At 70.2% G+C, this 115,343-nt stretch carries 95 protein-coding genes and 2 tRNA genes (2 of these 97 only partly in view); 57 read left to right on the forward strand and 40 right to left on the reverse strand.

The window, feature by feature from the left end:
• The 6 genes from ACZ67T_RS12405 to ACZ67T_RS12430 all read right to left on the reverse strand — a co-directional run.
• Positions 1-3,841 carry the 5' portion of a DUF4011 domain-containing protein gene (locus ACZ67T_RS12405; RefSeq protein WP_469983507.1) on the reverse strand. It extends 1,655 nt beyond the left edge of the window, so 3,841 of the gene's 5,496 nt are visible here — the first part of the coding sequence; it begins with the start codon at positions 3,839-3,841; its stop codon lies beyond the left edge, outside the window.
• Between the two features lie 488 nt (positions 3,842-4,329).
• Positions 4,330-4,665: a hypothetical protein gene (locus ACZ67T_RS12410; RefSeq protein WP_469983508.1), complete on the reverse strand. Its 336-nt coding sequence runs from the start codon at positions 4,663-4,665 to the stop codon at positions 4,330-4,332.
• A 403-nt stretch (positions 4,666-5,068) separates the two neighbouring features.
• Positions 5,069-8,458 (reverse strand): HelD family protein, encoded by a 3,390-nt coding sequence (locus tag ACZ67T_RS12415; RefSeq protein WP_469983509.1) that lies wholly within the window; start codon positions 8,456-8,458, stop codon positions 5,069-5,071.
• A 101-nt stretch (positions 8,459-8,559) separates the two neighbouring features.
• Positions 8,560-8,931: a hypothetical protein gene (locus ACZ67T_RS12420; RefSeq protein ID WP_469983510.1), complete on the reverse strand. Its 372-nt coding sequence runs from the start codon at positions 8,929-8,931 to the stop codon at positions 8,560-8,562.
• Complete coding sequence (locus ACZ67T_RS12425; RefSeq protein WP_469983511.1) at positions 8,928-11,387, reverse strand: AAA family ATPase; 2,460 nt, start codon at positions 11,385-11,387, stop codon at positions 8,928-8,930. The genes ACZ67T_RS12420 and ACZ67T_RS12425 overlap by 4 nt, the downstream gene beginning before the upstream one ends.
• Before the next feature lie 1,071 nt (positions 11,388-12,458).
• Positions 12,459-12,974 carry a hypothetical protein gene (locus ACZ67T_RS12430; protein WP_469983512.1) on the reverse strand — a complete coding sequence of 172 codons (516 nt, stop codon included), beginning with the start codon at positions 12,972-12,974 and terminating at the stop codon, positions 12,459-12,461.
• Between the two features lie 318 nt (positions 12,975-13,292).
• Between ACZ67T_RS12430 and ACZ67T_RS12435 the strand changes: the two genes are divergently transcribed.
• The 7 genes from ACZ67T_RS12435 to ACZ67T_RS12465 all read left to right on the forward strand — a co-directional run bounded on the left by ACZ67T_RS12435 (position 13,293) and on the right by ACZ67T_RS12465 (position 24,521).
• A complete protein-coding gene (locus ACZ67T_RS12435) occupies positions 13,293-15,431 on the forward strand; it encodes a hypothetical protein (protein WP_469983513.1) in 2,139 nt (712 codons plus the stop codon).
• A gap of 17 nt (positions 15,432-15,448) precedes the next feature.
• A complete protein-coding gene (locus ACZ67T_RS12440; protein WP_469983514.1) occupies positions 15,449-17,071 on the forward strand; it encodes a class I SAM-dependent DNA methyltransferase in 1,623 nt (540 codons plus the stop codon).
• A complete protein-coding gene (locus tag ACZ67T_RS12445; protein WP_469983515.1) occupies positions 17,064-18,239 on the forward strand; it encodes a restriction endonuclease subunit S in 1,176 nt (391 codons plus the stop codon). Before ACZ67T_RS12440 ends, ACZ67T_RS12445 begins: the two co-directional genes overlap by 8 nt.
• The gene (locus ACZ67T_RS12450) at positions 18,236-21,514 is read left to right on the forward strand and encodes a type I restriction endonuclease subunit R (RefSeq protein WP_469983516.1); all 3,279 of its coding nucleotides are present in this window, start codon (positions 18,236-18,238) and stop codon (positions 21,512-21,514) included. Before ACZ67T_RS12445 ends, ACZ67T_RS12450 begins: the two co-directional genes overlap by 4 nt.
• Before the next feature lie 263 nt (positions 21,515-21,777).
• Positions 21,778-23,001, forward strand: coding sequence for a hypothetical protein (locus ACZ67T_RS12455; RefSeq protein WP_469983517.1), 1,224 nt, complete (start codon positions 21,778-21,780; stop codon positions 22,999-23,001).
• A 482-nt stretch (positions 23,002-23,483) separates the two neighbouring features.
• Complete coding sequence (locus tag ACZ67T_RS12460; RefSeq protein ID WP_469983518.1) at positions 23,484-23,990, forward strand: DUF3293 domain-containing protein; 507 nt, start codon at positions 23,484-23,486, stop codon at positions 23,988-23,990.
• A gap of 60 nt (positions 23,991-24,050) precedes the next feature.
• Positions 24,051-24,521 (forward strand): hypothetical protein, encoded by a 471-nt coding sequence (locus ACZ67T_RS12465; RefSeq protein ID WP_469983519.1) that lies wholly within the window; start codon positions 24,051-24,053, stop codon positions 24,519-24,521.
• A gap of 435 nt (positions 24,522-24,956) precedes the next feature.
• Here the strand turns inward: ACZ67T_RS12465 and ACZ67T_RS12470 are convergent, their stop codons facing one another.
• Genes ACZ67T_RS12470 through ACZ67T_RS12480 form a run of 3 tightly spaced genes read right to left on the reverse strand, consistent with a single transcriptional unit; the run spans position 24,957 to position 28,744 of the window.
• Positions 24,957-27,185 carry a molybdopterin cofactor-binding domain-containing protein gene (locus tag ACZ67T_RS12470; RefSeq protein ID WP_469983520.1) on the reverse strand — a complete coding sequence of 743 codons (2,229 nt, stop codon included), beginning with the start codon at positions 27,183-27,185 and terminating at the stop codon, positions 24,957-24,959.
• 9 nt (positions 27,186-27,194) lie between these two features.
• Positions 27,195-28,178: an FAD binding domain-containing protein gene (locus ACZ67T_RS12475; protein WP_469983521.1), complete on the reverse strand. Its 984-nt coding sequence runs from the start codon at positions 28,176-28,178 to the stop codon at positions 27,195-27,197.
• Positions 28,175-28,744, reverse strand: coding sequence for a 2Fe-2S iron-sulfur cluster-binding protein (locus ACZ67T_RS12480; protein WP_469983522.1), 570 nt, complete (start codon positions 28,742-28,744; stop codon positions 28,175-28,177). The genes ACZ67T_RS12475 and ACZ67T_RS12480 overlap by 4 nt, the downstream gene beginning before the upstream one ends.
• 364 nt (positions 28,745-29,108) lie before the next feature.
• Here ACZ67T_RS12480 and ACZ67T_RS12485 point away from each other — a divergent pair, with 364 nt between their 5' ends.
• On the forward strand, positions 29,109-30,830 hold the full coding sequence (locus ACZ67T_RS12485) for a class I adenylate-forming enzyme family protein (protein WP_469983523.1): 1,722 nt from the start codon (positions 29,109-29,111) through the stop codon (positions 30,828-30,830).
• 6 nt (positions 30,831-30,836) lie between these two features.
• Here the strand turns inward: ACZ67T_RS12485 and ACZ67T_RS12490 are convergent, their stop codons facing one another.
• The gene (locus ACZ67T_RS12490; RefSeq protein WP_469983524.1) at positions 30,837-32,114 is read right to left on the reverse strand and encodes a M6 family metalloprotease domain-containing protein; all 1,278 of its coding nucleotides are present in this window, start codon (positions 32,112-32,114) and stop codon (positions 30,837-30,839) included.
• A 264-nt stretch (positions 32,115-32,378) separates the two neighbouring features.
• On the opposite strand from ACZ67T_RS12490, the gene ACZ67T_RS12495 reads away from it, so the two are divergent.
• Together ACZ67T_RS12495 and ACZ67T_RS12500 are read left to right on the forward strand one after the other, a co-directional pair.
• The gene (locus ACZ67T_RS12495) at positions 32,379-33,047 is read left to right on the forward strand and encodes a TetR/AcrR family transcriptional regulator (RefSeq protein ID WP_469983525.1); all 669 of its coding nucleotides are present in this window, start codon (positions 32,379-32,381) and stop codon (positions 33,045-33,047) included.
• A gap of 169 nt (positions 33,048-33,216) precedes the next feature.
• Entirely contained in the window at positions 33,217-34,701 is a 1,485-nt protein-coding gene (locus ACZ67T_RS12500; RefSeq protein ID WP_469983784.1) for an MFS transporter, read from the forward strand.
• 41 nt (positions 34,702-34,742) lie between these two features.
• Here the strand turns inward: ACZ67T_RS12500 and ACZ67T_RS12505 are convergent, their stop codons facing one another.
• Positions 34,743-35,246, reverse strand: coding sequence for a MarR family winged helix-turn-helix transcriptional regulator (locus ACZ67T_RS12505; protein WP_453773746.1), 504 nt, complete (start codon positions 35,244-35,246; stop codon positions 34,743-34,745).
• Between the two features lie 116 nt (positions 35,247-35,362).
• Between ACZ67T_RS12505 and ACZ67T_RS12510 the strand changes: the two genes are divergently transcribed.
• Entirely contained in the window at positions 35,363-36,130 is a 768-nt protein-coding gene (locus tag ACZ67T_RS12510; RefSeq protein WP_469983526.1) for a dioxygenase family protein, read from the forward strand.
• A gap of 11 nt (positions 36,131-36,141) precedes the next feature.
• Here ACZ67T_RS12510 and ACZ67T_RS12515 read toward each other — a convergent pair whose 3' ends face one another.
• Complete coding sequence (locus ACZ67T_RS12515) at positions 36,142-36,717, reverse strand: GNAT family N-acetyltransferase (protein WP_469983527.1); 576 nt, start codon at positions 36,715-36,717, stop codon at positions 36,142-36,144.
• Between the two features lie 156 nt (positions 36,718-36,873).
• On the opposite strand from ACZ67T_RS12515, the gene ACZ67T_RS12520 reads away from it, so the two are divergent.
• On the forward strand, positions 36,874-37,878 hold the full coding sequence (locus tag ACZ67T_RS12520; RefSeq protein ID WP_469983528.1) for a sigma-70 family RNA polymerase sigma factor: 1,005 nt from the start codon (positions 36,874-36,876) through the stop codon (positions 37,876-37,878).
• A gap of 42 nt (positions 37,879-37,920) precedes the next feature.
• Here ACZ67T_RS12520 and ACZ67T_RS12525 read toward each other — a convergent pair whose 3' ends face one another.
• Positions 37,921-38,916 carry a helix-turn-helix transcriptional regulator gene (locus tag ACZ67T_RS12525; protein WP_469983529.1) on the reverse strand — a complete coding sequence of 332 codons (996 nt, stop codon included), beginning with the start codon at positions 38,914-38,916 and terminating at the stop codon, positions 37,921-37,923.
• A gap of 153 nt (positions 38,917-39,069) precedes the next feature.
• On the opposite strand from ACZ67T_RS12525, the gene ACZ67T_RS12530 reads away from it, so the two are divergent.
• Positions 39,070-40,572 (forward strand): MFS transporter, encoded by a 1,503-nt coding sequence (locus ACZ67T_RS12530; protein ID WP_469983530.1) that lies wholly within the window; start codon positions 39,070-39,072, stop codon positions 40,570-40,572.
• Between the two features lie 64 nt (positions 40,573-40,636).
• On the opposite strand, the gene ACZ67T_RS12535 is transcribed toward ACZ67T_RS12530, so the two are convergent.
• A complete protein-coding gene (locus tag ACZ67T_RS12535; RefSeq protein ID WP_469983531.1) occupies positions 40,637-41,896 on the reverse strand; it encodes an ABC transporter substrate-binding protein in 1,260 nt (419 codons plus the stop codon).
• Between the two features lie 71 nt (positions 41,897-41,967).
• Between ACZ67T_RS12535 and ACZ67T_RS12540 the strand changes: the two genes are divergently transcribed.
• Together ACZ67T_RS12540 and ACZ67T_RS12545 are read left to right on the forward strand one after the other, a co-directional pair.
• Complete coding sequence (locus tag ACZ67T_RS12540; protein ID WP_469983532.1) at positions 41,968-42,693, forward strand: TetR/AcrR family transcriptional regulator; 726 nt, start codon at positions 41,968-41,970, stop codon at positions 42,691-42,693.
• Between the two features lie 65 nt (positions 42,694-42,758).
• The gene (locus ACZ67T_RS12545; RefSeq protein ID WP_469983533.1) at positions 42,759-43,523 is read left to right on the forward strand and encodes a glucose 1-dehydrogenase; all 765 of its coding nucleotides are present in this window, start codon (positions 42,759-42,761) and stop codon (positions 43,521-43,523) included.
• Positions 43,524-43,693: 170 nt separating this feature from the next.
• Here the strand turns inward: ACZ67T_RS12545 and ACZ67T_RS12550 are convergent, their stop codons facing one another.
• Positions 43,694-44,011 (reverse strand): hypothetical protein, encoded by a 318-nt coding sequence (locus ACZ67T_RS12550; protein ID WP_469983534.1) that lies wholly within the window; start codon positions 44,009-44,011, stop codon positions 43,694-43,696.
• Positions 44,012-44,368: 357 nt separating this feature from the next.
• On the opposite strand from ACZ67T_RS12550, the gene ACZ67T_RS12555 reads away from it, so the two are divergent.
• The gene (locus tag ACZ67T_RS12555) at positions 44,369-44,602 is read left to right on the forward strand and encodes a hypothetical protein (RefSeq protein WP_469983535.1); all 234 of its coding nucleotides are present in this window, start codon (positions 44,369-44,371) and stop codon (positions 44,600-44,602) included.
• 35 nt (positions 44,603-44,637) lie between these two features.
• Here the strand turns inward: ACZ67T_RS12555 and ACZ67T_RS12560 are convergent, their stop codons facing one another.
• The 3 genes from ACZ67T_RS12560 to ACZ67T_RS12570 all read right to left on the reverse strand — a co-directional run bounded on the left by ACZ67T_RS12560 (position 44,638) and on the right by ACZ67T_RS12570 (position 48,155).
• On the reverse strand, positions 44,638-45,408 hold the full coding sequence (locus tag ACZ67T_RS12560; protein WP_469983536.1) for a DUF6227 family protein: 771 nt from the start codon (positions 45,406-45,408) through the stop codon (positions 44,638-44,640).
• Positions 45,409-45,606: 198 nt separating this feature from the next.
• Entirely contained in the window at positions 45,607-46,788 is a 1,182-nt protein-coding gene (locus tag ACZ67T_RS12565; RefSeq protein ID WP_469983785.1) for a L,D-transpeptidase, read from the reverse strand.
• 266 nt (positions 46,789-47,054) lie between these two features.
• Positions 47,055-48,155 (reverse strand): P1 family peptidase, encoded by a 1,101-nt coding sequence (locus ACZ67T_RS12570; RefSeq protein ID WP_469983537.1) that lies wholly within the window; start codon positions 48,153-48,155, stop codon positions 47,055-47,057.
• Between the two features lie 371 nt (positions 48,156-48,526).
• On the opposite strand from ACZ67T_RS12570, the gene ACZ67T_RS12575 reads away from it, so the two are divergent.
• Positions 48,527-48,709 (forward strand): hypothetical protein, encoded by a 183-nt coding sequence (locus tag ACZ67T_RS12575; protein WP_100596104.1) that lies wholly within the window; start codon positions 48,527-48,529, stop codon positions 48,707-48,709.
• A 7-nt stretch (positions 48,710-48,716) separates the two neighbouring features.
• Here ACZ67T_RS12575 and mscL read toward each other — a convergent pair whose 3' ends face one another.
• From mscL to ACZ67T_RS12605, 6 genes are all read right to left on the reverse strand, one after another.
• Positions 48,717-49,175, reverse strand: a complete 459-nt coding sequence (gene mscL, locus ACZ67T_RS12580; protein WP_469983538.1) for a large conductance mechanosensitive channel protein MscL — start codon at positions 49,173-49,175, stop codon at positions 48,717-48,719.
• 150 nt (positions 49,176-49,325) lie between these two features.
• Positions 49,326-49,925 (reverse strand): RcpC/CpaB family pilus assembly protein, encoded by a 600-nt coding sequence (locus tag ACZ67T_RS12585; RefSeq protein ID WP_469983539.1) that lies wholly within the window; start codon positions 49,923-49,925, stop codon positions 49,326-49,328.
• 181 nt (positions 49,926-50,106) lie between these two features.
• A complete protein-coding gene (locus ACZ67T_RS12590) occupies positions 50,107-50,982 on the reverse strand; it encodes an S-methyl-5'-thioadenosine phosphorylase (protein WP_469983540.1) in 876 nt (291 codons plus the stop codon).
• A gap of 93 nt (positions 50,983-51,075) precedes the next feature.
• A complete protein-coding gene (locus tag ACZ67T_RS12595; RefSeq protein WP_469983541.1) occupies positions 51,076-51,408 on the reverse strand; it encodes an FmdB family zinc ribbon protein in 333 nt (110 codons plus the stop codon).
• Between the two features lie 203 nt (positions 51,409-51,611).
• Complete coding sequence (locus ACZ67T_RS12600) at positions 51,612-52,904, reverse strand: MFS transporter (protein WP_469983542.1); 1,293 nt, start codon at positions 52,902-52,904, stop codon at positions 51,612-51,614.
• 337 nt (positions 52,905-53,241) lie between these two features.
• The gene (locus ACZ67T_RS12605; RefSeq protein ID WP_469983543.1) at positions 53,242-54,813 is read right to left on the reverse strand and encodes a potassium/proton antiporter; all 1,572 of its coding nucleotides are present in this window, start codon (positions 54,811-54,813) and stop codon (positions 53,242-53,244) included.
• A 217-nt stretch (positions 54,814-55,030) separates the two neighbouring features.
• On the opposite strand from ACZ67T_RS12605, the gene ACZ67T_RS12610 reads away from it, so the two are divergent.
• Positions 55,031-57,856, forward strand: coding sequence for a penicillin acylase family protein (locus tag ACZ67T_RS12610; RefSeq protein WP_469983544.1), 2,826 nt, complete (start codon positions 55,031-55,033; stop codon positions 57,854-57,856).
• A 98-nt stretch (positions 57,857-57,954) separates the two neighbouring features.
• Here the strand turns inward: ACZ67T_RS12610 and ACZ67T_RS12615 are convergent, their stop codons facing one another.
• Positions 57,955-58,557, reverse strand: coding sequence for a 5-formyltetrahydrofolate cyclo-ligase (locus tag ACZ67T_RS12615; RefSeq protein ID WP_469983545.1), 603 nt, complete (start codon positions 58,555-58,557; stop codon positions 57,955-57,957).
• A gap of 84 nt (positions 58,558-58,641) precedes the next feature.
• Here ACZ67T_RS12615 and galU point away from each other — a divergent pair, with 84 nt between their 5' ends.
• From galU to ACZ67T_RS12650, 7 genes are all read left to right on the forward strand, one after another.
• On the forward strand, positions 58,642-59,544 hold the full coding sequence (gene galU, locus ACZ67T_RS12620) for a UTP--glucose-1-phosphate uridylyltransferase GalU (RefSeq protein WP_469983546.1): 903 nt from the start codon (positions 58,642-58,644) through the stop codon (positions 59,542-59,544).
• Between the two features lie 4 nt (positions 59,545-59,548).
• Positions 59,549-60,898, forward strand: a complete 1,350-nt coding sequence (glp, locus tag ACZ67T_RS12625) for a molybdotransferase-like divisome protein Glp (protein ID WP_469983547.1) — start codon at positions 59,549-59,551, stop codon at positions 60,896-60,898.
• An 83-nt stretch (positions 60,899-60,981) separates the two neighbouring features.
• Entirely contained in the window at positions 60,982-61,476 is a 495-nt protein-coding gene (gene moaC / locus ACZ67T_RS12630; RefSeq protein ID WP_116512507.1) for a cyclic pyranopterin monophosphate synthase MoaC, read from the forward strand.
• Positions 61,473-61,973, forward strand: a complete 501-nt coding sequence (locus tag ACZ67T_RS12635) for a MogA/MoaB family molybdenum cofactor biosynthesis protein (protein ID WP_469983548.1) — start codon at positions 61,473-61,475, stop codon at positions 61,971-61,973. The genes moaC and ACZ67T_RS12635 overlap by 4 nt, the downstream gene beginning before the upstream one ends.
• A gap of 17 nt (positions 61,974-61,990) precedes the next feature.
• Complete coding sequence (locus ACZ67T_RS12640) at positions 61,991-62,641, forward strand: GNAT family N-acetyltransferase (RefSeq protein WP_469983549.1); 651 nt, start codon at positions 61,991-61,993, stop codon at positions 62,639-62,641.
• Positions 62,642-62,812: 171 nt separating this feature from the next.
• Entirely contained in the window at positions 62,813-64,195 is a 1,383-nt protein-coding gene (sepX, locus tag ACZ67T_RS12645; protein WP_469983550.1) for a divisome protein SepX/GlpR, read from the forward strand.
• 86 nt (positions 64,196-64,281) lie between these two features.
• Positions 64,282-64,355 (forward strand) — tRNA-Ala (locus ACZ67T_RS12650).
• A gap of 96 nt (positions 64,356-64,451) precedes the next feature.
• On the opposite strand, the gene ACZ67T_RS12655 is transcribed toward ACZ67T_RS12650, so the two are convergent.
• Positions 64,452-64,949, reverse strand: coding sequence for a GNAT family N-acetyltransferase (locus tag ACZ67T_RS12655; protein ID WP_469983551.1), 498 nt, complete (start codon positions 64,947-64,949; stop codon positions 64,452-64,454).
• A gap of 47 nt (positions 64,950-64,996) precedes the next feature.
• On the opposite strand from ACZ67T_RS12655, the gene ACZ67T_RS12660 reads away from it, so the two are divergent.
• Positions 64,997-65,818 (forward strand): exodeoxyribonuclease III, encoded by an 822-nt coding sequence (locus ACZ67T_RS12660; RefSeq protein WP_383086772.1) that lies wholly within the window; start codon positions 64,997-64,999, stop codon positions 65,816-65,818.
• A gap of 272 nt (positions 65,819-66,090) precedes the next feature.
• Positions 66,091-66,987, forward strand: coding sequence for a DUF6528 family protein (locus ACZ67T_RS12665; protein WP_469983552.1), 897 nt, complete (start codon positions 66,091-66,093; stop codon positions 66,985-66,987).
• 12 nt (positions 66,988-66,999) lie between these two features.
• Here ACZ67T_RS12665 and ACZ67T_RS12670 read toward each other — a convergent pair whose 3' ends face one another.
• A complete protein-coding gene (locus ACZ67T_RS12670) occupies positions 67,000-67,626 on the reverse strand; it encodes a MerR family transcriptional regulator (protein WP_469983787.1) in 627 nt (208 codons plus the stop codon).
• 199 nt (positions 67,627-67,825) lie between these two features.
• Between ACZ67T_RS12670 and ACZ67T_RS12675 the strand changes: the two genes are divergently transcribed.
• The 4 genes from ACZ67T_RS12675 (at position 67,826) to ACZ67T_RS12690 (ending at position 71,542) form a co-directional block, all read left to right on the forward strand.
• On the forward strand, positions 67,826-69,379 hold the full coding sequence (locus ACZ67T_RS12675) for a flavin-containing monooxygenase (protein ID WP_469983553.1): 1,554 nt from the start codon (positions 67,826-67,828) through the stop codon (positions 69,377-69,379).
• On the forward strand, positions 69,376-70,329 hold the full coding sequence (locus tag ACZ67T_RS12680) for an alpha/beta fold hydrolase (RefSeq protein WP_469983554.1): 954 nt from the start codon (positions 69,376-69,378) through the stop codon (positions 70,327-70,329). The genes ACZ67T_RS12675 and ACZ67T_RS12680 overlap by 4 nt, the downstream gene beginning before the upstream one ends.
• Positions 70,326-71,201 (forward strand): SDR family oxidoreductase, encoded by an 876-nt coding sequence (locus tag ACZ67T_RS12685; protein WP_469983555.1) that lies wholly within the window; start codon positions 70,326-70,328, stop codon positions 71,199-71,201. The genes ACZ67T_RS12680 and ACZ67T_RS12685 overlap by 4 nt, the downstream gene beginning before the upstream one ends.
• A 134-nt stretch (positions 71,202-71,335) precedes the next feature.
• The gene (locus ACZ67T_RS12690; protein ID WP_469983556.1) at positions 71,336-71,542 is read left to right on the forward strand and encodes a hypothetical protein; all 207 of its coding nucleotides are present in this window, start codon (positions 71,336-71,338) and stop codon (positions 71,540-71,542) included.
• A 136-nt stretch (positions 71,543-71,678) separates the two neighbouring features.
• Here the strand turns inward: ACZ67T_RS12690 and ACZ67T_RS12695 are convergent, their stop codons facing one another.
• Positions 71,679-74,960 carry a S41 family peptidase gene (locus ACZ67T_RS12695; protein ID WP_469983557.1) on the reverse strand — a complete coding sequence of 1,094 codons (3,282 nt, stop codon included), beginning with the start codon at positions 74,958-74,960 and terminating at the stop codon, positions 71,679-71,681.
• A 175-nt stretch (positions 74,961-75,135) separates the two neighbouring features.
• Between ACZ67T_RS12695 and ACZ67T_RS12700 the strand changes: the two genes are divergently transcribed.
• Complete coding sequence (locus tag ACZ67T_RS12700; protein WP_469983558.1) at positions 75,136-75,726, forward strand: TetR/AcrR family transcriptional regulator; 591 nt, start codon at positions 75,136-75,138, stop codon at positions 75,724-75,726.
• Between the two features lie 106 nt (positions 75,727-75,832).
• The gene (locus ACZ67T_RS12705; protein ID WP_469983559.1) at positions 75,833-78,040 is read left to right on the forward strand and encodes an MMPL family transporter; all 2,208 of its coding nucleotides are present in this window, start codon (positions 75,833-75,835) and stop codon (positions 78,038-78,040) included.
• A 36-nt stretch (positions 78,041-78,076) separates the two neighbouring features.
• Here the strand turns inward: ACZ67T_RS12705 and ACZ67T_RS12710 are convergent, their stop codons facing one another.
• On the reverse strand, positions 78,077-78,406 hold the full coding sequence (locus ACZ67T_RS12710; RefSeq protein WP_469983560.1) for an SsgA family sporulation/cell division regulator: 330 nt from the start codon (positions 78,404-78,406) through the stop codon (positions 78,077-78,079).
• Positions 78,407-78,607: 201 nt separating this feature from the next.
• On the opposite strand from ACZ67T_RS12710, the gene ACZ67T_RS12715 reads away from it, so the two are divergent.
• From ACZ67T_RS12715 to ACZ67T_RS12735, 5 genes are read left to right on the forward strand one after another with little or no spacing between them, the layout of a single operon-like run.
• The gene (locus ACZ67T_RS12715) at positions 78,608-79,660 is read left to right on the forward strand and encodes an energy-coupling factor ABC transporter permease (RefSeq protein ID WP_469983561.1); all 1,053 of its coding nucleotides are present in this window, start codon (positions 78,608-78,610) and stop codon (positions 79,658-79,660) included.
• Between the two features lies 1 nt (position 79,661).
• Positions 79,662-80,423, forward strand: coding sequence for a cobalt ECF transporter T component CbiQ (gene cbiQ / locus ACZ67T_RS12720; protein ID WP_383881395.1), 762 nt, complete (start codon positions 79,662-79,664; stop codon positions 80,421-80,423).
• A complete protein-coding gene (locus ACZ67T_RS12725) occupies positions 80,411-81,187 on the forward strand; it encodes an energy-coupling factor ABC transporter ATP-binding protein (RefSeq protein ID WP_469983562.1) in 777 nt (258 codons plus the stop codon). The genes cbiQ and ACZ67T_RS12725 overlap by 13 nt, the downstream gene beginning before the upstream one ends.
• Positions 81,188-81,238: 51 nt before the next feature.
• Positions 81,239-82,399, forward strand: coding sequence for a serine hydrolase domain-containing protein (locus ACZ67T_RS12730; protein WP_469983563.1), 1,161 nt, complete (start codon positions 81,239-81,241; stop codon positions 82,397-82,399).
• A 40-nt stretch (positions 82,400-82,439) separates the two neighbouring features.
• Entirely contained in the window at positions 82,440-83,213 is a 774-nt protein-coding gene (locus tag ACZ67T_RS12735; protein WP_469983564.1) for an SDR family NAD(P)-dependent oxidoreductase, read from the forward strand.
• An 8-nt stretch (positions 83,214-83,221) separates the two neighbouring features.
• On the opposite strand, the gene ACZ67T_RS12740 is transcribed toward ACZ67T_RS12735, so the two are convergent.
• The 5 genes from ACZ67T_RS12740 to ACZ67T_RS12760 all read right to left on the reverse strand — a co-directional run bounded on the left by ACZ67T_RS12740 (position 83,222) and on the right by ACZ67T_RS12760 (position 89,980).
• Complete coding sequence (locus ACZ67T_RS12740) at positions 83,222-84,076, reverse strand: EamA family transporter (RefSeq protein WP_469983565.1); 855 nt, start codon at positions 84,074-84,076, stop codon at positions 83,222-83,224.
• A complete protein-coding gene (locus ACZ67T_RS12745; protein ID WP_469983566.1) occupies positions 84,073-84,624 on the reverse strand; it encodes a YbaK/EbsC family protein in 552 nt (183 codons plus the stop codon). Before ACZ67T_RS12745 ends, ACZ67T_RS12740 begins: the two co-directional genes overlap by 4 nt.
• 68 nt (positions 84,625-84,692) lie before the next feature.
• Entirely contained in the window at positions 84,693-86,357 is a 1,665-nt protein-coding gene (locus ACZ67T_RS12750) for a penicillin-binding transpeptidase domain-containing protein (protein ID WP_469983567.1), read from the reverse strand.
• Positions 86,358-86,449: 92 nt separating this feature from the next.
• Positions 86,450-88,087, reverse strand: a complete 1,638-nt coding sequence (locus tag ACZ67T_RS12755) for a penicillin-binding transpeptidase domain-containing protein (protein ID WP_469983568.1) — start codon at positions 88,085-88,087, stop codon at positions 86,450-86,452.
• A gap of 129 nt (positions 88,088-88,216) precedes the next feature.
• Complete coding sequence (locus tag ACZ67T_RS12760; RefSeq protein ID WP_469983570.1) at positions 88,217-89,980, reverse strand: dolichyl-phosphate-mannose--protein mannosyltransferase; 1,764 nt, start codon at positions 89,978-89,980, stop codon at positions 88,217-88,219.
• 86 nt (positions 89,981-90,066) lie between these two features.
• Between ACZ67T_RS12760 and rsmI the strand changes: the two genes are divergently transcribed.
• The 12 genes from rsmI to ACZ67T_RS12820 all read left to right on the forward strand — a co-directional run bounded on the left by rsmI (position 90,067) and on the right by ACZ67T_RS12820 (position 103,214).
• Positions 90,067-90,963: a 16S rRNA (cytidine(1402)-2'-O)-methyltransferase gene (gene rsmI / locus ACZ67T_RS12765; RefSeq protein ID WP_469983572.1), complete on the forward strand. Its 897-nt coding sequence runs from the start codon at positions 90,067-90,069 to the stop codon at positions 90,961-90,963.
• A gap of 194 nt (positions 90,964-91,157) precedes the next feature.
• A complete protein-coding gene (locus ACZ67T_RS12770) occupies positions 91,158-91,577 on the forward strand; it encodes a hypothetical protein (protein ID WP_469983574.1) in 420 nt (139 codons plus the stop codon).
• A gap of 75 nt (positions 91,578-91,652) precedes the next feature.
• Positions 91,653-92,534: a TatD family hydrolase gene (locus tag ACZ67T_RS12775; RefSeq protein ID WP_469983576.1), complete on the forward strand. Its 882-nt coding sequence runs from the start codon at positions 91,653-91,655 to the stop codon at positions 92,532-92,534.
• A gap of 135 nt (positions 92,535-92,669) precedes the next feature.
• The gene (locus ACZ67T_RS12780; protein WP_469983577.1) at positions 92,670-93,998 is read left to right on the forward strand and encodes a ubiquitin-like domain-containing protein; all 1,329 of its coding nucleotides are present in this window, start codon (positions 92,670-92,672) and stop codon (positions 93,996-93,998) included.
• A gap of 143 nt (positions 93,999-94,141) precedes the next feature.
• Complete coding sequence (gene rsmA, locus ACZ67T_RS12785) at positions 94,142-95,005, forward strand: 16S rRNA (adenine(1518)-N(6)/adenine(1519)-N(6))-dimethyltransferase RsmA (RefSeq protein ID WP_469983578.1); 864 nt, start codon at positions 94,142-94,144, stop codon at positions 95,003-95,005.
• Positions 95,002-95,901, forward strand: coding sequence for a 4-(cytidine 5'-diphospho)-2-C-methyl-D-erythritol kinase (locus ACZ67T_RS12790; RefSeq protein ID WP_469983580.1), 900 nt, complete (start codon positions 95,002-95,004; stop codon positions 95,899-95,901). The genes rsmA and ACZ67T_RS12790 overlap by 4 nt, the downstream gene beginning before the upstream one ends.
• 78 nt (positions 95,902-95,979) lie before the next feature.
• Complete coding sequence (locus tag ACZ67T_RS12795) at positions 95,980-96,261, forward strand: hypothetical protein (protein WP_469983582.1); 282 nt, start codon at positions 95,980-95,982, stop codon at positions 96,259-96,261.
• A gap of 127 nt (positions 96,262-96,388) precedes the next feature.
• Entirely contained in the window at positions 96,389-98,209 is a 1,821-nt protein-coding gene (locus tag ACZ67T_RS12800; protein WP_469983583.1) for an ABC-F family ATP-binding cassette domain-containing protein, read from the forward strand.
• 181 nt (positions 98,210-98,390) lie between these two features.
• Entirely contained in the window at positions 98,391-100,181 is a 1,791-nt protein-coding gene (locus ACZ67T_RS12805) for an outer membrane protein assembly factor BamB family protein (RefSeq protein WP_469983585.1), read from the forward strand.
• A gap of 73 nt (positions 100,182-100,254) precedes the next feature.
• Complete coding sequence (locus ACZ67T_RS12810; protein WP_469983586.1) at positions 100,255-102,141, forward strand: outer membrane protein assembly factor BamB family protein; 1,887 nt, start codon at positions 100,255-100,257, stop codon at positions 102,139-102,141.
• A gap of 248 nt (positions 102,142-102,389) precedes the next feature.
• Positions 102,390-103,091 (forward strand): helix-turn-helix transcriptional regulator, encoded by a 702-nt coding sequence (locus ACZ67T_RS12815; RefSeq protein WP_469983587.1) that lies wholly within the window; start codon positions 102,390-102,392, stop codon positions 103,089-103,091.
• Positions 103,092-103,141: 50 nt separating this feature from the next.
• Positions 103,142-103,214: transfer RNA gene (locus ACZ67T_RS12820), tRNA-Gly, on the forward strand.
• 155 nt (positions 103,215-103,369) lie between these two features.
• Here the strand turns inward: ACZ67T_RS12820 and ACZ67T_RS12825 are convergent.
• Positions 103,370-103,651, reverse strand: a complete 282-nt coding sequence (locus tag ACZ67T_RS12825; RefSeq protein WP_399977632.1) for a hypothetical protein — start codon at positions 103,649-103,651, stop codon at positions 103,370-103,372.
• A gap of 18 nt (positions 103,652-103,669) precedes the next feature.
• Entirely contained in the window at positions 103,670-105,352 is a 1,683-nt protein-coding gene (locus tag ACZ67T_RS12830; RefSeq protein ID WP_469983588.1) for a sodium:solute symporter family protein, read from the reverse strand.
• Between the two features lie 211 nt (positions 105,353-105,563).
• On the opposite strand from ACZ67T_RS12830, the gene galT reads away from it, so the two are divergent.
• From galT to galK, 3 genes are read left to right on the forward strand one after another with little or no spacing between them, the layout of a single operon-like run.
• A complete protein-coding gene (gene galT / locus ACZ67T_RS12835; RefSeq protein ID WP_469983590.1) occupies positions 105,564-106,625 on the forward strand; it encodes a galactose-1-phosphate uridylyltransferase in 1,062 nt (353 codons plus the stop codon).
• Complete coding sequence (galE, locus tag ACZ67T_RS12840) at positions 106,622-107,587, forward strand: UDP-glucose 4-epimerase GalE (RefSeq protein WP_329573005.1); 966 nt, start codon at positions 106,622-106,624, stop codon at positions 107,585-107,587. The genes galT and galE overlap by 4 nt, the downstream gene beginning before the upstream one ends.
• Positions 107,588-107,590: 3 nt before the next feature.
• Positions 107,591-108,763 carry a galactokinase gene (galK, locus tag ACZ67T_RS12845; protein ID WP_469983592.1) on the forward strand — a complete coding sequence of 391 codons (1,173 nt, stop codon included), beginning with the start codon at positions 107,591-107,593 and terminating at the stop codon, positions 108,761-108,763.
• 134 nt (positions 108,764-108,897) lie between these two features.
• On the opposite strand, the gene ACZ67T_RS12850 is transcribed toward galK, so the two are convergent.
• The gene (locus tag ACZ67T_RS12850) at positions 108,898-109,353 is read right to left on the reverse strand and encodes a GNAT family N-acetyltransferase (RefSeq protein ID WP_469983594.1); all 456 of its coding nucleotides are present in this window, start codon (positions 109,351-109,353) and stop codon (positions 108,898-108,900) included.
• A gap of 265 nt (positions 109,354-109,618) precedes the next feature.
• Between ACZ67T_RS12850 and ACZ67T_RS12855 the strand changes: the two genes are divergently transcribed.
• Positions 109,619-110,368 (forward strand): LuxR C-terminal-related transcriptional regulator, encoded by a 750-nt coding sequence (locus ACZ67T_RS12855; RefSeq protein ID WP_469983596.1) that lies wholly within the window; start codon positions 109,619-109,621, stop codon positions 110,366-110,368.
• A gap of 42 nt (positions 110,369-110,410) precedes the next feature.
• On the opposite strand, the gene ACZ67T_RS12860 is transcribed toward ACZ67T_RS12855, so the two are convergent.
• The gene (locus tag ACZ67T_RS12860; RefSeq protein WP_100596154.1) at positions 110,411-110,908 is read right to left on the reverse strand and encodes a MarR family winged helix-turn-helix transcriptional regulator; all 498 of its coding nucleotides are present in this window, start codon (positions 110,906-110,908) and stop codon (positions 110,411-110,413) included.
• Between the two features lie 89 nt (positions 110,909-110,997).
• Between ACZ67T_RS12860 and ACZ67T_RS12865 the strand changes: the two genes are divergently transcribed.
• The 3 genes from ACZ67T_RS12865 (at position 110,998) to ACZ67T_RS12875 (ending at position 113,942) form a co-directional block, all read left to right on the forward strand.
• Positions 110,998-111,789, forward strand: coding sequence for a trans-aconitate 2-methyltransferase (locus ACZ67T_RS12865; protein WP_469983598.1), 792 nt, complete (start codon positions 110,998-111,000; stop codon positions 111,787-111,789).
• Entirely contained in the window at positions 111,789-112,154 is a 366-nt protein-coding gene (locus tag ACZ67T_RS12870; protein WP_469983600.1) for a VOC family protein, read from the forward strand. The genes ACZ67T_RS12865 and ACZ67T_RS12870 overlap by 1 nt, the downstream gene beginning before the upstream one ends.
• A gap of 87 nt (positions 112,155-112,241) precedes the next feature.
• A complete protein-coding gene (locus ACZ67T_RS12875; protein ID WP_469983601.1) occupies positions 112,242-113,942 on the forward strand; it encodes a multicopper oxidase family protein in 1,701 nt (566 codons plus the stop codon).
• Between the two features lie 27 nt (positions 113,943-113,969).
• Here ACZ67T_RS12875 and ACZ67T_RS12880 read toward each other — a convergent pair whose 3' ends face one another.
• Positions 113,970-114,653, reverse strand: a complete 684-nt coding sequence (locus ACZ67T_RS12880; protein ID WP_469983603.1) for a TetR family transcriptional regulator — start codon at positions 114,651-114,653, stop codon at positions 113,970-113,972.
• Positions 114,650-115,343, reverse strand: partial view of an acyl-CoA desaturase gene (locus ACZ67T_RS12885; protein WP_469983604.1) — the 3' portion only. 302 nt of this gene lie beyond the right edge of the window; only the last 694 of its 996 coding nucleotides appear in the window; the start codon falls outside the window, past its right edge — the gene reads right to left on this strand; the stop codon is at positions 114,650-114,652. Before ACZ67T_RS12885 ends, ACZ67T_RS12880 begins: the two co-directional genes overlap by 4 nt.

The raw sequence follows: 115,343 nt of genomic DNA on the forward strand, positions 1-115,343 counted from the left end.
CGGCGGTGAAGAACGCGGTGGGCGGCAGCTGGTTCTCGTCGCCAGCGACGATCAGAGCCTTGGCCCGGTAGATGCAGTTGATCGCATCCTGCGGCAGGACCTGGGACGCCTCGTCGAAGATCACGACGTCGAAGGTGAAGTCCGGCGGCAGGAACCGGCTGACTGTCAGGGGGCTCATCATGAAGCAGGGCTTGACGCGCAGTGCGGCCTCACCGGCCTCCCGAAGCAGCACGTGCACCGGCTTGTGCCGCATCTTCTTCTTGCCCTCGTGCTGGATAAGTTTGGTGCCGGCACTGCTGAGCACACCGGGCCGGTTCATGTCACAGGCGCTCGCCACCCGGATCCGAGCATGTTCGGCTAGGGCCCGGTCGACGTCGCGGAAGGCGGCGACCTTGTCGTCCCGGTCCTTCGCCCGGTTCCACACTAGGCGAGGGTCGTTCTGGATGACGCGGTCGGCCCAGGAGTGCAATACAGACTTCTCCACCACCTGCGGGAAGTCCTCCGGCGTGACGCCGGCCTGGACGGCACGTGCGGTCAGGTCGCCCAGGGCGGCCTTCTCCAGCGTCCGCTGGCCCCGCTGATAGGCCGCCCACTCGTCGGGGCCTCCGCGGTCACCGTCCAGCAGAGTCAGCAGCCGCTCGGCCGACGCTGTCACGGACAGGGCCACGCGCAGTTCACGCCGCCGCTCCTCGTCGAACGTCCCGGCCAACCGGGTGCAGGAGCGGTCCCAGGACTCCTTGGCCTTCTCCAGCGCGCTGTCCGGAAGCGCCTGATGGAGGATCCGGGCCGCCTTGGCAGGGAACGGGCCCTTCTCGAGCATGCAGCCTTCCCGCAACCGCTGCAGCCAGGCAGTGGCCTCGGTCAGCGCGGTGCGGTCGGTGCTGCGGCCGGCGTACAGCACGCCGAGGAAGTCGCCGTCGCGCTTGGCGCGGGCGGCGAACTTCTCGTCGGCAGCCCGGGCGGCCCGGGCCGTCACGATTGCGGCGCGCGCCTCGGCCAGGGTCCGGCCATCTCGCCCGGAGACAGTGCTGACGTGCTCGAGCAGCCGTGCGGCCTCCCGCAGCGGTGCCACGTGGGCACTGCTCCAGCGGGCGGCGTCCGCCAGGGTGCCGTCCTCCAGGTCGCACGGGGCACCCAGGAGCGGCGGGAGCACCAGTGCGTCGCGCCACGCGGTGAGCAGTTCTTCGGCACTCCGGGCTGCCTCGCGGGCCGCCGGGCGGGGCGCCCCGCCGTACGCGAGCTGGGCGCGCAGCGCCTCGGGATCCACGAGCTGCGGGGCCAGTTCGGCGACCCGCTCGGCGCTGCGGAGTGCCTTCTCCGCAGCGGCGAAGTCGGTCTCCTCGCTCTGCCAGAAATGGCCGAGGAGCTCGCCATCGCGGCGGCCCTCCTGTTCCAGCCGCTGTTGGGCCTGCTGCCAGGCGACGGCGTTCGGCAGTGCCGCCAAGACCTGCTTGGTGCACTTGGCGCCCTCGGGCAGCAGGGCGCGCACGGCACGGCGGTCGGCCCGGTGGGAAGAGGACAAGCGCGCTGTAAGCGAGCGGTGGACGGTGGCGAAGCGCTGGGCCACGTCCACCAGTGCGGCCTCATCCAGGACCCGTTCGGTGAAATGCAGGCGGGCCTTCTCCCGGGCCGCCGCCAGATCGGCGACCGCATCGGACAGCCGGTGCAGCGCAACACGGGCCTGGGCCGTGCCCGCAGAGGTGAGCCACCCTGCGGGGGGCTTCTCGTCCTGTTTCGTCAAGGACAGCTCGGTCAGGCGGACCAACCGCAGGCCCTGCGCACAGGTCTCCGGCGCGGGGACGCCGTATGCGCGCGCGCTGTTGGCCAGCAGATGCAGGGTGCGCTCCAGGTTCTGCGCATCGGCCGCCAGCCGGTCGGCAAGAGCAGTGGCCTGCTCTGCAGTGACACTGGAGAGTTCCAGCCCGGACGGGACGAGCTCGGCCAGCGCCTGCTCCTGTGGTCCAGGTTCAGGAGAGACCGGGACGGAGGGGTCGGCCAGCTCGGCCCAGTGCGGTCCGAGAAGCTCGTGGGCTGCCCGTTCGGCAGCCTCGACCACGTCCAGCCGCTTCTCGAACGTCCGGATGCCTTCGGTGACACTGGTCGGATTGGTTCCCAACCAGGACAGGGGGACAACAGGCCGTTCGGCCCCCAGCCGAAGTGCCTCGACGAGGCACTCGGCGTCGTACAGGCCGTCCCAGCCCATCGCCTCCAGCAGCGGCGCATGTGCCGCCAGGGCACCGCGCAGGACGGCAAGGTCCTCCAGAGCTCTCGCCAGTGCGTTCAGTTCACCACCGGCCTTCCCCAGTCCACGCCAGGCGAACGCCTCGCCCTCCAGGGCGGGGCGCCAGGAACGGGACACCCAGCTTGCGCCGTCGAGGATGCGACGCAGACGCTCCTCGGTGAGGCCGGCCGCGTCGAACTCCGGCTCCGGGGCGAGCTGCTGCAGGGTGTGCAGCAGTGAGACCCGGCCCAGGACGTCGTGCAGGGAGCGGTTCATCCCCTCGTGGTGCTCGTTCATCGCTGCGGCGTAGCCGGAGAGCTCCCGGCGCAACTCCTTGGCGGTCAGGAGTTCGTCGCGGCGCGCGGCCGGGAAGGAACGGCGGGGCGCGATGAGCGACCGACCAAGCTCCTGCGCGACCTGCTTGCGGTTGGCCGTGTTGCTGTGCAGGGCGAGGACGTAGTCATTCAGGCCCACCTGTTCGAGGCGGTTGCGCACCACGTCCAATGCGGCCGCCTTCTCACTGACGAACAGGACGCTGCGGCCCTTCTCCAACAAGCCTGCGATCATGTTGGTGATGGTCTGGCTCTTACCGGTTCCAGGCGGGCCGTCCATCACGAAACTACGGCCGTCGAGCGCTGCGGCCACGCACTGACGCTGGGAGGAGTCGGCGTCCAGCACGAGCGGGGCCTTCTCCGGCGGCTGCTTCTGGTCGATCTGCTCCAGCGGTACCGGGTCGAAGCCGAGCGAGTCCGCGGTGCCGGCCGCGTCGGCGCCCAGGCCCAAGGTGCGCACCAGCGGGCTGCCCAGAACCCGTTGCATGTTGTCCCGCAGGTCCCGGTACATCACCTCCTTGCTGGAGTTGAAGGCGTCCAGCACCATGCGCTCGCTGACCTGCCAACCGGCACGCGCCGAGACAGCGTCCCGGACCTGCTCCAGCAGGGCCGAGGCATCGGTGAGCTCAATCTGCTCTGGAGCGGGCCACTCGACACCCATCTCCTCCATCTTGACGGCCAGCGCCGGATTGAAGCTCAATTCCTCGTCCCCGTTGAGCTCCAGGAGGTAGGAGTCTCCCTTCCATCTGCGCAGCCGCACCGGCACCAGCAACAGGGGCGAGTCGACGGGATCGGCGTCGGCAGCCGGACGCCACTGGAGGAAGCCCACACCGAGGTACAGCACCCACAGGCCGTAGTCGTTGTACTTCTCCTGCGCGACGGTCGCCAGACGTTTGAGATGCCTGTCCTGTTCGGCCTGGGTCGCCTTGGTCGTGCGCAAGGCGAGGCGCGTGGTGCCGACACCCGTCCGAGAGGCGGGAGTGTCGATGGGGCGGCTGCCGCTCAAGGATGCGACCGCATCGCCAGGGTACGAAGGCAGGCCAGGCTCCGGCCGGACGGCAGCAGAGACATTCTCCGACACCGGAGCGAACAGGCAGCCCTTGGGCAGAGCCTCCAGCACCTGGGTCGGCCTCGGCGCGGTGATGTCCGCACCCGCCTGCCTGCTGCTCCGCCGATAGTGCACCAGCCGGTTGCGGAAGCCCAGGTCGATCAGAGACTTCTGCCAGGACTCCAGTAGCGGCCTCAAGGGGTCGGCGCTTCCGAGCTGTCTGGAGCGGCGGTGGACCATGCTGGTGACTCCGTTCGAAACCGATCAGATGGTGTGGAAATAGTGAAGGATGAGTGGCGGAAGCATAGTGCGTCCGCTCAACTGGCCGAGATGAGAGGCGTGGCAGGTCCGCACTGACCGTCAGGGTGTCCGTGATCGAATCGTCCTGACGGCCATGCCCCGCCAGACCGTGCGATTCGGGACGAGAGCGTCGGCCTCGGCTCGTTGCCTGGCGGCCTGGCCAGGGGCGGGCCCGATCTTGTAGCGGTGGCAGCGGTAGCGCAGGCACGGATCCAGATCGAGTTCGATCCCGCCGTGATCTACGGCGATGGCCGGGCCGTCTCCCGACGCTTGGCTCGTGACGGTAGTCCCTTACCGCCTCGACAGCCGGTCCATCCGTTCAGCAAGGCGGAGGAGTGAGACGGTCGCCTCGTTGCATCCGGAAGGAAGGTTTCCCTTGATGGGTGGGTCGCTGATCAGGGAGCGTCAGCTGGCTCTGGGCGTCATTCTCAGTAGAGAGTGATGGGGCCATCGGGAACCCAGCCTTCGACGTAGCCAGTGGTCAGTAGGACGATGCCTTCCGGGTAGATATCTCTTCTCCGTCTGCGCAATTCCTCGATGCTCCATCGAGTGTGTGCCGTCGACTGCTCCTCAATCGCCGATCCTTCGGCATCGCTGATGCGGACGATAAAGACCCGTGCAGCCGTGGCTCGGTCGAACTCCCAGTCTTCACCGATGCGTGACTCTCGGATTCCATAGACCGACCCGTAGCGTGGATTCGCCACTTTGAATCGCTCCGTTAGGAATCGGGTAGCTGACTCCAGGAAGTCGGTGCTGGCAGTCATGCGTACCTGAGGGACCGTCCAGCCGCCACAGCATCCGCCGCACAGCAGGAGGCGACGCTGGTCGTCCAGCAAGAGGAGGTAGACGCGGCGGTCTATCCGGGGCCAGGGGGTCCAAGGGGTAGTGGAGGGTGACACACCTCAAACGTAAGGATCTGCTACTTGAGTAGCAACTTCTTGGTGTCGAACGAGTGAGTGGGCATGCCGGGAAGGTCGGGCTGAGGCGTGCCGTCTGGGTGGGCCGATGGAGTCCAAGATCGACTACCTTGCCATTGCCGATGTGGTCATCACTCTTGGTCGTGGAGAGATGCCCACCGCAATGCTGCCCGGTTGCCGATACCTGAAAGCCGAGTGAAGTTCGAGGCCCGACAGACTGGTGCACGACCCGCCACGGTGTCTGCCGTCGTCACGCCCCAGGGGAGCCCAACGCAGTTTCTGCGTCTTGGCCGCCCCATCCGTCAGGGCTCCGCCAGAGGACGTGGATGTTGAAGACGTCGCGGACAGTGTCGGCCGACCAGTCCTCGGCAGGCGGTTCGCAGAGGACTAGATAGAGGCCGGCCGCTGGGGTAGTCAGGGTGTGGTTGATCTCGAGGAGGCGGGTCGCTCCCGAGCGGAGGTCCTGGTAGGTGCTGCGGCCGGCGCCCAGGACCTCATAGACGAATACGCCGCGGTCCGTGACACAGCTGACGTCGACGATCTCTGAGTCGGTCGGCTGGATGTCTGACCACAGCAGGGCCGACTTCAAGGCATGGCGCACCGCCTCGTGCTTCTTGCAGGTGCGATCGGCGGCTGCCGAAGTCTCCAGCGCGTTCAGGAAGCCCTTCTCTGTGGTCGAAGCCGGTGCGGCGGGTGCTTTGTCGGCGGTGGTCACGGGTTCGGTTTCCTTCTGCTCGGGCTGGGGCGCTGGCGTGGCTGGGGGGCTTGCGGAGTCAGGTTCGGCCTGGGCGGCAAGTCGGATCCGGAGCGTTTCCTGCGCTTCGGTCAGGGCCTGAGCCCAGGTGGATTCCCTAAGCTCGGCCCGCAGTTGGCTGACATTCAGCGTGCTGTCTTTGAGCGCGCGGTTGGCGCCTGCCGCGAGGTCGCGCAGCACGCCCAGACGGTTCCTGTCCGGGAATCCGAGCACACGCCGCACATCCACCCAGTCCGCCTGGTCCCGACGGAGGACGCGATTGGCCATGCCCTTGAGTTCTGAGAGACGTTCGCGAGCGTCCTCCGGAACCATGCCGTCGCCGCTGATCAGCTCGCCCAGAACGCCGAGTGCTGCCACGTAGCGTTTCGCCATCCTGAACGAGATGGGCTGCCTGCCACGCTGGTCCGTCGTGAGCACACAGTGGCTCGTCTCGTGGGCGAACACCCAGCAGTCCAGTTCGTCGCCCGGATGCGGGGGAGCAGAGCCGTGGCGGACGGTCAGGACCAAAGGCGAGCTGACGATGGGAGACAAGGCCTTGACCTGATAGCGGCCGCCGGGCCCGAGGCCGCTCACCCGGACCCGGATATCGGTGCCGATCTCGGGCACGTCACCGCCTGCCATACGTGGTTCGGCTTCGATAGGTGCTTGTTCGGTAGTGCTGTCGGTCTTCGTGAGGGACTCCGGGAGCGGGGAGGTATGCAGGATGGTCAGGCTCTGAGTGCTGCGGGTGAGCGCCACGTAGAGCTGGCGCAGGCCGGCCGGGCCGCGGTCGGCGATGGTGGCGGGCTCGACGACGAGAACGTGGTCGTACTCCATGCCCTTGGCCTGGGCGGCGGCCAGGACGGATACCGCCTGGCGTCCTTGGTCATCGATGCTCTCGGACCGGTCCAGCTGGCGGCTGATCTCGTCGAGCCAGCCGGAGTCGTCGGGGACGATGACGGCGACGGAGCGCGGGGTGTGCCCGTCGCTGGTGCCGACGAGGCGGGTGACCTGGGTGATGGTGTCGTCGAGGAGTCGCCAGGGCTCGGTCGCCGTCGTCCGGACGGCATCCTCGCCTGCCTGGCGCACGGCCTGCGGATAAGGCAGTGCCGGAGCGACCGTGCGGGCCAGGGGTGCTACGAACTCCATGATTTCGGCGGGCACGCGGTAGCTGGTGTTCAGCTGGGCGACGCGCCAGTCTCCGTGGTCGGAGAGGAGGGTGCCGAGGCGGTCCCAGTCGGCATAGGGGTGGGGCCCGGTGGCCTGGGCGAGGTCGCCGAGGACCGTCATGGAGCCGTTCACCGCGCAGCGGCGACGCAGGGAGCGGGCCTGCATGGGAGTCAGGTCCTGTGCCTCGTCGACGACGATGTGTCCGTAGCGTCGAGGGCTCTCCCCAGTGATGAGGTACCGGAGTTCTTCGAGACAGACGCGGTCGTCGAGGGTCCAGGGGTCGTCGGCGGCCGTGGCGGCCCGGGGCCGGTGCAGGGAAGCCTGCTCCTCGTCGTTGAGGATGCCGTCGGCGCAGGTGCGCAGAAGGTCGGGCGAGTCGTAGAGGCTCCGGAGTGCTTCCCTGGCGCCCGATGACGGCCAGACGCGTTCGATGAGGCGTTCGACCCGGCGGTTGCGTTCCAGGTCACGACGGATGCTGTCGTCGACGCGGCGGCGCTGAGTGATGGCAGTGAGCTCCTGCAGGAGGCGGTCGACGAGCAGGCTGCGGAAGCGGTCGCGCCGCTCACGGTACGAGCCGTCACCGCTGCGGGTCTCGTCCAGGAGGGCGAGCACTTCGGAGCGCGGTATGCGCAGGGTCGTACTGCCGGCGGTGACAGTGAAACCGGGTTCGTCGCCCTCGTAGGAGGCGGCGGTGAGCAGGTCGTCGAGGGCCTCGGGACGGCATTCGTTCTCGACGCGCTGTCGCAGGACAGCCGCCATGCGGTCGTCGGACTTCACCAGTCGTGCCTGCGCGGTGTCGATTCCGAGGATCTCGCCGTCCCACAGGCGGGTCAGCTGTACCGAGTTGACGTCGCGGGTGCCGAGAGTGGGCAGGACCTGTCCGACGTAGTCGAGGAACCGCTGGTGAGGGCCGACGACGAGGATGTCCTGGGCCTTGAAGTGCTCGTTGTTGACCAGCCAGGTCACGCGGTGCAGGCCGACCGCAGACTTGCCGGTGCCCGGGCCGCCCTGCACGACGAGGATGTCGGAGGGCGAGCCGGTGACCAAATCCATCTGGTCGCGGCGGATTGTCTCGACGATGTCCCGCATGTTGCCGCTGCGCGAGCGCTGGAGCTCGCGCAGCAGGAACTCGTCTGGCTGCAGTGGCTTCTGGCGCTGGATGCGGGCGATGTCGGCGGGGGTGAGGACGGGGCTGGGAACGGGCGGGCGTGGTGCTCCCTCCTTCGGGATGCCGGTGGCGGGGATCGCAGGCAGCGCCTCCGGTTCGGCGTCGTCCGCCGCCGGCCGTGGCTGCGGAACGGTGGCTGCGGGGGCGATCTCGTCGAAGTAGTCTTCGACGACACGCTGGACGCAGCGCAACTGCCTCCGCAGCAGAACCTCGCCCGGGGCGTCAGGCCGGACCTCGAACCACTTCTTGGCCAGCGGGCTGGTCCACAGCAGGACCACACGGTCGCCAGTTGCGGGATTGCTGACGCCACGTCGTCCCACATACCAGGGGTCAGGCTCGTCCTGTACGTCGACACGACTGATGACCAGGGATTCGTTGCCGAGACCGCCGTACGACGCCGCCCGCTCCTCGGCTTCGATCCGGTTGGCGACGCTGTCCTTGCCGCTGGCGGAGGCCGAGGCGACCGAACCCCCGGTAAGTTCAGCAAGTCGCGCGGCATAGCAGTCATACGCGTGGTCCACCGCGTTCTGCTCGACGGCGATGATCTCGTCACGTGTCGTGGTGCCCATGTGCATCCCTCCCTTGCGACGCCCCGAACGAAGGACGCCGCTACGGGCCTGCGCCCGTACCCCGGCGAAAGAACTATCAGAGATCGCTTGATGACACCCAGTCAGGGGCCCAATTCTCGGACCAGCTCGCCGACCTCCGTCCGCCAGGTGAGGACCTGGCCGTGCGTGGGGCCGATCTCGTACTGGTGGTAGTGGCACCCCAGACACAGGTGAGACCAGACGGCCTTGGCCCGGCGGGCGGTCTCCGCCGCGGTGTAGCAGCGGAGACAGAGCATCCGGGCCCGCCCTGTCGTCCTGGACAACCCGGGCACCGCGGCGTCCAGCACTTGGCCAACAGCGACCTCCAGGGCGGTCCGCAGGGCCAAGGCTGCTCCGCGGTGACGGCTGACTGCTGTGGCGCCGAGGTTGCCGATGAGGAGCCGGTCGGCCGTCAGCAGGAGGTCTTCGACGGAGGTGGCAGGACTGGTTATCACGCGGTCACCTCCGGCTTGCGCACCTTCTGTGCCAGGGCCTCGACGTCCTTCACGAAACGGCGCGCGTCGGTGATCTGCGCGCCTCCGGAATGGGCACCCATCTGGCACTGCTTGATGAGGTACGCCGCCTGCGCCCCGTAGCGGGTGCGCAGTTCCTGGTCGACGTCGGCGGTCCGCCCGATGTCGCAGAACAGGGCGAGTGCCGCGATCTTTCTGAACTTGTCGGCGTCGCCGATGGCGGCCTGCAGCGCGTGCTCGGAACCGCCGGAGCGGTGGTGCCGGACCCAGGCGGCTTCGAGGAAGGCGTTTTCCAGGGCGATACGGCACAGGCTGGGCAGCACATGGGTTCGTGCCGGCGACGGAAGGTGCGGGGTGCTGACGATGGCCATCGCGTCGGCGAGCGCCTGGGCGACGGGGTCGGTCACGGGCTTGACTGTCACCCTCGACGAGGTACCCCGGTCGACCTCGAACACGGTCACGGGCAGTTCCTGGCTGGCGAAGGCCCGCTGGAGCCGGGTGTCGTGGGTGAATACGACGACCTGTCGGTGCTTGCCGAGTTCGGACAGGACCTGGGCGAGTCCGTGAACCTTGGCGGGGTCCATGGACTGCACAGGGTCGTCGATGATGACGAAGCCGAACGGGCTGTCGGCGGTGGCGGCCCGGGGCAGGAACAGGGACAACGCGAGGGAGTGCTGCTCGCCCTGGCTCATGACGCTGAGCGCTGAGGCTTCCTGACCGTCGACGGAGACGTCCATGACGAGCTTGCGGACGGTGGCCTTCTCGCTGCCCTTCAGGCTCACGGCCGTGAGGTCGATGTTGCTCTCCTGGCGGAGCTTTTCCCAGATCCGCTGCGAGTGGTCCGCGAAGCCCTCCATGCGCTGCTCCCGCAGCTCGGCGGCCACGGCCTTGATCCAGGTGCTCGCCTTCTTGAGGTCACGCAGCCGACCTCTGTTCGCCTCTACGGCGAGGGCCTTCTCCGCCCAGCCCGTCAGGCGGGTGACAAGCCTGCGCCAGCGTTCGTCCCGCTTCTCCAGTTCCCTGCAGGCCCTTTCCTTGACCGCAGCGCAGGCATCGGCCAAAGGTGCGGCGGTCTCGTGGGCACGCCGGGCGAGTTCGGCGGGATCGCTGAGCGTACGGCAGGCAGTCCAGGCGCCCCAGGGATCGGTCAGGGCGACGGGGATCCGCCCAGGCGTGTGGACGAGATCCTGCACAGCCCGCGCGGCCGACCGGAGTTCGCTGCGCGCGTCCGCGGCGGCCGTCGCCTCCTGCCGCAGTGCGGCGATCTGGGCGGTGGCATCCGTGGCCCAGGCAGCATCCAGCATCCCGTCGGTCCGGCACACGGGGCACGAATCCTCGTCAGGGTGGCGGTCGTTGTGTGCCACCGCCCGCTCGAGGAGTTCCGCACGCTGCAGAGCGTCTTCGGCGCCAGTACCGCGCAGGTCCTCGACGTCGGCGAGGGCCTTGCGCAGCCGGTCCACAGCCGCGCCGACCCGTGCCATGTCGGGTCCTTCTACGTCGGCCTCGGCGCGCAGCTCGGCGAGCAGGCCCTCGTCGGCGTTGGGCAGACCACTGACCAGTGCTTCAAGGGTCGCGAAGTCGGGAGCTCCGTTCGAGTCGATGGCCACGAGTGCCTCTACCGCGCGCTCGTCGTCCTCGAGCTCGTACAAGCCCTCCTTGAGGCTCGACAGCTCCGCCTTCGCCACCTTCGCCGCGTCCTCGAGCGCCTTGGCTTCCTCGCGGAGCCGACTGTCGGCAGTGTTGAGCTGCCCCAGGCCGAGGATGGTGGCGATGGCGTCGTACATCTCGGAGGGCTTGCCACTGATCATGCGGTCCAGGTCGACGTACGACAGGAAGGGCCGATAGTCCGTCAGAGCCTGCCTCCAGTCCACCTGGTCGAGGGCCACACGACCGTGCCCGGGCCGCTTGAGTTCACCCTCGGAGTCGTTGAAGTCCTCGCCCTTCCACGTCCGGGTCAGTGTGCTTCGACCGGTGTCCCCCTCGATTGCGAGCTTCACCTCAATCTCCGGCTTGCCGGTGTCGTGGAGGTTGCGCCAGTTGCGGCTGCGCGTCGTGTCCTTTCCGTGCCACCGCAGGTTGGTGCCGGTGAAGGCCGTCTCGATGCTCTCGGCGATGCTGGACTTGCCGGAGCCGTTACGGCCGACGACGAGGTTCACGCCGGGTCGGGGGCTGAGTTTCAGCCAGGCACGGGGGCCGATGCCGCGGAACCGAGTGACGGCGACGGACTCGAGGTAGAACCGGCCGGCCTGGGCGGCCTGCGGGGTCTCGCCGTCGCCCAGAGCCTCCTTGAGGATCACCTTCACGGCCTCGGTGAGGTCTGCCCCCGCCAGGCGGGTCTGCACCAGCTCCACCACGGGGACGGGCTGCTCGCCCTGAGTCGGCTGGGCGGGGAGGGTGAGATGGAGCGCGTTCTGTTCGGGCTGTTCCGTCACGGTCATGGGGTGTCTCCCGGGATCCGGTGCTGATGCTGAGGAAGGGTGGGACACCGGCTACGACCGTGGAGGGTGTGACTCCTACGCCGCATCCGACACCGGGAACGGTAGGGAGAACCAAGTGCTTTACATCGTGTAGAAGTTGATAACCCGGGTTATCAACTTCCGGTGCGAAAAGTGCAGTTGCCGATCCGCAGTGCACGCTCGATCCCGCAGCCCTGGCTGCTCCGGCGGCGGCTTCATGGCCAGAGACGGTCTGGGTGCCGAGGTTGGGACAGGCAGCGCTTGGACGCGTGATTATCGCGCTGCTCCTGCCGAACCCATGTCAGTCGCTGAGAGTGAACTCGACTCCACCGGCGCGCAGTTCGGTCTCGGTCTGGGTGAGACCCCCCGCGGTGGGACACCTCGACGGTGCAGAACTTCGAGCCCGGGGTGATCTCGTCGACCGTGAACGCAAAGGCGCAGCCCGCTTCAGTCTTCTCCCCGAGACCGAGAGAGCTGGTGGCGACCAGGGTTCCCGCTGCATCGGTGACGTTGACCTGGGTGTCGAAGTCGATGTCGGAGTAGCCGCCCGTGCCGGAGCACGGCTCCCCGTCTTCGAGGTCCGCGCCGACGTCGGTGAGCGTGATCGTGCCATCGCTCCCAACGGTTCCGGTGGCTTCGTCTCCTCGGCTGTGACGGCTTTCGAAGGACTGCCACCCTTCGCCCCGACCGTGTCTCCGCCAATGAGAGACACAGTCAGCCAACATGCCGCCATCGCTGCGGCTCCTGCGCCGCCACCGAGGGCCAGGACAGTGCCCCGGTGCAGTCGCGCCCAGCGGGAAGGGCCCAATGGTCAGGCAGAGGCATGACCTTCCTCCGGCGAGAACGTTGGCATGGACGGGACTGGTGCCGGCGCCGGGGCGGGGTTCGGTACGACGGGCTCCGGACCCGGAGTCGGGGTGGGGACGTGAGCAGGCGGTTCGGATTCGGACATCGCTGTGGTTCCTCTCAGGACTCGGAACAGGGCGGAGGCAGGCGGCCGCGAGCGCGGCAGCCCCGCCCGCCCAGGTGAGGGGAGAACCACAAGGGGTGGCGTCAGCCGACCCTCTCCCACTTCAGGCAGCCCTTGGTCTCGAAGTACTCGCCCTTGTTTACCGTCACGCGCGACTGGCCGGTGATGTTGTCGTTGGCGATGATCGCCTCCATTTCGCCGGAGGCGTTCTTGGTTCGGGCCCAGTAGCAGCCGAGGCCGAAGTTGTCGTTTTCGGGTCCGGCGGTCCTGTAGGTGCCGGCCTGGATGTCTTCGCCGACCAGGTACTGGCCGTCGCCCTCGATGGTGTCGGGCGGCCCGGGCTTCTTGGTCGGCTTCGGCTTGGCGGTGACTGTCTCCTTGGCCGTCTTGGTGACAGTCACGGCCGGCTTTGGCGCAGCGGCACCGGCGGCCTTGGTGACGGTGACGGCCGGTGCGGGCCGCGCGGAGTCTGCCGCACTGCTCGACTCTCCGTTCCCGCCGATTGCGGCACCGACGATCAGCGCGACGAAGGCCGTCGCACCGTGAGTGAGCCAGGCCTTCCGGCGAGACGGCCTCTGGGCCGGCGGCTGCTGCGGCACCGGGGGCGACATGGCGGCCCAACTGGTGGTCGGGGCGGCCCCGTCGGGCTGGGCGGCGGGCGGAATCGAGGGAGTGCCAGTCATCTCAGGGACCTCCGGGTTGTCGCGTGGGCAGTCCCACGCGGGGCATGTGTCAACGGAGGCCAAGGTGACGTTCGTGGATGGCGGGATGAGTGAATGAATCTGATAACCCCCGTTATCAAGCGATTCGGGCGCAGCGGAGGCCGTTCGCAGTAGGGTTCTGCCACTTGCTCCATAGCCGGGACTTCCTCCCGGAGCGGATAGGGCAAGGCCCGTACGGGGAGGGGGGTGGAGACGATGAGTGGTGCGCTCGAAGCGGGATCCCACATCCTGCCCGAGATGCCGGCGTGGCGGATCACATACGCCGAAATCGCCGCCCTCGCGCACGTGCAGCGGCCCGTCCCCACTACCTGGAGCCGCAGGCACCCGGACTTCCCCGCGCCCGTCGCCCATGAGGACGGCCGCCCCCTGTTCGACGCCCGTGCGGTCGTCGACTGGCTGACGACGACCGGCCGCGGAAATGCTGACCCTCGTCGGCTGCGCGCCGAGCTGGCTCTGCATACCCTCTCCGCTTGGCGGACCCCTGCCCTTCCCGCATCCGTTCTGGTGGGGGCGCTGACCGCGCTGATCTGCCTGCGTCAGCAGCTCGACACCGCCGTGTCGGGCCAGAGCTGGGAAGCGCTACTGGCCCGAGCCGACGAACTCGACTCCGAAGACATTTTTCTGCTCGCTGAGCTGCGTGCCGTGCCCGACCCCGACCGCACGGGCCCCACTCTTGCCGCTCTCGCGGACGAGCTGACAGAGGCCGCCTACTCTCCCGCAGAGGCCTTCGACTGGGTCCTGGAGGCCCGGCGCCGCCTCGGCTCCCACGACCTGGCCGTCGACGAGCTCACCCCGGCGGTGGTACGCGCCCTCGCTGCCCTGTCCGGCGTCGACATCCTCGACGAAGGCTCCGTCGTCGCCACCCCGAACGCCTGCTCCGGCGACCTGCTCGCCGCCCTGCACGCCCGGGCCGCCGAGGACTCCGGCCACACCTACCTCGCTGCCGACCCCGACCCGGTGCGGGCCCGCCTGGTCCGCCGCCGGATGCTCGTCCGAGGCGTGAACGAGTTCGACCTCGGCGTCGCCGAGGGGGAGGACCTGCCCGTCGACGACTGGGGATACCCTCATCTGCTGGTCTCTGTCCTCCCCTACGAGTCGGGGGAGAACCGCAGCCCGCAGGTCGTCCTGGAACAGGTACAGGCACTCACCGACTACCTCGACGAAGGCTCAACAGCCGTCGTCCTCGGCCCCGCCGACGTGCTCGTCCGCCCGTTCCCCCGGCATAGCGAGGCCGACCGCTTGCGCCGGTCTTTCCTCCGGGACGGTTTACTCAAGGCTGCGGTGAGCCTCCCCGACGGCGCGTTCCCCTACCGTCCCGGCTACCGCACCGCCCTCTGGGTACTGGCCCGAACCTCGAAAGAACACCGCACGGGCCTGGTCCTCCTCGCCGACTACTCCGCGCAGCCGCTCACCGACACGGTCCTTGACACGCTCGCCGAGGACATCGCCATCTGGCGCGCCGCCCCCTGGCGCGGCGACCGCCGCCACGAACCACGCCACGCGGTGATCGTCCCCGCGAAGGACCTCGACGACCGGCCGGGCGCCGCCTTCACCACCCAGCACCGCCCTCCCATGGGCCGCTACATCCGGGGCGTCATCGAGCGGCCGGTCCGCATCAGCGCCCTGGAGCAGCGCCTGACGGAGCTGCACGAGCAGGCCCGGCAGCGCGCCGACCTGCGCACGGCACTGAGTACCCAGGCCGTACTGCGTCCCGACGACCAGCCGGTGCGGCGCACCACCGTCCGCCGGCTCCTCGACGACCGGCGCCTGCGCAGACGTCCCGGGCACCGTTTCGCCGACGAGCACCTCACGACAGACGGCCACTACACGGTGCTCACCCCCGACGAGGTTCTCGGCATCGCACGCCCGGGTGGGCGCCGCATCGACCGCGGAGTCCTCCTCACCGGCTACGAACACGCTCTGTTCACCGATCCGGGCGACATCGTCGTCACCACGAGCCCCCGCTTCGGTGCCTACGTCGACGAAGCGGGCCTGTCCCTGGTGGCAGCCCCGGCCCGCATCCTCCGCGTCCACCCCGACGCCGACCCGCCGGTGCTACCTCGGGTACTCGCAGCACTGCTGCGGGCGGCCGCCGCCGACTACGCGCGCACCAGCGGTGCGGTGCGGGCCTCGCGCGGCATCGAGGACCTCCTCATCCCCGACCTGAGCCGACGCGAGGCCGAGCGCTTCGACGCCGTGCTCGCGGAGATCGAGACCCGCGCGTACCTCCTGCGGGAACAGTCCGCCGCCCTCGACGACCTTGTCCGCCTCACCGCCGCTGGCATCGCCGACGGCACGCTCACCCTCCAGAACCTTCCCGGAACCGACGACTGAAGGAGACGGTCTGCCCCATGGCTACCGCTGCGAAGAAGCCCACCGAACAGGCGGAGTTGTTCAGCGCCTCCACCGCCAAGGAGATCCAGGCGATCCTGTGGAAGGCCGCCGACAAGCTGCGCGGCTCCATCGACGCCGCGCAGTACAAGGAGTTCGTCCTTGGCCTGATCTTCCTGAAGTACGTCTCCGACGCGTTCGACGAGCGCCGCTCCGAGCTTGCCGCGGAACTCGCCGATGACGGCATCACCGAGGACCGGATGGACGACTTCCTGGAGGACCGGGACGAGTACACCGGCGCCCACGTCTTCTGGGTTCCGGAGACCGCCCGTTGGACGTGGATCGCCACCCACGCCAAGAGCCAGGGCGTCGGCAAGCTCCTCGACGACGCGATGGACGCCGTCATGCGCGAGAACGCCTCGCTCACGGGCGTCCTGCCGAAGATCTTCAACCGCGACAACGTCGACCAGAAGCGTCTCGGTGAACTCGTCGACCTCATCAGCGACGCCCGCTTCGGCGGGAGCGGGGACAAGCCCGCACAGGACGTGCTGGGCGAGGTGTACGAGTACTTCCTCGGCAACTTCGCGCGGGCCGAGGGCAAGCGGGGCGGCGAGTTCTACACCCCGCAGTCCGTCGTCCGGCTGATCGTGGAGATCCTGGAGCCGTACGAGGGGCGGGTCTACGACCCGGCGTGCGGCTCGGGCGGCATGTTCGTCCAGGCGGCCAAGTTCATCGAGGCCCACGCCGGGCGCGCCCACAAGGCCGACATCTCCGTCTTCGGCCAGGAACTCAACGAGCGCACCTGGCGCCTGGGCAAGATGAACCTCGCCATCCACGGCATCGACGGCAACCTCGCCCCCCGCTGGGGCGACACCTTCGCCGACGACAAGCACCCCGACCTCAAGGCCGACTTCGTCATGGCCAACCCCCCGTTCAACATCAAGGACTGGGCGAGGGACGAGGGCGACCCGCGGTGGCGGTACGGCGTACCGCCGAAGAGCAACGCCAACTACGCCTGGCTCCAGCACATGATCTCCAAGCTGGGGGAGAGGGGCACCGCTGGCATCGTCCTGGCCAATGGGTCCATGGGCTCTCAGCAGAGTGGCGAGGGCGAGATTCGCCAGGCGTTGGTGGAGGCCGATCTGGTGGCGTGCATGGTCGCGCTGCCGTCCCAACTCTTCCGCACGACGCAGATCCCGGCGTGCCTGTGGTTCTTGGCCAAGGACAAGACCCCCCAAGGCGCGAAGCGCCTGGACGACCGCCGCGGCGAGATCCTGTTCATTGATGCCCGGAGCATGGGCGAGATGGTGGACCGGACGGAGCGTGTGCTGACGGAGGTCGACCTCGCGAAGATCGCCGGCGTCTATCACGCGTGGCGGGGAACGGCGTCGGCCCGTGAGGCGGGGCTTACATACGCGAATGAGGCTGGGTTCTGCTTCTCGGCCGATCTCGCGATGGTCCGAGAGCACGGGTACGTGCTGACGCCGGGGCGGTACGTGGGAGCTGTTGAGGCGGAGGAAGAAGGGGCAGAGGCGGTGGCGGAGCGCATCGCTGCGCTGACGGAGGAGTTGTACGGGCTGTTCGACAGGTCGGCGGAGCTGGAGAAGACGGTCCGCGTGCAGTTGGGGAGGGTCGATGTCTGAGTGGAACAGGGTCCCACTCGAATCCTTGTTGAAGAGTGGGGTCTCGTACGGAATTGTGCAGCCGGGATCGGCTGAGGCGACCGGGGTGCCGATCGTACGTGTCAAGGATGTGCGCAATGGAAGAATCGATACAAGTGATCCCCTGCGCGTATCTCCTGACGTCGAGGTCAAATATTCGAGAACCCGCCTACAAGGCGGTGAGGTCCTTTTGACCCTGGTTGGGTCCACGGGGCAGGTGGCAATCGCTTCAGATCGTCTTGCCGGGTGGAACGTAGCTAGGGCAATCGGAGTACTGCGGCCCATCTCGGATATTTCTCCTCGGTGGCTGCAGTATTTTATCGAATCCGAGGATGCCCAGCAGTACATCCGGGAACACCTGAACACAACAGTGCAGGCCACGCTCAATCTCAAAGATGTACGTGTACTCCCGGTACCCCTTCCATCGGATCAAGAACGTGAAGGGATTGTCTCCGTAATTGGGTCACTGGATGACAAGATCGCCATCAATGAGAGCATCACGGCCACGGCGGACACGCTAGCCAACGCCCTCTTCCGTCGCGCCACGTTGGAATACCCTGCCGGATTCACAGAGCGCCCCCTATCGGGCACTGCGGAATTCGTCAACGGTCGTGCGTTCACCAAGGGCGCCACCGGTACTGGCCGCATGGTGGTGCGGATTGCAGAGATTAATGGGGGTCCAAGCGCTTCTACCGTGTATAACGACATCGACGTGCCTGAGCAGCACGTGGCCAAGCCGGGCGATGTGCTGTTTGCTTGGTCGGGTTCGCTGACTGTGGCACGCTGGTTCCGTCCCGAGGCAGTCATTAACCAGCACATCTTCAAATGCGTCCCCAAGCACGGGTATCCGCAGTGGCTGATCAGTCACCTGGTCCATAGGAAGATTGACGAGTTCCGGGCTATTGCTGCCGACAAGGCGACGACCATGGGCCACATCCAGCGCAAGCACTTGGATGAAGCGGTGCCTGTCCCGGACCGCGAGGTTCTGCAGATGCTGCACGCTGAGATTGGCCCTCTCTGGAACCGCGCTCTGCTCGCGGAGCAGGAGAACCTGAAGCTAGGCACCATCCGCGACACCCTCCTCCCCCAACTCATGTCCGGCCGCCTTCGCGTCAAAGACGCCGAGAAGATTGTCGAGGACCACACATGACGCACGATGACGAGCGCGGAAGCAGAAGAGGCCCGAACCACCGCCCCCTGGAAGCCGACTGGGAGCTGCTCGCCCTCGACGAGCTCGCCGAGTTGGCCTGGCTGCCGGCATCCGGTAACGAGTTCGCCCCCGGCTCCGGGCACCGTAAGTCGTGGGACGACCTGATCCTCTACCCCGACCTCCGTGAGGCGATCGAGCGGCTCAACCCCGAGCTGCCCCCGGACGCCGTCCGTGACGCCATCGCCGCCGCGGCGACCCCCGAGTCGCAGGACACGTACGAGGAGAACCGCACCGCCCACAGCTACCTGACGACAGGCATCCGCTCCGTCGTCTACACGGACGCCTTCGGCGCCGAGCGCAACCCGACCATCCGCCTCGTCGACCTGGCGGACCCGGACGGGAACACTTATCGCGCGCTGAACCAGGTCACCGTCGTCGACGGCGAGAAGCGGCGCCGCTTCGACATCGTTCTGTACGTCAACGGACTCCCGCTCGCCGTAGTGGAGTTGAAGCGCGCCGGCGACGAGTACGCCACGCTCCAGGATGCGCACTCCCAGGTCGCCCGGTACGTGAAGGAGTTCCCGACCGCCTTCCGCTACAACACGGTGGTGCTGCTCTCCGACGGCATCACGGCGAAGTACGGCACGCCCTTCACCCCGTACGAGCACTTCGCGCCCTGGAACACGGACGAGACCGGGGCCCGCGTCACCCCGTTCGCCGTGGACGGCGAGGGGGTGGCCGATTCGGGCCAGAACCTGGCGCTGCACGGGCTGTTCACCCAGCCCCGCTTCCTCTCCCTCTGCCGGTCCTTCATCAACTTCGTGCCATCCAAGCGGATGAAGCGCATCGCGAAGCCGCACCAGTACTTCGCGGTGACCCGGGCCGCGGAGAAGGTACGTGAAGCGGCAGCCGGAGACGGGAAAGCCGGTGTCGTCTGGCACACGCAGGGCTCGGGCAAGTCCGAGGAGATGGTGCTCACCACGGCGATGGTGATGAGCGACCCGGCCCTGCTTAACCCGACCGTGGTCGTCATCACCGACCGTAACGACCTCGACGACCAGCTGTACTCCACCTTCCTGGAGAGTGAGATCCTCCCGGGTACGCCTCTCCAGGTTGCGACCCGGGCCAAGTTGCGGGAGGAGCTCGCGGCCAAGCGGACCGGCGGCATCCTCTTCACCACCCTGCAGAAGTTCGGTAAGACCAAGGAAGAGAAGGAGTCGGGGGCCGACCACCCGCTGCTCTCCGACCGGCGCAACATCGTGGTCGTCGTCGACGAAGCCCACCGCAGCCACTACGACAACCTCGACGGCTACGCCCGTCACCTCCGCGACGCCCTCCCACACGCCACGCTCCTCGCCTTCACGGGGACGCCGATCTCCGAGGCCGACCGCAACACCCGCCAGGTCTTCGGCGGCTACATCGACATCTACGACCTAAAGAGGGCCGCCGACGACGGCGCGACGGTCAAGGTCTTCCACGAGGGCCGGGTCATCAAGCTCGTCCTCGGCAAGGACGTCGACCCGACGAAGATCGACGAGGAGGCCGACCGCATCACCGACGGTCTCGACGACACCGAACGTCGCCGGGTCGAGACGGCCGTCGCCACGATGAATGCCATGTACGGCTTGCCGGCCCGTGTCAGGGATCTCGCCGAGGACCTAGTGGCGCACTGGGAGGAGCGGCGAGAGCGGATGGAGCCGTTCGTCGGCGTCTCCGAGAAGGGCGGGGCAGCCGGCAAGGCGATGGTCGTCTGCGCGACCCGCGAGATCTGTGTCCGCGTCTACGACGCCCTGCGCGAGCGGCGGCCGGAGTGGCACAGCGACGAGCCTGCCAAGGGCGCAATGAAGATCGTTTTCTCCTCGAACTCCCGCAAGGACGAGGACCATCTGCTCGTCCACGCGCTGCCCGACGGCCAGCGCAAGGCGGTCATCAACCGCGCCAAGGACCCCGACGACGAGTTGGAGCTGCTCATCGTCAACAACATGCTGCTGACCGGCTTCGACGCCCCGCCGGTCCACACCATGTACCTGGACCGTCCGCTCAAGGGCGCCAACCTCATGCAGGCCCTCGCTCGGGTCAACCGCCGCTTCCGCGGCAAGGAGGACGGTCTGCTCGTCGGCTACGCGCCGCTGACGGAGAACCTGCAGAAGGCGATCGCCGAGTACACAGACGCCGACCAGGAGGACCGCACCCTCGGCCAGGACCTCGACCGCGCACTGGACGAGCTGCGCAACGAGTACGACATCCTCAGCGACATCCTGCGCGGCTTCAACTGGCGTGCGCGTCTTGAACAGCCGACAGTGAAGGCGTTCGTCAACGCCGCCGGCGGGGCCGCCGAGTACCTCAGGAACCCGCGTACCCCCGGGAACGACCCGGAGAAGCTCGACGACCCCCGCCAGACCGTCGGCCGGCGCTTTCGCGAGCACTCCCACCGCCTGGAGCGCTTCTACGCGCTGTCCGCCAGCGCCACGAACATCGGCGAGCGTTTCCCGGACCACCCGACCTGGCGTCGAGATGTCCAGTTCTTCGTCGAGGTCCGCGCCTACATGGCCAAACTCGACGCGGCGGACCGCGAGGCGCGTGGCCTGCCCGTCGCCCGCGACGTCGAGCTGTACCTCGCCCAGCTGACCTCGTCCGTGGTCGAGACCGGCGGGATATCGGACCTGTTCGCCGAGGCCGGCCTGGAGATGGCCGACCTGACGCACCTCAACGATGCGCTCGTCGCCAAGCTCCAGGGCAGCGACACCCCGCACCTCGCGGCGGAGGCACTGCGGCGGCTCATCGAGCAGAAGATGCGAGAGGTCACGCGTCACAACATCGTCCGCCGCACGGCCTTCTCCGACCGTCTGCAGGACCTCATGATCCGGTACACGCGGCAGCAGTACACGAGTGCCGAACTCATCGCCAAGCTGGTCGAGATGGCCAAGGAGGTGGTCGAGGACGCTCGGCGCGGCGAGAAGTTCGATCCGCCACTGAACTGGCGCGAGCTCGCCTTCTACGACGCTGTGGCCGAGCACGGCACGGCTCAGGAACTCATGGGCGATGAAATCCTGGCGAGCATCGCCCGCGACCTCGTCGCGGAGGTCCAGAAGAAGCTCAAGCCCGACTGGATCGCCCGTGAACCGGTCCGCGCCGGTCTCCGCAGCGCCATCAAGCGCCTGCTGGCCCGCCACGGCTACCCGCCGGACAGGCGCGCGGAGGCTGTCGACCTAGTCCTGAAGCAGATGGAGCACTTCGCCGACGAGTGGTCCACAACCGGCGTCCCGGAGAACTGACGTCAACTCGGAGGCTTCGTGGTCACGCTTCACGTACCTGTGCATGGGGTGGGCCACGCGTTGACGAGAGATGCATGGATTACAACCCCCTAATTCCGTTAAAATGACCGGTTTGGACTCCTCGCAGTTGAGGATGTAGTCACGGGGCGTGTGGTGCGCGCGTCGGTGGCCGGGTGGGGGCGCCGTCTTCCGATGATGGTGGCTCTCTTGCGCTATTCACCCCAACTGCCCTCAACTGCGGGGCGTCACAACAGGAGCGGGCGATGAATAACGAGATTCAGCTGATCGGTGACGGCGATGGATTTGCGGTCATCGGAAACCCGACGAATGTCAATGACTTCCTCGCCTCGGAGGGACTGTTGTCTTTGTCGAAATCCCTCGCATTGCAAAAGCTCGGACCACTCCTCCGTGCCGCGGCTGTAGTTGCGCAGGCAGGTTCTGAAATTGCAGCCAACTCGGCTTGCTGGGTGAAGCTGACCGAAGAGTCCGCGCATCTTTACAAGAAGTTCGGGCTGATGGAAAGCAAGACGCCGGGTGTCAGCTATGCGATGGTGGGGAAACCAGGCTCAATCAAGTCATGGCTCAAGATCGCGGAGGGGCCCAGCTCGCTGCTGACCAACCCAGCGATACTTGCTGGTGCCGCAGGGATTATGGCGCAGCTCGCGATGCAGCATGAGATGAGCGAGATCAAGAGCTATCTCGCGACGATCGACAAGAAGGTCGATGACCTGGCCCGCGGCCAGAAGATCGCCGAGTTGGCGAAGGTGTTCGGAGCGGGAAGCGACATCGAGTCCGCCATGAGCGTTCTGGAACGGACGGGTTGCGTCGACGATGATACGTGGTCGACCGTGCAGGGCAGGACCCATACCATCACGGATGCCCTGGGGTGGGCGCTGGGTGGACTCGACGCACTCGCGGAGAGGATGGAGAGCCGGACCAAGATCGGTGAACTCGCCAAAACGGCCAAGAAGGCGGAGTCCGAGGTCGCGGAGCTGCTCGCTGTCGTGGCTCGTTCCTTCGAACTGCAGGACGCGCTCGACGTGCTACGACTGGCGCGAGTGTTGGATGAGTCCCCGGACAAACTGGACGGCCTTCGGCTCGTGCTGAAGGACGACCGGAAGAGGCGGCGTGAACTCATTTCACAGAAGATTGAGCACCTGCTGGCACGCATGGATGAGGCTGTCGGCACGGCCAACTCGAAAGTGCTGCTGCACTTGCCCGCGCACCGGGCTGTGGTGGGCTCGATCAACCATGTCGGCATCGCCGTCGATGAATTCCATAGGCCCCTCGGAATCAAGACTGGTCGACGTTCGCTGGAGACGACACGATGGTGGGAGGCGGCCCGGGACCCGGTGCAATTGAAGAACGCGGCCGCAGAGGCGGGGCGCATAGCGGCTGTAGGAGCGGGTTTGGTGGGCATGGGGGTTGCGGGGGTTTGGGCGAGCCGTGCCGCCCTTGCCCGTGAAGACCAGGACGAAGAGGAGTGAACGAACGTCGGCCGATCAGGTGTGTGGGCTCTTAGGCTGGACTGGGCAATTGAGTCCCTTCCGATGGGCACGCCCTCGACGGTGCCGACCCTCGGCGATAGCCGCACGCCCCGGGACTGCTTGGTGCGAGGAGTGCCAGGCCTTGTTGGCGGGATGACGAAGCTGATCGGAAAGCCGATCTTCAACGTGCCCGTGCGGGCCGCGCTGTTGGCCGTCTCGCCGAGGGACCCACAGGCCGATCTCCATGTCTGCCGCTGGTCTACCTCGCCGACTGCCTGGTAGCGGCCCCTGGCAACGCCATAGCGCGGGGTGTGCAGAAACTGCCATTTCTTCGGGGCAACCTCTGGACGTCGAGCAGGGCCATGTGGCAGCATCACGGCCGTCAGGTGATCAACACCTGGTAGTTGTGGTTGTCCCGCGTCAGCGGGTCCGCAGATCTCCCTGCCGGCAGGTAAGGGGGTCCCCTTTTGAAGGAGACTCCTGTGCCTGCCGTTTCTCATTTCGCCGAGCCCACGCAGTGGCCGAACTATCTGCGCGCGGTCGTGGACATCGCCTTCCCCGCGTACAGCATTCGCGTTATGCCGGGGCTTCTGGATGGTGTGGCGGGTCTGCCGTATCCGCTCGATAGCGCGCACACGGTCCACATCGTCACCGCCTTCAATCCCCACGGACGCCATGCCACGGCACGGGCCAATCTCCGAGCGCAACACGAGTTGCTGCACGGCATCGGTCTTGATGGGCTGCGGTGGTGGCCGGCTGTCGGAGGCGACCCGGTCGGCACCCACGCAGAAATCAGTGCAGCCGTCGTCGGAATGGACGACACCGAGGCCCGGGCACTGGGCCGACGGTTCGGCCAAGACGCCGTGTTCGCCTGGTCACCGGCTTCATGGCGACTGCTGGCCTGCGCCGATGAGGCCCACGACACGATCATCGCCGGCTGGCACGCCGCCCTCCTCACACCACCATTCCACCAGTCGTCTGCCGCGTAGCCCCAACGATCAGTCGCACATGCCAAGACGACGACCTTGCACCCCGAAGGAGCCACTCTCGTGAACCGCGGAGACTACGAGACCCTCGCCGCTGCCATCGCCGACAGCGACGTCGACGACCGGGCCCGGCGCATCCTTGCCCTTGACCTGGCCGACGCACTCACCGGCACCAATCAGCGCTTCGACCCCGTTAGGTGGCTGCGGCAATGCGGCATCCCAGTGGCGCCCGTTGAGGTCACACAATGGACCAGCAGACTCGCCTACCGCGTGCAGCACATCCACAATCGCCGACAGGCGTGTGAACAGCGCACTGGAGTCCGTCTCGAGTCCTACTCCACCACCGGGGCCGCACCCAAGCCGTCCATAGTCTCTGTCGTCGGTCAGAGAGCGTCCTCCGGCAAGCCGCCCCGTTCCCAGGAACACCTTCCCGGCCTCGCCTCGACACCCTCAGCTGATCCCGGCGACGTCGTCGAGGCGGGGATGGGGCGTTTTGAAAACCAGGGTGGGCCGTTTGGTGGCTCTACGCGCTAAGGCGCTGACCTGGGCCTCAAGGGTTTTCGACACATCCCACGAAGGCGGGGGATCTGTCGGAAAGCGTGTCCGAGAGTCTGCCGAGGCCGGCGGACTGCTCAGGCGTGCTTGGCGACAGGTCGCGGTGGCAGCCCGTGAGGGCGCAGCCACCGCGGTCAGTGTAGCGGGTGGTGCCTGATCCGAGGGCGGAGAGATGTGCGTACCGGCTCGGGCTGCGAGCGTGTGGGTGATCTTGGCTCGGGCGACGGAGTTGCTCAGCCAGGCGCAGCCGATGTGGATCAGCTGGGCGCAGCCGATGTGGATCAGCTGGGGACTCTCTTGTGGGGCGGCGGCCGACGTGGAGGTCCGGCGGGATCTGTCGCAGGTGCCCCGTGCGGTGCCGGTTTCGCCGCCTCACGCCTGCCGGCCGGCGAGACCGGCACCGCCGTCACGGATTCAGGCATCCATCAGTGGCAGACCGGGCAGCACCTTCTCGATGGTGATGGGGAAGTCGCGCACACGCACGCCGGTGGCGTTGAACACCGCGTTCGCGATCGACGCGCCGGCCCCGCAGATGCCCAGCTCGCCGACGCCCTTCGCGCCCAGGACATTGGCCTTGTCGTCGTACCCGTCGAGGATGACCGCGTCGACGTCGGGGACGTCGGCGTGCACCGGCACCAGGTATTGCGCGAAGTCCCGGTTGACGAAGGCGCCGGACCGCAGGTCGACCACGGCCTCCTCTTCGAGGGCCGCGCCGGCTCCCCAGATCATGCCGCCGATCAGCTGCGAGCGAGCTGTCTTCGCGTTGAGCACGCGGCCCACCGAGAACACGCCGAGCATCCGCCGCAGACGGATCTCGGCGGTGTCCGCGTCGACCCCCACTTCAGCGAAATGGGCCCCGTAGGTGTTGATCGAGTAGTCCGTGTAGTTCGGATCATCGCCCATGAAGCGGGTACCGCCCTCCGCCTCGAACCCTTGCGGACGGTTGCGTGCGACGATCTCGCTCAGCGTCTCGGACGCGCCGCCGACGGCCACGTTGCCATCGGCGAACACGGCGTCCGCCGGGTCCAGGCCGTGCAGCGGCGAGCGCGTGTCGCCGCGCGCCGCGGCCAGGAGCTGCTCGCGCAGGGCCATGCACGCGCCATGCACCGCGTTGCACGAGCTGGCGGCGCCCCACGAGCCGCCGGACCCCCAGCTGGTCGGGAAATCGGAACGTCCGAGCTCGATCCGCACCCGCTCGGGCGGCAGTCCGAGCCCGTCGGCCGCGACCTGCGTCAGGACGGTGTACGTGCCCGTGCCGAGGTCGGTCATGTCCGACTGGACGACGGCGGTGCCGTCGGCCTCCAACCGCACGCGCACCGCTGTCGGCCCTTGGAAGTGCCCGCGGATGGCGGCCGACATGCCGTAGCCGACCAGCCACCGCCCGTCGCGCACACTCGCCGGGGTGGCGGGGCGGTGCTCCCAGCCGAACCGGCGCGCGCCCTCGCGCAGGCAGTCGACCAGGTGCCGGTCGCTGTACGGCACGTCTCGCTCGGGATCGACGGTGGGCTCGTTGAGGATCCGCAGTTCGACGGGGTCCGTCCCGAGAGCGTGGGCCAGCTCGTCCATCGCCGACTCGACCGCCAGCATGCCCGGCGCTTCGCCCGGCGCGCGTACGTCCGTCCCGGGCGGCAGATCGAGCGGCGCAAGCCGGTGGGTGGTCGACCGGTGGGGCGCGGCGTAGAGACTGCGGGTCGTGGCGGCGGTCTGCTCGGCGTACTCCACGTCGGGGTTGGTGTGCATGGTGACGTCGTGGGCGATCGCGGTCAGCTGTCCGTCCGGTTCCGCGCCCAGCCGGACTCGTTGCCTGGTCGTGGCACGGTTGCCGACGAGCTGGAAGATCTGCTGCCTGGTCATCGCGACCTTGACCGGCCGGCGCAACTCGCGAGCGGCGAGCGCCGCCAGGATCGTCTCGGAGTGGATGCCCAGCTTGGAGCCGAATCCCCCGCCGACGAAGGGGGTGACGATGTGGACGCGCTCCGGGTCGAGCCGAAGCGTGGCGGCGACCGAGGCCCGTGCCGCGTCGACGATCTGGCAGCTGACGTAGACGACCAGGTCCTCGTCGCGCGGTTCCACCAGACACGCGTGCGGTTCCATCGGCATCGAGAGCTCGTACGGCGTTGTGTACAGCTGGTCGACCTTGACCGCAGAGCTGTCGAACCCGGCATCGAAGTCGCCGACCGAGGTGTCGGTGGGAAGACCGGCGTTGACCACTTTCGGGATGTACACCTCGTCTTCCTGCTCGGCGAAGTCGAAACGTCCCTGTCCACCGGTGTATTCGACCTCGACCAGATCGGCCGCCGCCCGGGCCTGCTCGAAGGCCGTGGCGACGACGAGTGCCACCGGCTCGCCGAAATAGTGGATGTCGGGGCCGGTCAGCACCGGCTGGGCGCGCCAGTATTCGAACGGAATGGACTCGTCGCGGGCACCCTGCGCGGGGGCGTTGTGATGGGTCATCACCATCTTTACGCCGGGTGCGCGTTCGGCCTCCTCGGTGTCGATCCGGGTGATGCGGCCTTTGCCGATCGTCGCGCCGACGATGAACCCGTAGAGGGGCTGGCCGGCCCCCCACTGCTCGTAGGCGTATGTGGCCCGGCCGGCGACCTTCAACGGGCCGTCGACACGGTTCAGCGCTTGCCCGATCATCTCGTCTCCTCAGCTCGCCCGAGCCGCTTGCGCCAGCGTGCGGCACAGCGTGCGCTTGGCCAGCTCGATCTTGAAGTCGTTGAGCCCCTGCCCCACGGCGTCGCGCAGCGCGGCCTCGGCGGCGGCGCGATAGGTGGCCATCGTGGCGGGACGGCCGGTCAGCGCGGCCTCCGCCTCGAGGGACCGCCAGGGTTTGTGCGCCACACCGCCGAAGGCCACCCGCGCCTCACTGATCGCTCCCTGATCGGCCGAGACGACGGCCGCCACGGCGACCAGCGCGAACTCGTACGACGCCCGGTCCCGTACCTTGCGGTAGATCTGCCGGCCCGACGGGGGCGGGGGGAGGAGCACGCCCGTGATCATCTCGCCAGGCCGCAGCTCGGTCTCGATGTGCGGCGTACGGCCCGGCAGCCGGTAGAAGTCCGCGACGGCGACGCGGCGTACCGACCCGTCGGCGTCGAGCAGCTCGATCTCCGCGTCCAGCGCGGTCATCGCGACGGCCATGTCCGAGGGGTGGGTGGCGATGCAGGAGTCGCTGGCGCCGAGGACGGCGTGAATCCGGTTGAACCCGCCGATCGCCGAGCATCCGGAACCGGGAGTCCGTTTGTTGCAGCCCGCAGCTGTGTCGTAGAAGTAGGGGCAGCGAGTGCGCTGCAGGAGATTTCCGCCGGTGGACGCCTTGTTGCGCAGCTGGCCCGAGGCTCCGGCGACCAGTGCCTCCGACAGCACCGGGTAGCGGGTACGCACTCGGGAGTCGGCGGCCACATCGGAATTCGCCGCCTGGGCCCCGATACGCAGTCCGCCGTCCGGGAGCTCCTCGATGTCCCGCAACGGAAGCCGACTGATGTCGACCAGATGGCTGGGCTTCTCGATGCCGAGCTTCATCAGGTCGAGCAGATTGGTGCCGCCGCTGATGAACTTCGCGCCGGTTCTGGACACCGCCGCGACGGCGGTCTGTGCGTCGCTCGCCCGCTCGTACGTGAAGGATTTCATTCCGGGTCTCCCACCGCGATGCCACGGATGGCCGCGACGATGTTCGGATAGGCGGCGCACCGGCAGATGTTGCCGCTCATCCGCTCGCGGATCTCCTCATCGGTCAACGCGATCCGCGTCGAGGTCACGTCAGCGGTGGCGTGGCTGGGCCAGCCCGCCTCCACCTCGGCGAGCATGCCGACGGCCGAACAGATCTGGCCGGGAGTGCAGTAGCCGCATTGGAAGCCGTCACGCTCGACGAAGGCGCGTTGCATGGGGTGCAGGTCATCGGGATCGCCCAGACCTTCGATCGTCACGATCTCGTCGCCCTCATGCATCACGGCGAGCGTCAGACAGGAGTTGACGCGCCGGCCGTTGATCAGCACCGTGCAGGCGCCGCACTGCCCGTGATCACACCCTTTCTTGGTCCCGCTCAGGCGCAGGTGCTCGCGCAGCGCGTCGAGCAGCGAGGTCCGTGTATCCACCTCGAGCCGTCGCACCTGATCGTTGACGTTCAACTCGACCGCCGAGAGCTGGGCCGTCTCGCCCTGACTCCGCCCTGCGGCGCCCGTGTCCGAATCACTCACCACAGCCCGCCTTCCTCACTGGGTGCGGGTGTCACCCTGGATATACGTCGCCACTGTGGGGCGCACGCCTCCTCAAGATCTCGCAGAAACCGGTGCGCCGCGCGTCGGAAGGCGCTCCACCGCGCCCGCCTCACCCGACCGGGCGCTTCTGCGCGGCAGCCCGGCGCGCATCCCGCGCGGCCACCTTGCGAACCGGCGCCGGGCGGCGACGACGGGCCGGCGGAGTGTCTGTGCAGGAGGTCTCGGGAAAATCTTGCGGAAGCCCCTGGGACACGCGTCGCCGGCGACGTAGCGTCCGTAACGCCTGTAGATCGTGAACGAAGGCCTGCAGATCGTGTTCGGCCAGTCGGAAGGGGCCTTGTCCATGGAGCCGCAATCAGCCGACCCCGTCGTCGACCTGCTCACCTCGCCCGGTGCCCCTTTCGCCGTCGTGCGGAGCGAGAGCGGTGGGCTCGAGTACGCCGACGGGCCGCGGACCCTGCGTGAGTTCGTCGAGACGACCTGGGCCTTCGGGGACGCGCCGTTTCTGATCGCCGGGAGCGGGCGGCTCAGCTACGGGGAGTTCTTCGCCGAGGCCTGCGCGCTCGCCCGTCGGTTCGTCGACGTGTACGGGCTGCGGCCCGGTGACCGTGCCGTGGTCGCCATGCGCAACCACCCCGAGTGGCAAATCGCCTTCTGGGCGGCCCAGTTGGCGGGTCTTGTCGCCGTTCCGCTCAATGCCTGGTGGACCGCCGGCGAGTTCACGTACGCCCTCGACGACTGTGAGCCGGGCGTGCTCCTCGTCGACGGCGAGCGGCTGGAGCGCGTCGAACCGTGGCTGGCCCACAAGGGCGGGCAGCGGCCCTGGACCCTTGTCTTTCACCACGACGGCGACCTCCCCGGCGACCGCTTCGAGCGGTACGAGGACCTGCCCGCCGCCGATCCCTCGCTCGGGCCGCCCGATGTCGACGTCCTGCCCGACGACGACGCCACCATCATCTACACCTCAGGGACCACCGGGCGGCCCAAGGGCGCTGTCGCCACGCACCGCGCGCATGTCGGGGCGATCGCCAACCCCCGTTATTTCGCGGCCGTTTCGGCATTGCGGCGCGGGCAGATTCCCGGGCAGGGGCCCACGCCCGTCGCGCTGCTCACCTTCCCCTTCTTCCACGTCGCCGCGTTCACCGGTTTCTACGCGGCGATGGCGGCCGGCGGCACCCTCGTCCTGCTGCGCAAGTGGGACGCGGCCAAGGCGCTCCAGGCGATCGGGGAGCATGGGATCACCAACTACGGCGGTGTGCCGGCGACCGCGCTGCAACTGCTCGACGCCGCCGAGGCCGCGGGTGACGACATGCCGACGCTCGCCATGTTCAACACCGGGGGCGCCGCCGCGCCGCCCGACCTCGTGGCCCGGCTCACCGCCCGGTTCGGGGAGCGGGTGGAGCCCCGTAACGGATACGGGCTCACCGAGACGCTCGGCGGCGTCACCGCCAACTTCGGCGCGGAGTACCGGGCTCACCCGGAGAGCGTGGGCAGGCCCGCGCCCGCCGTGGAGGTGCGGATCGCCGGGCCCGGCGGCGAGGCTGTCGCGGACGGTGAGGTGGGGGAGCTGTGGCTGCGCGGGCAGTCGGTGATCCGCGGTTACTGGCGCGACGAGGCGGCGACGGCCGCGGCGTTCGCGCCGGGCGGCTGGTTCAGGACCGGGGATCTGGCGACACTGCGGGACGGGCGGGTCAGCGTGGTCGACCGGATCAAGGACATGGTGATCCGGGGCGGTGAGAACGTGTACTGCGTGGAGGTGGAGGCCGTCCTGCACGACCATCCGGACGTCCTCGACGCGGCGGTGCTCGGCGTGCCGCACCCGGTGCTCGGCGAGGAGGTGGCCGCGGTCGTGCAGGTGCGGCCCGGGTCGGAGCTGGACGCCGACGCGGTCAGGGCGCACGTCGCCAAGTCGCTCGCCGCGTTCAAGGTGCCGGCGTACGTGCTCCTGCGGGACGCCCCGCTCCCGCGCAACGCGACCGGCAAGCTCCTGAAGAGGGAGTTGCGCGGACCGGTGGGGGAGGCCGTCCGCCCGGCGCCGGGCTCCACCCCGGCCGGCTCCGCCTAGGCGACGTCACTTCCGCGTGACCAGCACCCGGTAATCCCCCTTCTGATCCGCCCCCGCGACCTTGATCTTCACCCCTGTCCTGGAGTCCTTGAAGGTCTCGCCCGGGGTGAACGCGGCGTCGGAGAGTTCCGCCTGGACGTTCGGGCTGCGGGTGCAGCCGCCGCTGTCCTTGGTGGCGTCCTCGACGGTGATCGGGCCGCGGCCGGTGTCGACGTCGGCGTCGATCCGGTAGACGAGGACGCCGGGCCGGCACACCGCCTCGTCGTTGCCCTCGTGCGTGCGGACCTCGATCGCGAACCCCGTCTTCGCGCTGAGCGGTACGAAGACGAGCTTCAGGCCTCCCTTGAGGCCGAGCGGGGACAGGGTGTGTTCGCTCGTGCCGTGCGCCGACGCGCAGCTGACCTGGTCGTCGTCGAGCCAGCCCAGCTTCCACTTGTGCCAGCCGAGGAGGTCGTTGCCGGCGCCCCAGTCCTCGCTCATGATGTCCCAGTGGCCGACGGCGCCGCCGCCGTCCTGGGTGTAGAGGTCGGGCAGGCCGAAGGTGTGGCCGTTCTCGTGGGGCAGTACGCGGTAGCCGGTCTCGGCGTAGGAGCCAGAGCCGTCGTCCTGGCGGCTGTACACGAACGACGCGTTGGAGACGTGGACGCCGTCGGCGACGGGCGCCTCGTGGTTGCCGGCGAAGGTCACGGACAGCACGGTGTCCAGGGCGGAGGGGCCCGCGTTCGGGGTGACCAGGACGTTGATCAGGTCGTAGTCGCGGAAGTCCACGTCCGGGTCGGCCTTGGCCACGATGTCGTCGACCAGGTCGCGGTAGCCGGGGTCGAACGGGGCGCCCCGTGCTATCCCGTACTCGGCGAACGTCTTCGGCATGCGCAGCCAGTGTTTGATCGGCGCCTCCGCGCGGTAGTCGAGCTTCCCGTACGAGGCGGTGCGGAACCAGTCCTTGGTCTGCGGGAAGAACTCGCCGAGGCGGTCGAGCGCGGTGCCCTGGCCGGGGGCGTCGGAGAAGTCGACCATGAGGTTCAGGGCGTGGACGGTGCCCGTGGAGCGGGCGTAACCCGGCTGTGTGGGCACGCCTTCCGACATCTGTACGCCCAGTGCGCCCTGGATCATGCAGGGGTTCAGCGCGGCCGGGCGGGACAGGGACGCGGAGCCCGAGCCGGACGGGGACGGGGACTGTTCTATGAGGCGGCCCGTACTCGCAGACGTGGTGATGGCGAGGGCCACAGCGGTGAGCCCCGCGAGCCCCGCGCTGCGCCGGGCCCTGCGTATGCGCTGCCGCAATGAGATCGCCTCACCCTCGGTCCCCGGCAGTCCCGGAAGCGGGCTGCGTCCTTCGATCACCCTGTGACGGGGTGTGCCGGGCCGCTCGTTGAGTGCGCCGATCGTGGGGTTTTCGGCGATGTGGCTCAGGTCACACGAATGGCGGGAAATAACCGGGGAGGCCCTCCCCGTTTAGCCCTGTGTCCGCAGGAAACGGGGACTCACTCCCCGGAATGAGCGGACCACGGAGAATGACCGCAACGTCCGCCGGAAGGAGCCAGAACCGTGAGTGCCGCAGCCACCACCGCACCCGCGACGGGGAAGCGCGTGCCCAAGCCGCGCGCCGACGCCCTGCGCAACCGGGAGAGGATCGTCGCTGCCGCTCGCGAGATGGTCGTCGAGTTCGGGGCCGAGGTGCCGATCGACGAGATCGCCCGCCGCGCGGGCGTCGGAAACGCCACGGTCTACCGGCACTACGCGGACCGCGCCGACCTGCTCCGGCACGTCGTCCTCTCCGTCATGGACAGCGTCACCGAACACGCCGAACGGGCGCTCGCCGTCGCGGACGCCGACCCGGACGCCTCCTTCGGAGCGCTGCGCACGTTCGTGCACGCGGCCGCCGACGAGCGGATCGGCGCCCTGTGCCCGATGCTCACGGCCGGCTTCGACAAGGACCATCCCGATCTGCTGGCCGCCCGCGACCGGCTCGAGGCCGGCACCGAGGGCCTCATGGAGCGGGCCCGCGCGGCCGGGCAGCTGCGCACCGACATCGCCGTCGGAGATCTGATGGTCGCCCTCTCCCAGCTCACCAGGCCCCTGCCCGGCATCGCCTGCCTGGACATCGACCGCTTCGTCCACCGTCATCTGCAGCTGTTCCTCGACGGCCTGATGGCACCGGCCCGCTCGGAGCTTCCGGGTGCGCCCGCGACTCTGGAGGACCTCCGGCAGGCCTGATCCACCCACGCCCCGCCGCAGTCGGGCAGTCGGCTCGCCGGCTCGTCGGCGGAGCCCTCATACGTCTTCAGCAGCTTCCGTAACACCCGATATTTCACGCTTATTCGAGACTTGGAGTGCCGTCGTGGCTACCCCCTTGCCAAAAATAGATCTGCCCAAGGCAGACCCCATGCGCTGGAAGGCACTCGTCTTCATCGCGCTCGCCCAGCTGATGGTCGTGCTCGACGCGACCATCGTGAACATCGCCCTGCCGTGGGCCCAGAAGGACCTCGGCATCTCCGACGGAAACAAGCAGTGGGTCATCACGGCCTACGCGCTCGCCTTCGGCGGACTGCTCCTGTTCGGCGGCCGCATCGCCGACATGTGGGGCCGTAAGCGGACCTTCGTCACCGGCCTGCTCGGCTTCGCCTTCGCGTCCGCGCTCGGCGGCGCGGCCCAGGGCGAGGCCATGATGCTCGGCGCCCGCGCCCTCCAGGGTGTGTTCGGCGCGCTGCTCGCGCCCGCCGCGCTCTCCCTGCTCGCGGTGATGTTCACCGATGCCAAGGAGCGCGCCAAGGCGTTCGGCATCTACGGTGCGATCGCCGGTGGCGGCGGCGCCGTCGGCCTGATCCTCGGCGGCTTCCTCACCGAGTACCTGGACTGGCGCTGGACGTTCTTCGTCAACATCCCGTTCGCGATCATCGCGGCCGCGGGTGCCTACTTCGTCATCCGTGAGCCGGCCGGTTCCCGTAACCGCTCGTCGCTCGACATCCCGGGCGTCGTCCTGTCGACCCTCGGCCTGGTCTCCCTGGTCTACGGCTTCACGCGCGCCGAGTCCAACGGCTGGTCCGACGCCACGACGGTCGGCCTGTTCGTGGCCTCCGCCGTGCTGCTGCTCGGGTTCGTCTTCACCGAGTCCAAGGTCCGCTCGCCGCTGCTGCCGCTGCGCGTCCTGCTCGACCGCAACCGCGGCGGCGTCTACATGTCGCTCGGTCTCGCCGTCATCGCGATGTTCGGCCTGTTCCTCTTCCTGACGTACTACCTCCAGGTCGTCCGCGGCTACTCGCCGGTGACCACCGGCTTCGCGTTCCTGCCGATGATCGTCGGCATGATCACGGGCTCCACGCAGATCGGCGCCCGGCTGATGACGCGGGTCCCCCCGCGGCTGCTCATGGGCCCCGGCTTCCTGGTCGCGGCGCTCGGCATGCTGCTCCTGACGCAGCTGGAGATCGACTCCTCGTACCCGTTCCTGATCCTGCCGGCGCAGCTGCTGCTGGGCCTCGGCATGGGTACGGCGTTCATGCCCGCCATGTCCATGGCCACGCACGGTGTCGAGCCGCGTGACGCCGGTGTCGCCTCCGCGATGGTCAACACCTCGCAGCAGGTCGGCGGCGCGATCGGCACGGCCCTGCTGAACACGATCGCCGCGTCGGCGACCACCGCCTACGTCGCCTCGCACGCGGCCGGAGCCACCGACGCCAAGCTCCTCCAGGCGCAGGCCATGGTGAACGGCTACACCCACGCCATCTGGTGGGCCGTCGGCATCCTGGCCGTGGCGGCCACGATCGCCCTCACCCTCATCACCACGGGTGTCCCGGGCAGCGCCGCCCCGAAGGCCTCCGGTTCCACGGAGGACGCGCAGGACGAGGTGCAGATCCCGGTGATCGCGCACTGACGCGCACTGACGCGTACGGACCCCGAAGCGGATTCGGGGCGCTACCGGAGCCAGGGGAGATCCGCCCCTGCCTCCTTCGGCTGAAGTCCCTCGGCGACGATCCTCATGATCTCGCCGAGGGACTTCTGCTGTTCCGGGGAGAGCCGGTCGAAAAGCGCCTGCCGCACGGCGGTGACATGACCGGGCGCCGTCCGCGCCAGGACCTCGTACCCCTCGTCCGTGAGGCACGCCAGCTGGCCGCGCTTGTCGGACGGGCAGTCCTCGCGGCGCACCCAGCCGTTCTTCTCCAGGCGCGCGACGGCGTGCGAGAGACGGGAGCGGGTGATCTTCGCGTTCATCGCCAGCTCGGTCATGCGCAGGCGGCGGCGCGGCGCCTCGGAGAGCTGGACGAGCAGCCCGTAGTAGATGTGCGGCATGCCCGCGTCCCGCTGGAGCTGGCGGTCGAGGTGGTCCTCCAGCAGCGTGGTCGCATGGAGATACGCCTGCCAGGTGCGCTGTTCCTCGTCCGTGAGCCAGCGAGGGGCTTGGGTGGGTGCCGTCGTCATGGGGTCCACTGTACGTACCTCCTTCTTGAAGATTAAACAATCTGGTACTACTCTGTCAGTACAGCTTGAGGTTTCAAGTAAATCGTTCCGGGGTCCCGTCATCCAGGAGTGTCGCCATGCGTATGCCCGCTCTCTATCTCAGCCACGGCGCGCCGCCGCTCGCCGACGACGACCTGTGGACCGGTCAGCTCGCCGCGTGGTCGGCCGAACTGCCGCGCCCCAGGGCCGTCCTGATGGTCTCCGCGCACTGGGAGGAGGCCCCGCTCGCCCTCGGCGCCACCGAGACGGTGCCGCTCGTCTACGACTTCTGGGGCTTCCCCGAGCACTACTACCAGGTGCGGTACGAGGCCCCCGGGGCCCCCGAACTGGCAGATTCCGTACGGAAATTGCTGCACGGCCCCGGCACCCCGGTCCAGGACATCCCGGACCGGGGCCTCGACCACGGGGCATACGTCCCGCTCGTCGAGATGTACCCGGGAGCCGACATCCCGGTCCTGCAGATCTCCATGCCGACGCTCGACCCGCAGAAGCTGATGGACATCGGGCGCAGGCTCGCGCCGCTGCGGGACGAGGGGGTCCTGATCGTCGGCTCGGGCTTCTTCACGCACAACCTCGCCGCGCTGCGGCAGGGCGGGATCCCGGCCTGGTCCGCCGAGTTCGACGACTGGGGGCACCGCGCCCTGGAGAGCGGCGACGTGGATGCCCTGCTCGACTTCACCCACAAGTCCCCGGCCGGGCAGCTCGCCCACCCGCGCACGGAGCACTTCGCCCCGCTGTTCGTGACGATGGGGGCGGCCGACGCCTTCGGCGGGCTGGACCGGCAGCGGAGCGTGATCGACGGGTTCTGGATGGGGCTCGCCAAACGGTCGGTGCAGTTCGGCTAGGTGCCGCTCGGTCAGGTGCCGCCGTCGACCGGGCGCTCGTACCAGGCCACGTCCCAGTAGCGGCCGAACTTGCGGCCGACCTCGCGGTACGTGCCCACGTAGGTGAAGCCGAATCGGGTGTGCAGACGGGCCGAGGCCTCGTTGGGCTGGGTGATGCCCGCGTACGCGCGGTGGACGTCCTCGCCCGCGAGCGCCTCGAAGAGCGCCTTGTAGAGCAGGGTGCCGATGCCGCGGCCGCCCGCGTCGGGCGCGCAGTAGACGCTGACCTCCACCGAGGTGTCGTACGCCGCCTTCGGGCGGAAGGGGCCCGAGGTCGCGTAGCCGAGGATGCGGCCGGAATCGCGCTCGTGGGCAACCAGCAGCCGGTGCCGGCCGTCTTCAAGGTGGGAGAGCAGCCACGGACGGCGCTCCTGCGGGGTGAAGGCGGCCGTGTCGAAGGTGATCGGCGTCTCACGCACATAGTGGTTGTAGAGGTCGGTGAGCGCGTCGAGGTCTGCTTCGACGCCGGGCCTGACCAGCACTTCTGTGGACTCCGTCACCTCGTGGACCTCCCGGTATCCGGCCAATGGCGGCACAGGGTACTGCATGATCACGAAAATCGATGGTCAGCTTGGGAATTCTGTCCGGATTCCAGTCGTTGTTTCCATCGGATGCGGGGCACCCGGGAGGGTGTGCCTGGCACCCAACAGGACCACAGGACCTGTCCACCGCAGGCCCCCGCCCACCATCGCAAGGGAGCACGCATGGCAACCCGTGCCGTCGCCCGTCGTAAGTCCGCCGCCTCCGGCGAGACCGACGGCGCACGCAGTGTTCGCGCCGTAGGCGGCGAGATCGCCGACCGCGACCTGGTCGGCATGTACCTCGACGAGATCGCGCGTACACCGCTGCTGGACGCCGCCAAGGAAGTCGAACTTTCCCAGACCATCGAGGCGGGCGTGTACGCCCGGCAGATCCTCGACGGCGAGGCGGAGAGCGAAGCCGCGGGCAAGGCGTCCCGCGAGGAGCTCGAAGCGCTCGTCGCCGCGAGTGAGCGGGCCAAGGACGTCTTCATCAAGTCCAATCTGCGTCTGGTCGTGGCCGTCGCGCGCCGTTACCCGAGGAGCGGTCTCCCGCTCCTCGACCTCATCCAGGAGGGGAACGCGGGCCTGGTGCGCGCGGTCGAGAAGTTCGACTACCGCAAGGGCTTCAAGTTCTCCACGTACGCGACGTGGTGGATCCGTCAGGCCATCACGCGCTCGATAGCCGACCAGTCGCGCACGATCCGGCTCCCCGTCCACCTGGTGGAGGAGCTGGGCCGCATCCGGCGCGTGCAGCGCGAGTTCAACCGGAAGAACGGGCGGGACCCCGAGCCCGAGGAGATCGCCGCCGAGCTCGAATCCAAGCCCGAGCGCGTCGTCGACGTCCTGGACTGGGCCCGCGACCCGGTCTCGCTGAACATGCCGGTGGACGACGAAGGCGAGACCCAGTTCGGTGACCTCCTGGAGGACACGTCCGCCGTGTCGCCCGAGCAGTCCGTCCTCACGCTGCTGCGCAGCGAGGAGCTGGACGACCTCATCGGACACCTCGACCAGCGCACGGCGTCCATCATCAAGATGCGGTACGGGATCGACGACGGCCGCGAGCGCACGCTCACGGAGGTCGGCAAGGAGCACGGGCTGACCCGCGAGCGGATCCGGCAGATCGAGAAGCACGCGCTTCTCGAACTGAAGAAGCTGGCTCGGGACACCGGGTTCGATGCCGCAGCGTGAGGTTCCGGGGGCGCTGCCCCCGGGCCCCGGCGTCCCTCGTCCTCAAGCGCCGGACGGGCCGGATTTCACCGGCCCGTCCGTGGCGCGGGCGAGACGACTGCTCAACTCCCTCAGATAGTCCGCCAGTTGGTCCGGCCCGTGCACCGTGAACTCGCAGTCCACCAGCGCGAGCCGCAGCGCCAGCCACTCCACCGAGTCGGTCGCCGTCGCGCGCAGCCGGCACGTTCCGTCGGGCTGCGCCTCGGGCGCGCCGAGCGCCGAGGGCAGCCGCGCCACCACGAAGTCCGCCGGCGCTTCGAACGTCACATCGATGTCGTACGAGGGCCGGCCGCGCCCTGACATGGAGCGCCGCAGATACTCGGCCGCGTCCCCCGTCGGCAGCTCCCGCGGAGCGAACCGGGCACCCGTGGCGAACGGCTCCGCGACCCGGTCCACGCGGAAGGTGCGCCAGTCGTCCCGGTCTATGTCGTACGCCACCAGATACCAGCGCCGCCCCGTCGACACCATCCGGTACGGCTCCGTCAGACGGCGTGACTCGGTGCCGTCGCCCGAGCGGTAGCGGAACCGCAGCCGCTCCTGCCCCGCCGTCGCCGACGCGAGGACCGTGAGCGTCTCCGTCGCGATGGACGCCCCGTCCCCGCCGGTCAGCGGCATCGTGGCGGCCTGGAGCGTGGCGACCCGGTGCCGCAGGCGCGAGGGCAGCACCTGTTCCAGCTTGGCGAGCGCCCGTACGGACGCCTCCTCCACGCCCTCGACGGCGTGCCCGGCGCCGGCCCGCAGGCCGACCGCGATGGCCACCGCCTCCTCGTCGTCCAGGACCAGCGGCGGCAGCGCCTTGCCCGCGACCAGGCGGTAACCGCCCTCCGCGCCCATCGACGCCTGCACGGGATAGCCGAGGTCCCGAAGCCGGTCCACGTCCCGGCGGACCGTGCGCCGCGAGACGCTCAGGCGCGCGGCCAGCTCGCCGCCGGGCCACTCGCGCGGGGTCTGGAGCAGAGAGAGCAGTTGGAGCAGCCGGGCCGGGGTGTCGGTGGTCATGGTGCGTCCCCTCTCGTTCGCGTCTCGTTGCCGTGCCCGCCGCGCTCGCGGCGCCCTCGCTTCCGGCTTTCGCCGCGCATTCGTTATCGGGAGATTCCAGGGTGCGCGCCATGTAGGACACGCTGTGTCCTACATGGCTCCTAGTCTTCCCGTATGACTTCACCCGTGACCACCCCCGACAGGCGACGCTGGTTCGCCCTGGCCATCGTCATGACCGCCGCCTTCATGGACCTGGTCGACGTGACGATCGTCAATGTCGCGATCCCGTCGATCCAGCGGGACGCGGGCGCCACCTTCAGCCAGATCCAGTGGATCACCGCCGGGTACGCGCTCGCGTTCGCCGCGGGCCTGATCACCGGCGGACGGCTCGGCGACATCTACGGCCGCAAGCGGCTCTTCCTGATAGGGATCGCCGGCTTCACGCTCGCCTCGGCGCTCTGCGGCTTCGCCGCGAACCCCGAGATGCTGGTCGCCTCGCGCATCCTCCAGGGCGGCATGGCCGCGATGATGGTGCCGCAGGTCCTGTCGATCGTGCACGCCACGTTCCCGGCGGAGGAGCGCGGCAAGGTCTTCGGCCTCTTCGGCATGATCGTCGGCCTGGGCGCGGTCTCGGGCCCGCTGCTCGGCGCCCTGCTCACCGAGTGGAACCTGTTCGGTCTCGAATGGCGCCCGATCTTCCTGATCAACCTGCCGGTCGGCATCGCCGGACTGCTCCTCGGCCGCAAGTTCATCAGCGAGTCCAAGGCACCGCGCGCCCTCAAGCTCGACCTCGTCGGCGTCGTCCTGGTCACGCTCGGCCTGCTGATGCTGCTCTACCCGCTGACGCGCGGCCGCGAGCTCGGCTGGCCCGTGTGGGGTTTCGTGGTGATGGCGGCCAGCGTCCTCGTCTTCGGCGCCCTCGTCGCGTACGAGAAGTACAAGACGCGGCGTGACGGTTCGCCCCTGGTCGAGCTGTCGCTGTTCAAGGTGAAGAGCTTCGCGGCCGGTATCGCCGTGCAGGTCGTCTTCGGTGTCGCGCTCGGCGTGTTCTTCCTGGTGTGGACGCTGTACATGCAGGTCGGCCTCGGGTGGACGGCGCTGCACGCGGGCCTGACCGGCGTGCCGTTCTCCATCTCCGTGTCGGCGGCGGCCGGAATCTCCGTACAGAAGCTCGTGCCGAAGTTCGGGCGCAAGGTGCTCCAGACCGGCGCGCTGGCGATGATGACCGGAGTGCTGCTCTACATCTGGGAGGCCGGGCGTTACGGCTCCGGGATCACGTCCTGGCAGATGGCGCTGCCGCTCGTCGTGATGGGCGTCGGCATGGGCCTCATCGTCGCCCCGCTGACCGACGCGGTGCTCTCCGACGTGCCGCGCGAGCACTCCGGTTCCGCGTCCGGCCTGATCAACACCACGCAGCAGATGGGTACGGCGCTCGGGCTGGGTCTGGTCGCCGTGGTGTTCTTCGGGACGATCGACGACCACCTCGTGCCGGCCGAGGCCGGGCACGCGTTCATCGACGCGTTCCGCAACTCGCTCTGGTACGTCGGCGGCGTGCTTGCCGTGATCTTCCTGCTGATGTTCGCGCTGCCGGGGCGGCCCGCGCAGCACGTCGAAGGGGGCGCGCAGGACGCGGACCCGGAGGCCGGGCCGGTGGAGAAGGCGCCGGAACTGGTGTAGTTCCCGCGGGACTTCGAGCGGGCGGGCCCTCGCGCTGCGGCGCGGGGGCCCGCCCGTCCGTCGTTCAGTCCGCCGAGCGGATCTCCGCGCGGCTCGCCGTCGTGTCCAGGGTCTGGAGGACCTGGCGCGGATCGCCGCCCCGGACGACCGCCGAGCCGATGTCCTCGCGGATCGCGGCCCGCACGTCGGGCCAGGACGCCTGGTTCACCGGCTGGAACTCGGCCCGCGGCATCTGGTCGATGAACTTCCACAGCGGGCGCTGCGCGGGGTCGGAGCGCAGGGAGTCCGACGCGGAGGCCGTCACGGGCAGCGCCGCCTGACCGCCCCCGTACGTCCGTGCCGACTTACGGCTGTAGAGGTACGTCAGGAACTCGCCGCACTCGGCCTTGTGGCCGTTCTGGTCGAACGCGAGCAGCCAGTCGCTCAGCCCGACCGGTGCCGCCGCGCCCCCGTCCCGCTGCGGGAACGCTGCGTGCGCGTAAGGGACCTTCGCCTGGTCGGCGGCGCCGATCAGGACCGGGTGGGCGATCATCATGCCGATCTGCCCGCGCAGGAACTGCCCGTACGCGGCCGTCCGGTCGAGGAGCTGCGGCGCGGCGCCCGCCAGGCCCTCGCCGACGAGGCGGTCGCGCAGCCAGGTCAGCGTCTCGATGTTGCTGGTGGTCGCGAAGTCGTAGCCGGTGACGCTCGCGTAGGTACCGCCGCCGGCCAGCAGCCAGGCGAGCGCCTCGTCCTCGGCGGCCTCGGGGCCGAGCTGGAGCCCGTACGGCGTCTGCACGCCGATCGCCTTCAACGCCTTGGCCACGGCGTGCAGTTCGTCCCACGAGGTGGGCGCCGAGACGCCCGCCCGCTCGAACAGCTTCGTGTTGTAGAAGAGGCGCGGCGTGCTCGCCATGAACGGGATGCCGTACTGGACGTAGTGGGCCGTGCCCGCCTGCGTGAACGCCTGCGTGAAGTCGGCCTGCGTGGGGATGTCGAAGAGCTCGGACACCGGGTAGAGCTTGCGCTGTTCGGCGAACGTCGCGAAGACGTTGGACTGCGCGATGTCCGGCGCCTTGCCGTCCTTCACCCGCTGGGCGAGGGTCCGGTCCAGCTTCGCGAACGGGATCCGCTCCACCTGGACCGTGACGTCCGGCTTCACCTTCTTGTACGCCTTGACGACCTGGTCCCACTGGTCGCCGATCGAGGATCCGACGCTCTCGTCGTAGCTCGCCACCATCAGCTTCAGGGAGGCCTTCGACGAGCCGGAACCGCAGCCGCTGAGCCCGTAGGCCGCGGCACCGGTGAGCCCGGCCGCCTGAAGAAGGAAACGTCGCCGCCGCACTGCTCTCGCCCACCCCTTGGTTGCACGCCAGGTCGGTGGCAGATTCTGCCACATAGGCATACCATGACTTCATGCCCGGTAGCTCGACGACTGAGACGCTGACGGAACGACGTAAGGCCGCCACGCGCCTCGACATCGCCCGCACGGCGGCGGCGCTCTTCGTGGAGGACGGCCTGCGCGCCACCCGCGCCGAGGACATCGCCCGCGCGGCGGGGGTCGCCCCGCGCACCTTCTACCGCTACTTCGCGACCAAGGAGGAAGCGGTCGCCCCGCTCTTCGCCGCGGGAGCCCAGCAGTGGGCGGAGGCCGTTCGCGACGCCCCGGCCGCACTGTCCGTGCCCGAGGCGCTGCGGCACGCGGTCGCTCGATCGCTCACCGCGGACGACGCGGCGAACGTGGAATCCCTGGAGTGGGTCAGGTCCCTGCTGCGCATGGCGGCGGAGAGCCCGGCGCTGCGAGCGGTGTGGGGCACCGCCTGCCACGCGTCGGAGGCGACGCTGCTCGCGGTGCTTGTGGAGCGGGCGGGGGCGATCGCCTCGGGTGCCTCGGGTGCCTCGGGTGCCTCGGATGGCGCTGTTGGCGCTGATGGTGCCGGTGGTTCCGATGACTCCGGCCCTCCTCAGGCCCTCGCCTCGCTCGCCCTGCGGATGACCGCCGGGGTCGCCTGCACGGCCGTTCGCGTAGGCGTGGAGACCTGGGCCGCGAGCGACGCCCCGGCGGACGGCGAGCTCGGGCCCGCGGCGCTCGCCGCGCGCTGCCTCGCGTCGCTGGGCGACTTCCCGTGGGCCCCCGCCTGACCCCCCGTCCACGCCCGCACCCCTCGAACTCCCCTGTTCCACCCTCGACTTCTTCTGGAGCAACCATGAACGACCTCACCGGCAAGACCGTCCTCGTCACCGGCGGAGCCCGCGGCATCGGCGCCGAGATCGCGCGCCGGGCCGTCGAGGCCGGTGCCAACGTCGTCGTCACCGATGTCCTGGAGGACGAGGGCAAGGCCCTCGCCGCCGAGCTCGGCGACCGCGCCCGCTTCATGCGGCACGACGTGACGTCGGAGGAGGACTGGACGGCCGCCGCCGCGTTCGCCACCGCCGAGTTCGGCGGGATCGACGGCCTGGTCAACAACGCGGGCATCTCCACCGGTCAGCCCCTGGAGACGGAGACTGTCGAGCACTTCCGCAAGGTCCTCGACATCAACCTCACCGGCGTCTTCATCGGCATGAAGACGGCCATCAACGCGATGAAGGACAACGGCGGCGGCTCCATCGTCAACATCTCCTCCGCCGCCGGCCTCATGGGCCTCGCCCTCACCGGCTCCTACGGCGCCTCCAAGTGGGGCGTGCGCGGCCTGACCAAGCTCGCCGCGGTGGAGCAGGGCACGGCGAAGATCCGCGTGAACTCCGTCCACCCCGGCATGATCTACACCCCGATGACGGCCCAGCTCGGCATCCAGCAGGGCGACGGGGGCTACCCGAACACCCCGATGGGCCGCGTCGGCGAGGCGGACGAGATCGCCAAGGCGGCCGTGTTCCTGCTCTCGGACGACTCCTCGTACGTGACCGGCGCCGAGCTCGCCGTGGACGGCGGCTGGACCACGGGCCCGACGGTCAAGTACGTGATGGGCCAGTAGGCGCCCAGGCACCCCGAAGGGTCCGGTCCTCGGTGAGGGGGCCGGTCCTTTTGCCTGGCGGGTGGGACGTCTGCGGTAAACGGGCGTGTACGCACCGGAGCGTCAGCAGGAGATCCCCCGCGCTCGCCGACTCCGCCGCACACGGGCCGGGTCATTTCGCCGGAACCGTGTCACTCGGGCCGAATGTCGTTCAGACTGTCGACGATAATCACGGACGACGGCTGCGCGGGCGCAGGCACCTGAATGAGAATGGGAATGTAGGCAATATCGCCGTTTCTGAATTCGGCCTTCGCCGAAAACCGGTAGCACACGATCGCGTTCGGACTGCTGCGCGTCGCATAGCACTGAAGCGTCGACTTCTCCGGCGCGGCCTGCGACTTCTGTGACAGGGAACCTGATTCACCCGCTGATGCGCTCCATTCACCGAGCGCCAAACAGCAGGTGGCCGCGGCTATCACGCCGACACTCCGCAATGCTGCCTTCTTCATCCTCATCACCCCGAAAGCTGCGAGTGAACTGAGTTGTTCCATCGTCGCATGCCGACAAGGGACGCGCGAGGTGCTTCGGTCCCGTCGCACGTGAAAGGCAGTCGAGGACTCCGACTTGATTTCGGCCCGCTGCATGGCGCGGCCGGCCGCGCCATGCACGGCGGCATCTTCGTGGTCCTGAAGGGGGTGCGGAGGTCCGCCCCCGAGGGTGCGGCGGGCGGGACGGGTGACGCGTCCGCGGTGAGGGAGAACGAGCCGCAGATGCCGGTAGCCGCCTGACAGTTCGGAACTGTCCGCTCATGCGAGATACGTCACGGTCCGGGATCAAAGTCCCGGACTGTGGTGTTGACTGGGCCCATGCCTGAGCACGTGTCGTTCTTCCAGCAGATTGGCGTGGCGTTCCTCGCGGCCGCCACCGTGGTGTGGGTGGTCGGTCTCGTCCGGCTGGTCCGCCATGTGGGCTGGGGCACCGAGCAGCCCCTCGCCTCGCTGCCGAGGCAGGGCGGGCCGCCCGCTCTGGAGTCCGTGCCGCTGACGCCGGACGAGCGCGACGCTTTCGCGGGACTGGTACGGCAGTTCAGCCGCCGTTAGCTGTCGTCAGCACGCCGGCCGGGGGCTGACGGCGGCTAGCCGCAGCTGGGGCGGGAGCGGTCGGTGGCGCGGCGCTTCATCGCCGCGCGGGCCTCGTCCTGCGTGGCGTACACCTCGCACATGTGACGGCCGTCCGGCGTCGCCGTGTGCTCGATCTCCCAGAGGCTGATCTCGCTGCCGTCGTGCAGCAGGAACGCGTGCTCGTACAGCGTGAATCCGAGGCGCGGGCGGCCGAACGCCTGCGTGATCTGGTGCGCGCACGCGGTGAGCAGGAGACCGGCCGTGCCGGGTCCCGGGCGATCCTGGTTCTCCGCACGGCGCAGCAGGCGGCGGGCGTGGTCCGCCGAGCCGTCGGCCGCGTAACTGCGGCGCGGCTCGGGGACCGACGGGAGCTGGGGCGGGAGCGGCAGCTCGAAGTCGGGGGCGGACTCGCGGGGCAGCGGGAGGCGGTCCGTCGCCAGGCGCAGGTCGTCCTCCGAGGTGTACACCTCGTGCTGCGTTCCCCGGCCGGGCATCGTGTTGTGGACGAGCTCCCAGAGGGTGAGCGCGCTGCCGTCCACGAGCAGCCACGTGTGCCGGTACGTCTCGCGGTGCAGGCCCGCGCTGTGGTGGGCGGAGTGCAGCGAACTGTCGTACGCGAGCGCGCAGTCGAGGCGGTCGAGCGCCTCGTCGGGCAGCTCGAAGGAGTTCAGCGCCCGGCCCAGCAGGCGTCCGAGGTGCTCATCCGGCTGGTGCGTGCCCTCCGGCTGCTGCGACTCGTGCGACTCGGGTGGCTCGTACGCTGCGGTGTCGTACGGAACGCTCAAGGCATCTCCCGGCGTTGCTACATGTCACCTTGTGGGTGCATACCGTAGCCCCTAGGTCGGACATCATGTCCTCGAAATCGGAAACGAGCGGGCCGCGCGGGGAAGTTCCCGCGCGGCCCGCTCTCGTGCCTGCCTTTTTCGGCGGCCCGCTGCTCGGGCGCCGGCCTTCGGCGGGCGCCCGTGGGGCTCAGGGCGGGCTCAGGCCGCGCTGCCCGCCGTCCACTGGCTCCACGACATGTTCCAGCCGTTGAGGCCGTTGTCGGGCGCGATGGTGGTGTCGGGGGAGTGCTTGACGGTCACCACGTCACCGATGAGCGAGTTGTCGTAGAACCACTTGGCGATCGTCGCGCCGCCCGCGCCCTGGACGTCCGCGAGGCCGATGCAGCCGTGGCTGGTGCCGGAGCGGCCGAAGGGCGGATTGCCCTTCGGGTACCAGTAGTTGCCGTGGATGAACGTCCCGGACGAGGACAGGCGCATCGCGTGCGGGACGTCGGGGATGTCGTACTCGCCGCCGAAGCCGACCGTCGAACCGTTCATCCGGGTCTGCGTGAACTTCTCCGAGATCACCATCTGCCCGTTGTACGTGGTGTGCTGGGCGCTGCCGGCCGAGATCGGGATCGACTTGACGGTCTTGCCGTCCCGCACGACCGTCATCGTCTGGGTGTTCACGTCGACCGTGGAGACCTGGGAACGGCCCACGGTGAAGGTGACCGTCTTGTTCTGGACGCCCGTCACGCCGTTCGCGCCCTCCACGCCGTCCAGGTCGATCCTCATCGTGACCTTGGAGCCGGCCTTCCAGTACTCCTGAGGGCGGAAGTCGAGCCGCTGCGCGCCGAACCAGTGGCCCACGATCTGCTGGCCGCTGCTGGAGGAGACCGTGATGTGCGACTGCACGGCCTTCTTGTCCGTGATCGCCTTGTCGAACGTGAACGAGACCGGCATGCCGACGCCGACCGTGGTGCCGCCGTCCGGCGTGTACGTGCCGATGAAACTGCCCGACGTGGTGACCGTCGTGAAGATCGAATTAGCGGCGGCGGGGCGGCCCTCGGAGTCCTTCGCGGTGGCCGAGATGCGGTACTTCGTCCCCCGCTCCAGCTGTTCCTCGGGCTTCCACGCCGAGCCGTCGGCGCTGAGCGAGCCGGGCACGGTCTTCCCGCTGTCGGGCTCCGTCATCGTCACGTCGGTGAGCTTGCCGGACTTGACCTTCACGCCCGTCGCGTTGATGGACGCGCCCGTCGAACCGTCCTTGGCCGAGATCGTGATTTGAGCGGAGGACGAACCCTTGTCCTTGCTGTCGCCGTACTTGCCGTCCGTGTTCTCCGCGTCGGCGTTGCCGCTGCAGGCGGTGAGCGCGAGCGCGCCGACGGCCGTGGCCACCAGGACCCGCCGCGCGGTGCGCCTGCGGCCCCGCTCGCGCTGCCGGGGATGCTGCAGGTGCGCGGATGTGTCCGGGGTTGTCACGAGATGCTCCAGGATTCGTCAGTTGCTCCAGTGTGGATAGAGAGGGCGAACTGACCGTAAAGGTTCCTTCGGGCCGATGTGAACGGAGACACAAGTCACGTCAGGAACCGGGTGGGTCGCCCGCTGCGTGAGCCCTCGGCTCCGCAAGTCGTGGGGCCCCTGGGTGTCCTGGTGCGCCCCGTCCCTCAACTCCCGTACAGATCCCGGTACGAGAGGAACGTCCCGCCCGGCCCCCGCACCGAATCCGCCGTGAGCACCGCCCGCACGATCGCCCGCGTCACCATGTCCGCGCCCGCCGCGAGGATGTCGTTCAGCGCGAGGGGGTTGGCCTCATCCAGCGGGCGGGCGCCGGTCGCGACGGCGAAGACGGTGTCCCCGTCGTTGAGGAGATGCACCGGACGGACGGCGCGCGCGATGCCGTCGTGCGAGGTGCCCGCGAGCTTGTGCGCCTCGGAACGGGTGAGCACCGCGTCCGTGGCGACGACGGCGAGCGTGGTGTTCATCGGTGGCGCCTGCCCGGCGGACTCCTCCTTGGCCCGTGCGATCCGCTCCCGCGCCGCCGCGTGCACCTCGGGCGAGGGGTACGGGTATGGGTGTGGGTGCCGTTCGCCGTTCCCCGAGGAGGTGGGGGCAGGGGCGGAGGCCGAGTCCGGGGCGAAGAGCTGCCCGTAGAGCGCCCCCGTCGCCGGATCGACCGCGGAGCCCACCGCGTTGGCCACGACCAGCGCCGCGACCGTGATGCCCGAGTCGAGCACCGTGCTCGCCGTGCCCACGCCGCCCTTGAGCCCGCCGATCACCGCGCCCGTGCCCGCGCCCACCGAACCCTCCGCGACGGGCGAACCCGGCGCGCAAGTGGCCGCCGCCTCCACCGCCGCACGGCCCGTCGCCGCGTCGGGCCTGGCCCCGAACTCCCCGCCGCGCCCCAGGTCGAAGACGCACGCGGCGGGGACGACCGGCACCACCTCGCGCGGCCCGGCCCCCACCCGCACGCCCCGGCCCTGCTCCTCCAGCCACGCCATGACACCGGACGCGGCGTCCAGGCCGTAGGCACTGCCGCCCGTCAGGGTCACGGCGTCGATCCGCCGGACCACGTTCCGCGGGTCGAGCGCGTCCGTCTCCTTCGTGCCCGGGCCGCCGCCACGCACGTCCACGGCGGCGGTCATCCCGCCCTCGGGCGCGAGCACCACCGTCGTCCCGGTCAGCCAGCCGCCGTCGCCGGTGCGGGTGGCGTGACCGACCCGCAGGCCGGCGACGTCGGTCAGGGCATTGCGCGGGGGTGTCGTCATACGGCATGCGTATCACGTGAGTTGGGCCCCGGGGCCGCCTGCGCGCGGGCCCCGGCGCCTCGGCGAGGACGTCTGGGTGCGCTTCGTCCTCGCGCCCGGCCTGACCGGCGGACGGGAGAACATCGAGCGCGTCGCTGCCTTCACGGACCCCCTCGGCAACGTCTCCCGCGTCGACGTCCTGCCCTTCCACCGGCTGGGCGCGAGGACGAAGCGGCAGGGCCTCGGCAAGCCCTTCCCGCCGCACGACACCCCGACGCCCACCCTCGAGCAGCCGGCCTCGGCCAGGAACATCTTCACGGCGCGCGGCCTCACCAGGGTCGGAACGGCCCGCACCCCGGCAGCCGGCCTCCCGACGGACGTACGCTGGAGGTATGAGCACCGCCCCCGCCCCCGAACCGCGCGATCCGAAGAACGCGCTGGTCTTCGACGATCCGCTGAGCACGCAGTCCTCGGACGACACGGACCGAGGGTGGGGTGAGCGGCCCACCACCGGCGGTGACAGCGCCGCCGACCTGGCACGCTTCCTCGACGAGAAGCCGCCCCACCACCTCTGAGCCGCGGCTACGGCTCGCTGTGCCCAGAGCCGCGCTGCGCCACCAGGGCGTCGCGGATCTCCTTCAGGACCTCCAGCTCGGACAGCTCGACGACCTCCGCGGCGCCTTCCTTCGCGGCATCCCGGGCCGCCTTCTTGGCCAGGTACTTGGCCATCGGCAGCACCATCAGGAAGTACACGACCGCGGCCGTGATCAGGAACGTGAGCGTGGCGCTGAGCACCGTGCCCCACAGGATCTCGATGCCGTCGTCGCCCGGGCACGTGCCCTTCAGGCACGACTTGTAGCCGTCCAGGTCCTTCGTGCCGAACGCGCCGACCAGCGGGTTGATGACGCCCTTCACGACGGCGTTCACGATGTTGGTGAACGCGGCTCCGATGACCACCGCGACCGCGAGGTCGATCACATTCCCGCGCATCAAGAAGGCCTTGAAGCCCTCCCACACACTCGGCTTCTTCTTCGCGCTCACCAGAAGGCCTCTCTTCACTTGTGCAGGACGTGGAGCAAACAGCTCCGCAACCTACGGCAGCGCCTGGCGGGCCTGTCCAATTCGCCCACCCGAACGAGGGAGTTGACTTCGAAACCGTGCGGACCGGCCCGTCCGGGGGCCCGGAAATGATCACCACAGCGTCACCGCCAGCCGCGAGGTGGCACCGGCGCCGGCGAGCCGAGCCGCCGTCGCCCGAGGCACGGACAGCACGACCAGCGCACCACCCTCCGCGACCGCATCGCCGACCGACTCGGGCGACTCCGGCGACTCCGGCGACTCCGGTACGGAGCTGACCCGCGCCCCCGCCGCCACGACCCTGCCCCCTTGGCCACCGGAGCCCTGCCCTTCACCGGCGCCGACTCCGGCCCCTGTGCCCGCCGCCACGACGTCGACCCGGTCGCCCGGCCGCAGCAGCCGCACCGCCGCCGCGTCCGCGATCCGCACCGGCGCGGACACCATCACGACCGACCGCCGCACCCGCTCCCGCCCGGACGGGGACTCCGAGGAGCCCGACCCGGCACCGGACGATCCGGCACCCGACGACCCCGCCCCAGCCGGCCCAGCCCCTGAAGGCCCCGCCACCACCACCGCCGCCGTGACGGCGAGCCCCGCGGCGAGCGCCCGCCGCCGGTGCCGGCTCGCGCCGCGCGCCCGCCAGCGCCCGCCGTGCACCCGCAGCGGCGCGAAATGCGGGACTTCGCACGTCGGGGGAGTGCTGAACGGGGACATGGGCGACCACCACCTGGATCGAGAGGCATCGAAAGTCTCGGAGCGCGACGCAAGCTCGAAAGCTCGCCTCGCGCTCCACGATCCAGGCCCGCTTCGATTCCTGCTGAGGCCCGTGTACTACTCGCCGGTTGCGGACAACTCCCTCACCCGAAGGTGAAGTTCAGCCACTCTCCCTGCCGGGTCACGGCAGCACGATCCCCGGATCCATCCCCCCGAGCGCCTCCCTGCACGAGCAGTCCCGCTCGCCCTCCGCCGGCAGCTCCGCCACCGCGTCGAAGAGCACCGCCCGCAGCCGGTCCACATTGGCGGCGAAGACCTGGAGGACCTCTTCGTGCGAGACGCCCTCGCCCGACTCGGCGCCCGCGTCGAGGTCGGTGACCAGGGTCAACGACGTGTAACAGAGCTCGAGTTCACGCGCGAGCATCGCCTCGGGGTGGCCGGTCATGCCGACCACCGACCAGCCCTGGGAGGCGTGCCAGAGGGACTCGGCGCGGGTCGAGAACCGCGGCCCCTCGACCACGACGAGCGTCCCCCCGTCCACCGGCTCCCAGTCGCGTCCGCGCGCCGCCTTCACGGCGGCCCGACGCCCGGCCGGGCAGTACGGGTCGGCGGGCGACACGTGCACCACGTTCGGCACACTCCCGTCCGCCAGCGGCTCCCCGTCGAAGTACGTCTGCGCGCGGGCCTTCGTCCTGTCCACGAACTGGTCGGGCACCAGGAGTGTCCCCGGTCCGAACTCGGGCCGGAGCCCGCCCACGGCGCACGGGCCGAGAACCTGCCGGACGCCCACTGAGCGCAGGGCCCAGAGGTTGGCGCGGTAGTTGATGCGGTGCGGCGGCAGATGGTGGCCGCGGCCGTGGCGGGGCAGAAAGGCGACCTTCCGGCCCGCGATCTCGCCGAGGAGGAGCGAGTCGCTCGGCGCTCCGTAAGGGGTGTCGACCTGGACCTCGGTCACGTCGTCCAGGAACGAGTAGAAGCCGGAGCCGCCGATGACCCCGATCTCGGCCGTGACCTGTGTGTTCGCCTTGTTCGCCGTGCCCGGGACTGTATTCGCCATGTCCGGCACAGTATCCGCCCGGGAACGCCGAGAACCCTGTCGTCGCAGGACGACAGGGTTCCGTAAGAACTTGGCCGGAGCGGCCGAGCGGCCTTAGGCGGCGGAAGAGCTCGAGGACGAGCTCGAAGAAGAAGACGAAGCGGAGGCCGAGGACGTCGACGCGGAGGACGACTTGGAGTCCGAGGACGAAGACTTCGTGTCCGGGGTCGACTTCGCGGACGACGACGCCGGCGAGCTGCTCGACGAGGAGCCGCGGCTGTCGTTGCGGTAGAAGCCCGATCCCTTGAAGACGATGCCGACCGCCGAGAACACCTTCTTGAGGCGTCCGTCGCAGCTGGGGCACACGGTCAGGGCGTCATCGGTGAACTTCTGCACCGCCTCGAGGCCCTCGCCACACTCGGTGCACTGGTACTGGTACGTCGGCACTTGCTTCCTCCTGGCACTCTCACTCGATGAGTGCTAACGATCGTCCATATTAACCCGTGACAGACGCTGAACGGAGTAACGTACGTCACCTGTCTCCGGACGGCGGTCAGGGCTTGACCGTCATGAGGGCCTTTACGCCTGAGTGAGGAGCTGCTTGGCGGCGGAGTCACAGTGACGTATTCCGCGAAGAAAAAAGAATGCTGTCACATCTCACCGATCGCGACAGGATCGCGATGGGCCACGCCGCGCGTGACTACTTTGGTCACGCGCGGCGGCACCAGCCGCGAACGCAGGGCCGCGAGGAGCAGCACGGCGAGCACCGTGCCGCCCATCGGGACGAGGAATCCGGCGCCGTCCCAGAGGCGGTCCTCCAGCTGGCCGGCGACCGTGACGGCCGCTGCCTGGCCGAGCGCGACCGCCCCCGTGAGCCACGTGAAGGCCTCCGTGCGGGCGGTCGGCGGGACCAGCTTCTCGACGAGCGTGTAGCCCGTGATCAGGGCCGGGGCGATGCACGTGCCCACCAGCAGGCCGACCCCGGCGAGCAGCAGCACCGACTGCGCGGCCCAGAGGCCGGAGGCGGTCACGGCGAGCGCGGTGTAGGCGAGCAGGAGGCGGCGCTGCGGCGCGATCTTCCAGGCGACGGCTCCGCAGACGATGCCGGAGAGCATGTTGCCCGCGGCGAACGTCCCGTAGAGGACACCGTTCAGGCCGGGCTCGCCGATCGACTCGGTGAAGGCGGCCAGGGCGACCTGCATGCCGCCGAAGACGGAGCCGATGCCGAGGAACGCCACGATCAGGACGCGCACTCCGGGGATCCGCAGCGCGGAAACGTGCTCCACGCGTGCGTGGACCTCGCCGGTGGTGCGGGAGGGCTGGGGCTGCGTGCCCCGCTGCGCGGCAAACAGGAGGCCGCCCACGAGCGTCAGGGACGCCTCGGTGACAAGACCGGCGGCGGGGTGCACGCCGGTGCACAGGGCGGTCGCGAACAGCGGGCCGAGGACGAACGTGAACTCGTCCGTGACCGACTCGAAGGCGGCGGCCGTGGTCATGAGGGGTGAGCCCTGGAGCTTGACGCCCCAGCGGGCCCGCACCATGGGACCGATCTGCGGGGTGGAGGCGCCGGTCGGGACCGCCGCGACGAACAGGGTCCACAGGGGGGCGTCGGTGAGCGCGAGCACCGTCAGCAGGAGCACGGACGCCGTGTGCAGCAGGACGCCGGGCACGAGGACGGCGCGCTGCCCGAAGCGGTCGGCGAGCTTGCCCGCGAAGGGGGCGAACAGCGCCATGGAGACGCCGGTGGTGGCGGAGACGGCGCCTGCTGTCCCGTACGAGCCGGTGGTGTGCTGCACGAGCAGGACCGTCGAGATGGTGAGCATCGCGAACGGCTGCCGGGCGGCGAAGCCGGGGAGCAGGAACGTCCAGGCGCCGCGGGTGCGCAGCAGCCGGCCGTATCCGGGACGCTTGTCGGTGACCGTGGCCGAGTGATTCTCTGGCACGGCCCTTGCCTTTCTGCCGCCTGGTAGCGCTGCCCCGGTAGGGGTGTGCGCCGAGAGCCGTCCTCATGCGCCGGGAACCGAGTGATACCGGGGTCCGCGCCAGGAGGGCCTGGGCCATGCAGGGTATGCAAGGGAACCGCGGCCGCTTTGCGGTCGCGCCGGCTCTACATCAGGCAGAGTCGGTGGAACTTCAAGTGTGTACCGACCATGCTAACGGCCGGACGGGCCGCTTTCTTCCGCGTAGCGGAACTTCATCCACCGGCCATCGACCCGCCATCCGCCCGCCGGCGCCCTCCCTGAGCCCGGCACCCCCGCTCTCCGTGTACGCGCTACGGCGCTAGTGCGCCCGCCGTGGGCGTCCCGGGCCGCCCTTTCCCGCCAGCCATCCGGCGAGCTTGCCGCCCTGTGCCACGGCCCGCAGCCGGGCCTCGGCCTCGTCCCGTACCTGGTCCGTCGCGACCACGAGCAGTTCGTCACCGTGCCGCAGGACGGTCGTCGGCAGCGGTACGAAGGACTGCTTGTCGCGCACCACGAGCGTGACGGCGGCGCCCGGGGGCATCCGCAGCTCGCTGACCTCGACGCCGTGCATCCGGGATTCCTTGGGGATCGCCACGGACAGCAGATGTCCGCGCAGCCTCTCCAGGGGCGCCGACTCGATGCCGAGGTCGGCGGCGGGAGCGGAGTCGCTGCCGAGCCGCAGTTTCCGGGCGAGCCAGGGCAGCGTGGGTCCCTGGACGAGCGTGTAGACGACGACGAGCACGAAGACGATGTTGAAGATCCGGGTGCTGTCCTCGACGCCGTTCACCATCGGGATGGTCGCCAGGATGATGGGCACCGCGCCGCGCAGGCCGGCCCAGGACATGAGGGCCTTCTCCTGCCAGGGCATGCGGAACGGCAGAAGGCTGACGACGACCTCCACGGGGCGGGCCACCATTGTCAGCACGAGGCCGATGACGATCGCGGGCCATGCGTCGTCCACGAGGTCGTGCGGGGTGACGAGCAGGCCGAGCAGGACGAACATGCCGATCTGTGCGATCCAGCCGAGCCCTTCGGCGAAACCGCGGGTGGCGGGCCAGTGCGGCAGTTTCGCGTTTCCGAGGACCATCGAGGCGAGGTAGACGGCGAGGAATCCGCTGCCGTGGGCCATGGCTCCGGCGGCGTACGCGGTGACGGCGATGGCCATGACGGCGATCGGGTAGAGGCCGGAGGCGGGCAGCGCGACGTGCCGCAGGCCGAAGGAGCCGAGCCAGCCCACCGCGATCCCGATCGCGGCGCCGATCGCGAGTTCGAGGGTGATCTCGCCGAGGAGGGTGTACCAGTGCTCGATGGGCCCCGCCGTGGAGAAGGCCACCACCAGGATCACCACAGGGGCGTCGTTGAAGCCGGACTCGGCCTCCAGGACGCCCGTCACGCGGGACGGCAGCGGCACCTTGCGCAGCACGGAGAAGACTGCCGCGGCGTCCGTCGAGGACACCACCGCGCCGATGATGAGCGCATGCCGCCACTCGAGCCCCACGACGTAGTGCGCTCCGGCGGCCGTCACGCCCACGCTGATGGCGACGCCGACCGTGGACAGCATGACGGCGGCCGGCAGCGCCGGTTCGATCTCTTTCCACTTCGTGCCGAGGCCGCCCTCGGCCAGGATCACGACGAGGGCCGCGTAGCCGATGACCTGCGTCAGCTCGGCGTTGCTGAACGACACGTTGCCGACGCCGTCCTGACCCATCGCCACCCCGATGCCGAGGTAGAGGAGCAGGCTGGGCAGACCGCTGCGCGAGGAGATGCGCACGGCCGCGACGGCGATCAGCAGGACCAGCGAACAGACGAGCAGGAGCTGGTTGAGGTGGTGGACAGTCAGGGGCTGTTTCCTTCCTCCGAAGGCCGTACGGGGTGGCCCGTACGGGTGCACGGGACGCTGCGGAACGACCAGGTACTTCGTTACCTTACCTAATCGTTAACGCTTTCTTGACGCCCTCCAGGGTGACCTCGGGCGGGTTGGGGCCCCGGGTTCTTGACACCGCGTCCGAGGCCGCCGTGCCCTGCGCCTATGGTTGCTCCAGCGCTCCGTGACCCCACAGCCCGCCTGCAGCCCGCTCTGCCGCTCGCGAAGGACAGCAAGGACAGCGATGCCCTCGAACACCAACGCCTCTTCCGGCCATTCGTCCGGCAAGAAGAAGAAGGGGCGCAGAGCCCGACTGATCGTGATCGTGCTGGTCCTGGCCATTGTCGCGGGCATCGGTTACGGCACGTACTGGAGCGTCAGTACCGTGCGTGCCTCCTTCCCGCAGACAAAGGGCTCGATCAAGCTCGACGGGCTCTCCGGTCCCGTGGACGTGAAGCGGGACTCCTACGGGATCCCTCAGGTCTATGCCTCGTCCGACGAGGACCTGTTCATGGCCCAGGGCTATGTGCAGGCGCAGGACCGCTTCTGGGAGATGGACGTCCGCCGCCATATGACCTCCGGCCGGCTCTCCGAGATGTTCGGCAAGAGCCAGGTCAAGACCGATGAGTTCCTGCGGACGCTCGGCTGGCACCGGGTGGCGCAGAAGGAGTACGACTCCAAGCTCTCGCCCGAGACGAAGAAGTACCTCCAGGCGTACTCCAAGGGAGTCAACGCCTACCTCGCCGGCAAGGACGGCGGGGACATCTCCGTCGAGTACGCGGCGCTCGGGTTCACCAACGACTACGCGCCCCAGAAGTGGACGCCGGCCGACTCCGTGGCCTGGCTCAAGGCGATGGCGTGGGACCTGCGCGGCAACATGCAGGAAGAGATCGACCGCTCCCTGATGACGAGCCGCCTCGGCCCGCAGCAGATCGCGGACCTGTACCCGGACTACCCGTACGACCGGCACAAGGCGATCGTCCAGTCCGGCTCCTACGACAGCGCGACCGGCTCCTACGGGGCGGGCTCCAGCGGGTCCGGAAGTCAAACCGGCACGGGAACGGGCACCGGAACGGGTACCTCCACAGGCACCGGAACCGGAACTGGTACCGGAACCGGCACGCAAGGCGCCACCGGCACCGGTCTCGCGGGCGACACCGAGGCCCCCAACGACCTCCAGAGCCAGCTGACCGGGCTCTCCGACGCCCTGGACCAGGTCCCCGCGGCCGTCGGCCCGAACGGCAACGGCATCGGCTCCAACTCGTGGGTGGTCTCCGGAGCGCACACGATCACCGGGAAGCCGCTGCTCGCCAACGACCCGCACCTGTCGCCGCAGCTCCCGTCGGTCTGGTACCAGATGGGCCTGCACTGCCGGAGCCTGTCGGCCTCGTGCCAGTACGACGTCACGGGCTACACGTTCTCCGGGATGCCCGGCGTGATCATCGGCCACAACCAGGACATCTCCTGGGGCATGACGAACCTGGGCGCCGACGTCACCGACCTGTACCTGGAGAAGCTCAACAGCGGCGGCGGCTACCAGTACGACGGCAAGACGGTGCCCTTCGAGACCCGCAAGGAGACCATCAAGGTCGCCGGCGGCGACGACAAGACCATCACCGTCCGCGAGACCAACAACGGACCGCTGATCTCGGACCGGGACGACGAGCTGGTCAAGGTCGGCAAGAAGGCGAAGGTAGACGCCGCCGCCCCCGACCGGGGCGACGGCTACGGGGTCTCGCTGCGCTGGACCGCGCTGACCCCCGGCAAGTCCATGGACGCCGTCTTCGAGCTGAACAAGGCGAAGGACTGGACCCAGTTCCGCAAGGCCGCCGCCGACTTCGAGGTGCCCTCGCAGAACCTGATCTACGCCGACACCAAGGGCAACATCGGCTACCAGGCGCCCGGCAAGATCCCGGTCAGGGGCAAGGGCGACGGCTCGCTGCCCGCGCCCGGCTGGGACGCCGCCTACCGCTGGAAGAGCTACATCCCGCAGTCCGCGCTGCCGTACGAGTACAACCCCAAGCGCGGCTACATCGTGACCGCCAACCAGGCCGTCATCGACAAGGACAAGTACCCGTACCACCTCACCTCCGACTGGGGTTACGGCACGCGCAGCCAGCGCATCACCGACCTGATCGAGTCGAAGATCGCCGGCGGCGGCAAGATCTCCACCGACGACATGCGCACCATGCAGATGGACAACAGCAGCGAGATCGCCAAGCTGCTCGTGCCCAAGCTGCTCAAGATCGACGTCTCGGACAAGTACGTCCGCGAGGCGCAGAAGCTCCTGGAGAACTGGGACTACACCCAGAACCCGGACTCGGCGGCGGCCGCGTACTTCAACTCGGTCTGGCGCAACATCCTCAAGCTGTCCTTCGGCAACAAGCTCCCCAAGGAGCTGCGGGTCAAGGGCCAGTGCCTGAGCGTGGAGCCGGCCGGTGACACCGGCCCGGCGGACGAGGACCAGCGGGTGCGCGAGTGCGGAGAGCGCGACGCGGACTCGGCGCAGCCGGACGGCGGCGACCGCTGGTTCGAGGTCGTCCGCAAGATCATCAACGATGAGAACAACGACTGGTGGAAGGCCCCGGCCACCCGCACCGACGCCGAGACCAAGACCCGTGACCAGCTGTTCGCGCGGGCCATGGAGGACGCGCGCTGGGACGTCACGGCCAAGCTCGGCAAGGACGTCGACACCTGGAGCTGGGGCCGGCTGCACCAGCTGAGCCTGAAGAACCAGACCCTCGGCACGAACGGGCCCGGCTGGCTCCAGTACGTGCTCAACCGCGGCCCGTGGAAGCTCGGCGGCGGCGAGGCGGCCGTGGACGCGACCGGCTGGAACGCGGCCGGCGGCTACGGCGTCATCTGGGTCCCGTCGATGCGCATGGTGGTCAACCTCGCGGACCTCGACAAGTCCAAGTGGATCAACCTCACCGGCGCCTCGGGGCACGCGTTCAGCGCGCACTACACCGACCAGACGGAGAAGTGGTCCAAGGGCGAGCTCGTCCCGTGGGTCTCTTCGGAGAAGGCGGTCGGCGAGAACACGAAGGACACCCTGGTGCTGCGGCCCTGACGACGGGCGACACCTTCTGGAAGGGCCCTCCACGCACGCGTGGAGGGCCTTCCACGTTCCCGGGGACAGGCGGCTCGTCAGGCAGCTCGCCGATCCCTTCACCGGAAGCGGCGCACTCCCGAAGGCGTCACCACGGCGTGCACGGGACGGTCGTGCGGCTCCTCGGGGACGCGCTCGACGACCTCACCGTCGTACAGGAGCACCACGAGCGCCGGATCCGCGTCCGCGCGCTCGAGCCGCGCGAGGACCCGGTCGTACGAGCCGCCGCCGCGGCCGAGCCGCATGCCGCGCCCGTCGACGGCGAGGCCCGGCAGCAGCACCGCGTCGGCCTCCACGACGGCCTCCGTGCCGAGCGGCTCCCCGGAGGGCTCCAACAGGGCCATCTTTCCCGCGTGTTGCACGCGGGCGAGGGACCCCTGTCCGTCGTAGGCACCCCAGTCGAGGTCGTTGTCGTCGAGGAGGACGGGAAGCAGGACGCGCACCCCGCGCGCGTGGAGCGCGTCGAGCAGCGCGCGGGTGCCCGGTTCACGGCCCACGGAGACGTACGCGGCGACGGTCCGTGCCCCGGCCAGCTCCGGAAGCTCAAGAGCCCGACGGGCGAGCGCGACGGCCGCCGTCTCGACGTCATCGGCGGGCAACCCGGATCTCACCTGGAGGAGTTCTGCCCGCAACGCGTTCTTGTCAGCCTTTGACAAACACATAGCCAGCTCACAAACCCCTCATATAGGTACCAAGTTAACTGGAAGCAAATCTTCCGCCCAGACGCTACGGATATGGTTCACCGCATGACTGAGTCGCACCCCAGGATCAGTAAGGCTGTCATCCCCGCCGCGGGCCTCGGCACCCGGTTCCTGCCGGCCACCAAGGCGACGCCGAAGGAGATGCTGCCGGTCGTCGACAAGCCGGCGATCCAGTACGTCGTCGAGGAGGCCGCGGCTGCCGGTCTCGACGACGTGCTCATGATCACGGGCCGCAACAAGCGGCCCCTGGAGGATCATTTCGACCGCAACTACGAGCTCGAGTCGGCTCTCCAGAAGAAGGGCGACGCCGGCCGCCTCGCCAAGGTCCAGGAGTCCAGCGACCTCGCGACCATGCACTACGTCCGCCAGGGCGACCCCAAGGGCCTCGGCCACGCCGTCCTGTGCGCGGCCCCGCACGTCGGTCAGGAGCCCTTCGCGGTCCTCCTCGGCGACGACCTGATCGACCCGCGCGACCCCCTGCTCGCCCGCATGGTCGAGGTCCAGGAGCAGCGCGGCGGCAGCGTCATCGCCCTCATGGAGGTCGAGCCCTCGCAGATCCACCTCTACGGCTGCGCCGCCGTCGAGGCGACCGAGGACGGCGACCTCGTCAAGGTCACCGGCCTGGTCGAGAAGCCCGACCCCGCGGACGCCCCGTCGAACTACGCGATCATCGGCCGCTACGTCCTCGACCCCGCGATCTTCGACATACTCCGCCGGACCGAGCCGGGCCGCGGCGGCGAGATCCAGCTCACCGACGCCCTCCAGCAGCTCGCCGACGACGAGAAGGCCGGCGGCCCCGTCCACGGCGTCGTCTTCAAGGGCCGCCGGTATGACACCGGGGACCGTGGCGACTATCTGCGTGCCATTGTCAGACTCGCGTGCGAACGTGAGGACCTGGGCCCCGACTTCCGGACCTGGCTTCGCAGTTACGTCACCGAGGAGATGTAGCACCTTGAGCAGCACGACCACGCACGTCACCGGCCAGGAGCACGTCTGGTCGGTGGCGGAGCACCTGGAGGACATCCTCGCCACGGTCCGCCCGCTGGAGCCCATCGAGCTCCAGCTCCTCGACGCACAGGGCTGCGTCCTCGTCGAGGACATCTCGGTGCCCGTCTCGCTGCCCCCCTTCGACAACAGCTCGATGGACGGGTACGCGGTCAGGACGGCCGACGTGGCGGGCGCGAGCGAGGACTTCCCCGCGGTGCTCACGGTCGTGGGGGACGTCGCCGCGGGCCGGGCCGGTCTGCTCCGCGTGGGGCCCGGCCAGGCCGCCCGCATCATGACCGGCGCCCCGCTCCCGCCCGGAGCCGAGGCCGTCGTCCCCGTCGAGTGGACCGACGGCGGCCTGGGCGAGGGCCCGGTCTCCGGGATGCGCGCCCACAGCGCCGCCCCCGAGGGCGCCTCCGGCGAAGTCCGCGTGCACCGCCCCGCCGAGGCACGCGCGCACGTGCGCGCCAAGGGCAGCGACGTGAAGATGGGCGACCGCGCCCTGGAGGCAGGCACCGTCCTCGGCCCGCCCCAGATCGCCCTCCTCGCCGCGATCGGCCGCGGCACCGTACGCGTGCGCCCGCGCCCGCGCGTGGTCGTCATGTCCACCGGCAGCGAACTGATCCAGCCGGGCGAGGAGTTGGCCGAGGGCCAGATCTACGACTCCAACAGCTTCGCCCTCACCGCCGCCGCACGCGACGCCGGAGCGATCGCCTACCGCGTCGGCGCGGTCGCCGACGACGCGGAGACACTGCGCTCCACCATCGAGGACCAGCTGATCCGCGCCGACCTCATCGTCACCACGGGCGGCGTCAGTGTCGGCGCGTACGACGTCGTGAAGGAGGCGCTGACCTCCGTCGGCGGCTCCGAGGACGAGACCGGTATCGGCGCCGGCAGCGGCGTCGAGTTCCGCAAGCTCGCCATGCAGCCGGGCAAGCCCCAGGGCTTCGGCACCATCGGCCCCGAGCACACCCCGCTCCTCGCCCTGCCGGGCAACCCCGTCTCCTCGTACGTCTCCTTCGAGCTGTTCGTGCGCCCCGCGGTGCGCACCCTCATGGGCCTGCCCGCCGCCGACGTCCACCGGCCGTCGGCCCGCGCGGTCCTGAAGTCGCCCAAGGCCCTCAGCTCGCCCGCCGGACGGCGCCAGTTCCTGCGCGGGACGTACGACGCCGAGGCCGGGACCGTCACCCCTGTGGGGGGCGCCGGATCCCACCTCGTCGCGGCGCTCGCCCACGCGGACGCGCTGATCGTCCTGCCCGAGAAGACCACGTCGGCCGAGCCCGGTGCGGAAGTGGACGTGGTCCTCCTCGGCTGAGCGCGCCGTCCGCGCGATAGCGTGTCGCGCACAACAGGCCGCGCGCCGCACCGCGGCCCACGGACCGGGAGCGCCAGAGCACCATGAGCAGTTCGCAGGACCGACTGACGCACATCGACGAAGCGGGCGCGGCCCGCATGGTCGACGTGTCCGCCAAGGACGTGACCGCGCGTACCGCCCGTGCCAGCGGCCGCGTCCTCGTATCGCCCCGCGTGGTGGAGCTGCTGCGTGGCGAGGGAGTGCCCAAGGGCGACGCCCTCGCCACGGCGCGCATCGCCGGGATCATGGGTGCCAAGCGCACCCCCGACCTCATCCCGCTCTGCCACCCGCTGTCGGTGTCCGGGGTGAAACTGGACCTGTCCGTCGCCGACGACGCGGTCGAGATCCTCGCCACGGTGAAGACCACGGACCGCACGGGCGTCGAGATGGAGGCCCTGACGGCCGTCTCGGTGGCCGCGCTCACGGTGATCGACATGGTGAAGGCCGTCGACAAGGGCGCCGTCATCACGGACGTACGCGTCGAGGAGAAGACGGGCGGCAAGTCGGGCCACTGGACCCGTCCGGAGGCCGGGGAATGAGCCCCTACCGCGCCCTCGTCGTCACCGCCTCCAACCGCGCCGCCGCCGGGGTCTACGCCGACACCGGCGGCCCCCGGATCGCGAAGGGCCTCGAAGCCCTGGGCTTCCAGGTCGACGGGCCGCAGGTCGTGCCCGACGGGGACCCGGTGGCCGCGGCGCTGCGGGCCGGTGTCGACGCCGGGTACGACGTCATCCTCACCACCGGCGGCACCGGCATCTCGCCCACCGACCGGACCCCCGAGGCCACCCGCGGCGTGCTCGACCACGAGGTGCCGGGCATCCCCGAGGCCATTCGCGCGTTCGGGCGGGAGAAGGTGCCCACGGCTGCGCTCTCCCGTGGCCTCGCCGGCGTCGCGGGCCGCACGCTGATCGTGAACCTGCCCGGGTCGTCCGGCGGCGTCAAGGACGGCCTCGCCGTACTGGGTCCCCTGCTGACCCACGCCGTCGACCAGCTGCGCGGCGGCGACCACCCCAGACCCGACGGGGGTGCGAGCTGAACGCCCCATCCTGGCCGGTGGAGCTGACGGACGGTGACGTCTGCCTGCGCCCGATAAAGCTGCGCGACCAGCGGGCCTGGCGCGAGGTCAACCGCCGCAACCGCGACTGGCTGCGCCCCTGGGAGGCGACCATCCCGCCGCCCACGCCCAGCGGCCCGATCGCCCACCGTCCGACGTACCGTCAAATGGTCCGCCATCTGCGCGCCGAGGCGAGCGCGGGGCGCATGCTGCCCTTCGTCATCGAGTACCAGGGGCGCCTGGTCGGGCAGTTGACGGTGGCCGGGATCACCTGGGGCTCGATGTGCTCGGCCCATGTCGGCTACTGGGTCGACGAGTCGGTGGCCGGGCGCGGAGTGATGCCGACCGCGGTGGCGCTCGCGGTCGACCACTGCTTCCGCACCGTGGGTCTGCACCGCATCGAGGTCTGTATTCGCCCGGAGAACGGGCCGAGCCGCCGGGTCGTCGAAAAGCTCGGATTCCGCGAGGAAGGTCTGCGGCCCCGCTATCTCCACATCGACGGCGGCTGGCGCGACCATCTCGTCTTCGCGCTCACCGCTGAGGAGGTCCCAGAAGGCCTCCTGAGCCGCTGGCGTCACAAGCGTGGTGGCAACACCGCTGGTCCGGGTGGTCCGAGCACCGCGGAGTGGCCGGGCACTTCGCCAAAATAAAATAAGTGTTCGAAATTGATCGGAGATCGTCCGCCGCAGGCATTAAATTCGCTCGACGGGCGGTGCGTTGATGCCTCAGTCGGAAAAAAAGTTCGAAATATCAGCCAGATCGTGCGACACACCGGCTCAATTGGCGGATGGCCTCACGCAAACCCCTCTACCGTGTGAGGCGTGAGCAGCAGCGGCCTCATCTACGCAGTCATCGTCGGGGCCTGGGCCGCCTACTTGGTGCCGATGTGGCTCCGTAGGCAGGACGAGCTGAACGAGGCCCGTCCGACGGAACGCTTCAGCACCGCCATCCGGCTGCTGTCCGGACGGGCGGGCATGGAGCGCCGATACGCCAAGGACCTGCAGGCGCGCTCGCCCGAAGGGGAGGAGCAGCGCAGCGACCCGTCCGTCCCGGACGCGGCCACCGACTCGGTGGACGTCCGGGCCTTCGCCGCGCCTCCGGTCCGCGGCGAGCGCAGGAGCGAGAACCGGGAGGCCCGCCACGAGCGGCACCCCGGATCGGAACCCCGCCCCGAGCCCCGGCCCAGGACCTCGCCCGCCCGGCAGACCCCCGACCGCCAGGTCTCCGCCCGGACCGCCCACGGCGAGTCGGCGCACGACCGGCCGAGCCGTGACCGGCCCGTCGGCGACCCGCACACGAACGGCAGGTCGGCAACCGGACGCGGCCCCGACCGCCAGCAGTCCGAGCGCCAGCCGTCGGACCGTCAGCCGTCCGACCGTCCGCAGTCCGAGCAGCGCTCCGCGTCCGAGCGGCAGGCCGCCTCGGCCGACGCCGCAGCCCGTGCTCGCCGCTCCAAGGTGCTCGCACGCAGGCGCCGTACGACCGTCATGCTCTTCCTCGCCTTCACGGCGGGGGCGGTCGTCGCCGCCGTCGGCGGGCTCACGTTCCTGTGGGCGCCCGCGGTGCCCGCCGTGCTGCTCAGCTCGTACATCTTCTATCTGCGGGCCCAGGAACGGCGTCGCTTCGCGTACACGATGGACCGGCGCCAGGCCGAGGTCGCGGCGCAGCGGCTGCGCGAGCGGCAGCCCCGCAGGCGGCAGCCCGCCGCGGGCCGGGCCGCCGCGGAGGAGGCCGAAGAGGGGCCTGCGCCAGAGGTGGCGACCGACCCCGGTCTCGAGGCGCTCGCGGCCGACCGGCGCGCGCTCGTCGAGCAGACCGACCACGCCGAGTGGGTCGACCAGCAGCGCGAGCGCCAGCGCGGCCCCGGCCACGGCGACAGCTGGGACCCGGTCCCGGTGCCCCTGCCGACGTATGTGACCGCCCCGGTCGCCCCGCGCGCCACGGGCGGCGTCGACCTCGGCGCCCCCGACGCGTGGAGCTCGGCCCGCTCCAGCGCGGCGGGTGCGGCACAGCAGGAGCCGGACGGGCACACGGGCGAGGAGCCGGGAGCGGCGTCCGGGGACGGCGACGGCGCGGACGAGGCGGGGGACGAGCGCTGTGACGCCCGCCGGGCCGCCTCCGCGCGCCGGTCGCGCGAGCGCGGACGCACCCCGCTCTTCGACCAGTACGACGACGGCGGCCGCCCCCGCGCGGCCAACGAGTGAGACCCGTTCGGGACCACCCTGGCTGACCAGCCAGGACCGGATTTCCGAGCACCCGGATCGGGATGCTAGAGTTTCACTCGTTGCAAGGGCCTGTGGCGCAGTCTGGTAGCGCACCTCGTTCGCATCGAGGGGGTCTGGGGTTCAAATCCCCACAGGTCCACCGCAATTAAGAGCCCCACCGGATTCGTCCGGTGGGGCTCTTGCCTTGTCTGCCTGCTCCCTCCCTGGGGCACCCTTTTCCGCGATGTCGCGCGCGTCACAGTGCCTTGGCGAAGCAGCGGCTCAGTTCCTCGAAGCGGTAGTGGCCGAACTTGCTGCAGGGTGTGTAGCCGCTCGACCCGTAGAGGGCGATGGCCTCCGGCTGCTTGAGGCCCGTCTCCAGGACCATGCGGGAACGGCCGGCCGCGCGGGCGTCGTCCTCCAGGGCCGCGAGTATGCGCCGGGCCAGACCCAGCCCTCGCGCCTCCGGTGTGACGTACATCCTCTTCAGCTCGGCGTCGCCGTCCGCATATCCCTCGTCGTTCTGGTCCTGTGTGCGCCAGCCGCCGGTGGCGAGCGGGGTGCCCCCGTCGTCGTACGCGATCAGGTAGAGGCCACGCGGGGCGTCGAACATCGTCGGGTCCAGCGGGGTGACATCGCCTTCGTCGCCGTAGCGCTCGGCGTATTCGAGCTGGACGCGGTCGTTCAGCTTGATCGCATCGGGGTGCCCGAAGGAGACGGGCTGGAGGGTGGACGTCACGGGATGAATAGTCATGCCAAGTATCGTATCCCTATGCTGACGAATGCGGCTGTTCGTTTTAAGTGTGCCGGTATCGTGCCCTGGTGCTGACTGTGACGAGTGTCAACGTGAACGGGCTTCGGGCCGCCGCCAAGAAGGGCTTCGTGGAGTGGCTGGCCGGGACCTCCGCGGACGTCCTGTGCCTCCAGGAGGTGCGGGCCGAGCCGGAGCAGCTGCCCGAAGAGGTGCGCGAGCCCGAGGGGTGGCACGTCGTGCACGCCCCCGCCGGCGCGAAGGGCCGGGCCGGTGTGTCCCTCTACACGCGCCGTCGGCCGGAGCGCGTGCAGATCGGCTTCGGGTCCGAGGAGTTCGACGGAAGCGGACGGTACGTGGAGGTGGACCTCCCCGGTGTCGTCGTCGCCAGCCTCTATCTGCCCTCCGGTGAGGTCGGGACCGAGCGGCAGGACGAGAAGATCCGCTTCATGGGCGAGTTCCTGGCCTATCTGAAGGGGCTGCGGGAGCGGGCCGCCGCCGAGGGCCGTGAGGTGCTCGTGTGCGGCGACTGGAACATCGCCCACCGCGAGGCCGACCTCAAGAACTGGAAGGCCAACAAGAAGAACTCCGGTTTCCTCCCGGAGGAGCGCGACTGGCTCGGACAGGTCCTCGACGAGGCCGACGGAGGCTACGTCGACGTGGTGCGCTCCCTGCACCCCGACGAGGAGGGCCCGTACTCGTGGTGGTCGTACCGGGGGCGGGCCTTCGACAACGATTCGGGATGGCGGATCGACTACCACCTCTCGACGCCCGGGCTCGCCGGACGGGCGGTCAAGGGGTTCGTCGAGCGGGCCGCCACGCATGACGAGCGCTGGTCGGACCATGCGCCGGTGACCGTCGTCTACGAGTAGGCCCTTGAGGCGCGAGTGGCCCCAGGGTCACGAGTGGGCCTGCGTCACAAAGTCCGGTAGAGGGCTGTCCCCGCGTCCGGGCGGCGTGGCAGATTCTGGCGCGCGCGTGCAGGGTGAGTGACCCGAGAGGTCAACTGGCAGCCGTACGGGGGCACTTCATGGTGGCGATTCCTTCCAGGCGTGGGGTGCTGCTCGGGGCTGCCGGGGCCGGGCTTGCGGCGGTGGTGTCGCCGGGGGTGGCTTACGGGGCGCCCTCGGGGACTCCCGCGGTCATGGTCACCGAGCAGGCGAGCAAGCGGGTTCTTGTGCTCGATCCCGGGCGGTCCACCTGGGATCCTGCGGCCGATCCTTCCTGCGTGCGGTGGGAGTTCTCGCCGGTCGGGGATCCTCGGTACCGGGATCTCGTGCCGGACGAGAGCTGGGTCTACCCCGCCGAGGCCAAGGTGCGGGTGCATCGCGGGCGGGCGTATCTGCTGACCACGGCGTCGTTCGGGTTCGCGGCCGTCGTCTCGTATCCGTCGGGGCGACGGTACTGGGGTGCGACGCTCGGGCCCGGCGACGATCTCTTCAACCCGCACAGCATCGAGATCCTGCCGGACGGGAACGTGGCCGTCGCGTGCAGCACGGGGGCGCTCGTGAGGCTCTACGCCGCGTCGCTCGGCCCGCGCTCGGAGCGGTGTGCCGAGGTGGCGCTGAAGGGCGCGCACGGGCTGCACTGGGACGCCCGGCGTGAGGTGCTGTGGGCGCTCGGGGATGACGAGCTGGTCGCGTACCGGGTGGGTGGCAGTCGGGTGCGGCCCGCGCTGACGCGCATTTCGTCGGTGGGGCTGCCGGTCGCCAAGCCGGGGAAGTCGCCCGGCGGGCACGACCTGTTCCCGGTGGCGGGGCGGCCGGGGCGGCTGTGGGTGACGACGAGCGCTTCCGTGTTCCAGTACGACATCGCGGGCGGGGTCTTCGTGCAGGACTTCGCCGGCGCGGCAGAGATCGTGCGGCCCGGGGTGAAGGCGATCGGGGACGATCCGCGCACCGGGCGGGCGCTCAGCACCGTGCCGGAGGGTGGCCTGGGTGAGACGTGGTGGACGACGAAGGTGAGCGCGCACCGGCCGCCGGCCTCGTACACCCTCGTCAACGGCGGCATCTACAAGGCGCGTTGGTGGTTGCCGAGGTAGCCGGAGGGCTGCCTACTCTTCCGGTTTCTTGGCCAGGGCGCGGTCCAGGGCCAGGGACAGTTCCGCCTCGACCACGCTCTTGGCGAGCGGGCGCAGGCGCTGGAGGTCCTGTTCGGATGCGTGGGAGAGGACCAGGTCGGTGAAGAGTTCGGCCAGGTCCTCCGCGTGGGCGCGGACGCGTTTGGCGGCGGAGAGGACGTCGGCGAGCGGGACGCCCTCGCGGACCAGGGCGGCGGAGACGTCGAGCAGGCGCCGGCTGACGTGCACGATCTCCTCGCCGTCGACGCCGACGTAGCCGAGGTCCATCGCGGCTTCGAGGTTGTCCGGGGTGACCTGGCCCTCGAAGTAGTCGGCCAGTTCCTCGGGGGTGAGGCGGACCGGGGTCTCCTCGGACGGTTCGCCGAGGCCGAGGAGTTCGCCGACGTCGCGGCCGCGGTCGAAGGCTTCTGAGAGTTCGGCGATGCCGCTGAGGGTGTGGCCGCGTTCCAGGAGGGCGGCGATGGTGCGCAGGCGGGCCAGGTGGCTCTCGTCGTACCAGGCGATGCGGCCCTCGCGGCGCGGGGGCGGGATCAGCTTGCGTTCGCGGTAGAAGCGCAGGGTGCGCACGGTGATGCCGGCCTCCCGCGCGAGCTCCTCCATGCGGAACTCCCGGGTGCCGGGGCCTTTCGCCGCCGCGTTCGCCACTTCCTTCGCCACTTCCTTCGCCACGTGAGAACCCTATGTTGTACCGCCGGTAACTTTCGTGGCCCCGACCCCTACCCATCAGTACGCACCTGCTCTACGCTCCCCATTGCGCCAGTGTTCACTGGCAGAGTCGTGCGGCCAGGGAGGCGCCGGGATGACTGAGCACGAGCATGAGCACGTACGGGTGGCGGTGATCGGGTCCGGGTTCGGCGGGCTCGGGGCCGCGGTCCGGCTGCGGCGCGAAGGCGTCACCGACTTCGTGATCCTGGAGCGGGCGGACGCCGTCGGCGGCACGTGGCGCGACAACAGCTACCCGGGGTGCGCGTGCGACGTGCCCTCCCACCTGTACTCCTTCTCCTTCGCGCCCAACCCCGACTGGCCGCGCACCTTCTCCGGCCAGGAGCACATCCGTCAGTATCTGGAGCGCGTCGCCGACACCTTCCGGCTGCGCCCGCACATCCGCTTCGACCACGAGGTGAAGCAGGCGCGCTGGGACACCGAGAAGCTGTGGTGGGTGGTCGAGACCTCGCAGGGGACGCTCACCGCGGACATCGTCATCTCGGCGGCCGGCCCGCTGTCCGACCCGAAGATGCCGGACATCAAGGGCCTCGACGCCTTCCCCGGCAAGGTCTTCCACTCCGCGCGCTGGGACCACGACTACGACCTGCGCGGCAAGCGCGTCGCCGTGATCGGCACCGGCGCCTCCGCCATCCAGATCGTGCCGGCCATCCAGCGGGACGTGGCGAAGCTGACGCTGTTCCAGCGCACCCCGCCGTGGGTCATGCCGCGCGCCGACCGTGCCATCACCGGCGCCGAGCGCTGGCTGCACCGCCGGCTGCCGTTGACCACGCAGGCTCGCCGCGGACTGCTGTGGGGCATCCGCGAGCTCCAGGTGCAGGCGTTCACGAAGCGGCCCAACGAGCTGGGCCTGGTCGAGCAGCTGGCCAAGCGCAACCTCCACCGGTCCGTCAAGGACCCGGCCCTGCGCGCCAAGCTCACCCCGAACTACCGCATCGGCTGCAAGCGCATCCTGCTGTCCAACGCCTACTACCCGGCCCTCGCGCAGCCGAATGTCGACGTCGTGGCCTCCGGGCTCAGCGAGATCCGCGGCTCCACGCTGGTCGCCACCGACGGCAGCGAGGTCGAGGTCGACGCGATCGTCTTCAGCACCGGCTTCCACGTCACGGACATGCCGATCGCCGACCGGGTCGTGGGCGCCGGGGGGAACACGCTCATGGAGTCCTGGAAGGAGGGCATCAAGGTGCTGCGCGGCGCGACGGCGGCCGGGTTCCCGAACTTCATGACCGTCATCGGGCCCAACACCGGCCTCGGGAACTCCTCGATGATCCTGATGATCGAGTCCCAGCTGAACTATCTCGCCGACTACGTACGCCAGTTGGACGTGCTCGGCGGCCGCGTCGCGCTCGACCCGCGTGTGTCTGCCGTGAACGCGTGGAACCGCCGGGTGCAGGACCGGATGGAGCGCACGGTGTGGAGCTCCGGCGGCTGCAGCAGCTGGTACCTCGACCAGAACGGTGTGAACACCACGCTGTGGCCGGGCACGACGACCGAGTTCCGGTCCGCCACGCGCCGGGTCGACCTCGGCGAGTACGAGGTGGTCAGGGCGCCGGCGGCCAAACCGGCCGCGGCACCCGCGGCACGTACGAAGAAGGGCCGGGGCGGCAAGGTGGAGGCGGGAGCGGCATGAGCAGGCTGATGCATGTGGTGAGCGGTCCCTACGCGCCGCCGGCGGCCGCGCGTGAGCTGACGGCGGTCTCCGCCGACGGCGCCCGGCTGCACGTCGAGGTGCACGGAACCGTCGACAATGCCGCGGCGCCCACGGTGGTGCTCGCCCACGGGTGGACGTGCTCGACCGCGTTCTGGGCCGCGCAGATACGTTCCCTTGCCGCCGACCACCGGGTCGTCGCCTACGACCAGCGCGGCCACGGTCGCAGTCCGGCGGCGCAGGCCCCCTACTCGACACAGATGCTCGCCGACGACCTGGAGGCCGTGCTCGGCGCGACGCTCGCGCCGGGTGAGAAGGCCGTGCTCGCCGGGCACTCCATGGGCGGCATGACGATGATGGCCGCCTCGCGGCGGCCGAAGTTCCGTGAGCACGCGGCCGCGGTCCTGCTGTGCAGCACGGGCAGTTCGCAGCTGGTGGCCGAGTCGACCGTGCTGCCGCTGCGGCCCGGGCGGCTGCGGACCCGGATCACGACGGCCGTGCTCGGCGCGAGGGCGCCGCTCGGGCCCGTCACGCCGCTCGGCAAGAAGGTCCTGCGCTACGCGACCATGGGCCCGGGGTCGTCGCGGGACAAGGTCGAGGCCTGCGCCCGCATCGTGCACGCCTGCCCCACCAAGGTGCGCCACCACTGGTCGCACGTCCTCGCCGAGCTCGAACTCGACGAGGGAGTGGCCGAGCTGCGGGTGCCGACGGCGGTCATCGCGGGTACGGCCGACCGGCTCACCCCCGTCGTGCACGCACGTCGTCTGGCGGCGACGCTGCCGGAGTGCGTGGGGCTCACCGAACTCACCGGTCTCGGGCACATGACGCCCGTCGAAGCGCCCGACCTGGTCACGGAGCGCATCCGTGAACTGGCCGGGTATGTCACGAACGACGAGACGAACGACGGGTTGAAGGGAGCGGCATCCGCATGAGCAGGGTCAGTCTCGAAGGACAGGTAGCGGTCGTCACGGGTGCCGCGCGCGGCGTGGGCGAGCTGCTCGCGCGCAAGCTGGCGGCGCGCGGCGCCAAGATCGCGCTGGTCGGCCTGGAGCCGGACGAGCTGAAGGCGGTGTCCGAACGCCTGGACACCGACAGCGACTTCTGGCACGCAGACGTCACCGACCATGTGGTGATGGCGCAGGTCGCCGAGGAGGTCAAGCAGCGTTTCGGCAAGGTCGACATCGTCGTCGCGAACGCGGGCGTCGCCAACGGCGGTCCGTTCCTCGACTCCGACCCGGTCGCCTGGCGCCGCGTCATCGAGGTCAACCTGATCGGATCCGCGGTCACGGCGCGGGCGTTCCTGCCGGTACTCATGGAGAGCCGCGGGTATCTGCTCCAGATCGCGTCGCTCGCCGCGATCACGCCGGCGCCCATGATGACCGCGTACTGCGCGTCGAAGTCCGGCGTCGAGGCGTACGCGCACAGCCTGCGCGCCGAGGTCGGCTACAAGGGCGTACGGGTCGGGGTCGGTTACCTGTCGTGGACCGACACCGACATGGTGCGCGGCGCCGACCAGGACGACGTGATGCGCGAGCTGCGGCAGCGGCTGCCGTGGCCGTCGAACAAGACGTATCCGCTGGGCCCGGCCGTGGACCGGATCGTCGCGGGCATCGAGCGGCGGTCCTCGCACGTGTACGCGCAGTGGTGGCTGCGGGGCATGCAGGGCATCCGCGGCTATCTGCCCGGGGTCATCGGGGCGGTCGGGCAGCGCGAGATGCGGCGGTTCGAGCCGCGCCTGAAGAGCGTCTCGACGGGGCTCGTCGGGGCGGGGGGCGCCGCCGACGAGTCCGCACGGGGGCGCTGACGCTTTCTGTGCGGCGCTGACCTGCGGTTTTTGGGGTCGGACACGGTCCGTGACTGATCGAAATGCGCGCTCTGTCCTGGCATGTGAATCTGGTCGAGGCCCGACCCCCTCACCCAAAAACGGGAGTGAATCGCATGGGCATGAAGGACCAGTTCCAGGACAAGGCAGAGCAGCTCGCCAACCAGGCCAAGAAGCGTTCCGGTCAAGGCAGGGACCAGGCGAGCGAGCGCACGTCGCACATCCAGGACGACATGCGACGTGAGCGTGGCTCGCAGTCCGAGGACTCCGAGCGGCGGCGGCAGGAAGCGCAGGACAGGTTCGACCAGGACTATGACGCCTGACGCTTCGGCTCACTGAGCCAGTCGGACGAGGGTCACCCGGGACGCCGGGGGGCCCTCGTCTTCTGTGCGTGGGCGGGGGCCTGCCGCCCACAGCCGCCCATCGCTGTCAGCAGCTGATGGCGCGCGTTGGTCGGGGTCAGCGCGGCGGGAGTTCGGGGCGGGCGTGGTTCGGCGTGTTCGTGTAGTCCGGGGGAGTCTTCGCCGGGCCGGCGACCAGGAGGTCCAGGGCCAGATAGACCGCGTCGTCGAGTTGGGCGTGGCGGCCCTCCGCCCAGTCCAGGGGGGTGCGCAGGGCCTCGATGTCCGGTTCGACGCCCTTGTTCTCGATCGACCAGCCGTACTCGGGGAACCAGGCCGCGTTCATCGGCACCGTGATGACCGTGCCGTCGCCGAGTGTGTGGCGGCCCGTCATGCCGACGACACCGCCCCAGGTGCGCTGGCCCACGACCGGGCCGAGCCCGAGGAGCTTGAACGCCGCGGTGATCATGTCGCCGTCGGACGAGGTGGCCTCGTCGGCCAGGGCGACGACCGGACCGCGCGGGGCGTTCGACGCGTACGAGACGGGCTGGGCGTTGCGCGTCAGGTCCCAGCCGAGGATCTTGCGGGTGAGCTTCTCGATGACCAGCTCGCTGATGTGGCCGCCCGCGTTGCCGCGCACGTCGACGATCAGGGCCGGCCGGGAGACCTCCATGCGCACGTCGCGGTTGAACTGCGCCCAGCCTGAGCCGCCCATGTCGGGGATGTGCAGGTAGCCGCACTTGCCGCCGCTCAGTTCCCGTACGACCGCGCGGCGCTTGGCGACCCAGTCCTGGTAGCGCAGCGGACGTTCGTCGATGAGGGGGACGACGGCGACGCGACGGGGGCGGCCCTCGCCCTCCGCGGGACGGAACGTCAGCTCGACCGTCGTGCCGCCCGAACCCGCGAGCAGCGGGAAGGGGCCGGCCACCGGGTCGACCGGGCGCCCGTCGACATGCGTGAGGACGGCGCCCTCGCGGATGCCGCTGCCGGCGAGGGGGGAGCGTGCCTTGGAGTCCGACGAGTCGCCGGGCAGGATGCGGACGAGCTGCCAGCCCTCGTCGCGGTGCACGAAGTTGGCGCCGAGGAGGCCCTGGGCGCGCTGGTAGTGGGGCGGGCCCTCGTTGCGGCGGGCGGCGGCGACGTAGGCGTGCGAGGTGCAGAGTTCGCCGAGCACCTCGCGCAGCAGGTCGGCGAACTCGTCGGGGGACGCGACCCGTTCGACGAGCGGCCGGTACTGGGCGAGGATCGCGTCCCAGTCGATGTGGCACATCTTCGGGTCCCAGTAGTAGGCGCGGATGATGCGCCCGGCCTCCTCGTACGCGCCGCGCCATTCGGCGGCCGGGTCCACCTCGTGCAGGATGCGGCGCAGGTCGATCCAGACCGTGGAGTCGCTGTCGCCGGTCTCCGTGGAGGGGACGGCCCGCAGTTCGCCCTCGTCGACGACGACCAGGCGTGACCCGTCGCCGCTGACCGCGAACGAGTCGAGGTGGGTGACGAGTTCGGTCTTCTTGCCCTTGGTGAGGTTGAAGTGCTCCAGGGTGGGGCGGCCCGAGGTGTCGGCCGGGTTGACGAAGGTCTCGCCGAGCGCGCCGGAGATCGGCCAGCGCAGCCAGACGAGGCCGCCGCCCGAGACGGGATGGAGCGCCGAGTACTTGGAGGCGGAGACCGGGAAGGGCACGACGCGGCTCGCCAGGCCCTCGATCTCCACGGACGGCGCGCCGTCGGCCACCGAGTCCTCCGTCGGGTCGAGCCCGCCCGCGGCCGTGCGCCCGTGGGGCGACAGGGCGAACGGGGAGGGCGTCGCGGACGACAGCGGCACCAGGTACGGGCGGCAGCCGAGCGGGAAGGACAGGTCGCCGGTGTGCACGTCGTACACCGGGTCGAAGCCGCGCCAGGAGAGGAAGGCGAGATAGCGGCCGTCGCGCGTGAACACCGGGTTCTCGTCCTCGAAGCGGCCGTTGGTGACGTCGATGATCGTCCGGTCCTTGATCCGGGCCATCTTGATCTGCCGCAGGGAGCGCCCGATACCCGGGTGGGACCAGGTGAGCCAGGCGCCGTCCGGCGAGAACGCCAGGTCGCGCACGGGTCCGTTGATCGACCGGATCAGCTCGGTGACCTCGCCGGCCTGTTCCGCCGCTCCTTCTGTTCCTTCCGCTCCTTCCTCCTCCTCGACCGTGTCGATGAGGAGGAGGCGGCCGTCGTCCGACGCGACGGCGAGGCGCTCGCCGTCCGGGTCGCTGACCATTTCGAGGACCCGTCCGAGCTCCCCGGACGCGAGGCGGCGCGGCTCGCGTTCACCGCTCGCGCGCGGCAGGTACGAGATCTCGATCGCGTCGTCGCCCTCCGCGTCGGTGACGTACGCGACCTGCCCGCCGGAGCCGAGCATCTCGGGCTGCCTGACCCGCACGCCCGGGGTGTCCGCGATGGTCCGGGCGGGGCCGTCGCGGTGGGTGAGCCAGTACAGGCTGCCGCGGACGACGACGGCGCTGGCCCGGCCCGTCTCGTCGACGGAGAGCCCGTCGACGTGATGGGCGGCCGGCACCTGGTAGGGGCGGCGCCCGACGCGCGGGCCGCCGAGGCGCACGTCCAGCTTGCGCGGCACGGAGCCGGCGGAGAGGTCGTCGATGATCCAGAGGTCGCCGGCGCACTGGTAGACGATCCGGGTCCCGTCGCTGGAGGCGTTGCGGGCGTAGAACGCGTCGTGGTCGGAGTGGCGGCGCAGGTCGGAGCCGTCGGGCAGGCAGGAGTACACATTGCCGATGCCCTGGTGGTCGGAGAGGAACGCGATGCGTCCCGCCACGAACATCGGTGCCTCCAGATGCCCGTCCAGGTCGGCGACGAGCTGCTCGCCGTGCAGCCACAGGCGGCCCTGGGCGCCGCCCCGGTACCGCTTCCAGGAGGCCGGCTCGTGCGGGGGAGTGCCGGTCAGGAGCAGGGTCCTGCGCTCGCCGTCGATCTCGGCGACCGCGATGTCGGAGACGGGGCCCCAGGGCAGCCTCCCGCCGGGGGAGCCGTCGGTGGGAACGTCGTAGGCCCAGGTGAAGTACGAGAAGGGCTGGCCGTGCGAGGCCACCGCGAGGATGACGGTCCGCCCGTCCTTGTCGGGCGGTGTCCACCCGCGGACCTGGGTGTCCGTGCTGCCCCAGTAGGTGAGGCGCCGGGCGGGTCCGCCCTCCACCGGCGCAAGGTGGATCTCGGGGTCCAGGCTGCGCCAGGTCGTGTACGCGATGTGGCGGCCGTCCGGCGAGAACCGTGGGCTGCTCACCTTGGTCCGGTCGACCGTGACCCGCCAGGCCCGGCCCGGCCGGTCGAGCGGGGCGACCCAGAGGTCGTCCTCGGTCTCGAAGCAGAGCCGGTCCTCGTGCAGATGGGGAAACCGCAGGTACGCGTTGTCGCTCACCCACCCATGCTTTTCCGCTCAACGGCCCCCGGCAACTTGTGGTTCGCCCGCTTGCGGATGCGGCTTGTGGCGCAGGACACGTACGAAACGGTTTCGTTTCGTTAAGTGAGGTCGTACAGTAATTCTGTACGAAACGGTTTCGTACGCACTGTCTGGACCGGAACAGGAGTGACTCATGGCTGAAGCCGCGGCGACGCGCCGCAGCCGGATCACGCCCGAGCGCGAGGCCGAGCTGTACGGCGCCGTGCTCGAACTGCTCCGCGAGGTCGGTTACGACGCCCTGACCATGGACGCCGTGGCCGCCCGCACCCGGTCGAGCAAGGCCACGCTCTACCGCCAGTGGGGCAGCAAGGCCGAGCTGGTCGTGAAAGCGCTGCGGCACCAGAAGCCGTCGCGTCTGAGCGAGATCGACACCGGGTCGCTGCGGGGCGACTTCCATGAACTGGTCCTCCGTGAGGACGACTGCGAGATGGCCCAGGGATCCGCGCTGATGCGGGGCCTGGCCATGGCGGTCCACGAGAACCCGGATCTCCTGCGCGCCTTCCGCGAGCTGCTGATCGAGCCCGAGATGGAGGAGCTCCGGCATGTGCTGCGGCGCGCCGTCGACCGGGGCGAGATCCGTGCGGACAACCCGGCGCTCGACTACGTCCTGCACATGATCGTCGGTGCCTTCATGGCCCGGACCCTCATCGACGAACAGCCGCCCACCCAGGCCTTCGTCGCCTCCTACATCGACGCCGTGGTCCTCCCCGCTCTCGGCGCCTGACCCCTTCTCCACCCAAGACCCGTCACACCCGAGCACCTGACGCGACCGCTCACGTCGTCGGGCTGATCACCCCTGCCCCCATACGACTGACCGGGAGTACGCCCTCGTGGCCACGTTCCTCTACAAACTCGGCAAGCTCGCCTTCCGCCGCAGGCACTTCGTCGCCCTGATCTGGGTGGCGCTGCTCACCCTCGCGGGGGTGGGCGCCGCCTCCGCGCCCACGGCGGCGTCCAGTTCCTTCTCCATTCCGGGGACGGAGGCCCAGAAGGCCTTCGACCTGCTCGACCAGCGCTTCCCGGGCTCCAGCGCCGACGGCGCCACCGCACGTGTCGTCTTCCAGGCGCCCGACGGCGAGAAGATCACGTCCGCGGCCAACAAGGCCGAGGTCAGCAAGACCGTCGCGGAGCTCGGGTCCGGTTCGAAGGAGGTCGCCGCGGCGGCCGACCCGTTCGTCGCGAAGACCGTCAGCAAGGACGGCACGATCGCGTACTCCTCGGTCTCCTACAAGGTCTCCTCGATGGAGCTGAAGGACGCCGACCGCGACGCGCTCCAGAAGACCGTCGACGAGGCGCGCGACTCCGGGCTGACCGTCGAGGTCGGCGGTGACGCGCTGCAGGCCATGCCGGAGACCGGGGCCACCGAGATCATCGGTGTGGCGATCGCCGCCGTCGTCCTCGTGATCACCTTCGGCTCGCTCGTCGCGGCCGGGCTCCCGCTGCTCACCGCGCTGATCGGTGTCGGCATCGGCGTCTCGTCGATCACCGCGCTGGCCAACGCGCTCGACCTGGGTACCACCACCTCGACGCTGGCCATGATGATCGGCCTCGCGGTCGGCATCGACTACGCGCTGTTCATCGTCTCGCGCTTCCGCGCCGAGCTGGCCGAGGGCCGCGACCGCGAGGAGGCGGCCGGACGGGCCGTCGGCACCGCGGGTTCCGCCGTGGTCTTCGCCGGTCTGACCGTCGTCATCGCGCTGGTCGGGCTCGCCGTCGTCAACATCCCGATGCTGACGAAGATGGGCATCGCCGCCGCCGGCACGGTCGCCATCGCCGTCCTCATCGCGCTCACCCTCATCCCGGCGCTGCTCGGCTACGCCGGCAAGCGGGTCCACGGCCGCAAGGCCCGCAAGGCCCAGGCCGCCGAGAAGAAGCCCGAGCCGAAGACGAACATGGGCACCCGCTGGGCGAGCTTCGTGCTGCGCCGGCCGGTGGCCGTGCTGCTGACCGCGGTGGTCGGGCTCGGCGTGATGGCCGTGCCGGTGTCCTCGCTGGAGCTGGGCCTGCCCGACGACGGGGTCCAGCCCACGGACACCACGCAGCGCAAGGCGTACGACCTGCTCTCCGAGGGCTTCGGGCCCGGCTTCAACGGTCCGCTGGTGGCGGTCGTCGACGTGAAACACTCGCAGGACCCGAAGGACGCGGTCGCCCGCGTCTCCAAGGACATCGCGGCGACCGACGGGGTCAAGACGGTCACCCCGGCCGCGTTCAACCAGGCCGGTGACACGGCGACGATCACCGTCGTGCCGTCGTCCAAGCCCAGCTCCACGCAGACCGAGGACGTCGTCCACACGATCCGCGACAAGGGCGCGGACATCAAGGCGGACACCCGCGCCGAGGTCCTGGTCACCGGCACCACGGCCATGAACATCGACGTGTCGCAGAAGCTGAACGACGCGCTCGTGCCGTACCTGGCGCTCGTCGTGGGCCTCGCGTTCCTGCTCCTGATGGTGGTCTTCCGGTCGGTCCTGGTTCCGCTGAAGGCGGCGCTCGGCTTCCTGCTCTCGGTGGTCGCCGCGCTCGGCGCCGTCGTCGCGGTCTACCAGTGGGGCTGGCTCGGCTCGCTGTTCGGCGTGGAGCAGACCGGGCCGATCATGTCGATGATGCCGATCTTCATGGTGGGTGTGGTCTTCGGCCTCGCGATGGACTACGAGGTCTTCCTCGTGACCCGCATGCGGGAGGCGTACGTCCACGGGGAGCGGCCCGCGCAGGCCATCGTGACCGGCTTCAAGCACGGGGCCCGGGTGGTCACGGCCGCGGCCGTGATCATGATCGCCGTCTTCGCGGGCTTCATCGGCTCCAGCGAGCAGATGGTCAAGATGATCGGCTTCGGGCTCGCGATCGCGGTCTTCTTCGACGCGTTCCTGGTGCGCATGACGATCGTGCCGGCCGTCCTCGCGCTGCTCGGCAAGCGGGCGTGGTGGCTGCCGAAGTGGCTCGACCGGATCCTGCCGAACGTGGACGTCGAGGGCGAGGGCCTGAAGACGGTCTCCGGCGACGACTCCGCGGAGGAGGACCGGGAGCTGGTCCGCGCGTGACCGGGTACCGGCATTGACCGGTTGTCCGACCGGCTCTCAGTGAGCCACCGGGGTGGCGGCCGTGTACGTCCGGCGAAGGAAGCGCACCAGCGCCTTCTTCTCGAACTGCACGACCGCCACCCCTTTCGGCGAGTGGAACTCCATGACGGCCTGGACGCGGCCGCACGGCCAGATGTGGACGTCGCCCACGGTGGTCGGGGCGCGCAGCCCCTGCTCCAGGAGTTCTCGGGGGAAGGTCCAGTCACCCTTCTCGGGGACGGTGAGGTGGACGCGTCCGTCGTAGCTCAGGACTGCCGGGACGGCCGGCGCCTCCTCTGGGGAGTCCGTGACGAGGTGGGCGGGTGCGTACTGCTCGACGTCAGACATCGGGGACTCCTCGTCGTCTTGTCCGTGCTGTCATCTAATGTCCCATATAAGTCATATGTGCGGCTATGTGTCCGGGGGTTGCCGCTGGGTTAATTGTGTCTCCGGCGCTCTTGCAAGCAGTTCGCAACAAGGCACTATCATCGGACGGTCGCCTGTCCCCCTCGCGAACCTGTCGCGTGCCCCGAAGCGGAGCTTTCACCCATGCATGTCCCCGACGGATTCATCAACGCCCCCGTCTCGGCGGCCGCAGGTGTCGTCGCCGCGGGCGCCGTGGCCGTCAGCCTGAAAGGCGCGCGGCGCGAACTCGACGAGCGGACGGCCCCCCTCGCGGGCCTCGTCGCCGCGTTCATCTTCGCCGTGCAGATGCTGAACTTCCCCGTCGCGGCGGGCACCAGCGGCCACCTCCTGGGCGGCGCACTGGCCGCGATCCTCGTCGGCCCCTACACCGGCGTCCTCTGTGTGTCCGTGGTGCTCCTGATGCAGGGCGTGCTCTTCGCCGACGGCGGCCTGACCGCGCTCGGCGTGAACGTCACCGACATGGCGATCACCACGACCGTCGTCGCCTACCTCGTCTTCCGCGGCCTGGTGAAGGTGCTGCCCCGGGGGCGCCGCTCCATCACCGTCGCCTCCTTCGTCGCGGCGCTCCTGTCCGTACCGGCCGCGGCCGTCGTCTTCACCCTGATCTACGCGATCGGCGGCACCACCGACGTCTCGATCGGCAAGGTCGCCACCGCGATGGTCGGCGTGCACGTCCTCATCGGCATCGGCGAGGCCGTCATCACCGCGCTGACCGTCGGCGCCGTCGTCGCCGTCCGCCCCGACCTCGTGTACGGCGCCCGCGGCCTGCACCGGCCGCTCAAGCTCCGCGTCGGCGGCGAACTCGTCGACGCCCCGGACACCGCGCCCGCGCCCGTCGCCGCCCGCGGCTCCCACCGCAAGGTCTGGATCACCGGCCTCGTCACCTCCCTCGTCCTCGCCGGCTTCGTCTCCTTCTACGCCTCCGCCAGCCCGGACGGCCTGGAGAAGGTCGCCCACGACAAGGGCATCGACCAGAAGACCGAGAAGCACGCCTCCGACGGCTCCCCGCTCGCCGGGTACGGCGTCAAGGACGTCGGCGACGCCCGGCTCTCCGGCGGCCTGGCCGGCGTGATCGGCGTCGGCGTCACCGTCGTCGCGGGCAGCGGCGTCTTCTGGGCGCTGCGCAGGCGCCGCACCGCCGACACCTCCCCGAGCCGGAGCACGGAGACCGCCTGACATGGGGGCGGGGCACGCGCACAAGCTCTACCGGCACGGGCACTCGCCCGTGCACGGCCTGCCGCCGCACACCAAGCTCGCCGCCGTCTTCTGCTTCGTGATCGTGGTCGTCTCCACGCCCCGCGAGGCGATGTGGGCGTTCGCGCTGTACGCGGTGCTGCTCGCGGCCGTCGCGTACGCGGCCAGGGTCCCGGCCGCCTTCCTCCTCAAGCGGCTCCTCATCGAGATCCCGTTCGTCGCCTTCGCCGTCCTCATGCCGTTCGTGGCGCAGGGCGAGCGAGTCGACGTCCTCGGGATGTCCCTCAGCGTCAACGGCCTGTGGGGCGCCTGGAACGTCCTCGCCAAGGGCACCCTCGGCGTCGCCGCGTCCGTCCTGCTCGCCTCCACGACGGAGCTGCGCGAGCTGCTCCTCGGCCTGCAGCGGCTCAAGCTGCCGCCGCTGCTCGTCCAGATCGCGTCGTTCATGATCCGCTACGGCGATGTGATCACCGACGAGATGCGCCGCATGAAGATCGCCCGGGAGTCGCGCGGCTTCGAGGCGAGCGGCGTGAGGCACTGGGGCGTCCTCGCCAAGTCCGCGGGCGCCCTCTTCATCCGCTCCTACGAGCGCGGCGAGCGCGTGCATCTGGCCATGGTCAGCCGCGGGTACGCCGGATCGATGCCGGTCATCGACGACGTGAGCGCGTCCCGCACGCAGTGGTCGTACGCCCTCACCCTCCCCTGTGCCGCTCTTGTCGTCTGTCTGCTGGGATGGCTGCTGTGACTGTTTCCCCCGCCCCGCTCTCTCCCGTCTCGCTCGAGGTCGGTGGTCTCGCCTACGCCTACCCCGACGGGCACCAGGCCCTCTTCGGCGTCGACCTGACCATCGGCCGCGGTGAGCGCGTCGCCCTGCTCGGGCCCAACGGCGCGGGCAAGACGACCCTCGTGCTGCATCTCAACGGCATCCTCACCGGAGGCGCCGGCACCGTGACCGTCGCCGGTCTGCCCGTCGGCAAGCAGCACATGGCCGAGATCCGGCGCAAGGTCGGCATCGTCTTCCAGGACCCCGACGACCAGCTCTTCATGCCGACCGTCCGCGAGGACGTGGCCTTCGGGCCCGCGGCCGCCGGGGTGAAGGGGCCCGAACTCGAGGCCCGCGTGCACAGGGCCCTCGCCCAGGTCGGCATGGCCGGCTTCGCCGACCGGCCGCCGCACCACCTCTCCTTCGGGCAGCGCCGCCGCGTCGCGGTCGCCACCGTCCTCGTCATGGAGCCCGAGATCCTCGTCCTGGACGAGCCCTCGTCGAACCTCGACCCGGCCTCGCGCCGCGAACTCGCCGACATCCTGCGGTCGCTGGACGTCACCGTCCTGATGGTCACGCACGACCTGCCGTACGCGCTCGAACTCTGCCCGCGCTCGGTGATCCTCAGCGAGGGCGTGATCGCGGCCGACGGGACGACCGGCGACCTCCTCGCCGACGAGGACCTCATGCGCGCACACCGCCTGGAGCTCCCCTTCGGCTTCGACCCGAAGTCAGTGAAGGTCTGAGGGCCCAGGAATCCTCAGCGATCCATGGCTGTTGCACCCGGTGTGAGTGACATGAACGGCACAGTGGCCACCGGGTTCGAACCGGTCAGGGACGCCTTCGCGCACAACTTCGACGCGCTCGGCGAGCGCGGCGCGGGCGTGGTCGTCTACCGCGACGGACACAAGGTCGTCGACCTGTGGGCCGGCACCCGCGACGTGAGCGGCGGCGCCCCCTGGGAGCGCGGCACCGCCCAGATCATGCGCTCCGCCACGAAGGGCGTGGCCGCCGCCGCGCTGCTCCTGCTGCACCAGCGGGGAGAGCTCGACCTGGACGCGCCGGTCGGCGCCCACTGGCCCGAGTTCAAGGAGCACGGCAAGGAGCACGTCCTCGTCCGTGACGTCCTCGCGCACCGCGCCGGGGTGCCCGCGCTGGACCGCCCGCTGACCCCCGCCGAGGCCGCCGATCCCGACACCGGCGCCGCGGCCGTCGCCGGCCAGGCCCCCGCCTGGGAACCCGGCACCGACCACGGCTATCACGCGCAGACCTACAGCTGGCTCACCGGCGAACTCGTGCGCCGCGTCACCGGCCGCACCGTCGGCGCCTGGATCGCCGAGCACATAGCCGCCCCCGTCGGCGCCGACCTGTGGGTCGGCCTGCCCGCGGCCGAGGCGCACCGCGCCGGTCTCATCGGCCCCGTCGAACCCCCGGCAGCGTCCGGCGGCGGCCTGCGCACCCGCCCCAGGCGGAACGTCGCCGACGCGTACGCCGACCCCGGCTCCCTCACCCGCCGCGCCTTCGGCGCCATCGCCCCCGCGCCCGACGAGAACGACCCGGCCTACCGCGCCGCCGAGCTGCCCGCCTCGAACGGCGTCGGCACGGCGGAGGGACTCGCCCGCTTCTACGCGGCCCTGATCGGCGAAGTCGACGGCGGCACCCGCCTGTTCACGCCGGACACGGCTCACGCCGCCCGCACGGAGGCGTCCTCGGGCGCCGACCGCGTGCTCGTCGTCCCGACCCGCTTCGGACTCGGTTACATGCTCCACGGCGTCGCCTCCCCTCTCCTCGGCCCCGGCTCCTTCGGCCACCCCGGACGGGGCGGCCCGCTCGGCTTCGCGGACCCCGAGTCCGGGATCGCCTTCGGGTACGTCACGAACGGCATGCAGAAGGGCGTCACCGCCGACCCGCGCGCCCAGGCACTGGTGCGGGCCGTGCGCGCCTCGCTCGCCGGATGACCGCAGTGTGCCCCGGACGCGCGCCGGGTAGCGTCGGCCCATGAGGCGCTTCGAGGGGTACGGGGTCATGATCACCGGCGCGGCGCGCGGCATCGGCGCCGCCACCGCGCACAGGTTCGCCGCCGAGGGGGCGCAGGTCGCCGTCACCGACGTGGATCCGCAGGCGGCGGAGAAGACGGCCGCCGGAATCCGTGAACACGGCGGCGCGGCAAGGGCGTTCACCTGCGACGTCGGGTCGCGCGAATCGGTGGAGGCGGCGGTCGCGGCCGCCGTCGCGGAGTTCGGGAGCCTCGACGTCCTCGTCAACAACGCCTACGCGTGCACCCCGGACGCCGCCCGCTTCGAGGACGAGCCGGACGACGTGTGGGCCCGCGACCTCGACATCACGCTCACCGGCGCGTACCGCTGCTGCCGTGCGGCGCTGCCCCACCTGGTGGCGTCGGGCCGCGGCGCGATCGTGAGCATCGGATCCGTCAACGGCCTTCAGGACTACGGCAATCACGCCTACAGCGCCGCGAAGGCGGGCCTCGGCTCGCTCACCCGCACCCTCGCCGGCCACGCGGGCCCGCGCGGCGTCCGCGTCAACCTCGTCGCGCCGGGCACGGTGCGCACCCCCGCCTGGTCGGGCCGGGGCGCCGCCCTGGACGCCGTCAGCGGCCTCTACCCGCTGGGGCGGGTCGGCGAGCCGGAGGACATCGCGGCGGCCGTCACCTTCCTCGCCTCGCCGGACGCGGCATGGATCACCGGGGTCACCCTCCCGGTCGACGGCGGCCTGACCTCGGCGAGCCTGGGCTTCCGCGCTCAGCTCCAGTGACGCGCCGCTCAGCCCGTGGTGTGCAGCATCAGCCCGATCCCCGCCACCATCAGCCCCGCCGCCACCATCCGCGGCGTGCCGAAGCGCTCCTTGAAGAACACCGTCCCGATCGCCGCGCCCACGATGATCGACGACTCGCGCAGCGCCGAGATCGGGGCGAGGTCCGCCCGCGTCTGCGCCCACAGCACGAGCCCGTACGCGGACACGGACAGCACCGCGCCGACCAGCCCGACCGCCGCGAACGGCCGCAGGCGCGCGGTCAGTTCGCCGCGCCACGTCCAGGCCGCGTACACCGGGACGCCGAGGCAGCCGAGCATCATCAGCCACGCGATGTAGCCGAGCGAGTTCCCGGAGGCGCGCACGCCGAGGCCGTCCACCACGGTGTACGCGGCGATGGACACGCCCGTCGCGACCGCCGCCCCCACGGCCGCCCAGTCGGGCCTGCGCCCCGAGCCCCGGATGCCCCACAGAGCGAGCCCGGTCAGGCCCGCGCACGAGACCGCGACGCCCGCCGCCTGCCAGCCGTCGGGGATCTCGCCCGCGAACACCGCCGCGAGCACCGTCACCACGAGCGGCGCCGTGCCGCGCGCGATCGGGTACGCCTGGCCGAAGTCGCCGAGCTTGAACGACCGCATGAGCAGGGCGTAGTAGGCGACGTGGAGGAGCGCGGAGAGGATCAGATACGGCCAGGACGCGGCGTGCGGGAACGGCACGAACGGCGCGCACACGAGCCCGATCAGCGCGCCGCCGCCCGAGATCAGCGTGAAGCCGACCAGCTTGTCCGTGATGTGGTGGGCGATCGCGTTCCAGCTGGCGTGCATGACGGCCGCCAGGAGCACGGCCGCCGCGACCAGTGGCGTCACTGAGCGCTCTCGCGCACGTCCACGAGGGCCGCTCCGGCGTGTGCGATCAGCGACTTGGGGTCCATGGGGAACACGGCGTACGGGGTGCCGGCGGCGGCCCACACGGTGTCGTGGTCCAGGAGCGAGCGGTCGGCGAGGACGCGGGTCCTGGTGAGGTGTCCGAAGGGCGGGATGCCGCCGATCGCGTATCCGGTCGTCGCGCGCACGACGTCCGCCTTGGCGCGGGTGACCTTCTCGGCGCCCAGCTCGCGCCGGACCAGCTCCACGTCCACCCGCGACGAACCGTCCATCAGGACGAGTACCGGCACCCCTCCCCCAAGCTCTCGACTGCGGTCGAGCAGGGGGGACCCCCATGCCGCGAAGATCAGCGACTTGCAGATCTGGCTGAGTTCGCAGCCGATCGCGGCGGCCGCCTCCTGCGCGGTCCTGGTCGCCTCCGGGAAGCGCCGGACGAGCGGGAGTACGTCGGCCAGGCCCAGCCCCGCGAGGGCTTCGGCGAAACGGGGGTGCGCGGCGGTGGCGGATGCAGCGGATTCCGAGGTGCTCATGGCCGCACCGTAGCGCTCCGTGTACCCGCCACGCGACCAGGTATCGGTCCCGCCGTCAGCGCCCGCCGTCAGTCCCCCGCGAGCAGCATCTGCCGCACCACGGGACCCGCCGAGTCACCGCCGTGGCCGCCCTGCTGGACGACCGCCGCCGAGGCCAGGTCGCCGCGCCAGGCCGTGAACCAGCCGTTCGGCTTCTTCTGCCCGTCGACCTCCGCCGAACCGGTCTTCGCTCCCATGTCGGTGCCGAGCCCCGACATCGGCTCGACCGCCGTACCGGCGACCGCCGTGTAGTGCAGCAGGTCGCGCAGGGCGCTCACGGTCGACGGCGACAGCTTGCGGGAGGCCGTGGCGAGCGTGCGGTGGTCCACCTCGGGCGAGACGAGGTAGGGCTGCTTGAACTCGCCCGTCTTGGCGGTGGCGACGACCGACGCCATGTTGAGCGGGTTCATCCGCACCCCGCCCTGCCCGATCAGCGAGGCCGCCATCTGCGCCTGCGACTGCACCGGGACCGCGCCGTCGAAGCTGGGCACACCGATCGACCAGTTGTCGCGGCCGAGCCCGAAGACCTCCTGCGCCTGCTTCGTCAGGTCGCCGTCGTCCAGCTTCTTGGCCTGGCTGATGAAGGCGGTGTTGCACGAGCGCGCGAAGCTGGCGCGGAACGTGCCGTCCTTGATCTCGAACTTGTCGTCGTTCTGGAACTTCCAGCCGCCGTACGTCACGTACTTGGGGCACGGGTGCTTCTTGTCGACGCCCGCGAGGTGCTTCTCCAGGAGCATCGACGACGTCACGATCTTCATCGTGGAGCCGGGCGCGAGGGAGCCCTGGAAGGCCGTGTTGAAGCCCTCGGGACGGGAGTTGGCGACCGCGAGGATCTCTCCGGTCGACGGCTTGATGACGACGACCGAGGCTTTCTCCCGCTTGGCGACCTCGCGTTCGGCGACGGCCTGCGACGTCGGGCTGATCGTCGTGCGCAGCGTGCCGGGCGTGCCCTCGGAGAGCGTGACGAGCGTCTTGTCGGGCGTGTGCTCGCTCTCCTTGCCGCTGTCCTTGTGCACGACGCGCAGCTCGATGCCCGCCGTGCCGCCGGCCTTCTTGCCGTACTTCTCGCGCAGCCCGTCGATGACGGTGCCGAGCGAGGGGTACTTGGCCGCGGTCAGCTCGTTCCCGGAGCGGTCCGTCGCCTTGATCGGCGGGTCACCGGCCGCGCCCGTGACGAGCCGGTCACCGTCCTTGAGGTCCGGGTGCACGACGGACGCCTGCCATCCGACGAGCGGCTTGCCGTCCTTCACCCGCCGTACGACGGTCAGTTCGGAGCCGTAGGCGAACGGCTTCGACTTCCCTTCGTAGGAGACCGTCGCCGACACCGCGAACGGCATCTTCGCCCCGGCGCGCTTCCCGGGCGTCAGCTTCACCCCGGACAGATGGGCGTCCTTGCCGTACGAGGTGAGGGCGGCCGTCGCCGCGGTGGCGTCGTCCGTGGCGGCCGCCGCCTTCGCGGTGTCGCCCGCGGCCCACGCGGTCAGGAACCGGTCGGCCGCGGTGCGGACCTCGGCCGGGGTGACGGGGCCCGTCTTGACGTGGGGCTTGTCGTCGGCGGTGGTCGATGGGTCCGAGTCGCCGGTGAAGAGGGCGTAGGCGCTGACTCCGGCGCCGAGCACCACGACGGCGACCACGCCGCCGATCACGGCCGCGTTCGCCTTCTTGCGCTCGGGTCGCCTGCCTCTGCTGCCCACCGGTCCTCCGTCGTTGCCTTGTCCGCGCGGTCCACTGGGTTACTCACGGACGGCTCAGACTAAGGCGTCCGGGTAAATGCTCCCGACGCGCCTCAGCTACCCGCCCGTAGCACCGCCGCCACGATCGGGCCCGCGGCGTCGCCGCCGTGGCCGCCCTCCTCGGTGACCGCGGCCGCCGCGACGTCCCCGCGGTAGCCGGTGAACCAGCTGTTCGACTTGGTCTGGCCGGTGACCTCCGCGGAGCCGGTCTTGGCGCCGATGTCGGGGCCGAGACCCGCCATGACCTGCGCGGCGGTTCCGATCGTCGCGGTGCGGCGCATCATCTGCTGCAGCTGCGCGGCGGTGTTGGGGGCGAGGCCGCGGGCGGTGGCGAGTTCCCGGTCGTCGAGGGAGCGCGGCACGATCACGGGCTGCCGGAAGACGCCGGTCTTCGCGGTCGCCGTGACGGACGCCATGTTCAGCGGGTTCATCTGGACCTGGCCCTGTCCGATGGCGTTGGCCGCGCGGTCGGGGCCGCCGGACGGCGGGATCTTGCCGTCCGCCGACGCGATGCCGGTCTTCCAGTTGTCCTGGCCCAGACCGAAGCGGTCCTGCGCCTCCCGGGTCAACGACTCGTCCGTCAGCGGCTTTTCGTCGATGAGCTTCACGAACGCCGTGTTGCAGGACCGCGCGAAGCTGTCCGCGAGGTTGGCGCCCTCGTTGGCCTTCATGCCCGGAAGGTTGTGGAAGGTCTGGCTCTGCCAGGTCGCGGTGTCCGGGCAGGGCGCGGGGCTGTTGACCGAGGCGACACCGTTGTCGATGAGCATCGCCGCGGTGATGACCTTCATCGTGGAGCCGGGGGCCTGCTCGCCCTGGAAGGCGGCATTGAAGCCGTCCTGGCGGTGGTTGGCGACCGCGAGGACCTGGCCCGTGCTCGGCTGCACGGCCACCACGGACGACTCGTCGAAGCTCTTCACGGCCTTCTCCGCCGCCGCCTGCGCTCTCGCGCTGAGCGTCGTGTGCAGCTCGCCGGCCTTGCCCTTCACGAGCGTGAGCAGCGTCTTGGTCCCGGCGTCCTCGCTCTCGCGCTGGATGTACGTCTCCACACCCGCGCGGCCGCCGGCCGTGTCGCCGTACTTCTCGCGCAGCTGGTCCAGGATCGGCCCGAGCGAGGGGTACTTCTCCTTCGTCAGGACGGCGCCCGACCGGTCCACGGCCTCGATGGGCGGCGCCGAGGCCTCGCCGGTGACGAGGGTGTCGCCCCTGCGCATGTCCGGATGCACGACGGCCGCCTGCCAGTCGACCAGCGCCCGGCCGGTGTTGAGGCCCCGTACGACCGTGAGCGAGGAGTCGTAGGCGAGGGTCTTCTTCTTCCCCTCGTACGACACCGTGGCCTTCACCTTGAACGGCACCTCGGCCCCCGAGGGCGCCCCCGCCGTCAGCGTGGTCTGCGTGATGTGCGCGTCGTCGTGCCAGCCGGTCAGCGCCGTGAGCGCGGACTCCGCGTTGTTCGTGTACGTCGACGCGGTGTCCGGGTCGGACTTCGCCCACGCCGCGAGGAACTTCTGCGACACGTCCTTGATCTCGTCCGCCGTCGGCGGCCCGGTCCTGCGCGGCGAGGGTGCCCCCGCCGTACTCGATCCGCCCGAATCGGTCACGGCCGTCACCACGTTGTACGCGCCGTATCCCGCGCCCCCGACCATGATGGCGAACACCCCGCCGATCACAGCCGCCTTGGCCCCCTTGCGCATGCTGCGTCCCCTCCCCAGGTTCCGGTGGGAACTTTAGGCGGCAGCCGTGCCCGGTGTGACGAGAGTGCACAGATGTTGTCCGAACTTTTCCGAACGGAGACCGCTTGCGCGGGGTCGGGTCGTCCGAGGTCAGACCCAGGAGTCCAGCCACATCCGGGACTGCCAGGAGTGGAACGGGATCGCCTGGCCGGTGTAGATCGGCCAGAAGTAGACGAAATTCCACACGATCAGCAGAACGAGCACACCCGCACCCGCCGCGCCCACGACTCTGCGCCGCTCCCCGGAGCCCGGTGGCCCGAGGATCGCGCCGACCAGCATCGCGACGGCGAGACAGAGGAAGGGCACGAAGACGACCGCGTAGAAGAAGAAGATCGTGCGTTCCTGGTAGTTGAACCAGGGAAGATAGCCCGCGGCGACGGCGCACGCGATGGCTCCCGCCCGCCAGTCGCGGCGGAAGAACCAGCGCCACAGCAGATACAGCACGGCGAACGCCGCCGCCCACCACAGCAGCGGGGTGCCGAGCGCGAGGACCTCGCGGGCGCACTTGTCGCCCGCGTCGGCCGGGCAGCCGTCCTTGCCGGGCATCGGGGACTCGTAGAAGTACGAGACCGGCCTACCGTCGACGAGCCAGCTCCACGGGTTCGACTGGTAGATGTGCGGGGAGCTGAGCCCCACGTTGAACTTGTAGACCTCGTGCTCGTAGTGCCACAGGCTGCGCACCCAGTCGGGGAACAGCCAGGTCCAGGAGCCGCCCCGGCCGTCGGTCGCCGCCCAGTTGCGGAAGTAGCCGCCGGTCCCGTCGGCAGGAGAAAGGATCCAGCCGAGCCAGGACAGGACGTAGGTGCCGACCGCGACCGGCACCGTCGACAGGAACGCCCAGCCGAGGTCCCGCTTGAGCACGGTGACGTACGGCCGGCGGGCCCCGGCGACGCGGCGCGCGCCGACGTCCCACAGGACGGTGAGGATGCCGAACGCGGCCACATAGATGAAGCCGTTCCACTTCGTGCCGGCGGCGAGACCCAGGCACAGGCCGGCCAGCAGCCGCCACGGGCGCGGGCCGAGGCGCAGCGTCTCGGCGATGTGCGCGTCGGGGCGTGGCACGCCGTCCTCACCCCTCGGGAGCGCGGCAGCGAGCTTCCCGCGCGCCTTGTCGCGGTCCACGACCAGGCAGCCGAACGCGGCGACGACGAAGAACACGAGGACCGAGTCGAGGAGCGCCGTGCGGCTCATGACGAACGCGAGGCCGTCCACGGCGAGCAGCAGACCGGCCAGGCAGCCGAGGAACGTCGAGCGGAACAGCCGCCGCCCGATGCGGCACACCAGCAGCACGCACAGCGTGCCGAGCACCGCCGTCATGAACCGCCAGCCGAACGGGTTGAATCCGAACAGCCACTCACCGATCCCGATGACGTACTTGCCGACCGGCGGATGCACGACGTACGCGGCGTCGTGCGGGATCGGCACGTGGCCGTCGCTCTTGAGGATCAGGTCGTTGGCGTTCTTGTCCCAGTTGACCTCGAAGCCGCGGTGGATCAGCGCCCACGCGTCCTTCGCGTAGTACGTCTCGTCGAATATCACGGCCTTCGGGCTGCCGAGATGCCAGAACCGCATCAGGCCCGCGACCAGCGTCACGAGCAGCGGACCGAGCCAGCCCGACCAGCGCGTCAGGCCCCGCGCCACACCGTCGGAGAGGCCGAGCGTCGCCCACAGCCGCGACGACGGCGGCGCGTACGGCGGCACGAGCCGCGTGCCCACGTCGCCTCTGGGCCGCGCCACGTGCCCGAACCGCCGCAGCCGGCGCTCCCACGTCGACGGCTGCCGCCCCTCGCCGGGGTTCTGGCCCGGCGGGGCGCTGGTCGAGGGCGAGTGCGGCGAGGACGCAGTACTGGTCACCGCGCCATCGTAGGGAACGTCCTTGTGCGAGTCCCGTGAGCGGCCCGACCGAGTCGGCCGGTCCCCGCCCCTGCGAGGATGGATCCGTGACATCAAGCCCAGAATCCCCCGGAACGCTCGTGCTCGCGGGCACGCCCATCGGAGACGTGTCGGACGCGCCGCCCCGGCTCAGCACGGAGCTGGCCGCCGCCGACGTCATCGCCGCCGAGGACACCCGCAGGCTGCGCCGCCTGACGCAGGCGCTCGGGGTGACCCCGGGCGGGCGCGTCGTGTCGTACTTCGAGGGGAACGAGTCCGCCCGCACGCCCGAGCTGGTCGAGGCGCTCGTGGGCGGGGCCCGGGTGCTGCTCGTGACCGACGCGGGGATGCCGTCCGTGTCCGACCCCGGGTACCGGCTCGTCGCGGCCGCCGTCGAGCGGGACATCAAGGTCACCGCCGTGCCGGGTCCCTCCGCCGTGCTCACCGCTCTCGCGCTGTCCGGGCTGCCCGTCGACCGGTTCTGCTTCGAGGGTTTCCTGCCCCGCAAGGCCGGCGAGCGCATGGGCCGGCTGAAGGAAGTGGCGCAGGAGCGCCGCACCCTCGTCTATTTCGAGGCCCCGCACCGCCTCGACGACACGCTCGCCGCGATGGCGGAGGCATTCGGCGCCGACCGCAGGGCGGCCGTGTGCCGCGAGCTCACCAAGACGTACGAGGAAGTGAAGCGGGGCCCGCTCGGGGAACTCGCGAAATGGGCCGAGGAAGGCGTACGCGGCGAAATCACCGTCGTCGTCGAGGGCGCCCCGGAGAAGGGCGCGGAGTCCCTCGACGCCTCCGAGCTGGTACGCAGGGTGCAGGTGCGCGAGGAGGCGGGGGAGCGGCGCAAGGAAGCGATCGCCGCCGTGGCCGCCGAAGCGGGGCTGCCCAAGCGTGAGGTCTTCGATGCGGTGGTGGCGGCAAAGAATGCCGCTCGGGGCGCCCCATCGGAGGGCAAAGGACTATCGTGAAAAGCAAAGCGCAGGCCGCGCATCGGGCCTCTTCCGATAAGGAAAGGCCAAATCGGATCCAATAGTCGACAGGCCTGATGCGATCGCGCCGGGAGAAGCGTCCACTGGTTGAAGGGACGCACCCGTCCCACGCTTCAGGGTGGATGTAATGCCCCGCCCGGAGGTGCCTTGTCCAGCGGACAAGAGGAGCAGGCATGAGTGAGATCGCAGGCGCCGTACCGACCCCGGCCGGTGCTGCCGCACCCCAGATACCCAACCGGAGCGCGGCCACAGCCATCGCCCACGAGTCGTACGCCTTCGCCTGCATGCGGTGCGGTCACGGCTGGGAACAGAGTTACGAGATCGAGCACCACATCGACGGCGACGGCGCTGAGTTCGTGATGTACGTGGTGGGCGGCGAGCGGGTCCCGTCGCCGCTGACCCGGCCCACGTGCCTCAACTGCGGCGGCCATGTCGTACGGATCATGAGGGCGGGGCGGGTCTCGTCCATCCTCGGCGTGATGCACCGCGAGGGGACGGAGCCCGGCTCCCAGGCGGGGGAGCACCCCGCGAAGGAACACCACTGGCACCTCTCCGACCTGCTGCATCCCTTCCAGAACCGCAAGACCGACTGAGCGCCGACTGAGCACAGGCTGAGCGGCAACCGCACCCCGACGACCCCAGTGACCCCGACTTCGTAAAATCGGGGCATGAGCCCTGACCGTTCGAAGGACGTCACCCCGCCGCCGCTGCCCGCGCCCCTCGCGGTGCCGGTCGCCGACTCGCACACCCACCTCGACATGCAGTCGGGCACGGTGGAGGAGGGCCTCGCCAAGGCCGCGTCGGTGGGTGTGACGACCGTCGTCCAGGTCGGCTGCGACGTGAACGGGTCCCGCTGGGCCGCCGAGACCGCGGCCGCGCATCCGAGCGTGCACGCCACCGTCGCCCTGCACCCGAACGAAGCGCCCCGTATCGTCCTCGGCGACCCCGACGGCTGGTCGCGGCAGGGGGAGCGGTCGGCCGGCGGCGACGCGGCCCTCGACGAGGCGCTCGCGGAGATCGACCGGCTCGCGGCCCTCCCGCACGTCAAGGGCGTCGGCGAGACCGGACTCGACCACTTCCGTACGGGACCTGAAGGCATCGCCGCGCAGGAGCGCTCCTTCCGTGCCCACATCGAGATCGCCAAGCGGCACGGCAAGGCGCTCGTGATTCACGATCGCGACGCCCACGACGACGTGCTGCGGATCCTCAAGGAGGAGGGCGCCCCCGAGCGCACCGTCTTCCACTGCTACTCCGGAGACGCGGAGATGGCCCGGATCTGCGCCGAGAACGGCTACTTCATGTCGTTCGCCGGGAACATCACCTTCAAGAACGCGCAGCCCCTGCGCGACGCGCTCGCCGTCGCCCCGCGCGAGCTCGTCCTGGTCGAGACCGACGCGCCCTTCCTGACCCCCGCGCCCTACCGCGGACGGCCTAATGCCCCCTATCTCATTCCGGTCACGCTGCGCGCGATGGCCGCGGTGAAGGGCCTCGACGAGGACACCCTCGCGGCGGCCGTCTCCGCCAACACGGCCCGCGCCTTCGGCTACTGAACGGCCCGCCTCCCGGAACGACGCCCGGCGGGTGAGGCCGGCGACGAAGCGCGACACAGCGTAGTCGTGATGCTTTGGAGAGTGACGATGCTCGGCTAGGTTCTCCTCTCTCGATCCGGACCCAGGAGCGTCGTCGTGAGCAATTCGCCGTACGGGACGTATGAGCCGCAGGAAACGCTCGACGCGCTCGGGACATGTGAGCCACCGCCCGGCCCGCAGCCTTACGGGGACACCTACCGCCCCGGCTACGAGTCGATGGAGACCCAGCCGGCCTGGCAGGTGCCCGAAGCGCTGCTGCCGCGCCAGACCGCCCCGGCCGCGGGGCGGGCCGAGGCCCGCAGGGCGGCCCGGCGCAGGAAACGGCCCGACCGGCCCGAGACCCTCAGGCGCCTGCTGCCCCAGGCCCTCGTCGTCGCGTTCCTGGCCGGCGGCACCACCGCGTTCGTCGTCGCCGACAAGGCGGTCCAGCTCAGCGTCGAAGGCAGGCCGCGCACCCTGCACACCTTCGCGGACGACGTCGGCGAGCTGCTCGCCGACGAGGGGGTCGACGTCGGCCCGCACGACGTCGTCGCGCCCGCCCCGGGCACCGCCCTGGCCGGCGGGGACGAGGTCACCGTGCGCTACGGCAGGCCCGTCCACCTCACCATCGACGGCGAGCGCCGCCGGGTGTGGACCACCGCGGGCACCGTCGACGGCGCCCTGCACCAGCTGGGCGTGCGCGCCGAGGGCGCCTACGTCTCCACGTCCCGCTCCCGCCGCATCGCCCGCGACGGCCTCGCGTTCGACGTCCGCACGGAACGCAGCGTCACGGTCATGGCCGACGGGCGCGAGCGCACCATCCGTACCAACGCCGCCACCGTCCGGGACGCCGTGGACGAGGCGGGCGTCTCGCTGCACGGCCAGGACACCACGTCCGTGCCGCAGGACAGCTTCCCGCGCGACGGGCAGACGATCACCGTCATGCGGATCAAGGGCAGCAAGGAGGTGCGCGAGGAAGTCATCGAGTACGCCGTCGAGCGCACCAAGGACCCGACCCTGTTCCGCGGCACCGAGGTCGTCGAACGGGCGGGCCGCCCGGGCGCCCGCCGCGTCACCTACGCCCTGCGCACCGTCAACGGCGTCAAGCAGAGGCCGCGCCGCATGAGCGCCGAGGTCGTGCGCGAGCCGCGCAGCCAGGTCGTGAAGGTCGGCACCAAGCCGCTGCCGCCCTCCGTCGCGGGCGCCGACAGTCTGAACTGGAGCGGGCTCGCCCGGTGCGAGTCCGGCGGGCGCGCCGCCGCGACCGACGCCACCGGCACCTACGGCGGCCTCTACCAGTTCGACGTACAGACCTGGCGCAGCCTGGGCGGCGGCGGCCGGCCCCAGGACGCGTCCGCCTCCGAGCAGACGTACCGGGCGAAGAAGCTCTACGTGCGGCGCGGCGCGAGCCCCTGGCCGCACTGCGGGAGCCGCCTGCACGGGTAGGGCCTGTCGATGAGGCCGGGCCGGGCTCTGGGCTCACGGGGTCCGGGCACGCACTCCCCCGGGCTCCCGGCTGCGCGCCCTGGGCCGCGCGGGGCCCCGCGGTCCGGTCGGGACCCGGCCGCGGCGCCCCGTACCCTGAGACCGTGAGCACCACTGACCCCCAGGGCCCCCTGCTTGGCCCCGCCGACATCCGCGAACTGGCGGCAGCCCTGGGCGTGCGGCCCACGAAACAGCGCGGCCAGAACTTCGTCATCGACGCCAACACGGTCCGCCGCATCGTCCGCACCGCGCAGGTCACCCCCGAGGACAACGTCGTCGAGGTCGGCCCCGGCCTCGGCTCGCTGACCCTGGCGCTCCTGGAGGCGGCGGCCCACGTCACCGCCGTCGAGATCGACGACGTGCTCGCCGCCGCGCTGCCCGCGACGATCGAGGCCCGCCTCCCGCAGAGGAAGGACGCCTTCGCGCTCGTCCACTCCGACGCGATGCACGTACGCGAACTGCCGGGCCCCGCGCCCACGGCGCTCGTCGCGAACCTGCCGTACAACGTCGCCGTGCCGGTCCTGCTCCACATGCTCGACACCTTCCCCACCATCGAGCGCACGCTCGTCATGGTGCAGGCCGAGGTCGCCGACCGCCTCGCGGCCGCCCCCGGCTCGAAGGTCTACGGCGTCCCGTCGGTCAAGGCCAACTGGTACGCGGACGTGAAGCGCGCCGGCTCCATCGGGCGGAACGTCTTCTGGCCCGCGCCGAACGTCGACAGCGGTCTCGTGGCCCTGGTCCGGCGCACCGAGCCGGTGGCGACGACCGCCTCCAAGCGCGAGGTCTTCGCCGTGGTCGACGCGGCCTTCGCCCAGCGCCGCAAGACCCTGCGCGCCGCCCTGTCCGGCTGGGCCGGATCGGCCGCCGCCGCCGAGGCCGCCCTGGTCGCGGCCGGAGTCTCCCCGCAGGCGCGCGGCGAGGCCATCACGGTCGAGGAGTTCGCACGGATCGCGGAGAACAAGCAGTGAGCGTGACGGTACGGGTCCCCGCCAAGGTCAACGTCCAGCTCGCGGTGGGCGCCGCCCGCCCCGACGGCTTCCACGACCTCGCCAACGTCTTCCTCGCCGTCGGCCTGCACGACGACGTCACGGCGACCGCGGCCGACGAACTGACCCTCACCTGCGAGGGCCCCGGCGCGGACCAGGTCCCGCTCGACCGCACGAACCTCGCGGCCCGCGCCGCGATCGCGCTCGGCGAGCGGTACGGGATCGAGCCCCGCGTCCACCTCCACATCGACAAGGACATCCCCGTCGCCGGTGGCATGGCGGGCGGCTCCGCGGACGCGGCCGGCGCGCTCGTGGCCTGCGACGCGCTGTGGGGCACCGGCGCCACCCGCGACGAACTCCTGGGCATCTGCGCCGAGTTGGGCAGCGATGTGCCGTTCAGCCTGGTCGGCGGGGCGGCGCTGGGCACCGGACGCGGCGAGAAGCTTCAACTGCTCGACGTGGGCGGGCAGTTCTGGTGGGTGTTCGCCGCCGCCGACGGGGGGCTCTCGACGCCGGCCGTGTACGGGGAGTTCGACCGCCTCGCCGAAGGCCGCGCCGTCCCCGAGCCGGAGGCCTCGCCCGCGCTGCTCGACGCCCTGCGCTCCGGCGACGCGACGGCGCTGGCCGCGACGCTCACGAACGACCTCCAGCCCGCCGCGCTCTCCCTCTTCCCCGCGCTGAAGGACACCCTCGACGCGGGCACGGCGGCGGGCGCCCTCGCGGGACTGGTCTCCGGCTCGGGCCCGACCACGGCGTTCCTCTGCGCGGACGAGGCGTCGGCGCAGACGGTGGCCGCCGCCCTCACGGCGTCCGGCACCTGCCGCTCCGTACGGGTCACGACGTCACCGGCACCGGGCGCGACGGTCGTCCAGGCCTGACGCGGCGGGACGTACTCACCGGTAACTGAGTACGTCCGCGCTGTCGGCCACCGCGGGCCCCGCGGCACCGTGGTCGCCATGGTCACCGACACCGACACCGACACCGAAACCGACACTGTGAGCGCCCGGCACCGGCGCCGCAGACGCCGTATCGGCAGCACCGTCGTCCCGCTCGGCGCGATCGCCCTCGTCGGACTGCACTCCGCGCTCGCCACCCGCGGCCACCTGCTGCCCCCGCCCGCCGGCGGCGGCTGGCAGGGCAGGGTGGCGCGGCCGCGCGAGGTCGCCGCGGTTCTCGGCCGGGCAGGCGCGGGTGGCCGCGTCCGTGCCGCCCGGCGGCGCGCCGCACGAAGGCCTTGACCGCGGCCGTCGCGAACTCCCTCCCGGCCGCCCCGCCCGTATCCGCCGTCACAACGAAGGCGCAGGCCGCCGGACCCCGCGCGGCGACTACGCTGGAAGACTGATCCATCCCCTTGTCAGGAGCGAAATGGCAGTCAACCTGGTCAATGTCGAGGCAGTCAGCAAGGTGTACGGCACCCGTGCCCTGCTCGACGGCGTATCGCTCGGCGTGTCCGAGGGGGACAGGATCGGTGTCGTCGGGCGCAACGGCGACGGCAAGACCACCCTCATCCGGATGCTCGCCAAGCTGGAGGACGCCGACACCGGCCGCGTCACCCACAGCGGCGGCCTGCGCCTCGGTGTCCTCACGCAGCACGACTCGCTCGACCCCGAGGCGACCGTCCGGCACGAGGTCATCGGCGACCTCGCCGACCACGAGTGGGCGGGCGACGCCAAGATCCGCGACGTGCTCACCGGCCTCTTCGGCGGACTCGATCTGCCCGGCTTCCCGCAGGGCCTCGACACGGTCATCGCCCCGCTGTCCGGCGGCGAGCGCCGCCGCATCGCGCTCGCGAAGCTCCTCATCGGCGAGCCCGACCTGATCGTCCTCGACGAGCCCACCAACCACCTCGACGTCGAGGGCATCTCCTGGCTGGCGAGCCACCTCCGGGCCCGCCGCTCCGCCCTCGTCTGCGTGACCCACGACCGCTGGTTCCTCGACCAGGTCTGCACCCGCATGTGGGACGTGCAGAAGGGCGATGTCTTCGAGTACGAGGGCGGCTACAGCGACTACGTCTTCGCGCGCGCCGAGCGTGAGCGGATCGCGGCGACCGAGGAGACCAAGCGCCAGAACCTGATGCGCAAGGAGCTGGCCTGGCTGCGCCGCGGCGCCCCGGCCCGCACCTCCAAGCCCCGCTACCGCATCGAGGCGGCGAACGAGCTCATCGCCGACGTGCCGGAGCCGCGCGACAAGAGCGAGCTGATGAAGTTCGCCAGCTCCCGCCTCGGCAAGACCGTCTTCGACCTCGAGGACGTCACGGTGCAGGCCGGGCCCAAGGTGCTCCTCAAGCACCTGACCTGGCAGCTCGGCCCCGGCGACCGCATCGGCCTCGTCGGTGTGAACGGCGCGGGCAAGACCTCTCTGCTGCGGGCCATGGCGCAGGCCGCCCGCACCGGCGGCGAGGAGCAGCCCGCGGCCGGCCGCGTCGCCGTCGGAAAGACCGTGAAGCTCGCCTACCTCTCCCAGGAGGTCGCCGAGCTCAACCCCGAACTGCGCGTCCTCCAGGCCGTGCAGCAGGTCCGCGACCGCGTCGACCTCGGCAAGGGCCGCGAGATGACCGCGGGCCAGCTCTGCGAGACGTTCGGCTTCAACAAGGAGAAGCAGTGGACGCCCGTCGGTGACCTCTCCGGCGGTGAGCGCCGCCGCCTCCAGCTCCTGCGCCTCCTCATGGACGAGCCGAACGTCCTCTTCCTCGACGAGCCGACGAACGACCTCGACATCGAGACCCTCACGCAGCTGGAGGACCTCCTCGACGGCTGGCCCGGCTCGATGGTCGTGATCTCCCACGACCGGTTCTTCATCGAGCGCACCACGGACCGGGTGTTCGCGCTGCTCGGCGACGCCACGCTGCGGATGCTGCCGCGCGGTATCGACGAGTACCTGGAGCGTCGCCGCCGCATGGAGGAGGCCGTCGCCGCCTCGATGACGGCCGCCGCCCCGGCCCCCGCCACGGGCACGCCCCAGAAGGCGGTGTCCGCCGCGGACGCCCGCGCCGCGAAGAAGGAACTCCAGAAGATCGAGCGGCAGCTGGACAAGATGTCCGAGAAGGAGACCAAGCTGCACGCGCAGATCGCCGACAACGCCACTGACTTCGCGAAGGTGGCCGAGCTGGACGGCGAGCTGCGCGAACTGATCGCGGAGCGCGAGGAGTTGGAGATGCGCTGGCTCGAGCTCGCGGAGGACGCGTGAAGCTCCCGTAACAGACCCATCACGGGCCGGTGCTCCCTTGGGAACAGGGGAGCGACCGGCCCTATGTGCTACTGCACTGGGTGATAGAAAGAGCACTCTGGGAATTGCCTGAGAACGACCAGAGAACGTCCTGAAATCGGCCAGGCGAGCAGACACATCAGTGAAGACGGGGGGAGCGCTGATGACTCAGCCGCCCAACCAGCCGCCGCAAGGCGGCTTCGGAGCACCACAGGATCCGCAGCAGCCACCGGCCCAGCCGCCGCAGCCTCCGGCGCAGCCGCCGCAGCCGCCGCAGGCGCCGCCGGCCCCGCAGCCCGGATACGGCTACCCGCAGCAGCCGGGCCCCTACGGCCCGCCCCCGCAGGGCGGCCCCTACGGTCAGCCCCAGCAGCCGGGTCCCTACGGCCAGCCGCAGCAGCAGCCGGGACCGTACGGCCAGCAGCCCCAGTACGGCTACCCGCAACAGCAGCCCCAGTACGGCTACCCGCAGCAGCAGCCCCCGTTCCCCGGTGGCCCCGCGGGCCCGGGCGGCGGCGGCAAGAACCCCTTCAAGGGCCGGACCGGGATCATCGTGGCCGCCGCCGTGGCCGTCGTCGTGATCGCCGGCGGTGTGGTGTGGGCGGTCGTGGGCGGCGGTGACGACAAGAAGAAGGACCCCGTCGCCGACAAGAGCCAGGACCCCAAGCCCACCGGCTCCGCGCCGGTCGACCCGGGTGACGGCTCCGGCGACGGACGCGACGGCAAGGAAGACCTCAACGCGGGCCGCCAGGCCGGTGAGTCGAAGGTCCTCTGGTACAAGACGGCCCCCAAGGCCCCCGGCGACGGCGCGGACGCGCCCGGCATGTGGGTCACCGACACGCTCGCTGCGAAGGCGGTCTACAACGAGCTCGTCGCGTACAACATCTCGGACGGCAAGCCGAGTTGGCCGACGATCACCCTGCCGCACAAGATCTGCGGCGCCAGCGTGCAGAAGTCGGACGCCGACAAGGTCGCCATCGCGTACATGAGCGGTGTCACCGAACGGGCCAAGTGCAACCAGGTCCAGCAGATCGACCTGAAGACCGGCAAGAAGGACTGGGAGAAGAAGATCCCCGAGGGGGATCTCTTCGACGGCACCGGTAGCGGCGTCGAACTCACCTACGCGGGCAGCACGTTGATGGTCGGCCGCCAGATGTCCGGCCTCGGCCTGAGCGTCAGCGACGGCAAGCAGCTCTTCGAGAAGAAGAAGTACGGCGCGGCCTGCTTCCCCGGCGCCTTCGCCGGCGGTGAGCGCCTGTTGGCCGTCTCCTCCTGCGGTGCCTCCACGGACAAGGAGCACGACGAGATCCAGGAGCTGGACCCGGCGACGGGCAAGGCGAAGTGGACCAAGCCCTTCCCCAAGGGCTGGAAGGTGGCCCGCGCCTACTCCGTCTCGCCGGTCGTCCTCTACCTCACCAACGAGGACAAGAAGCAGTGGAACATCACCACGCTGAAGAACGGCAGCAGCGCGGTGCGTTCCGAGGTCTCGGTCGACGAGGACTTCGCGCCCGAGTGCGGCTGGGCCATCCTCGACCGTGACCTCCAGGGCTGCACGGGCGTCGCCGCCGACACCAACACGCTGTACCTGCCGACCAAGGCGACCAGCGGCACGGCCAACGAGGTCGTCGCGATCAGCCTGGAGAACGGCAAGGAGCGCTGGCGCGTGAAGTCGCCGGTGGCGCAGAACATGCTGCCGCTGAAGACCGACGGCGGCGCGGTGATCGCCTACGTCAACGCCTCGTACGACGCCGGTGGCAGGGTCGTGTCGATCGCGACGGCGGGCTCGCACACGCCGAAGACCCTGCTGCAGAACCCGGCGGGAACCGCGCAGATCGAGAACGGCTTCTACTCCAAGGCGGTCGACTACGTCGACGGGCGCTTCTACATCTCCACGACGCGTCTGTCCGGCACGGCCAAGGGCGAGGAGAAACTGATGCTGGCGTACGGCAAGTGACCGCCCCAGCCGCAGTGACCGCCCACCGCACCGCCGCCCGCTCCTTCTCCCCGTCACCCGAGGTACAGACGTCATGACGCAGCCGCCCCAGCCGCCCAACGAGCCGCCGCAGGGCCCGCCCCAGGGTCCGCCGCCGGTGGGCTTCGGCAAGCCGCAGGACCCCCCGCCCGGAGGGTTCGGCGCCCCGCAGGACCCCCCGCCGGGAGGGTTCGGCGCGCCCACGCCGCCGCCCCCGCCCGGGCAGCAGCCCGGCTACGGCTACCCGCAGGCGCCCCAGACCCCGCCCCCGGCGCAGCCGCCCGCCCAGCCGCCGACGCCGCCGCAGGGCCAGCCCGGGGGCTACGGCCACCCGCAGCCCCCTGCCCCCAACTACGGCTACCCGCAGGCCCCTCAGGGCCAGCCGCCCATGCCCCCGCAGGGCTACGGCTACCCGGGCCAGCAGCCGCCGCAGTACGGCGCGTACCCGCCTCCGGGCACCGTGCCCATGCAGGCGGCGGGCGGCGGCGCCGGCAAGAGGATCAGCTCCCAGATGATGATCATCATCGGCGCCGTCGTCGCGGTCGCCCTGATCATCGGCGGCGGCGTCTGGTACTCGGCGTCGACCGGCGACGACAAGACCGACGCCAGTACCGCGGGCCCGACCGGTGGCACCGGCGGCAAGGGCGGCGACGAGAACAAGGGCGGCTCCGGCGGCACCACCACCGGTGGCGCGAGCAAGGAGAAGGTCCCCGGGAACACCAGCTCCCAGGTCCTCTTCCAGCTGCCCCAGCACGAGGTGCCCAAGAACGAGGTGTTCAGCACCAAGGGCTCCTGGCTCACGGACACGACGTACGCCAAGGCGGGTCTGGGCGAGATCAACGGCTACGCCGCGGACACCGGCAAGAAGTCCTGGACGCTCCCGCTGCCCGGCCAGACGTGCGGCAGCGCCCCCGAGGTCACCCAGGACGGCCTGAGCGCGGTCATCAGCGAGGCGGCCCCGCGCAAGCCCAAGGAGTACGACTACCAGCCGTGCACCAAGATCACGGTCTTCAACGTCGACACGGGCAAGAAGCTGTGGACGAAGAGCGTCGGCACCAGCGGGCGTGACATCCCGTTCAAGGAGCTGTCGATCACCGGCTCCACGCTGGCGGCCGGCGGCGGCTACGACGGCGGCGCGGCCTTCGACATCAAGTCGGGCAAGATCCTGTGGCAGCCGCAGGCCGGCTCCTGCGAGGACGTCGGCTACCGCGGCGGCGAGCAGCTGGTCGCGGTGCGCAAGTGCGGTGACTACGGCGACGAGAAGCACCAGGTGCAGCTCCTCGACCCGGCGACGGGCAAGCCGAAGTGGACCTACAAGATCCCGGCCGACGTGAACGTCATCTCCGTCGTCTCCAGCAAGCCGGTCACCTTCGTGATCGCCACCGGCGAGGAGGTCGAGATGTCGGACCTGTTCTCCCTCGACGACACCGGCAAGCTGCGCGCCAAGGTCTCGCTGGAGAAGGACAGGTACGACTTCGACTGCGAAGTCAGCGAGATTCACGGCTGCCGCGGCATCACGGTCGGCAACGACCGCGTCTACATGCCGACCCGCGAGCACGACGGCGGCGGCACGTCCGGCCAGACCAACGAGATCGTGTCGTTCTCCCTGGCGAACGGGCAGCTCACCGGTGACCGTGTCGACGGCGGCGAGTACACGCTCTTCCCGGTCCGCATGGACGGCGGGAACGTCCTGGCGTACAAGGACGGCCCCTACGACAAGGGCGCCGAGATCGTCACGATCGACCCGAAGACGCTGAAGCAGAAGACGCTCCTGGTCACTCCGGCGACGGAGACCGTGACCAGCGTCATCAGCAGCATGACCCCCACCCAGTCCGAACTGCTCTACACCAACGGCAGGCTGGCCATGGGCAAGGAACTCATCTCCAAGCCGTACTCGGCGGACGAGAAGGAGTACGAGGCCGTGGTCTTCGCGGCGAAGTAACTCCGCAGCCGCTCACCGCGGACTCACGGCGGCCCCGCACCCTCATCGGGTGCGGGGCCGCCGGCATATGCGCCCGCCGCCGGGAGATTCCGGCATTCCGGGTCACTTCTCACCAGTAGGGGCAGCGCAACGCCGGACGAGCGTGTAGCTTCCGGGAGATGGAGGAGGTCGGGGAGTCGGGGGGCTTTCCGCACCGAGGGGGTTCTGGGGGTCCCACGGGATCCCGGGGGGATGTGGGGGGTGGCTCTATGGGTGTGCGGCTCATGGTGGTCGACGACCATCGACTGCTCGCCGAGGCGCTCGCCTCGGCTCTCAAGCTGCGCGGGCACCGGGTGCTCGCGGCGGCCGCGCCCGCCGCGGGAGCGGCCGAGCTGGTGATCCAGCGGGCGCCCGAGGTCTGTCTCATCGGTACGGCGACGCCCGCGGAGCCGGGCATCTTCGACCCGATCGTGCGCATCAAGCGCGAGCGCCCGCAGGTGGCGGTGGTGGTTCTCGGGCCCGTGCCGTCACCGCGCGGGATCGCGGCGGCGTTCGCGGCCGGTGCCTCCGGCTACGTACGGCACGACGAGCGGATCGAGGGGGTCGAGCGCGCCCTGATGAAGGCGCGGGCGGGCGAGGCGGCCGTGGCGCCGCAGCTCCTGCAAGGGGCCTTCAGCGAGCTGCTCAACCCGGCCGCGCAGCCCGACGACGAGGGGCAGCGGCTCCTGCAGATGCTGACGCCGCGTGAGGTCGAGGTTCTGGTGCGGGTAGCGGACGGCGAGGACACCCGGCTGATCGCGGCCGGCATGGGCATCGCCCCGAGCACGGCCCGTACGCATGTGCAGCGGGTCCTGATGAAGCTGGGCGTCGGCTCGCGCCTGGAGGCGGCGGCGCTGGCCGCGCGCACGGGGCTCCTCGACCGGGCGGGGCCGGTCCCGGCGGCTTCGGGGCTGCCGGATCCGGAGTCGTGAGCTAGAGTCGATCTCGTGCTCGTCACCGCGACTCGTGGTGTTCGGGCAGTGCGTCGGTGGTCCAAGGAAAGGCGCCCCGCTTCCTGCGGGGAGATGCAGGTGCAAGGCCTGCTCGGCGCTCCACCGCGAGTCCCGTCCCGCTTCGGCGGGGCGGGACTTGTTTCGTTCACGGGCGCGGCCTCACCTTTTGCGGCAGTGCGCACAACCGTGCCGGTGCGAACCAGAAGGGCCGGAGTCCCTCACTTGTAGGTGAGGGACTCCGGCCCGGGGCAAGGGGATTACGCCTCGCCGTCCTGCGGTACGGGCGGAGCCGTCGGCCGCAGCTTCAGCCACACCAGGAAGAACAGCCCGAGGGCGAGCATGCCGAGGCCCGTCCACAGGTTGATGTTGATGTTCTCGGCCTTCTTCAGGTCGGCGTCGGACGCCGTGATGCCGGCGATCGTGACGATGACCCCGTACACCGCGAACAGTCCGCCGATGATGCGCCGGATGTCGAAGAGCCGCGCCGCGGTCGCGGACTTGCGCTCCAACTCGGAGACTTCGTTCTGGAGTTCAGACATGAGGGTTCGCGCCTCCGATCAGAGGGAGAAGGGGACGTAGCACAGCGCGGCGAGGACGATCGCGCCCCAGCCGAGCAGTGCGGGCTTGCGGTACCAGGCGTCGTCGCCCTCGGCGGGCGGCTCCTCCAGGCCCGGCGCCGTCGTCCCGTACACGAGGCCCGCGAGCTCGGCCTCCGGCTTGGGCGCGGTGAACAGGGTGACGACGACCATGACGACCGCGCCGGCGACGAAGCCGACGATCGCGGACACGAAGTTGGCGCCCTGGTCGGTCGGGATGTCGATGACGCCCTGCTTGTAGATCCAGAAGTAGTTGACCATCGCGGCGGTCGTGCCCGCCAGCAGGCCCCACACACCGGACTTCATCGAGGCGCGCTTCCAGAACATGCCGATGATGAAGACGACGAACATCGGGACGTTGAAGAAGGAGAACAGCGTCTGGAGGTAGCCCATGATGTTCGAGAACGACGAGGCGATGAACGCCGTGCCGATCGAGGCCAGGACACCGACCGCCGTGATGAGGCGGCCGAACTTCAGGTAGTACGCGTCGGGCTTGCCGGTCTTCACGTACTTGGCCCAGATGTCGTACGTGAACACGGTGTTGAAGGACGACACGTTCGCCGCCATGCCCGCCATGAACGCGGCGAGCAGACCGGTCACCGCGATGCCGAGCACACCGTTGGGCAGCAGCTCCTGCATCAGGTAGGGGATCGCGTCGTTGTACGTCAGGTCCGAACCGGACATGCCGATCTTCGGCACGAGCACCGCGGCGACCATGCCCGGGATCATCACCAGGAAGACGATGAAGATCTTCGGGAAGGCGGCGATGAGCGGGGTGCGCTGGGCGGCGGAGAGGTTCTTCGCGGACAGGGCGCGCTGCACCTCGGCGAAGTTCGTCGTCCAGTAGCCGAAGGAGAGCACGAAGCCCAGACCGAGGATGATCGTCAGCCAGTTCGCGCCGAGCGGGTTGGCCTCGCCGATGCCCGTACCGCCCCAGGCCGAGAGGAAGTTGTCGCCGTGCGCGCTCTTCAGGGAGTCGGTCATGCCGCCCCAGCCGCCGACCCGCTTGAGGCCGATGATGCAGAGGGGGATCAGCGCCGCGAGGATCACGAAGAACTGGAGGACCTCGTTGTAGATCGCCGAGGAGAGTCCGCCGATGGTGATGTACGCGAGCACGAACAGACCGGCGACGACGATCGCCAGCCACTGCGGCCAGCCGAGCAGCGCCTCCACGACGATCGACAGGGCGTACAGGTTCACGCCCGCGATCAGGATCGCCGCGAAGGCGAAGAGTATGGAACTCAGCAGGTGCGCGCTCTTGTCGAACCGCTGGAGCAGGTACTCGGGGACCGAGCGCACCTTGGAGCGGTAGTAGAAGGGCATCATCACGAGGCCCAGGAAGACCATCGCCGGGATGGCGCCGATCCAGTACCAGTGGACGACCGAGACGCCGTACTGCGCGCCGGTCGCCGCCATGCCGAGGATCTCGGTGGCGCCCAGGTTGGCCGCGACGAAGGCCAGACCGGTGACCCAGGCGGGCAGGGAGCGGCCGGAGAGGAAGAAGTCGAGGCTGGTCTTCACCGAGCGCCGGGCGGCGAACCCGATGCCGAGGACCACGGCGAAGTAGATCGCCAGGATCGCGTAGTCGAGGCCGTTGGTGGGCAGCCGGAGCCCCGCGGCCAGGGTTTGTGTGGGGGACAGCATGGAGAACTCGCTTCGTTGCGCGAACTGATCAGACCGGAACCTACGCTTCTATGTTCAATAAATGAACACTTCTGCTGAGGTTCTTTGTTTGATTGTGATGCGTGTGACACGCCACGCATCGAACGATGCGTCCGCGGCCTTGACCATCCCGTTGAACCATGCTTTGTTATGTTTGATTATGTTGAGTTGATGCGAATGAGGAGCATCGGACGTGAAGAAGACGTCGACCCGGCTCGCCGACGGTCGCGAGCTCATCTACTACGACTCGCGTGACGACGTCGTGCGGGACGCGGTGGACCGGCGTCCGCTGGACCCCGTCGCCTCCTCCTCGCAGATCCGCCGCGACCCCCTCCTCGGGGACAGCGTCGCCATCGCCTCGCACCGCCAGGGCCGCACCTACCACCCGCCGGCCGACGAGTGCCCCCTGTGCCCGTCCGAGGGCGACCGGCTCAGCGAGATCCCCGACTCCTCGTACGACGTGGCGGTCTTCGAGAACCGTTTCCCCTCGCTCGCCGGGGACGCCGGCCGCTGCGAGGTCGTCTGCTTCACCTCCGACCACACGTCGTCCTTCGCCGACCTCACCGAGGAACAGGCAGGCCTCGTCCTGGAGGCCTGGACCGACCGCACCGCCGAGCTGTCCCACCAGCCCTCCGTGGAGCAGGTGTTCTGCTTCGAGAACCGCGGCGCCGAGATCGGCGTGACCCTCGGCCACCCGCACGGCCAGATCTACGGCTACCCCTTCACCACCCCGCGCACCGCCCTCATGCTGCGCTCGCTCGCCGAGCACAAGGAGCAGAGCGGCGGCCGCAACCTCTTCGACGACGTCCTCGCCGAGGAGCGCACCGGTGAGCGCGTCGTCCTCGAGGGCGACCACTGGGTGGCGTTCGTCCCGTACGCGGCCCACTGGCCGTACGAGGTGCACCTCTACCCCAAGCGCCGCGTGCCCGACCTGCTCGCCCTCGATGACGGCGCGCGCACAGAGTTCCCTCAGATTTATCTGGAACTCTTGAGGCGCTTCGACCGGCTCTTCGGGGCGGGGGAGTCCCCGACGCCGTACATCTCCGCCTGGCACCAGGCGCCGTTCGGCACTCTGGACGACTTCCCCGGCGTCCAGCGGGAGGACTTCGCGCTTCACCTCGAGCTTTTCACCATCCGCCGCACTTCCGGCAAGCTGAAGTTTCTCGCGGGTTCCGAATCCGGCATGAGCGTGTTCATCAACGACGTGCCGCCGGAGACCGCGGCCGAGCGACTGCGAGAGGTAGCGAGTACATGAGCGGGAAGTACCTGGTCACCGGTGGTGCGGGATATGTGGGCAGCGTGGTCGCGCAGCACCTGGTCGAGGCGGGGCACGACGTCACCGTCCTCGACAACCTCTCGACCGGATTCCGCGAGGGCGTGCCCGCCGGGGTGACGTTCGTCGAGGGCGACATCCGCGACGCCGCCAAGTGGCTCGACCCGTCCTTCGACGCCGTCCTGCACTTCGCCGCGTTCTCCCAGGTCGGCGAGTCCGTCGTGAAGCCCGAGAAGTACTGGGACAACAACGTCGGCGGCACCATGGCGCTCCTCGCCGCGATGCGCTCGGCGGACGTGCGCAAGCTCGTCTTCTCCTCCACCGCGGCGACGTACGGGGAGCCCGTCAGCACCCCCATCACCGAGTCCGACCCCACCGCCCCTACCTCCCCGTACGGCGCCTCCAAGCTCGCCGTCGACCACATGATCACCGGGGAGGCGGCCGCGCACGGCCTGGCCGCCGTGTCGCTGCGCTACTTCAACGTCGCGGGGGCCTACGGCAGCTGCGGCGAGCGCCACGACCCCGAGTCGCACCTCATCCCGCTCGTCCTCCAGGTCGCCCAGGGCCGGCGCGACGCGATCTCCGTCTTCGGCGACGACTACCCGACGCCCGACGGCACCTGCGTGCGCGACTACATCCACGTCGCCGACCTCGCCGAGGCCCACCTGCTCGCCCTCGACGCCGCCCGCCCCGCCGAGCACCTCATCTGCAACCTCGGCAACGGCAACGGCTTCTCCGTGCGTGAGGTCATCGAGACCGTCCGCCAGGTGACCGGCCACCCGATCCCCGAGGTCACCGCACCGCGCCGCGGCGGCGACCCGGCCGTCCTCGTCGCCTCCGCCGCCACCGCGCGCGAGCGCCTCGGCTGGAACCCGTCCCGCGCGGACCTCGCGGGAATCGTCGCCGACGCCTGGGCGTTCGCCCAGGCACGCCAGGAGGGGTAAGCCATGTCCGTCGCCTCGCAGTTCAGCGATCTGTACGGATACGAGCCCGAGGGGGTCTGGGCCGCGCCCGGACGAGTGAACCTCATCGGCGAGTACACCGACTTCAACGAGGGCTTCGTGATGCCGCTCGCGCTGCCGCACACCGCGGTGGCCGCCGTCGCGCGCCGCACCGACGGCGTCCTGCGGCTGCACTCCGCGGACATCGACGCGCCGATCGCCGAACTGCGGGCCGACGAACTCACCCCGCTCTCCGAGTTCGGGCAGGGCGGCTGGGCCGCGTACCTGGCGGGCGTCGTCTGGGCGCTGCGCGAGGCCGGGCACGCCGTCACCGGCGCCGACATCCACCTCGCGTCGACCGTGCCGACCGGCGCGGGCCTGTCCTCGTCGGCCGCGCTGGAGGTCGTCACCGCGCTCGCGCTCAACGACCTCTTCGAACTGGGGCTCACCGGGCCCGAGCTGGCGCGGATCGCACAGCGCGCGGAGAACGACTTCGTGCGCGTGCCCTGCGGGATCATGGACCAGATGGCGTCGGCGTGCGCCACCGAGGGCCACGTCCTGCACCTGGACTGCCGCGACCTGTCCACCCGCCAGGTCCCCTTCGACCTGGCCGCCCAGGGCCTCCAGCTCCTCGTCGTCGACACCCGCGTCAAGCACGAGCTCGGCGACGGCGCCTACGCGGAGCGCCGTGCGGGCTGCGAAGAGGGCGCCCGCGCGCTCGGCGTCTCGCATCTGCGCGACGTGTCGTACGCCGAACTGCCGGAAGCGCTCACCAAGGTGACGGATCTCACCGACGAGCGGGTCGTGCGCTACGTCCGTCACATCGTCTGCGACGACCACCGGGTCGAGCGGGTCATCGAACTCCTCGACGCCGGCGACGTACGGGCGATCGGCCCGGTCCTCACCGAGGGCCACGTCTCGCTCCGCGACGACCTGCGCATCTCCTGCGCCGAGCTGGACCTGGTCGTGGACACCGCGAACGCGTCGGGCGCGCTCGGCGCCCGGATGACCGGCGGCGGCTTCGGCGGCTCCGCGATCGTCCTGGTGGAGGAGCCGGACGCGGACGCGGTGACGAAGTCGATCACGGAGGCGTTCGCTTCGGCGGGCTACACGGCCCCGCGCGTCTTCCCCGCGGTCCCGTCAGCGGGAGCCCGTAAACTCACCTCAGCCGCGTCGTAGGAGTGAACTCCGCGGCCCCGGCGGACAGTCGGGTCCGTGCCCAGAACTCCTCGACCTCCGGCGGGTGGTCAGGGCCGTGCCCATCAGTGCGCTCCGCGCACGGGCGCGCGGTGGGCGGTGTGGGCCGGGTGCGCTCACCCCAGGCGCTTGGTGAGCGTGAACTCCTTGACCCCCGGCGGGTAGTCGGGGATCACGCACACCAGATCGTAGCCGTGCTGGCGGTAGAAGCCCGGCGCCTGGAAGTCCCAGGTCTCCACTCGGGCGCCGTGGCAGGCCCGGTCCTGGTGGGCGATGCGTTCCGCCTCCACGAGGAGGCGGGAGCCGAGGCCCTTCGCGCGGTGGCGGTCGTCGACCCAGAGCAGGTTCACATGGAGCCAGGTCGCCCAGGTGTGTCCGTCCAGGCCGCCGGCGATCTCGCCGCTCGCGTCCAACGCCCAGACCTGGAGCGGAAGTTCACGGTCCTCGGGCGTCCCCCGCAGTGACCTGAGCTCCGCCGACGCCGCGGTGTTCGCCTCCCGCAGCCGGGAGTGAAGAAGATCGCGCCGCTGTTTGTCGACTTCTGTCTCAATACGAAACATACGCCTCACCATAAACGCGCAGGCCAATCAGTTCTGCAAATTGCCTTCCGCTCCTGGCCCGCGGCCCTACTCTGAGCACAGCACCGGTGGGGGCCGGTGCTGATCAGGGGGCGAGACAGCCGGGTACGCGCCCGGGGTGGGGGTAGCGGTACGAGCGCGGCGGCGGCCGTGCGGCCGCGACGACCTCCCTCTTCGGGCGCCGTACCCGTGCCGGACAGCCTCCCGGCGCCGGGGAATCCCCTGCTCCGCGAGGAGCTCGGGGGAGGGGGTTATACACGTGGTTCGCATCCGAGTTCTGGTCGTCGACGACCACCGCATCTTCGCCGAGTCGCTCGCCGCGGCTCTCGCCGCCGAGCCCGACGTGGACGTGTCCGCGGCCGGCAGCGGCCCCGCCGCACTGCGCTGCATGGACCGCGCGGCGGGGGAAGGGCGCCGGTTCGACGTCCTCCTCGTCGACGCCGACCTGGGAGCGGCCCTGCACGGCCCGCGCCCGGCGACGGCCGTGCCCGACGCGGCGCCCGGCCAGGACGGCCTGGTCGACGGGATCTCCCTGGTGGCGGGGGTGCGTTCGGGCCAGCCCACCGTGCGGACCGTGGTGCTCGCCGAGAAGGACGACCCGCGCCGCGCGGCCCTCGCGCTCCAGGCGGGCGCCTCCGGCTGGGTCGCCAAGGACTGCTCGCTCTCGCGGCTGCTCACGGTCATCCGGGGCGTCCTGCGCGACGAGACGCATCTGCCGCCCGCCCTGCTCACGAGCGTCCTGCGGGAGCTGACCGCGGCCCGCAAGCACCGCACCGACTCCGAGCGCCTGGTGGAGTCCCTGACGCCGCGCGAGCGCGAGGTGCTGCGCTGCATGGTCGCGGGTCTCGGCCGCAAGGCGGTCGCCGAGCGCCTCTTCCTGTCCCCGCACACGGTCCGTACGCACATGCAGAACGTGCTGGGCAAGCTCGGGGTCCACTCCACGCTCGCGGCGGTGGCGCTGGCGCGCAGGGCCGGCGTCGGGCCCGCGGACCTGGAAGCGGCGTCGTAGGGACAAGTGCCCGTACGACTGGGGCCCGGGGTCCGACAGACCCTAGCCGGGGATGTTGTCGAACGGCGCGGTCAACTGCCGTAGCAGGCCCGCCAGTTCGCCGCGCTGGGTGCGGGACAGCTCCGCGAGGATCGCCCGCTCCTGTGCGAGGAGGCCGGCGAGTGCCTGGTCGGCGCGGTCCTGCCCCTCGGTGGTCAGCCGCACCAGGACGCCGCGTCGGTCGCTCGGGTCGGGGAGGCGCTCGACGAGGCCCTTCTTGGCGAGCCGGTCGATACGGTTCGTCATCGTGCCGGAGGTGACGAGGGTCTGTGTGAGGAGTTGTCCGGGGGAGAGCTGATAGGGGGCGCCGGCCCGCCGCAGGGACGTCAGTACGTCGAACTCCCACGGCTCCAGCTGGTGCTCGGCGAACGCCAGGCGCCGGGCCCGGTCAAGATGACGCGCCAGCCTGCTGACCCGACTGAGCACCTCTAGGGGCTCCACGTCGAGGTCAGGGCGCTCTCGGCGCCACGCTGCGACCAGCCGGTCGACCTCGTCCTCCATGACGATCAGTCTAGTGGGTCCCTCGACATGAAGTCTCTTGAATTCAACTATCTTGACATCGAGATAAATCGGGGAGGATCCTGGCCGTCATGAGCGCACCCACCTGGGACCCCCAGCAGTATCTCCGCCACGCGGACCACCGCACCCGCCCCTTCGCCGACCTCCTCGCCCGCGTCCAGGGCGACCCGGCGAGGATCGCCGACCTCGGCTGCGGCGCGGGCAACGTCACCGCCCTGCTCGCCCAGCGCTGGCCGAAGGCCAGGATCACCGGCTACGACAACTCCCCGCAGATGCTGGAGAAGGCCGCGGCCCACGCTACCGATCTCCTCGACTTCGCCCCCGCCGACGCCGCCACCTGGACCCCCGCCGAGCCCTTCGACCTGATCGTCTCCAACGCCCTGCTCCAATGGGTCCCCGGCCACACCGGCCGCTTCCCGGACTGGCTGGCGGGCCTCACCCCCGGCGGCACGTTCGCCTTCCAGGTCCCCGGAAACTTCGACGCCCCCAGCCACGTACTGATGCGCGAACTCGCCGGGTCGGCGCGGTGGCGGGACCGGCTCGGCGACACGCTGCGCCACGCGGACGCCGTCCACACCCCCGAGCAGTACCTGAACCAGCTCACCGCCCTCGGCTGCGAGGCGGACGTGTGGGAGACGACGTATCTGCACCTCCTCCAGGGCGAGGACCCGGTCCTCGACTGGGTCAAGGGCACGGGCCTGCGCCCCGTCCTGACCGCCCTCGCGGACGACCCGCAGGCCACGGACGAGTTCCTGACCGCCTACCGCGCCCGGCTCCGCACCGCCTACCCCGCGACACTGCAGGGCACGGTCTTCCCCTTCCGCCGCCTGTTCGCGGTGGCCCGCAAGCCCCTCGACGCCTGATGCTCCAGGCCCTGGACCACGTACAGCTCGCCGCCCCCGCGGGATCGGAGGACGCGCTGCGCCGGTTCTACGGGGACGTACTCGGCATGACTGAGACGCCGAAGCCCCCGGCGCTCGCGGCGCGCGGGGGCTGCTGGTTCGCAGCGGGCCAGGTGCGGCTGCACCTGGGGATCGAGCGGGACTTCCGGCCGGCCCGCAAGGCCCACCCGGGGCTGCGGGTCACGGGGATCGAGGCGTACGCGGCGCGCCTCGCGGCGCACGGCGTGCGGATCACCTGGGACGGGGACCTGCCGGGCCACCGGCGGTTCTACGCCGACGACCCGGTGGGCAACCGGCTCGAATTCCTCGAACCGGTCACGCCCTGAGCCGGCATGTGCCCGGACCCGGTCCGGTGGCGGGACACGCCGTCTCGGTGCGCACACATCTCATCACAAAAGATGTGTTATTTGGTTATGAACGCACATACGCGACGCAGCCTGCTCGCTGCCTCGATCGCGGCCGTCGGTTCGGCAGCCCTGTCAGCCTGTTCCGGTTCCGGTTCCGGTTCCGGGGCCGGCTCCGCGGCTCCTCACTCCGGGGTGGCTCCTCGCCCGGAGTCCGCTCCCCGTCCCGAGGCCGGTGCGCACGCGCGGACCGGGATCTCGGACCACGGCGGACGTCCCTTCGTCCCCAAGGGGCCCAAGGGATACGTGAACCCGTCCGATCCCGAGGTCCTCGCTGCCGAGCGGGCCCGCGGGTCCGGCCCCCTGCGCAGGTACAGGCTCACCGCCGCCGAGACGTCCCTCGACCTCGGCGGGCCGACCGTCAGGTCATGGGCGTACGGCGACTCGCTGCCCGGCAGGGAGGTCCGCGTCACCGCGGGCGACGTCCTCGATCTCACGCTCGCCAACCACCTGCCCGTGGAGACGAGCCTGCACTCGCACGGCGTCCGTATGCGCTGCGACATGGACGGCGTACCGGGCCTGACCCAGTACTCGATCCAGCCCGGCGCGGACTTCCACTACCGCTTCGCCGTGACGCACCCGGGCACGTACTGGATGCACTCGCACTCGGGACTGCAACTCGACCGCGGTCTGTACGCCCCGCTGATCGTCGAGGACCCCGATGAGCCCTTGTCCTACGACAAGGAGTGGGTCGTCGTCCTCGACGACTGGGTCGACGGCGTGGGCGGCTCCACCCCGGACGACGTGCTCGCACAGCTGCACCACGGCAGCGCGCGGATGGGCATGGGCATGGGGGAGGGCGGCGAGGGCGGCGGTTCCGGTCGCGACCTGTCCGGCGGCGCGCACACCTCGGGCCGCGGCAGGCCCGCAGGCCCCGACCGCGTCCTACGGCACTCCGGCAGCCGTCGGCTGCACAGTGTGGGCGGCCATGTCGACTACCCGTTCTACCTGGTCAACGGCCGCATCGCGCAGGCTCCTTCGGTCTTCCGGGCCCGCCCCGGGGACCGCATCCGGCTGCGGATCATCAACGCCGGGGGCGACACGGCCTTCCGGGTGGCACTGGGTGGCCACACGATGACGGTGACGCACACCGACGGCTACCCGGTCGAACCCATGGAGACGGACGCGCTGCTGCTCGGCATGGCCGAACGCTACGACGTGCTGATCACCGCACAGGACGGGGTGTTCCCGCTGGTCGCGTTGGCCGAGGGCAAGGACGCGCGAGCCCTGGCCGTCCTGCGCACCGGCAGTGGGCGAGCCCCCGGGCCCGGCGTACATCCGCAGGAGCTCGACGGCCGGATCGTGCCGGCCACTCGCCTCGTGCCCCAGGATTCCGTGGCCCTCAGCGACCGCCGACCGGACCGCGAGATGCGCATCAAGCTGACCGGCGGCATGAGGAGGTTCGACTGGGGCTTCGATCACCGGCCCTACTCCAGCGAGCAACGCCGCCCGATCCGGGAGGATGAGCGGATCCGCCTGAGCCTCATCAACACCACCGACATGTGGCACCCCGTGCACTTGCACGGCCATACCTTCGCCCTCAGTGGCATCGACGCATGCGGAGCCCGTAAGGACACCGCCTACGTGCTGCCGCACCGCAAACTCGTCGTCGATTTCAACGCCGACAACCCCGGCCTGTGGATGCTCCACTGCCACAACCAGTACCACTCCGAATCCGGGATGATGACCGTCCTCGGCTACCAGAGGTAACGGCGCATTCCCGGACCGCGACGCGGTCTAAGCCTTGCGCCGCCCGATCAGGTGCGGGTTCGCCTCCATGCCGTCCAGGCCGTGCCACGCCAGATTCACCAGGTGAGCGGCGACCTCGGCCTTCTCCGGCTTACGGGCGTCCAGCCACCACTGGCCCGTCAGGGCGACCATGCCGACCAGCGCCTGCGCGTACAGCGGCGCCAGTTTCGGGTCGAAGCCGCGGTTCTTGAACTCGCGGCCCAGGATGTCCTCGACCTGCGTCGCGATGTCGGAGATCAGCGAGGCGAACGAGCCCGTGGACTGCGGGATCGGGGAATCGCGGACCAGGATGCGGAAGCCGTCCGTGTACTCCTCGATGTAGTCGAGGAGCGCGAAGGCGGCCTGCTCGCACAGTTCACGCGGGTGCCCGGCGGTCAGGGAGCCGGTCACCATGTCGAGGAGCTGGCGCATCTCACGGTCCACGACGACCGCGTAGAGGCCCTCCTTGCCGCCGAAGTGCTCGTACACCACGGGCTTGGAGACCCCGGCCTTCGCCGCGATCTCCTCCACCGACGTGCCCTCGAAGCCCTTGGCGGCGAAGAGGGTGCGACCGATCTCGAGCAGCTGCTGGCGGCGTTCCGCACCGGTCATCCGGGTGCGGCGCGCGCGCCGGGGCTTGTCGTTGCCGGCTGGGCTCGCAGAGTTCGGATCGGTCGCCACAGGTTCCATCATGCCGCGTCAGCGGCCTGCGGCTTGCGGCGGGAGTCGATCCGCTCCTTCGACGGCCAGCGCACGTCACGCGCCCAGCCCAGCTGCTCGAACCAGCGGATCAGCCGCGCGGACGAGTCCACCTGGCCGCGCATCACGCCGTGCCGCGCCGACGTCGGGTCCGCGTGGTGCAGGTTGTGCCACGACTCGCCGCAGGACAGGACGGCCAGCCACCAGACGTTGCCCGACTTGTCACGCGACTTGAAGGGGCGCTTGCCGACGGCGTGACAGATCGAGTTGATCGACCACGTGACGTGGTGCAGCAGCGCCACCCGCACCAACGAGCCCCAGAAGAAGCCCGTGAACGCGCCCCACCACGACATCGTCGCCAGGCCGCCGATCAGCGCCGGCAGAGCCAGCGAGAGCATCGTCCAGAAAATGAACTGACGCGAGATCGCCCTTATGGCGGGATCGTTCACCAGATCGGGTGCGTACTTCTCCTGCGAAGTCTGCTCTTCGTCGAACATCCAGCCGATGTGGGCCCACCACAGGCCCTTCATCAGCGCGGGCAGCGTCTCGCCGAACCGCCACGGCGAATGCGGGTCACCCTCCGCGTCGGAGAACTTGTGGTGCTTGCGGTGATCCGCCACCCAGCGCACGAGGGGACCTTCGACCGCCATCGAGCCCGCGACCGCCAGAGCGATCCGCAGCGGC

Source organism: Streptomyces sp. NPDC107517 (assembly GCF_055582645.1).

Excerpts from the sequence above, each read along its gene's own strand:
- ACZ67T_RS12410 (WP_469983508.1), bottom strand. The coding sequence starts at position 4,665 with ATGACTGCCAGCACCGACTTCCTGGAGTCAGCTACCCGATTCCTAACG.
- ACZ67T_RS12415 (WP_469983509.1), bottom strand. The coding sequence starts at position 8,458 with ATGGGCACCACGACACGTGACGAGATCATCGCCGTCGAGCAGAACGCG.
- ACZ67T_RS12425 (WP_469983511.1), bottom strand. The coding sequence starts at position 11,387 with ATGACCGTGACGGAACAGCCCGAACAGAACGCGCTCCATCTCACCCTC.
- ACZ67T_RS12435 (WP_469983513.1), top strand. The coding sequence starts at position 13,293 with ATGAGTGGTGCGCTCGAAGCGGGATCCCACATCCTGCCCGAGATGCCG.
- ACZ67T_RS12440 (WP_469983514.1), top strand. The coding sequence starts at position 15,449 with ATGGCTACCGCTGCGAAGAAGCCCACCGAACAGGCGGAGTTGTTCAGC.
- ACZ67T_RS12445 (WP_469983515.1), top strand. The coding sequence starts at position 17,064 with ATGTCTGAGTGGAACAGGGTCCCACTCGAATCCTTGTTGAAGAGTGGG.
- ACZ67T_RS12450 (WP_469983516.1), top strand. The coding sequence starts at position 18,236 with ATGACGCACGATGACGAGCGCGGAAGCAGAAGAGGCCCGAACCACCGC.
- ACZ67T_RS12455 (WP_469983517.1), top strand. The coding sequence starts at position 21,778 with ATGAATAACGAGATTCAGCTGATCGGTGACGGCGATGGATTTGCGGTC.
- ACZ67T_RS12470 (WP_469983520.1), bottom strand. The coding sequence starts at position 27,185 with ATGATCGGGCAAGCGCTGAACCGTGTCGACGGCCCGTTGAAGGTCGCC.
- ACZ67T_RS12475 (WP_469983521.1), bottom strand. The coding sequence starts at position 28,178 with ATGAAATCCTTCACGTACGAGCGGGCGAGCGACGCACAGACCGCCGTC.
- ACZ67T_RS12485 (WP_469983523.1), top strand. The coding sequence starts at position 29,109 with ATGGAGCCGCAATCAGCCGACCCCGTCGTCGACCTGCTCACCTCGCCC.
- ACZ67T_RS12500 (WP_469983784.1), top strand. The coding sequence starts at position 33,217 with ATGCGCTGGAAGGCACTCGTCTTCATCGCGCTCGCCCAGCTGATGGTC.
- ACZ67T_RS12505 (WP_453773746.1), bottom strand. The coding sequence starts at position 35,246 with ATGACGACGGCACCCACCCAAGCCCCTCGCTGGCTCACGGACGAGGAA.
- ACZ67T_RS12510 (WP_469983526.1), top strand. The coding sequence starts at position 35,363 with ATGCGTATGCCCGCTCTCTATCTCAGCCACGGCGCGCCGCCGCTCGCC.
- ACZ67T_RS12515 (WP_469983527.1), bottom strand. The coding sequence starts at position 36,717 with ATGCAGTACCCTGTGCCGCCATTGGCCGGATACCGGGAGGTCCACGAG.
- ACZ67T_RS12520 (WP_469983528.1), top strand. The coding sequence starts at position 36,874 with ATGGCAACCCGTGCCGTCGCCCGTCGTAAGTCCGCCGCCTCCGGCGAG.
- ACZ67T_RS12525 (WP_469983529.1), bottom strand. The coding sequence starts at position 38,916 with ATGACCACCGACACCCCGGCCCGGCTGCTCCAACTGCTCTCTCTGCTC.
- ACZ67T_RS12530 (WP_469983530.1), top strand. The coding sequence starts at position 39,070 with ATGACTTCACCCGTGACCACCCCCGACAGGCGACGCTGGTTCGCCCTG.
- ACZ67T_RS12540 (WP_469983532.1), top strand. The coding sequence starts at position 41,968 with ATGCCCGGTAGCTCGACGACTGAGACGCTGACGGAACGACGTAAGGCC.
- ACZ67T_RS12545 (WP_469983533.1), top strand. The coding sequence starts at position 42,759 with ATGAACGACCTCACCGGCAAGACCGTCCTCGTCACCGGCGGAGCCCGC.
- ACZ67T_RS12550 (WP_469983534.1), bottom strand. The coding sequence starts at position 44,011 with ATGAAGAAGGCAGCATTGCGGAGTGTCGGCGTGATAGCCGCGGCCACC.
- ACZ67T_RS12555 (WP_469983535.1), top strand. The coding sequence starts at position 44,369 with ATGCCTGAGCACGTGTCGTTCTTCCAGCAGATTGGCGTGGCGTTCCTC.
- ACZ67T_RS12570 (WP_469983537.1), bottom strand. The coding sequence starts at position 48,155 with ATGACGACACCCCCGCGCAATGCCCTGACCGACGTCGCCGGCCTGCGG.
- ACZ67T_RS12575 (WP_100596104.1), top strand. The coding sequence starts at position 48,527 with ATGAGCACCGCCCCCGCCCCCGAACCGCGCGATCCGAAGAACGCGCTG.
- ACZ67T_RS12585 (WP_469983539.1), bottom strand. The coding sequence starts at position 49,925 with ATGTCCCCGTTCAGCACTCCCCCGACGTGCGAAGTCCCGCATTTCGCG.
- ACZ67T_RS12590 (WP_469983540.1), bottom strand. The coding sequence starts at position 50,982 with ATGGCGAATACAGTCCCGGGCACGGCGAACAAGGCGAACACACAGGTC.
- ACZ67T_RS12610 (WP_469983544.1), top strand. The coding sequence starts at position 55,031 with ATGCCCTCGAACACCAACGCCTCTTCCGGCCATTCGTCCGGCAAGAAG.
- ACZ67T_RS12615 (WP_469983545.1), bottom strand. The coding sequence starts at position 58,557 with ATGTGTTTGTCAAAGGCTGACAAGAACGCGTTGCGGGCAGAACTCCTC.
- galU (WP_469983546.1), top strand. The coding sequence starts at position 58,642 with ATGACTGAGTCGCACCCCAGGATCAGTAAGGCTGTCATCCCCGCCGCG.
- moaC (WP_116512507.1), top strand. The coding sequence starts at position 60,982 with ATGAGCAGTTCGCAGGACCGACTGACGCACATCGACGAAGCGGGCGCG.
- ACZ67T_RS12635 (WP_469983548.1), top strand. The coding sequence starts at position 61,473 with ATGAGCCCCTACCGCGCCCTCGTCGTCACCGCCTCCAACCGCGCCGCC.
- ACZ67T_RS12655 (WP_469983551.1), bottom strand. The coding sequence starts at position 64,949 with ATGACTATTCATCCCGTGACGTCCACCCTCCAGCCCGTCTCCTTCGGG.
- ACZ67T_RS12665 (WP_469983552.1), top strand. The coding sequence starts at position 66,091 with ATGGTCACCGAGCAGGCGAGCAAGCGGGTTCTTGTGCTCGATCCCGGG.
- ACZ67T_RS12670 (WP_469983787.1), bottom strand. The coding sequence starts at position 67,626 with ATGGAGGAGCTCGCGCGGGAGGCCGGCATCACCGTGCGCACCCTGCGC.
- ACZ67T_RS12675 (WP_469983553.1), top strand. The coding sequence starts at position 67,826 with ATGACTGAGCACGAGCATGAGCACGTACGGGTGGCGGTGATCGGGTCC.
- ACZ67T_RS12680 (WP_469983554.1), top strand. The coding sequence starts at position 69,376 with ATGAGCAGGCTGATGCATGTGGTGAGCGGTCCCTACGCGCCGCCGGCG.
- ACZ67T_RS12685 (WP_469983555.1), top strand. The coding sequence starts at position 70,326 with ATGAGCAGGGTCAGTCTCGAAGGACAGGTAGCGGTCGTCACGGGTGCC.
- ACZ67T_RS12690 (WP_469983556.1), top strand. The coding sequence starts at position 71,336 with ATGGGCATGAAGGACCAGTTCCAGGACAAGGCAGAGCAGCTCGCCAAC.
- ACZ67T_RS12700 (WP_469983558.1), top strand. The coding sequence starts at position 75,136 with ATGGCTGAAGCCGCGGCGACGCGCCGCAGCCGGATCACGCCCGAGCGC.
- ACZ67T_RS12710 (WP_469983560.1), bottom strand. The coding sequence starts at position 78,406 with ATGTCTGACGTCGAGCAGTACGCACCCGCCCACCTCGTCACGGACTCC.
- ACZ67T_RS12715 (WP_469983561.1), top strand. The coding sequence starts at position 78,608 with ATGCATGTCCCCGACGGATTCATCAACGCCCCCGTCTCGGCGGCCGCA.
- cbiQ (WP_383881395.1), top strand. The coding sequence starts at position 79,662 with ATGGGGGCGGGGCACGCGCACAAGCTCTACCGGCACGGGCACTCGCCC.
- ACZ67T_RS12725 (WP_469983562.1), top strand. The coding sequence starts at position 80,411 with ATGGCTGCTGTGACTGTTTCCCCCGCCCCGCTCTCTCCCGTCTCGCTC.
- ACZ67T_RS12730 (WP_469983563.1), top strand. The coding sequence starts at position 81,239 with ATGAACGGCACAGTGGCCACCGGGTTCGAACCGGTCAGGGACGCCTTC.
- ACZ67T_RS12735 (WP_469983564.1), top strand. The coding sequence starts at position 82,440 with ATGAGGCGCTTCGAGGGGTACGGGGTCATGATCACCGGCGCGGCGCGC.
- ACZ67T_RS12745 (WP_469983566.1), bottom strand. The coding sequence starts at position 84,624 with ATGAGCACCTCGGAATCCGCTGCATCCGCCACCGCCGCGCACCCCCGT.
- ACZ67T_RS12755 (WP_469983568.1), bottom strand. The coding sequence starts at position 88,087 with ATGCGCAAGGGGGCCAAGGCGGCTGTGATCGGCGGGGTGTTCGCCATC.
- ACZ67T_RS12770 (WP_469983574.1), top strand. The coding sequence starts at position 91,158 with ATGAGTGAGATCGCAGGCGCCGTACCGACCCCGGCCGGTGCTGCCGCA.
- ACZ67T_RS12775 (WP_469983576.1), top strand. The coding sequence starts at position 91,653 with ATGAGCCCTGACCGTTCGAAGGACGTCACCCCGCCGCCGCTGCCCGCG.
- ACZ67T_RS12795 (WP_469983582.1), top strand. The coding sequence starts at position 95,980 with ATGGTCACCGACACCGACACCGACACCGAAACCGACACTGTGAGCGCC.
- ACZ67T_RS12800 (WP_469983583.1), top strand. The coding sequence starts at position 96,389 with ATGGCAGTCAACCTGGTCAATGTCGAGGCAGTCAGCAAGGTGTACGGC.
- ACZ67T_RS12805 (WP_469983585.1), top strand. The coding sequence starts at position 98,391 with ATGACTCAGCCGCCCAACCAGCCGCCGCAAGGCGGCTTCGGAGCACCA.
- ACZ67T_RS12810 (WP_469983586.1), top strand. The coding sequence starts at position 100,255 with ATGACGCAGCCGCCCCAGCCGCCCAACGAGCCGCCGCAGGGCCCGCCC.
- ACZ67T_RS12815 (WP_469983587.1), top strand. The coding sequence starts at position 102,390 with ATGGGTGTGCGGCTCATGGTGGTCGACGACCATCGACTGCTCGCCGAG.
- ACZ67T_RS12825 (WP_399977632.1), bottom strand. The coding sequence starts at position 103,651 with ATGTCTGAACTCCAGAACGAAGTCTCCGAGTTGGAGCGCAAGTCCGCG.
- ACZ67T_RS12830 (WP_469983588.1), bottom strand. The coding sequence starts at position 105,352 with ATGCTGTCCCCCACACAAACCCTGGCCGCGGGGCTCCGGCTGCCCACC.
- galE (WP_329573005.1), top strand. The coding sequence starts at position 106,622 with ATGAGCGGGAAGTACCTGGTCACCGGTGGTGCGGGATATGTGGGCAGC.
- galK (WP_469983592.1), top strand. The coding sequence starts at position 107,591 with ATGTCCGTCGCCTCGCAGTTCAGCGATCTGTACGGATACGAGCCCGAG.
- ACZ67T_RS12850 (WP_469983594.1), bottom strand. The coding sequence starts at position 109,353 with ATGGTGAGGCGTATGTTTCGTATTGAGACAGAAGTCGACAAACAGCGG.
- ACZ67T_RS12860 (WP_100596154.1), bottom strand. The coding sequence starts at position 110,908 with ATGGAGGACGAGGTCGACCGGCTGGTCGCAGCGTGGCGCCGAGAGCGC.
- ACZ67T_RS12865 (WP_469983598.1), top strand. The coding sequence starts at position 110,998 with ATGAGCGCACCCACCTGGGACCCCCAGCAGTATCTCCGCCACGCGGAC.
- ACZ67T_RS12870 (WP_469983600.1), top strand. The coding sequence starts at position 111,789 with ATGCTCCAGGCCCTGGACCACGTACAGCTCGCCGCCCCCGCGGGATCG.
- ACZ67T_RS12875 (WP_469983601.1), top strand. The coding sequence starts at position 112,242 with ATGAACGCACATACGCGACGCAGCCTGCTCGCTGCCTCGATCGCGGCC.
- ACZ67T_RS12880 (WP_469983603.1), bottom strand. The coding sequence starts at position 114,653 with ATGATGGAACCTGTGGCGACCGATCCGAACTCTGCGAGCCCAGCCGGC.